Consider the following 115,343-nt stretch of genomic DNA (forward strand, 5'->3'; position numbering starts at 1 on the left):
ATGCTTAGAGCTTCAGGAGTTAAATGGGACATTCGTAAAGAAGAGCCATATGAGCTTTATGACGAAGTAGAGTTTGATGTACCTTGGTCTGACAAAGGCGATAACTTTGCAAGATACCGTATATATATGGAAGAGATGAGAGAGTCTGCAAAGATTCTTTATCAAACGATTGACATGTATCAAAAGTGTGTTAAAGATGGTCAAACTGAGTTGATGGCTCACTCGCCGAAATATATCTCAGCTCCAAAGCTTGATATTATGACTCAAAACTATTCGCTTATGCAACACTTTGTTCTTGTTACTCAAGGTATGAGACCACCGGTAGGTGAAGTTTATGTTGCTACTGAATCGCCAAAAGGTGAACTTGGTTTTTACATCAATTCTCAGGGTGGACCTTATCCATATAGACTAAAGATGCGTGCACCGTCTTTTTGGCATACAGGAATTTTAACTGACCTTTTACCTGGTCACTATATTCCGGATGTTGTTTCTATCATTGGTACAACAAATATCGTATTTGGTGAGGTTGACAGATAATGAAAAGATATGATTTAAGACACTTAAAAACTGAGTTTGAACCTAGAATGAAAGAAATTTTAGGAACTCATAATGCAGGCGAGGTAGCAATCTTTTTATTTGAAATCGGAGATTTTACTCCTATTCAAAAATCAGCAGATTTAGTAAAAGAGTGTGGTTATGAGTTAATGAACTCTTTAAAGTTTAACGAAGTCGACTGGACTATCGTAGTAAAAAAATAGTTAGGGATATAATTTGAGTAAAGTATATTTTTCTACTTGGAACGGTGAATCTATAAACAATATAGGCAAGCCAGAAGAAGAGTGGGAAGAATCAGCATATGATTTACCGGCACAATATGATGACCATCGAGATTCTAAGGCCTTTATTGGTTGGGATGGTGTTGCATTATTTAATGCTGATGTAGATGTAATCCGTTTAGCAATGGAGTATGCTGCACAGTATCAAGAGTATTCTGAAGCATGTGGAAGATGTGCACCTGGAAGATGGGGTGGACGGATTCTATATGACCAATTAGATAAAATTGCTCGTGGTGAAGGCGCAGTAGCTGATTTAGACCACTTAAAAGAGATTGGTAAAAGTATGCAAATCACTTCAAAATGTGAGATTGGAAAAACAGTTCCAAACCCTATTATTGATTTGATGACACACTTTGAAGATGTGTTTATGGATTGTATAACAAACCAAAAGCAATCAAAACATTATAATGAGAGTGTTGGTTATATTGCCAAAATAACAGCACCTTGTACAGATGCATGTCCATCTCATGTTGACATTCCCGGCTATATAGAGGGTGTTAGAGATTTGAGAATGGATGACTCGCTGATAGCTACTCGTCAGACTATGCCTCTTGCACATGTTTGTGGTCGTGTTTGTCCACATCCGTGTGAAGATGCATGTCGTCGTACAAACCTTGATGAGCCTATTTCTATTATGGCACTTAAAAGACTTGGTGCTGATTGGGAAACTGATCACGGCTTTGATTTTTTCCATCCAATGGAGAAAAAACCCGATAATGGCAAAAAAGTTGCAATTATCGGAGCAGGTCCTGCAGGTTTAACTACGGCTTACTATTTAGCAGCTGATGGTGTGCAATGTGATGTTTATGAAGAGCTTCCGGTTCTTGGTGGTGAAGTTGCTGTCGGTGTACCTGAATACAGAATGCCCATAGATAAATACAACCAAGATATTGAGTGTGTTAAAGATATGGGTGTTAATTTTATTACTAATACTAGAATTAATGCTGATGATATGAGAAGATTTGAGAAAGAGTATGATGCGACTATGGTTGCAACAGGGACTCGTATCTCGAAAAAAGTTCGTTGTGATAATGAAAGACCTGAAATTAAAGGTTATTGGTCTGCTATAGAGATGCTTGACCAGATTAATCTTTGGGATAAGTATGAGATAGGTGAGAAAGTAGACTTAACGGGTAAAACAGTTGTTTGTGTTGGTGGTGGATTTACATCTATGGATGTTGTTCGTTGTGCAATTCGTGCAAATGCAAAAAAAGTTTATATGATTTATCGTAGAGATGAAAAAACAATTATCCGTAATACTACTTATGAAGAGTACCATGAAGCTGTAGAAGAGGGTGTTGAGTTTTTATTTCACTCAGCTGTAAATACTATGGTTGATGAAAATGATGTTTTAAAGTCACTTGTGATAGACAAATTTGAATTAGTGCCTGATCCAGACGGTGGACGCCCAAGTTTAGAGTTGATAGAAGGCGCTTCTTATACAATTGAAACAGATTTTTTAATTCCTGCAGTTTCTCAGTCAGCTGACTTAAAGTTGCTTCCTGAGGAGTGGGAAATTGAGATGACTTCATGGGGAACAATCAAAACAAACGGCAAAGACTACATGACATCTCGCAAAGGTATTTTTGCTTCTGGAGATTGTGAATATGGTCCTATGACTATTGTAAACGCTGTTGGCCAAGCTAAACGCGGTGCTTCAGTTATGAGTAGATATATTCATACCGGAGAGATTACTCTTACTGATGATGAGATTATGGAAGACCACCTTCGTAAGCTTAAGGTTTATGATAAAAAAGAGAAAGTAACTGGTTGGTTACCGGGATTACCAAGAGAACATAGCGAAGTACTTGGTGTTGATGATCGTAAATACAACAACAAAGAAGTTAATTTAGGATTCACTCAAGAAGAAGCTATGAGTGAAGCTGATCGTTGTATGCGCTGTTATTACATTGCTATGGTAGCTACTTAGGAGGTATGGATATGGATAAAATAATTAATTTTAAAATTAACGGTATCTCTGTAGAAGCTCAAAAGGGCGAGACTATTTTAACTGTAGCCCGCAAAAATGACATCTATATTCCTACAATGTGTTATATCTCTAAAACTACTCCATGCGCATCTTGTCGTATGTGTGTTGTTGAAGCTTCGGGAGTTGAAGGTTTTGTACTTTCATGTAATACTCCTCCGACTGAAGGCATAGAGATTACTACTAATAATGCAGAGTTAGAGAATGAACGAATAAACATTATGAAGCTTTATGATGTAAATCACCCTTTAGAGTGTGGTGTTTGCGATAAATCAGGTGAATGTGATTTACAAAATAAGACTTTAGAATTTGATATACAAAAACAAAACTTTTCTGCTCGTGATCAGGCTCGTCCGATACAGCAGTGGGGACTTATCAATTATGACCCTGCTTTATGTATTTTATGCGAAAAGTGTGTACATGTATGTAATGAAGTAATCGGTGATGATGCTATTGAAGTCAAGTTTGGCGGATACAGTTCTGTGATTATTCCAAAAAATGCTGATACGCTTGATTGTACATTTTGTGGAGAGTGTATCGCGGTTTGTCCGGTTGGTGCACTAATTAGCTCTGACTTTCAGTACAAAGCAAATTCATGGGAACTTTCTCGTGTTCCTGCTACATGTGCGCACTGTTCTGCAGGTTGTTCACTTGAGTATGAAACAAGACATATGGGTATAAACGGTGCAGATGAACTCTATAGAGTTAAAAATAACTTTGAGTTTACATCACTGTGTGGAGCTGGACGCTTTGGATTTGATTTTGACAATAAAGCTACTAAAGATGATGCCGCATTTCATAAGGCAGTTGAAGCTCTTAAAAATGCTGCCGCTATTAGATTTTCTTCGATTATTACTAATGAAGAGGCTCATATCTTACAACTCTTGAAAGAGAAACTTGGGATTAAGCTTTTCAATGAAGATGCAAGAAAATTTGCAGAGTTTATGAAATCGTACAGTTCTGTTAGTGGAAAACTTCATCACAGCGGTTCACTTGATGCGATTAAACAATCCGATGCTGCAATAATTCTTGGAAGTAGAATAGCAACTGATAACCCTGGCGTAAGATATGCTCTAACAACCGCTGCTCGCCATAATGGAGCAAAAATAGTTTATGCTCATCCTATGGAAGATGTTTTAATGCAAAATGTTACTACTCAGATGATGAAATACGAAGTAGGAACAGAAGAGGGCGTTATAGCACTTTTAGCTAGTGCAATCTTGAGCGATGCTGATTTAGATGAGAGTGAAAAAGCTTTCTTTGATGATTTAGACTTAGGTTATATTTATGCTGAAACAAACTTAGGTGAAGAAGAATTTTCATTGATGATGAAGTCATTCTCAAGAGCAAAAAACCGTGTACTTATAGTCGGTAACGATTTAATCGCACACGAGCGTTCAGATAATATAGCCAAATTAGTAGCACTGATAGAAAAATACAGTGACTTCTCTATAGTTGTAGTTCCTCGTGAGGTAAATACTCTTGGTGTTTCACTAATAAACACACTTGATATTGATGAAGATATTATTGATGTTGTAGGGTATAACGACAATGGTAACTTTGTAATCTCTTCTTTAGAGTATGCAAATTTATCAGTTCCTGCGTTAAATCAACAAGAAGGAACGGTAGTTAGCATAGACAACAGAGTCCTTCCGACAAATGCCGCACTGGGATTTGATGGGTATAATTTAAATGACCTGGCAAATGCTCTTGGCATTCATAAAAAGAATACAATTGATTATACGAAAGAGTTAAATACAAATGCCGGTTTTAAAGATATAGAGTTTGATAATTTAGAGAATTTCTTGTCAAAAATGGGTGATGATGTGCGTGGTTATCTTCTTGATGAAGTTACATGTCAAGCTGATGGTCAACTTGAAGAACTTGATGACTTACCTGAGTTCAACGGTACTATTATTTATCATGCAGACCCTGTTCTTCAGTTTAATGCATACACAAATAAAACTAAACAGTTAGAAAAAGATAATTTTTTAAGAGGTTCCGCTCAGTTTAGTGTAGCTGCTAAAATCTCAGATGGAGATATAGTAGATATTACTTTTGGGTCTACTACAATCCAAAGAGAGTTTAAGCTAGATTCAGAACTTAAAGGAACGATAGCACTAAATCCTACATTTGATATAAATGTAGATCCTAGTAGATATAGGTTTGAAAAATCCAAAATAGTGAGAGTAATGTAATGAGTAAAATTACTATAAATATTGATGGTAAAGAAGTTGAGACACAAGAGGGTGAATATATACTTAATGCCGCTCGTGCAAACGATATTTTTATACCCGCAATTTGTTATTTGACAAGGTGTAGCCCTACCTTAGCTTGTCGTATATGTCTTGTTGAAGCTGATGGAAAACAAGTTTATGCTTGTAATGCAAAAAGTAAAGATGGCATGGAAATCACGACTTCGACAGAAAATATCGAAAAAGAGCGTCGTGCAATTATGGAAGTTTATGATGTAAATCATCCTCTTCAATGCGGCGTTTGTGACCAGTCTGGTGAGTGTGAATTGCAAAACTATACTTTAGAAATGGGTGTTGATTCACAGAGTTACGCTGTTAAAGATGTAGATAGAAGTGACATAGATTGGGGGCACTTACACTATAACCCTGGTTTGTGTATAGTTTGTGAAAGATGTGTAACTGCATGTAAAGATATGATAGGTGATAACTCTCTAAAGACTGTTCCTCGCGGTGCTGATGCACTTGAAGCTGAGTACAAAGAGAATATGCCTAAAGATGCATACGCAATGTGGAACAAACTTAACAAATCTCTAATTGGTTTGACTTCCGGCGAAGAGATGCTTGACTGTACATCATGTGGTGAATGTGCCGCTGTATGTCCGGTTGGTGCTTTAGTTGATACTCACTATATCTATAAAACAAATGCTTGGGAATGTAAACAGATACCTGCTACATGTGGACACTGTTCTGCCGGATGTCAAATATCTTATGATGTTAAGCATACAAGTATCGAAAATACAGAAGATAAAATATATCGTGTTATGAATGAGTGGAATTATGTCTCTCTTTGTGGTGCCGGCCGTTATGGTTTTGATTATGAAAACAGAGTTGAATCTAAAGACAAAGATGCATTTGCTAAGGCGATAGAAGCATTTAAAAAAGCTGATACAATTGAGTTTACTTCTACTATTACAAACGAAGAAGCTTTTATTCTTCAATCACTCAAAGAAAAACTTGGTGTTAAGCTTGTAAACTCTGAAGCAAAAGCATTTCAAACTTTTTTAAATAACTATAGTGAGATAAGTGGAACTAGGCTTTACGGCAATGACCTTGAAGCTACTCATGATGCTAACTTTGTTATATCGGTTGGAACGGCACTAAAAAGTGACAATCCAAATGCAAGATATGCTTTAAATAACTCAATGAAAGTAAATAAAGGTGCTGGACTTTACTTCCATCCTGTAAAAGACCCTATTATTGAAGGTCTTGGAAAAAGTATTATGACAGTTTATCATGCTCCACTCCAAGAAGAAGCAGCGCTTTATTTGGTGCTTGACCTATTTGGAGATAAAGAAAAACTTCCATCAGATGTTACTGATTATCTAGCTTCGTTTCATTCTGAGAAAACTATTACAGTTACAGAGACTATTAAAGAAGAAGTAGTAGAGATTGTAAAAGTTATGAAAAAGAACGAAGAGACAGGCGAAGAGGAAGAAGTAGAAGAAGAGAAGAAAAAGATGGTTCCTAAAAAAATCGAAAAAGAAGTTGTTGTCGATGATAACAAACTTTTAGAAATTTTGGGTGCTGATGATAATTTTATGGAAGATCTGGATAAAAACCTTAAGAAGAAAGATTCTTTTGCTTTGATGGCGGGACCGGACTTATATACTCATCCAAATTCTAAAAACCTTGCTCGTCTTTTAGGGCTAATTGAAAAATATAGTGATATCAAAATTACTATGATACCGACATTAACTAACTCACTTGGTGTTGCACTTATTTGTGACCTTGATGATACTAAAGGTTCATATAGCGTTGGCTACAACACTAAAGCAGACTTTACTCTTAGTGCATTAGGTGACGGCGACTTGGATATGCCTGCAATTAATCAGCAAGAGGGAACTCTAACAAGTGTCAATAAAAGAGTTAATCCTACAAATGCGGCACTCTCATATAAAGGCTACACTCTTAATGATATCGCAAATGAGTTGGGATTAAAAGCTGTGAACACTATAGATTATACAGCTCTGCTTCCTGTTGCATCAGGATTTAAAGCTCAAGACTTTGACAGCTTACCGAATCATTATGACAATGATGGTACTGAGCATCGTGGATATCTTTTAGACAATGTAAAAGTTAAAGCATCTTCTGATGAGTCAGTAGAGAAGTTTAGTGATGCAAAAATGCAAGGAACTCTTATATATATGGCTAACCCTGTAAGACAATTTACTGAATTTACATATAAAACTACTAACTTGGATGAAGTTAGCGGTATCTATATGAGTGAAGAGTTCTTAAGTAAGTCTGATTTAAATGAAGGAGACAGTGTGAGAGTTAAGAGCGAGAATGGTGAACTTGTTGTTAATATAGTAAGTGATAACAAAATTAGTGGGGATGTCGCACTTTTACCAACATTTGATTCTAAAATAAATTCAGAGGCATTGTTTAGCTCATACCGCTTTGCAACAGCTTCGATTGAAAAGGTGTAATATATGGAAACAGCATATTTAATTGAGACAGTTATAAAAATTGTCGTTATTCTACTTATATTTTCAGCTCTTGCGGGTATAGGTACATATTTTGAAAGAAAGGTTCTTGCCTTTATGCAACGCCGTCTTGGACCGACAAATGTTGGTCCTTTTGGACTACTGCAAGTTGCAGCTGATGGTATAAAACTATTTACTAAAGAGGATATCGTTCCATCTGGTGTAGTTGGGCGTATCTTTAAGTTTGCACCTGTCATTACTGCAGCAACTGCATTTATGGCAGCAGCAGCGATACCATTTTTACCGTCATTTACATTGTTTGGATATGAAGTTCATCCAATAGTTGCTGACATAAATATTGGTATTTTATATATTTTAGGAATTATGGGTATTGGTCTTTACGGTCCACTTCTTGGCGGTATGGCATCAGCAAATAAGTTTGCACTTCTCTCTGCTGCTCGTGGTGCTGCAGTATTTATCTCTTATGAGGTAATCACTGGTCTGTCAATACTTGCTCCTATTATGATGGTTGGCTCACTTTCACTAATTGACTTTAATAATTATCAGATTGACAATGGTTGGATTATGTTTGCTCAACCAGTTGCTTTTGTTCTATTTTGGATAGCTGCATTTGCAGAGACTGGTCGTACGCCATTTCACCTTATCGCAAATGACCATGAGATTATTGATGGTTTTGGTACAGAGTACTCTGGTATGAGATGGGGACTTTTCTTTATCGGAGAGTATGCAAATATGTTCTTTATCTCTTTTGTAATTTCTCTGATTTTCTTAGGTGGATATGGAGACGGAAGTCTGTTGGGTGCTTTAGGATTTTTAGCAAAAGTTGCATTCTTTTTCTTTTTCTTTTTGTGGACTAGAGCAGCTTGGCCGGATGTAAGACCAGACCAACTAATGTGGTTATGTTGGAAAGTTCTAATGCCAATAGCAGTGATTAATATTATAATCACTGGTATAGTGATGATGTAAGGAGTCATGATGAATAATGAACAATTAAATGATAGAAATGTCTCTGACGGTTACTTCTTAGTAGATATCGAAGATTATCCAACAGATGGTTGGGGTAAGTTTAAAAGAGTAATAAAGAGAACTTTTAGAGGCGAACTTTTTGTCGGTCTATGGGTAGTTCTTCGCGAGATGATAAGATTTGATACACATACGATTAAATATCCTGAGGAGAAGATGCCAATAGGTCCAAGATATCGTGCTGTGCATGAAATGAAAAGACTTTGGGAATCAGATGCTGAGAGATGTATCGGTTGTGGACTTTGTGAAAAAATATGTATAAGTAACTGTATTAGAATTGATACGAGACTTGATGAAAATTCTCGTAAAGAAGTTAGCGAATACACTATCAATCTAGGTCGTTGTATCTTCTGTGGTTATTGTGCAGAAGTTTGTCCTGAGCTTGCGATTACTCACGGCGGTGAGTATGAAAATGCCTCTGATCAAAGAGAACACTTTGTTGATTATGCGGGTATGTTGACGCCATTAGATAAGATGAAAGCTGGTACACAGGTTGAGTTTGAAGGTTTTGGTGCTATTACACCACATGAAGATGAGCGTGTTAAAAAAACACCTCTAGCATATTAAGGAGATTGAGTATGTTTGAAGCAATTGCATTTTATCTATTTGCGTTTTTAACTATTGCGATGTTTTATATTACAGTAACAACATCACAAGCGCTATATGCCCTAACAGCATTAGCAGCAGGAATGATTTTTATATCAGCATTTTTCTTTATATTGGGAGCTGATTTTTTAGGTGCTGTACAAATCGTTGTTTACTCAGGTGCCGTTATGGCTTTATATGCTTTTGGTATGATGTTTTTTGATACCACAAGAGAAGTAAAAGAGAAACAAGGCAATAAGCTTATTATCTTTGGTTTAAGTTCTGTTGCTGCTGTTTTATTGGTTGTTATATTTGCTACACCGATAGTAAGCGATAATATTACTGCTTTATATCCTATGACAGAAGGTGCCGGTAATACGCAAGAAGTCGGTATGGTTTTATTTACTAAATATCTTGTTCCTTTTGAAATTGCAGCAGTTATGCTTCTTGTTGCGATGATTGCAGGTATTGTTCTTGCAGGTAAAAAGATGGATCAATCATTAACTCTTATGGAAGAAGATGAGATTAGACATATGAGAGATGAGCAAAATAAGAAGGTGTTACTATGATGGAAATTGGATTAAATCACTATCTTGTACTTTCAACTATTCTTTTTGCGATAGGTTTAGTTGGTGTTATGAGAAGAAAGAATCTTCTTATGCTGTTTTTCGCAACTGAGATACTTCTTAACTCTGTTAATATCTCTTTTGCTGCGATTTCACACTACTACGGTGACTTAACTGGACAGATGTTTGCATTTTTTGTAATTGCAATCGCTGCTTCAGAAGTTGCAGTAGGACTTGGTTTATTAATTGTTTGGCACAAAAAACATAATAATATTGACCTTGAACAAATGTCAACGATGAGAGGATAAAAGATGGAACTGTTTTTATATACGGCACTATTTGCACCGCTTGTTGGTTCTTTGTTTGCAGCAATGTTTGGCGCACGCCCAAAAACGAAGATAGCTGGCATTGTTCCAAGTATAATGCTTGGTGTTTCACTTATAAGTAGTACGATACTTCTTGTTTTAGTTCTAACTACTGGACATACTGTACATGTAGAGATGATGACATGGATGGCAACTGGAGATTTATATATTCCATTTGGATTTGTTGTTGATCAAGTAAGTGTTACTATGATGATGGTTGTAACTTTAGTTTCAACTGTTGTACATGTATATGCTATTGGTTATATGGATCATGACGCTGGATTTAATCGTTTCTTTGCTTGGCTATCAGCGTTTGTGTTTTCTATGATGATTCTTGTAATGAGCGACAACTTCGCCGGCTTATTTATTGGTTGGGAAGGTGTTGGTCTTTGTTCATGGGGACTTATTGGTTTTTGGTACAAAAAAGAGAGCGCTACATGGGCAGCTAACGAAGCATTTATTATGAACCGTATTGCTGACCTTGGTATGCTTATCGGTATTTTCTTAGTCTACTGGAACACTGGAACACTTCAATATGATGGTGCTTTCGCAGCGATGCCAGGTCTTGATACTGCTACTCTTACTTGGATCGGTATCTTCTTATTTGTAGGTGCTATGGGTAAATCGGCTCAGTTTCCATTACACACATGGCTTGCTGATGCGATGGAGGGACCAACTCCGGTTTCTGCACTTATTCACGCAGCAACAATGGTAACGGCTGGTGTTTATCTTGTTGTAAGATCAAACGAGTTATACGCACTAATTCCTAATGTTGGATTGTTTATAGCAAGTCTTGGAGCATTTGTTGCAATTTTTGCAGCTACTATGGCATTAGTTAATCGTGATATTAAAAGAGTTATTGCTTACTCTACACTTTCACAGTTAGGATATATGTTTGCTGCAGCTGGACTTGGTGCTTACTGGGTTGCACTGTTTCACCTAATGGCACACGCATTCTTTAAAGCACTACTATTTCTTGGTGGTGGTAATGTTATGCATGCTATGAATGATGAGCTTGATCCATTTAAGATGGGTGGTTTAGGTAAGACTATGAAAGGTACAATGATTCTAATGACTCTTGCATCTGTTGCTCTTGCTGGAATTTTTCCACTTGCAGGTTTCTTCTCTAAAGATTTAATCTTAGAGGTTGCATTTATTGATCATCACTTTATTATCTATACAGTACTTTTATTAACTGCTGGTTTAACCGCATTTTATTCATTTAGAATTATCGCTTTAATCTTCCATGGAGAGGATCGTCATACTGCTTTAGGTTTTCATCCGCATGAAGCATATAAGTTTATGTTGTGGGCAATGGCACCTCTTGCTGTACTGGCTGTAATCGCCGGTGCATTAAAAGGTTCTTACTTTGAGATGGTTACATATGTACTACCGGCTACTGAGTACCATGTACATAGTGCAACTACATACTGGATTATGACAATCGGAACTCAGCTTTTTGTTATTGGAGCAATATATTTTGCATATAAAAAATATATGAGCAAAGATATTAAAGTACCAGATGGAACTTCTAAAATGGAAAATAGTTTTGCATATAAATTATTGATTAATCAATACTATATTCCTTATTTTTATGAAGAGTATCTTGTAAAACCATATAGAGAGCTTTCAACTTTATGTTGGACACATATAGATCAGAAAGTTGTTGATGCTTCTGTTGATGGAATTGCAAAAGCATTCTATGCAACTGGTGAAAATACAAGAGCAATGCAAAGTGGTAATCTATCAACTATGCTTAAGTGGATGGTAGCGGGCACGGTTGCCTTGTTATCATTAGCTGTAGTTTTTGGACTAGCAGCTAAATATTCTGGAGAAATAAAGTTATTTCTTTCAGGTTTAGGAGTTTAATAGATGTTAGATCATATCTTATCAATTTTAGTTTTCTTCCCGGCACTTGCTGCACTACTGGGATTTGTTGTTCATAAAGACAGCATGCGCTCTTACGGTGTAGCAGTAGCTGCAATAGAGTTCGCATTAGCTTTATGGCTTTGGTTTGCTTTTGACAATAATGTCTCCGGCATGCAATTTATGGAAACTATCGCATTAATTCCAACATTTGGTATCAACTACATAGTTGGTGTTGATGGTATATCACTGTTTATTATTATCTTAGCATCATTCTTTACGATGATTGGTATCGCATCACTTACAGATACTAAAGATGTAAAAAATATGATAATCACACTTCTGTTTTTACAGATGACTATGGTTGGTGTATTCGTTGCTCTTGATGCTATGGTGTTTTATGTATTTTGGGAACTTTCACTTGTTCCAATGTTATATATCATTGGTGCATGGGGTGGACCTCTTAGAATTTACGCTTCTGTAAAATTCTTCTTATATACATTTGCAGGTTCATTGGTAATGCTTGTTGGTATGCTGTTTATGGCATATTTTTATTATCAAGCAACCGGTCAATGGAGCTTTGCAATTCTTGATTGGTACCGTCTGATTCTTCCGGAGTCATTCCAGCTTTGGTTATTTGTAGCATTCTTTATAGGTTTTGCTATCAAAGTTCCAATGTTTCCATTTCATACTTGGTTGCCATATGCTCACGGTCAAGCACCGACTATCGGTTCTGTAATACTAGCGGCGATTTTACTTAAAATGGGTACATATGCGTTTATCCGTTTTTCACTGCCATTATTCCCGGATGCGTCAGTATTTTTTATGTTCCCAATTGCGATTTTAGCAATTATTATGATTATCTACACAGCGATGGTAGCATATGCTCAAAAAGATATTAAGCAAGTTGTTGCATATTCATCTGTATCACACATGGGTGTTATCATCATTGGTACATTTGCACTAAATGTTGAAGGTATCTCTGGTTCAATCTTTTTAATGATTGCTCACGGTGTTGTTTCTGGTGCGCTATTCCTTCTGGTTGGTGTCATTTATGATAGAAGACACACTAAGCTTATGAGTGAATTTGGTGGTCTTGCCTCAGTAATGCCAAGGTTTGCAACTATCTTTGGGATTATGATGATGGCTTCTGTTGGTATGCCGCTGACTATCAACTTTGTTGGTGAGTTCTTGAGCTTACTTGGTTTTTATCAGCAGTCACACATATTGACTCTTTTAGCAGGTATTGCAATTATCGTAGGTGCTATCTACATGTTAGCAGCTTACAAGAAAATGTTCTTTGGCGAAGTTACAAAAGAAGAGAACAAAAATCTTCCGGATGTAAACAAGAGAGAGCTTATTGCATTAGTTCCATTGGTAATTATTACTATTTGGTTGGGTATTTATCCTAAGCCGGTTTTAGGACCAATAAATACTAGCGTAGAAGCTGTTGTTCAGTTAATGCACGAAAAAGCTATAACTGAAGAAGCAAAATCTAGAATTCCTAGTCTGGATATTATTATTAATAAAGCTTCAGCTAAGGAGGTACAATAATGTTGTCACCAGTAAATGTTTCAATTGAGTCGTTAAACTTAATGACTCTGGTCCCAATGCTTATACCAATTGTAGGGGCGCTATTAATCTTAGTTGTAGATATGTTTAAAAGCGAACAAGATAAGTCTATGTATGTAATGTTAAGTCTTCTTGTTTTAAGTATTGACTTTGCATTTCTATTAGAATCAGCTGGTATATTTGAGCAAAATGGCACCGTAATGGGTGTTTTTGATGTAATGCTTATAGACGGTTTGGCTATTTTATCTCAGTTTATAATTGTAGGTGCTTCTATACTCTTCATACCATTAGCGCTTACTAAAAAAAGGTTCCACGAGTTTGCTTATCCTGAGTTCTTTGCACTGTTTTTATTTATGATTGCAGGCTTCCAGTTTATGGTTGCAACTGATAATCTAATTCTTATCTTTGTAGGACTTGAGACTGCATCTTTAGCACTATATACTTTGATTGCTATGCATAACCGTAATAAATCATTTGAAGCGGCTGTTAAGTACTTTACAATGGGTGCTCTAGCTGCAGGTTTTTACAGTTTTGGTTCAATGGTGTTTTATGCACTTACAGGTTCTGTTGAGATTAATCAGATAGCTTCTGTATTGGCTGCAAATAATTATGCTGATATCGGTTTTGTACTAATCGCTGTAGTTTTTATGCTGGCATCATTTGGTTTCAAACTATCAATGGTTCCGTTTCATACATGGACTCCTGATGTTTATGAAGGTAGTTCAGCAGCGTTAGCAGGTTACATGTCAATTGTTCCAAAAATTGCGGCATTTGTTGTTGCAATGAGACTCTTTGAGTTCTTGATTCACAGTGGAGTAGTTTGGTTAGAAGTTATTCTTTATATCGGTGTCGTTGTTACAATGACTATGGCAAATATTTGGGCTTTAGTGCAAAATGATGTTAAAAGAATGCTTGCGTATAGTTCAATCTCTCATGCCGGTTTTGTTATGGCAGCTATATTGATAGGAACTACACAATCAAACAGTGCTCTGTTTTTGTATTGGATTTTATTTAGTTTTACTAACTTAGGATCATTTTCTATGTTATGGATTTCAAGACAGAAAAATCTTCCAAAAGGACAAAGCTCAGACCATAGTTATGATAAATTTGCAGGACTTGTAAAAACATCTCCGATTGCTGCTTCTATCATGGCTCTGTTTATGCTAAGTTTAGCGGGTATTCCTCCATTTGCACTATTTTGGGGTAAAATGTATATGATAAGCTCGGCGGTAACAGGCGGGTATACAGTTTTAGCTCTTATCATGGCACTAAACTCTGCAGTAGCGGGGTACTACTACCTAAAACTAATAGTATATATGTTTATGAAAGAACCGGTTGTTGGTTTGGCTGGAGATGTAAGCGCTGTTAATGCAACTCTCTCTTTAAAAACAATTATCGGTATCGCAACTATAGGAACTATATTTGCTTTTTTAGCTCTAAACCAACTTCTAGAGTTCGTTACAGTATTTGTATACAATAGTGGTTACTAATAATTTAGTACAGACAAGGAACCAAGTCCCTTGTCTTACGCTGACGCTGAGTTTTACCAACTGAGGCACTACGCCTTCGGCAGGAAGCCCGCGCACAGTAAGCCGTGCTATAAAAGAGTTCAAGAAGTGAAATAAGGAGAGTGACATTTGTTAAAAGCTGTGCTCTTTGCCCTTATATCAATAAATATATTTGCTCTTGAAGTCTCGCTTCAAGGTGCAAAAGAAAACCATCAAGCTTATTCTACATTTCATTTAAAAGATAAAGATAAATTTTTATGTCAAGAGATAAAAAATGATTTTGATATTGTAGAAAAAATAGTTTGTGCTTTTTCAAAATCACCATCAAAAAAACTTCAAAAAATTCAAAATAATTTTTTCGAGATAACAACACAAGTAAATAAAAAAACTTTTTTCCTTATAATCAAGCCATTTGAAAAAATAAAACTCTATCCAATGATATTTGATTTAACACAAGATGACACTGTTTTTAGTTCCAATGTTGAACTCTCCCGTCATTGGATGATAGTTGGATATAAAGATAAAATTCCGTATATGAAAGAAAACACTAAAACTGATGTCTCTATAAACTTCCCGTTTACTTTTTCAAAAGACAAGTTTCCATATGTCGGCAGTTTAGATATAAAAGGTAATCCGGTACATGTAGAAAGAGTTGGGGATGTGACCGAGTATATAAAAATAAAACAACTTTATAAAGATGAAAAATATGATTTTTGTCTAGAGTTAATAGATCAGATTATGTATAGTTATCCAAATTCGCTTTTTACTGCAGAATTACTGTTTTATAAGATTAAAGTACATTCAAAATTAAAAGATTATGATAATGTAATTGAAGTGTCAAAAACTTACTTAAGTGATTATTCGGCTGATGAAAATGTTCCGGAAGTTTTATCGCTGGTGGCAAAAGCATACTTTAAAACTGGTTTAACTACAGATGCTGACTACTTTTTTGATCGTCTCTTTAGTGAACATCCAGACTCTCTTTATACAAAATGGGGATATGTATATAAGGGAGAAATGTTAATCTCATCGGGGAGTTCAACAAACGCTAGAGCTCTTTTTGAAAAAGCGATTAAAACAACTGATAATATTGATGTAGCGGTTGAAGCTGCGTATAGATTAGCGCATAATCTATTAGCAAATGTTAGAACAAAAGAGGCAGCTGAGTATATACAAAAAATAGTAAAGGCTAAGCCTGAATACTTTTTTGAAACTATGGATAAATCAATGGGCATGATGTATGATTTCATAGATAATTCAGATTTTATAACAGGCTCTGCAATTGCTCAAGCCATACTAAATGAGATCAATACAAATTATGATGAGTATGAAGAGATGTTAAGAGATATTGGTATATGGCTGAGTAAAACACCAATGAAACAAGAGTCTTTGACATCATTGAATATGTATCTAACAAATTTTGCAGGCGGAATGTATGAAGAAGAGGTTCGCATCGCCAAAGATTCTCTCTTTTTTGATGTCAGCGATGCCAATATTACAACTAAACTTAGCAACTATGATAGGTTAATGCAAGAGTATAGCGGAGATAGTATAGGCAACAAAGCTACATATGAAAAAGCTAAACTTCTAATAGAAAATGAGCAGTTCGTTGATGCTCTTGATTTGGAGGATAGACTTCTGACTCTTGATAAGCAAGAGTATAAAGATGTTGAACAATTGATAACTGATGCAGCGATAGGTACGATGAAGCAAGCCCTAGATCAAAAAGAGTGTAATAGCGTGCTTGTTATTTCTTCTAAATATAAAATAGATTTGTCTGATGAGTGGGATGACGGAGTTTATGAGTGTGCCATGAAAGGTGCCGACTTTACTCTTGCGCAAAAGATTGCAGATAAAAATTTAAAATCAAAAGATTTGCAAGAGAGAAAAAAGTGGATATACAGAGCTATAAAAATTGACTTTGCTACTGGAAATTACAGTGATGTTTTAGGAGCTTCAAAAGATCTCATCAGCTTAATACAAGAGGATAAAAATTCACCATACATAGATGTATATAGATATATTTTTGACACTTACAAAAGACTTGAAAATAGTGACAAATTGATAGATGCAATTGTTGATATAGAAAAAGTATATAGTCAAGACTACTTAGATATAGACAGGTATGTGGCTGTAATGGCAGTAGGAAGCGACAAAAAAGATTCTAACATTGTTATAAAGTACGGTGAAAAAGTTATGAATATGCAAAAAGCATCTGATTCACATGCACAGAGCCCTTTTATAGAATTCACGCTTTATCAGGCTTACATAGATAAAGAGGACAACAACAAAGCTCTTGAAGTTATAAAATCGTTAGATACTATTGAATTAAGTAACAGTGACAGAGCAAGACAGAAGTATCTACAAGGTAGTGTGTTAGATAAACTTTGGAGAGGTGATGATGCACAAATTGCTTATCAAGAAGCAATTAATGCTGATAAAGATTCTGCTTGGGCAAAACTAGCAGAGGGTGCAAAAGAGATTTAGATGGCAAGGGTAGTTCTTTTTAGTGGTGCGGGCATCAGTGCGGAGTCTGGAATAAGTACATTTAGAGAGAGTGGCGGACTTTGGGATAGGTATGATGTCAATGTTGTGTGTAACTATGACAGTATGCAAAAGAATGAAGCGATTACCATCGAGTTTTATGATAAAAGAAGAGCAGACTTGGAAGATAAAGAGCCAAATTATGCGCATGATGTTATAGCTGACTTAAAAGAAAAATATCCCGATGATATTGCAGTAATCACACAAAATGTAGATAATCTTTTTGAAAAAGCCGGATTAAAACATGAAGATGTCATTCATCTGCATGGATTTATGACAGAAGTAAGATGTCAAAACCAACAATGCAATAAAATATTTGATATTGGATATAAAAGCCTATATGATGCTCATAACGGTTTTTGCCCAAGATGCGGTACTGGATTTAGACCAAATATTGTATTCTTTGGCGAGGCAGTTCCTATGTATGAGGAGCTAAATAGACAAATTCAAGATTGCGAACTTTTTGTAGTTATAGGCACTAGCGGAAATGTTGTAGGCGTAAATACTATTGCTCAATATGTCCAGCGCTCAATTTTGAATAACTATGAACCAAGTCCGGCAATTGAAGATGCACTGTTTTCAAAAGTGCTTTACAAAAAAGCTACAGATGCTATTGAAGAGATAGCCGAGGAGATAGAAGCCGTATTAGAATCTAGATAAGATAATTTTTTCTAGTTCTTCTAGCGGTGCGCTTGTGATATTGTCAAATTGAGTGCGGTTGAAAGTTTGCTGTCTTTTTGCAAGTTGAGCTGTATGAATTGAGATGTTCTCAATCATCTGCTCTTTTGTGACATATCCATCTAAATACTCCAATACTTCTACAATACCGATAGAATTCATAGAGTGTGGAAGTCTAGTGTATCGCTTCTCTAAGTCACATACTTCATCTATAAGTCCTAAACTCAGCATTTTAGCGGTTCTTTTTGAGATTCTATCTCTTAGAACTTTTCTATCGACATCTATATTGTATATATCAAGATTCTCTATAATTGGCTTAGGAGGATTTTGTTGAAACCATTCACTTGGAGTAAGATTTGAAGCTTCATAAATAAGCAGTGCTTTTTCTATCCTGTAGCTATCGTTAGGAGAAATATTTTTCATATATTCACTATCTTTTTTGAGAAGAAACTCATAGCACTCTTGCAAATTTTTCAGCCTCAACTCTACTTTTTTTGATATATCTTCACTTGTTTTTGCAAGGGCAGATAAGCCCTGCATAAGTGATTTTAGGTAAAAAGATGTTCCACCTACAATAACCAGATTTTTATTGTTTTTTTGACATGTAAAAACAACATCTTTGTATAAGTTTATAAATATATCAACACTAAAATAATCACTAGGTTTTAAAATGTCTATACCAAAGTGTTTAACAGAATTTAGCTCATATTTGGAAGGTTTTGCAGATACAATATCAATGCCGGTGTATATACTAAGCGAGTCAATGGAGAGTATATAAGCATTGATTTTTTTTGCAATTTTTATAGCCAAATCACTTTTTCCTGATGCGGTAGGACCAATGATAGCGAGCTGTTTTATAACTGAATTCATTGTGAAATTATATCATTTTAAATCAACTTTAGATAAAATAGCTTTTAATTATACAAAGGGTCAAGATTGCAACGATATATAAATAAAATAAAAGATTTTAACGAATTGGTAATGTTTGAACACTCTATCTTTTCACTTCCATTTATTTTTATTGCTATGATAGTTGCTGCAGATGGTTGGTTTGGGTTCACTCTGCTTATTTTGGGAGTCTTTGCCGCAGTAAGTGCTAGAAATTTTGCAATGGGACTTAATAGATTTGCAGATAGAGATGTAGATGCCCAAAATCCAAGAACTTCTTCAAGACCAAATGTTGATGGAAGATTAGACGGCACAAGCATTATGATCTTTACTCTTGTTAATGCTTTTGTTTTTGTGGCAGTTGCATATATTATAAACCCTTTGGCTTTTTATCTAAGTTTTCCTATTCTTTTAGTGCTTGGAAGCTATTCATATTTTAAACGCTTCTCTTCATTGGCACATGTAGTTTTAGGAATATCCCTTGGTCTTGCTCCAATTGCCGGTGTTGTAGCGGTCCTAGCTGAAATTACACCTTGGTCAGTTATGCTTAGCCTTGGTGTTATTTTTTGGGTTGCCGGTTTTGATCTTCTTTACTCTTTACAGGATATGGAGTTTGATAAAGAAAAAGGTCTGCACTCTATTCCATCTAAGTATGGTCACGAAGCCACACTTTTACTCTCAGCCTTGTTTCATGTTTTAACCATAGTGTTTTGGGGAATGTTTGCATGGACGGCAGAATTAGGAAGTTTTGCATATTTTGCAGTAATCTTAAGTGCTATAATGCTTAGTTATGAGCACTATCTGGTTAGAAAAGATTTTACTAAGATAGACAAAGCTTTTTTTACAGTCAATGGATATCTTGGTATTGCATTTTTTATATTAATAGTTTTAGATAAGGTTTTATAATGAGTGTTCGTTTAGTAAATGCACCAATCAGTTTAGTTTTTAGTAAGGCTAATGTAGATGAAGAAGCTTTTTTAAAAGAGTATCAGCAGCTAAGTGAAAGTGATGATGATCCAATAAGTCACTGGCTAAAACTCGCACGCGCAAAAGGTGATACTGCAGATACAGACCCGGTATTACTGAACCTTATGGTAGAGCTGCATAGAAAGATAGATGGATTAGAACGATTCATAAAAAATGAAGAGCCAAAAAGATTATCTTTGGAAAATGAGGTTGAGATAGAGTCCATAGGGTTTGAACACTTTAAACTCTCAAGCGATATTTTAGAAGAAGGCATGGTCTATTATGCAAGAGTAGAGATGCCTGTTCACCCAAAAAGAGATGTACCGGTTTTTTTTAAAGCAGTTGATAAATCTTTGGCAAAAATAACCAAAATACATGATAGAGATGAGAAAGAGTGGGGTGCTTATCTGACCGCAAGAGAAAGAGTACTTATCCGAGAAGCAAGAGAGAATAGATAATGAATTTAGATTATATAAGTGTAGAGTATCTAGTTGTTGCTATGGCGGCAATGATTTTGTACCTTATCTATTATGTTTTTACCAAAGACTCTGAATATAACAAAAATATTCGTTCAGTAGCAACAGTAGCAGAAGAGTTAAACAGAGAGATTTTTTATCTTAAGAAAAAACTCTCTGATACTCAAAAAAATATAAAAAGCAACACCAGTCGTATGAGTGACGATGATATTTATCAAGAAGTAGAAAGAACTGTTTATGATATGGTTAAACCTATCTCACTTGGTTTAAAGCGATTAGAAGAGAGTGTTCAAAGCATAGATGAACACATAGACTCTAGAATTTCATCTTTAGAGAGCGGTGTTAAGCAAATATCTATACCATCTTCTGTTCATGGTAATGATGATGAAAAAATCATCTCACTATTTAAGCAAGGAGTTCCTCTTGAGACTATCTCAAAAGAGTTACATATATCTAAAGCTGAAGTTGAGTTTGTTTTAAAAATCAACAAAATAAAGTAAGATATTGACAGCAGATAGAAAACTATTTACACTTGTATCTATACTTATAGGCATAAGTATTGTTTTGACATACTCTCTATCTACCTATGTAACGCTGCTCTTTGATGTAAACGAATTTCATTTTGCTATCAGACAAACGGCTTTTGGTTTTTTGAGCATACTAATAATTTGGTTATTGTCTCAAGGAAACCCCGATAAACTATTAGCTCCAATAGGTTTTTCTCTATTTATCGGTTCAGCAATTTTAATGGTTGCGATGCCGTTTTTACCAGAGTTTTTAGTATCTGCGGTTGGTGGAGCAAAAAGATGGATAAAGCTGTTTGGATTCTCTTTGGCACCTGTTGAGTTTTTTAAAATTGGCTTTGTATATTTTTTAGCATGGAGTTTTTCTAGAAAACTTGGACATCATGACGGGATGGGCATAAAACAAGAATACATTAGATTTGCACCGTACGGAGTTGTTTTTATAGGAGCAATGTTTGTTATTGCTTTTGTTCAAAATGATTTAGGACAAGTTGTTGTACTTGGGCTTACTCTTCTTTTTATGCTTATGTTTGCAGGAAGCAGTTTTAGGTTTTTCTTGACTTTGCTTGCGGGCGCATTGATGTTTTTTATATTTTTTATTTTTACAGCAGAACACAGAATACTTCGTATAAAATCTTGGTGGGCGCTGGCACAAAACAGTGTTTTGGAACTTTTACCGGCCTCAATCGCTGAACAGTTAAGAGTTCCGACAGTAGAAGAACCATATCAAATAGGACACTCACTAAATGCAATTCATAACGGTGGTTTCTTTGGCACAGGTATTTCAAACGGAACTTTTAAACTTGGTTTTTTAAGTGAAGTCCATACAGATTTTGTTTTAGCAGGTTTAGCTGAAGAGTTTGGATTTATTGGAGTTTCGTTTGTTGTTTTTATATTTTTGTGGATGCTTCAAAGAATATTTAAAATAGCAAACCGTGTGGAAAATTCTTCACTTTACCTCTTTAGTATCGGTGTTGGACTTTTACTCTCATTTTCATTTTTGGTTAATGCTTATGGAATTAGTGGGATTACCCCCATAAAAGGGATATCAGTTCCATTTTTAAGCTACGGCGGCTCATCTATAATAGCTGCTTCAATCGGAGTCGGCATGGTCTTGATGGCATCAAAAAAAGCGAAGATGGATTGATATGAAGTTATGTATTACAGGCGGTGGAACAGGCGGTCATTTGATGATAGCAGAAGCGTTGGTAGAAGCTGGGGTAAATGATGGGCATGAAGTGATATTTATAGGCTCAACCAGCGGACAAGATAGAAAATACTTCCAAGAACACAGCGCTTTTTCACATGTATATTTTTTAGAAACTACAGGCGTAGTAAACCAAAAAGGATTTGGTAAACTAAAAGCACTGTATAAAGTTTTTAAAGCCTTTTTCATCTCAAGAGCTATCTTGAAAAAACATAAAATTGTGGCGACTTACAGTGTTGGTGGTTTCTCTGCTGCTGCGGCATCAATGGCGAGTTTGAGCAGGTTTATCCCTCTTTTTATGCATGAACAAAATGCCGTAATTGGAAAATTAAACTCAATACTAAAACCATTTTCTACAAGATTTATATCCGCTTATGATAAGAACTCGCCTATAAAAGGTTATCCGCTAAAAGAAGAGTTTTTTGCAAACGCCAGAGTTAGAAAAGAACTAAAAACTATCATATTTCTTGGCGGTTCTCATGGAGCCAAGGCTATTAATGATTTAGCTTTGAGTGTTGCTAAAGAGCTTAAAGATTTGGGCATTAAAATTATTCATCAAACCGGTGAAAAAGATTTTCAAAGAGTAAAAAAAGAGTATGAAGCCTTAGATGTACATGTAGAACTTTACGCCTTTACAAAAGAGCTGCATACTTTAATAAGCAGTGCTGATTTGGCAGTAAGCCGTGCAGGAGCAAGTACACTTTGGGAACTTTGTGCAAACGGATTACCGGCTCTTTTTATCCCATATCCATATGCCGCAGCAGATCATCAGTTTTACAATGCAAGATTTATAGTTGATAATAACCTTGGCTGGTGTGAGAGAGAAAGTGAAGATTTAAAAGCTAAACTAATTTCTATTTTAAATGAAGAACTTGAAGATAAGAGCAGGGCACTTTTAGAGTACGCTAACAAAGATGTAGCTAAAAAGATGATTCAAGATGTGCAAAAGGTTATAAATGATTAGAGAATTAGCACAAGACTTGGTAGATTTGATATTTGAGTGGGGTTATTTGGGCATCTTTTTGCTTATGACGGTTGAGAGTTCATTTATACCATTCCCAAGCGAAGTAGTCCTTGTTCCGGCTGGCTACTTAGCATCTAAAGGTGACATGAGCATTAGTATGATAATGGCCAGTGCATTGGGTGGGTCTATGGTTGGAGCTTTAATAAACTACTACTTAGCTCTTAGTCTTGGAAGAAGAGTTCTTGCCAAATATGGAAAATATTTTTTTATAAAAGAGAATGCTTTAGATAAGATGGACAGCTACTTTGCCAAGCATGGACATATCTCTACTTTTATAGGAAGGCTAATTCCCGGAATCCGTCAGCTTATCTCAATACCCGCAGGGCTTGCTCGAATGAATTTGGCGGTGTTTTCTACATACACTGCGCTTGGAGCAGGACTTTGGGCTTTGATTCTCGTAATGCTTGGATATTTTATAGGCGAAAATGAAGAACTTATTAGTATGTACTTAAAACAGATAACTATAACTGTGCTTATTGCCTTAGTTTTATTGGCTTCTTGGTATTATAGTGTTCAAAAAAGAAAAAAAGGATAAAATAAATGAGCCATCTAAATGAAATGTTTAATGCAGGGTTTTTAGGCACTCGTGCTCCGGTTTTTATGGATATAGTGACACTCATAGTTGCGCTATTGCCTCTTTTGGTAGCCGGTGCAATATCGCTAGCCAGAAACAAACATTATAAAGCTCACTCATATATTCAAATATTTATATTTGCTTTTTCTGTTATTGTTCTTTCATATTTTGAGTATGGCGTAAGACTTAGCGGTGGCTTTGATGCTTTTATGCACGAGAGTTCAGTCTCTTACAGTTATGCATTTATGGTTTTAATTTTTCATATAGCTATCTCAATAATTACATTGATAATTTGGGCGGCTGCTATCTTTAGAGCCAAAAAAATGATACAATCTTATACACATAGAAAAGTGGGTCTGATTACATTTGCTGGAGTTGTACTGACTTCACTGACAGGGATATGGGTCTATTTTTTAATGTTTGTATATTAGGCATAGTCCACTAAAGAGAGCTTGTAATTAAGCTAAACAAAGGAGTTAAGATGAAATACACAATTCAGTTTAGAATTTGGCACTGGCTAAATGCAATCGTAATTTTAGGTTTATTAGCTACTTTCTTTTTGAGAAAAACATTTCTTTCTTGGAGAACAAACTCTGAGATATTGATGACAAAACTCTCAGAGGTTGGTATAGAAATAACGGCTGAACAAGCAAAAATGCTTGCAAAAGCTGTTCGTGCCGGTATGTGGGAGTGGCATATCATATTCGGGTATGCACTTGCATTTTTAGTACTTTATAGAATTTATCTATTTTTTGCAGACACAAGTGAAAAGGTAAATTTTGACTCTTTAGATATGCACCATAAAGCTGTTAAAATATCTTACTATCTTTTTTATGCAATATTGCTGTTTATGACTGTAAGCGGTCTAGGGATACACTTCTATCAAGAGTTGGGCATGAGTAAAGATTTTGCAGGAAGCATTAAAGATATACATGAAAATGTTGCTTATGTGGTTGCTGTTTTTGTTCCTCTTCATATTGCAGGCACATTTGTTGCAGATGCAACGGACGAAAAAGGTCTTGTATCTACTATGATACACGGCAAAAAAATAGATTAAAGCAAATTAAGGAAAATGTGTAAATGATAAAAATAGATGAAAAAGCTCCAGAGTTTTGTCTGCCAAACCAAGATGATGTAGAAATATGTCTGAGAGATTTAAAGGGTAAGTGGATAGTTTTATATTTTTATCCTAAAGACAACACTCCTGGTTGTACAACAGAGGCTTGTGAGTTTACAGAGGCTCTGCCTGATTTTAATGACCTTGATGCAATCATACTTGGTGTAAGCGCAGACAGCACAAAAAAGCATCGTAATTTTATAGAAAAAAAAGAGTTGGGTATCACGCTTTTAAGTGATGAGTCAACTAATATGATGCAAGAGTATGGCGTGTGGCAGTTAAAGAAAAACTATGGAAAAGAGTATATGGGAATCGTTCGTACAACACTGATTATAAATCCAGAAGGTATTGTAAAAGCTGTCTTTGAAAAAGTCAGAGTTAAAGATCATGTAGCAAATGTTAAAGCAAAATTACAAGAGTTAAAGTAAGAAGTTATATCTACATGTAGAAAATTTCTACATGTAGATACCAATAGTTTAAGATTAGTATCTGTATCTGATATATAGACGAATATCTTGAGCTGTATCTACATAGTTAGCAGCATTACCACCCATCGAGCTATTAATTAAAAATGGTGTTCCTGAACCAGTACTTCCATCAGCAGATCCGCCAAAGAATCCATTACTTCCGCTATATTTATAATCAATATATGTATAACGAAGCTGCATAGATAAAATGTCATCTACCAAGTACTCAGTCATATAAGCCTCATAAGCATCACCGCGAGCAGCTAGTTTTGAACCTATGTTTGTATCTTCACCATAAGTTATACTTCTCCAGTATTTACTACCGTGATTGTACTCAAGTCCCCATCTACCGTCTTCTGTAAGAAGTGAAGGAAATTGTGTACCTATCCAGTATGATGTACCAGTTTCTGTTTCAGTAGAACCAAGCATTGCCATTCCATCTTTAGGATTAGTAACACTTGCTGCACCACTAATAAAGAAAGTAGTATCATCTAGGAAATCGCTGATTTCATTACCTATACCATTTATAGAAAAATAAGCAGTTACACTATGCATACCGCCGACTGTATCAAAACCAGCAGAGTAGTCATTAGGATTTTTAACATCTATAAGATTGTCTGCATAGTAGTAGAGTGCAGAAAATTTATATTGTCTGTCGTCATATGGTGTAAAGATAAGACCTGCAATGTCCATATCCGGATTAGCATTAGCGTCATTATCAGCATAAGGAGTTCCTGCAAACTTCGGAGCAGCGTTACTCATACCGCGACCAAGACAAAGCTTAACAGATGTTCCCCACTCTTTATTTAGAGTAAACTGTGAACTAAGACCGTCAAACTCAACATTGATTGAATGTCCTAATGGAGAGTTAGGTTTGTCATCATCTCTAAGATTTACAAGATGACCACCAGTTGATGGACGACGACCAATACTGAATGTCCAAGGAACATCTAGACCCATAAATTCTTGTTCTTGCCATAGGAAATAAGCTGAACGAACTCTGATTTGATCATCATAAGCATTTTCGTTTGCTATCCAGTCAAAACCGTCAAGCGACGCATTTGTACCAGATGTACCTGAACGAGCTCCAAAAGCTTTATTGTAAGCAAGTTGACCTATAAAAGATAAGTTGTTTGTCGCTTTATAGCCCATATCTATCCAGAGTCTGTTTGTCATAAAACCATTGTTTTTAGCTTCACTTCCATCAGCCATCTCATAGTTTATATTTTCTATCGCAAATCTATAGTCAACTTTAAACTTCAAATGAGAACCAGATGTTCTTCTGTTAAGCTCAGAAACTGTCTCTTCAAGGTCAGAGATTCGCTCTTCATCAGAAATAATGTCTTCACCATCTTCCTCATCTTCATCTTCATCCTCTTCAACAGAAGCAACAGTTCTTACAGCATCCTCATCATCGGAGCTCTCTTGATCAGATGCTTCTTCTTCCTCATCCCCTTCTTCTTCCTCGTCTGCAGGTGCAGCAATTTTAGAAGATTTTAGTGCAGCAATCTCTTGCCTTAACTGATTCATCTCTCTTTCCATAGCTTCAAAGCGTTCAAGCATCGACTGTGCATTTAAGTTAGTGCTTAAAAGTGCAGCAGCTGCCAAAGATAGCAGTAGTGGTTTATTCATTTAAATCCCTTTTTTTATAATTAAAGCATTGTTTAGTAATATAATACTTTTTTATAAGTTGTGTATAACTATACCAAGAATATATAAAACTTATTTTAAATTGTGATAATTTTATAATAAATAAATATATATGTGTTTATAGTGTTACTTGTATGTGTAGTCATAAAAAGCTTAATTTAAATATATTTTGAGTATAATTCGCGGATTTTTCTTTACTGCAGTCGTAGAATATGAAAACATTAACAGATTATGTCAAAAGTTAGTGCAACTCTCTTTTTTAAGAGATGTTTGTTCGACATTCTCAAAGCTAACTAACAAAACTCTGGCTTGAAAAAACAGCCTTTAAGGATTACCTATGGTAACTATGAAAGACCTATTGGAATGTGGTGTACACTTTGGACACCAAACTCGTCGTTGGAACCCGAAAATGAAAAAATACATCTTTGGTGTTCGTAAAAATATCTATATTATAGATTTACAAAAAACTCTTCGTTACTTCCGCAACACTTACCAAATCGTTGTTGATGCAGCTGCTGAAGGACATACAGTTCTTTTTGTCGGTACTAAAAAACAAGCTCGTAACTCTGTAAGAGATGCAGCAATAGCTTGTGGTATGCCATATGTAGATAACAGATGGTTAGGTGGTATGCTTACTAACTTCCCAACTATTCAAAAATCTATTCGTAAACTTGATATCATTACTGAGATGCAAGAAAATGGTCAAATCGATCTTTTAACTAAAAAAGAAGCTTTAATGCTTTCAAGAAAAAAAGAGAAACTTGATCAATATTTCGGTGGTATCCGTAATATGAAAAAACTTCCTGATATGCTTTTCGTTGTTGATGCAGTAAAAGAGCACATTGCTGTTTTAGAAGCTAGATGTTTAGGTATTCCGGTTGTAGCTCCATTAGATACTAACTGTGACCCGGATTTAATCACTTACCCAATTCCTGGTAATGATGATGCAATCCGTTCAATTCAACTTTTTTGTCGTGAAATGACAGAGGCTATCAACGAAGGTAAAGCTCTTAGAGATGCACCTGCTGAAGAAGAGCAAGTTGAAGAAGTAGCAGCAACTGAAGAAGCTCCAGCAGCAGAAGAAACAGTAGTTTCTACAGAAGAAGCTCCAGCAGCAACAGAGGAAGTATAATCATGGCAGTTACAGCAGCACAAGTAAAAGAATTACGCGCAGCTACTGATGCGCCAATGATGGACTGTAAAAAAGCTCTTGTTGAAAATGACGGAGATATGGCTAAAGCTACTGAGTGGTTAAAAGAACGCGGTATTGCTAAAGCAGCTAAAAAAGCTGATAGAGTTGCTGCTGAGGGTCTTGTTGGTTTTAAAATAGCTGATGACTTTTCTCAAGCTACAGTAGTTGAGATTAACTCTGAGACTGATTTTGTTGCTCAAAATGAAGGCTTTAAGAACTTGGTTTTAAAAACTACAGAAGAGATTTACAGCACTTCTCCTGCTGATGTTGAGTCTATCAAGTCAACAGAGTTTGGTTCATACTTTGCTGAGACAGTAGCTAAAATCGGTGAGAAAATCGACATCCGTCGTTTTGCTACACTTAAAGCTGATGATGATACTGTTGCTCTTAATGGATATATTCACTCAAACAACCGTATTGCGGTTATCGTTTTAGCTAAATGTGATAGCGCTAAAACAGCTGAAGGAATGAAACCGTTTTTGAAAAATGTTGCTATGCATGCATCTGCAATGAAGCCAACAACTCTTTCATACAAAAATTTTGATCCTGAGTATGTTGAGTCTGAGACTAAAGGTAGAATTGAAGCTCTTAAAAAAGAGAATGAAGAACTATCTCGTCTTAAAAAACCTCTTAAAAATGTACCTCAGTACATATCTATGATGCAACTTACTGATGCAGTTATGGCTCAAGCTGAAGCTGATATCAAAGAGGCTTTAAAAGCTCAAGGTAAACCAGAGCAAATCTGGGACAAAATTGTTCCTGGACAAATAGCTCGTTTTATCCTTGATAATACACTACTAGACCAAGAACAAGCTCTTCTAGATCAACAATATGTTTTAGATGACAAGTTGACTGTAGCTCAAGCTGTTCAGGCTGAAGCAAAAAAACTTGGCGGTTCTGCTGAGATTGTAGATTTCGTTCGCCTTGAAGTTGGTGAGGGAATCGAGAAAAAAGAAGACGACTTCGCTGCAGAAGTTGCTGCACAAATGGGTTAAGCTTTTAGCTTACCCAACCCCCTTTATAAACTTTCACACCTCCAAAACAAAAATATTTTGCTATAATTGAGTCATTAAACATGAATATGCTTTATTTACTATTGTCATGTTAGAGGATGAAAATGCAAACCACTCAACTAGTTTTTGATGTAATAGACAAGATATCTTACCCCGTAATTTTACTAGAAGAAAATGAGAAAAAAGAGTGGTCTGAATCCTATATTAATCAGGCGATGGGGACTGTTTTAAAGCGTAAATCAGCCGATAAAGAGAAAAAAGTAGATTTGACAGATAGTGAAATCTCTCTTAAGAAGTTAATCGATAAGTATAATGAACAAGAGCATAGGGACTCTTATACTCTTCATGATGTTGATATATTTGACGGGGTATATAATGTACATTTCAATCATAACCAGAAGCAGCTTTTAATTATTTTTATGCAGATTCCAACAAAAGAACTTTTTAATAATATCACTTTTAATGACTTTAGCGGAGCATGTAATTCTATAATGATTGTTCTTGATAGCGGCGGAAATATTGTTGATACGAATGAGTATTTTTCAAATCTAGTAAAAATGAAAAAAGAGTTAGTTTTAGGAAAGAATTTTTTTGAAACTTTTATGCCTACATATATAGATAAATTGAGCCCATATCTTAATGACATATTAACTAAAGATAGTTATTCTCAGCATTTTGTTACTCCACTCAAAGATTCAAATGGTAAAAACTACCGAATAAATTGGCAGGTATCAAAAATTATTAAAGGCGAACAGACATATGTAATCGCTGTTGGGAGTGATATTACAAAGTTTATTGAGGAAAACAGCGATTTAAAACTCAAGCTTACAAGTATTAAAGTCGGATTCGATTATTTTCCTTTAGCTATTGGATATATGAATGCATCCGGTAAATTTATTACAACTAATCCACGCTTTAAAGAGATGTTTCATATTGAAGATTCAGACGAAAAAATAATGTTTGATCAGATAGCTCCTTTGGTAAAGCACCAATCATTTGAAAAAACAAAAGAGTATCTTGGGCTAATAAAAGAGATGAGTTATAATATTAAGTATGATGACAAAGGTAAAGAAGTAAATCTAAAAGTAGATATTCGGCTTTTAGCTTCAAAAAAAGCATCATCAAACTTCTATATTGTTGTTGTTCAAAAAATAAACTGATGATTTTTTAAAAATTGTTATATAATTTTCTAATAAGAGGGGTTGATAATTGAATTATAATTTTTATTTACCATTGACTATCATACTTTTATTGGCTGTTATTATCCCATTTTTGTTTCATTTGAGCCGTTATATCGGTGAAAAAACAAAGCATAATACATCTATAAATGAAACATATGAGAGCGGTGTCAAAAAGACATACAAAGACAGCTTTGAGCGTTTTAACATTAAATATTATCTTGTTGCCATTATATTTGTACTGTTTGATGTTGAGATTCTTTTTATGTTCCCGTGGGCAGTAACACTGAGAGAGACAAACCTTCTGGGTCTCTTTGAAATGTTTACATTTATGTTTTTTCTTTTAGCCGGACTTATATATATTTATAAAAAGGGTGCTCTAAAATGGGATTAGCAGAGCCTGGGTTACCGTTAGACACCGCAATAGTTACTAAGCTTGAAGAGGCGATTGGATGGGCAAGAGAATCCTCGCTTTGGCCTATGATATTTGGAACGGCATGTTGCGCAATAGAGTTTATGAGTGTGGCTGCGAGCAAATACGATATTTCACGCTTTGGTGCAGAAGTTGTCAGATTTTCTCCTCGTCAGGCTGATTTGCTGATAGTTGCCGGGACTGTGACCTACAAGCAAGGGCCGATTTTAAAACAGATTTATGACCAGATGAGCGAACCAAAGTGGGTTATAAGTATGGGTGCGTGTGCAAGCAGCGGTGGTTTTTATGATAACTATTCAACTATGCAGGGAATTGATAAGATTATTCCGGTTGATTTGTATGTCGGTGGTTGTCCGCCAAGACCAGAAGCATTGCTTGATGCACTTTTAACTCTCCAAGCAGATGTTAAAACAAATAAATACAATCCAGATAGACACAAAGATTTTAAGGGCTTGCTAGACAATGTCTAATTATATAACTATTGCTATAGAAAATCTTCATGTGTTTATAGAAGAAAAATTTGCCGAGGGGTTTAGCTATCTTCTTGATATTACAGCAATTGACTACAGCGAATATATTGAAGCTCAAGAAGAAGAATTTGCAATCGTATATATAATTCGTCATAAAGATTTTAAACAAATATTAGTGATTAAGAGTTATCTTGCAGCATTGGAAGTTCAGAGTATAACAGATATTTTTAGCGGCGCTGACTGGCTGGAGAGAGAAGTTTATGATCAGTACGGCATAAAATTTAAAGGTCATAAAAATCTAAGAAGAGTTTTAAACCATTGTGCATTTGTAGGTCATCCTTTAAGAAAATCATACCCGATTACAAAAGGTCAACTATCTCTTTGTGTAGATGATTTGCAAGATGAGATGAATAACAGACTGCTTGGTAAAAGCGTAGTATGTAAACTCGAAGATGGCTCATTTAGCGATTGTAGCAAGGATTTGATGTTTTTAAATCTTGGACCCTCGCATCCCGCAAGTCATGGAACAATAAGAACCTATCTTGCACTTGATGGCGAGACTATTGAAGCTGCGGTAATAGAGATTGGTTATTTGCACCGCGGATTTGAGAAGAGTTGCGAGAATCATACATATAATCAGATTATCCCATATACTGACAGGCTGAATTACTGCTCTGCTATAAGCAACAACATAGCTTTTGCAAAAACTGTTGAGGATATGCTTGGTGTTACTCTTCATCCGCGAGGGCAGGCAATAAGAGTTCTTTTGCTTGAACTATCTCGCATAGAGGATCATCTTGTGTGTTTGGCTGCAATATTGGTCGATATGGGTGCAATGACAAACTACTGGTACATGTACAACCCAAGAGAGACGATTTATGAGCTGCTCTCCAAGCTTACAGGTGCGAGACTAACTAACTCGTATATGAGAATCGGCGGTATGACGAATGATTTGCATGAGGAGTTTGAGAGTGACTTAAATAACGCACTTCTCAAAGTAAAAGAGGGCGTAGATGAGACACTTTCGCTAATAAAGCACAATAGAATCTTTCATGATAGAACACAAAACATAGGTATCATAACTCCAAAAGATGCCATAAATGCATCCTTGACAGGTCCGAACCTACGGGCTTCTGGAGTGGCGTACGATATGAGAAAAGATAGTCCATACTATGGTTATGAAAACTACGAATTTGATGTTGCTGTAGGGAGTGTCGGAGATGTATATGATAGGATTATGGTCCGCTTTGAGGAGATAAAACAAAGCACCAGCATCATAAATCAAGTTATGAAAACTATGCCTGAGGGTGAGATAAATGTTAAAGATGCTTCGATAGTATTGCCTAATAAAGAGGCTGTCTATACTACAATAGAGGGAGTGATGAATCAGTTCAAGCTTACTTACGAAGGAGTTAAAGTTCCTGCAGGTGAGTATTATGGCTCTATAGAAGCCACAAACGGAGAGCTGGGTTTTTTCATAGTAAGCGACGGCAGCGGAACACCGTACAAGGTAAAGGTAAAAGCACCGTCTTTTACGGCCATTTCAGCCTATGCAGACATGATTGAGGGATTTCAGCTTGCTGATGCTGTTTTAACACTTGGAAGTTTAAATATTATAGCAGGGGAGATGGATAGATGAGTTTTTCATTTTCACAAGAAAACAGCATCAAGATAGCTTCTTTGTTAAATAGATATCCCCATAAAAAAGCTCTTATCCTTCCGCTTTTATGGTTTGCTCAAAAGCAAGAGAGTTATATCAGCGAAGATGCAATAGGGCACATCTCTGAATTTTTAGATGTTCCATATATGCATATCTATAGTGTAGTAACTTTTTACACTATGTTTAGACTGACAAAGCCTCAAAAAAGAGTTATCGAAGTTTGCGCAACACTCTCATGTGAGTTAAACGGTAGCGAAGATATCAAGGCATATCTTGATGAGAATTATAGTAAAGATTTTGAAGTTATTGAAGTTGAGTGTATGGGTGCATGTTCGGGTGCTCCGATGTGCGCTATTGATGGAAAGTATCATGAAAATCTTACAACTAAGACGATTGATGAGGTCTTAAAATGATAACCAAGATTGTCAGCAAAAACTTTGAGATACCAGACTCGCATTTAATTGATGTAGCACTTGCAAATGGCCGCTACTCATCACTAAAATCTGTGTTTGAAAAAGAGCCTCAAGAACTGATAGATATCATAAAACAAAGCGGACTTCGCGGTAAAGGCGGCGGCGGAGCAGCTACTGGAAATAAATGGCAGATAGTAAGTGACTGGGATGGAGTGAAGTATGTTGTCGTTAATGCTGATGAGAGTGAGCCTGGAACATTTAAAGACAGAAGAATACTCTCGCTTGACCCGCATCTTCTTATAGAGGGGATTATCGCTACATGTTACGCTGTAAGCTCAAACATCTCATATATTTATGTAAGAGGCGAGTATGAAGAGTTCAGTGATGTTCTTCAGGGCGCAATTGATGAGGCTTATGAGAAAAACTTTTTAGGAGTCGGAGCAAAATACAGGGTCGACATAACTATTCATAGAGGTGCGGGAGCTTATATATGTGGCGAAAAATCTGCACTATTAGAGTCTCTAGAGGGTAACCGCGGACACCCAAGGCTCAAACCTCACTCGCCTGAGCCAGAGTTTTACTTCAATGAACCGACACTTGTCAACAATGTTGAGACAATAGCTTCAGTTCCCTTTATAATTGAAAACGGCGCAGATGCTTACAGAGCTTACGGTACTGAAAAATCACCCGGAACACTGCTTTTTGGAATCAGCGGAAATGTAAATAAGCCCGGTGTTTACGAGGCTGAATTTGGCATAAGTATGCTTGAGTTTATAGAAAAAGTAGGCGGCGGTGTAAAAAAAGGCAAAAAGTTAAAAGCAGTCATCCCCGGCGGTGCCTCAACACCGATACTTCCATATGAGATGTTAAAAGATGCAAGACTTGATTATGAAAATCTGAGTGCTCTTGGTTCAGCTTTGGGCACTGGCGGAATGATTGTTTTGGGCGAAGATGCATCAATGGTTAAAGCTCTTAAAAATCTTCTGAGATTTTATCACCATGAATCCTGCGGACAGTGTACGCCTTGCCGTGAAGGTACATCGTGGAGCGATAAAATACTTGACAGATTTGTTGCAAAAAAAGCCACCACAGAAGATTTAGAGATTTTAAAATCAGTTAGTAACAGTATGAACGGAAAAACTATATGTGTCTTTGCACCGGCAGCTAGCGGCGTTATTGACGGCTTTTTAAAACATTTTGAAGCTGAGTTTCTGGAGTGCATTGTATGAAAATCTTAATCGACAATGCAGAAGTTGAGTGCAAAGAGGGAGACCTTTTAATAGAAGTTATGCTAAAAAATGCTCTTGAAATCCCACATTTTTGCTATCAGGAAGATTTGGGTGCTGATGGAAATTGCAGAATGTGTATGGTTGAGATTAAAGGGCAAAAACGCCCACAAATCGCTTGTAATACTTTTGTAAAAGAAAACCTTGAAGTATCGACAATAAGTGAAAATATAAAAGAAGTCAAGCGCTCTATTTTAGAGCTTGAACTTTTAAACCATCCTGTTGATTGTGCCATCTGTGACCAGGCGGGAGAGTGTAAACTACAGGATTATTATATGGACTTTGGTCTATACGACAGCCATCTAAGCACTCCAAAAACAAAAAAAGGCAAACATATAGACCTTGGCTCAAATGTAATGCTTGACCAAGAGAGATGTGTCTTGTGTACGAGATGTGTCAGATTTACTTCAAATATTACAAAGACAAATGAACTTGGAATAATCGGCCGTGGCGACAATTCAAGAGTCGCAGTCGCACCGGGACATGAACTTAACAATCCGTACGCTATGAATGTAGTCGAGCTGTGTCCAGTCGGTGCACTTACATCTAAAGACTTTAGATTTAAACAGCGTGTCTGGTTTTTAGATTCTACAAAAAGTATCTGCCATGGATGTTCCCGCGGGTGCAATATCTACATAGATTACAATGAAACAAAATACAGCGCAGAGAAAGTTCACCGTTTTCGTGCAAGAAGAAACAATAAAATCAATAAGTCGTTTTTATGTGATTATGGAAGACTCAGTTACAAAGAATTAAATGAGAATTTCAACGCAGATGTATCACATGTCAAAGATTTAAAAGAGTTGTTAAAAGATGAAAAAAAACTAGCTCTTGTATCTCCATCGATGAGTCTGCAACAGCTTCAAGCGGTAAAGTCTTTTTGCAAAGATAACTCTGTAGAGCTTTTTTCCTTGCCTTACATTGATGAGAATTTTGGTGATGAGTGGCTTAAAACAAACGACATGAGCGCTAACTTTAACGGTGTAAAAGAGCTTGGAATAAACTATGATGAAGATGAGTTTGGCGTCTCTTTACAAGAGGCACATGTAGTTATAAATTTTGACCATAAATATCTTAAAAACAGAGAATTAAAAAGTAAAAAAGTAGTTCATTTTACAACTTCACATGTAGATAGTGATTATGAACTGATATTTGTTATAGCTGACTTTGCTCATGATAGTGGAACCATCATTAACTGTGACGGAATAAGACAAGATTTTTATGCTACAAAATATGAGAGCCAAAATTCGCGTCTTGTTGATATATTGGAGGAGTTAAAGTGAACACATTTTTGATTCTTCTTCCTCTAATGATGACTATGCTTTACTCTCTTGCTACAGTTCCTATTTTGGTGTGGATGGAGAGACGAATTGCCGCATTTATTCAAGATAGAGTCGGTCCAAACAGATGTAATATAGGCGGAATCAGACTAGGCGGAATCATTCAGTCAATTGCAGATATGATGAAGCTGGTTTTTAAAGAGGAGTTTCTACCATCACATATCAAAAATAAACTCTACTATTTGATAGCTCCAAGTATAGCTTTTGTGAGTGCTTTTTTGACTTTTATGGTCATACCGTACGCCGATAACATAACTCTCAATGGAGAGACTTACCATATGCAGGCATTGCCGACAGAGTTAGGTGTGTTGTGGTTTTTGGCTTTTGCAGGTCTTGGTGTTTACGGCATTATTCTCGGGGGCTGGGCTAGTCATAGCAAGTTTGCGATACTCGGCTCCATGAGAGCAACTGCTCAAGTTATCAGTTATGAGGTTGCCATGGGTTTAGCTCTTGTCTCAATGTTGATAACTTACGGGACAATAAACCTCAATGAGATGGTGAGTTACCAGACACAAAGCTTTTTCATCATACCTGCATGGGGCGCTATTATTCAGCCTCTTGCGACAATTATCTTTATTGTGACTGCATTTGCGGAGACTAATCGTGCACCTTTTGATGCGGCTGAGAGTGAGAGTGAGATTGTCGCTGGTTATCATACTGAGTATGGGGCTATGAAGTTTGGTCTATTTTTTGTGGCTGAGTATATTGCAATGGCTGCATCGGGAGCTTTAATAGTTACTATCTTTTTTGGCGGTTATCAGCTTCCGTATTTGAGTACAAGTGATTTGATAAATCATTTTGAGACTATTCTTTGGGGAGTGATTATATTTGCTGTTTTAACATCAATACTTTTTTTAAGATGGATGAATAAAAACAGCAGATTTGAGTTTTCATCAAACAATGAGACAAAGATTTACACTACGCTTATTATCGGATTTACATTTTTTGCAACCATAGTTATGGCTTATTATGCTTTTGGATTTGGTGAGACTCACGAGGTCGGTGTAATGATTTTACAGTTTGTTGTCTTTACAGTAAAGCTTTTTGTTTTGCACTTTGTTTTCATTTGGGTGAGATGGACTCTTCCGCGCTTTAGGTATGATCAGACTCAAAAGCTTGGATGGAATATCTTGCTTCCTCTCTCTTTGGCAAATATATTTATAACAGCTATAGTTGTAGTTATTGGAGTTAATTATGGGAATTAAAGTAGTACATCGTCACGGAAACACCTTTAAAGAAAAGATGTACATAAGTGCCATATTCTCAGGTATGAAAACTACTTTGAAGCACTTTTCTACAAACTTAAAAGATGCTACGCAGATTCCTACAGTATGTTATCCTGATGAAAAACCGACTGACATAACACCGCGTTACAGAGGCGTTCATAGATTAACACATAGAAAAGAAGATAACTCCATAGCCTGTGTTGCCTGTTTTATGTGTGCAACTGCCTGTCCATCCAACTGTATAGATATAGTTGCTATGGCAAGAGAGGACGGCTTGGATGAGAAGATGCCTAAAGTGTTTAACATTGACTTGCTTGAGTGTGTATTTTGCGGCTACTGCGTGGAAGCCTGCCCTTGCGACGCCATAAGAATGGACAGCGGAATTTACTCTGTAGTTGGTGAGACAAGAGAAGAGTTTATCTACGATAAAGAGAAGTTGCTCTCTATAAAAGGAATTTCAAAAGAGGAGTACAGTCTTGCAAAATGAGATTATTTTTGCCATATTGGCACTTCTTACTATAGTGAGTTCAATTGTTATGATAAGTGCTCACAGACCTATAGATTCTGCACTTGCATTTATAGTTGCTTTGATCTGTATAGCTGCACTTTTTGGGCTTGTAAACGCCACATTTATGTTTGTCGTGCAGATAATAATCTATGCAGGTGCAATTTTATCGTTGATTTTATTTATCATTATGTTTTTAAATATAAAAGACGAAAACCTGCCTGATGAGAAAAATAAAAACTGGTGGCTTCTTGGAACATCGTTTATTGTAGCGCCGTTTGGGCTTATTTTGATTGATTTGATTATAAGAAGTGACATAACTATAAATAGAGTGCCCGCTGAAGGATTTGGAAACATAAAAGATGTCGGTCTGACCCTCTTTAGTAAGTGGGTACTTCCTTTTGAGCTTGTCTCAATTTTACTGCTTGTTGCACTTGTAGGTGCAGTCACCTTAGCAAAGAGGGAGAGTTGATGCTGCAAGAGTACATGATACTCTCTATTATACTTTTTTGTATCGGGGTGGTTGGACTTATCAGCAGAAGAAACATTATTGTTATCTACATGTCAATTGAATTGCTTTTAAATGCCGTGAACCTGTCTTTAGTGGCAATAAGTGCAGATATGGCTGATGCTTCTGCTCAAGTTATGTCCATTATCATTATTGCTATTGCGGCATCTGAAGCGGCTCTTTTTATGTCTTTGTTCGTCGTTTTATTTAAAAAGAAGAGCTCACTTGATGCAAATATATTTGACATGTTGGGAAGTAAAAGATGAGCGACTCGCTAATTTTAAATATTTTACTTCTCTCGCCGCTGCTGAGCGCAACACTTATATTTTTACTTAATATTTCCATTTCGGGAGTAAAGCAGTACATATATACATCTTTAGCCTTGGCAGGCTCAGGCATCAGCGCACTATTAGCACTTTATCTCAGTTATTTTAGCTACTTTGAAAATCAAGTTTTTACCTCCCACCTTTTTACATGGTTGAGTATTGAGGATTTTATTGTCGAAGTCGCACTTAAAGCTGATGCTCTTAGCTCTTTTATGATTTTGTTTATTGCACCGGTGAGTTTTTTAATACATGTATATGCTAGCGGATATATGAACAAAGACAAAAGCTACGGGCGCTTTTTTGCCTATTTTAATCTTTTTATATTTTTCATGTTCTTGTTGGTTTTAGCTGACAATCCTATCATTATGTTTATAGGATGGGAGGGAGTAGGTCTTACTTCTTATGCTTTGATTGGCTTTTATTTTGAGGATATTAAAAATACATATGCCGGAAATAAAGCTTTTATAGCAAACAGAGTAGGGGATTTTGGATTTTTAAGTGCTCTGATGCTTCTGTTTTTAGAGATTGGAAGCGGAGGCATGTCGTTTGATGCAATTCTCTCAAACATTGGACAGATTGAAGCTCCTATGCTTAGTCTGATTGCATTTTTGCTTTTTGTCGGTGCTATGGGAAAATCTGCCCAAATTCCTTTGTTTGTCTGGTTGCCGGACGCGATGGCTGGACCGACACCGGTTTCAGCTTTGATACATGCAGCTACGATGGTAACAGCCGGTGTCTATATGGTCGCAAGATTCGCACCGCTTTATAATCTCACATTTGATGTGTCGCTCTTTATAGCTTACATTGGAGCCTTTTCTGCATTGTTTGCCGCCATAGTTGCAACCAGACAGTTTGATATCAAGAAGATTCTTGCATACTCGACAATGAGCCAGCTTGGATTTATGTTTATGGCTTTAGGTGTAGGAGCTTATTCGACTGCGCTCTTTCATATGTTTACACATGCCTTTTTTAAAGCACTTTTATTTATGGGGGCTGGCGCGATTATAGTGGCCTTTCATCATAAGCAGGATATACGAGAACTTCGCGGTATAAAAGAGAGTATGCCGGCTCTATTTGTCATGATACTAATAGCGACTTTGACCATCAGTGCCATTCCTCCGCTCTCGGCATTTTTCTCTAAAGATGCAATCATGAGTGCACTCTACGCAAGCGGACATGCACCGCTGTTCTTGATGGCTTTTACTGCTTCACTTTTGACGGTGTTTTATATGTTCAGATTGGTGTTTGTAGTTTTTTACTCAAATACTAAGCAGGTTGGCGAAGCAAACAGTAAATCTATGCTTTATCCTATGACTGTTTTAACTATATTCTCCATATTTGCAGGGTTGTTAAATATGCCTGAGATTTTTGGCGGAAATCTCAACATGTCAAACTGGTTGGATATTGCAGACAAGAAGTTTATTGTCACGCACTTTGATGAACTTATGTTGATGTCGATTAATACCTTGGCTATTATTGGAGTGATATTTTATACATACAAAAGATATGCATACACTAACACTATAGACAAAGAGAGTGAACACACTTTAGTCGCAAACAAATTTTATATTGATGAGATATACAGTGCGGTTGTAGTGAAACCTCTGTATGCACTCTCAATTTTATTTGATAAACACATCAGCAATAATTTAATAGATAATACAATTCACAATTTAGCACTATACTATGAAAAACTTGGGCTACTCTTCTCTGGTTTTGAAAACGGCAATGTAAGAAACTACGCACTCTACATGTTAGTTGGGGCAGTCTCTGGCTTTATCTATCTGTATGTCTTGTTGAGGGCTGCATTATGAGTACTTTAAGTATATTGATATTTTTGCCAATTATAGCCGCAATATTTTTGTTTTTTGTCAGAATTAATATTCAAATTGTAAAAGTTATTTATATGTTGGTAACATCAATTATTTTGTATGTTTCACTAAAGCTTTATGTTGATTTTGACCCAAATGCTCCTATGCAGTTTGTGGAGTATAAAGTTTGGATATATGAGTATGGGATTAATTATTTTGTCGGAGTTGACGGGGTGTCACTCGGTATTGTTATGATGAATGCTATTTTGATGCCGCTTGTTGCCGTTGCTCTGTATAAACAAAGAGATAAACATGGCTACTGGATTCACCTTCTTTTTGTTCAGGGCGGTATTATGGGGGCTGTTTTATCCCTTGATTTGATGCTCTTTTATCTTTTTTGGGAAGTCATGCTGCTGCCGATATTTTTTATGATTGGTCTTTTTGGATTTGGCAGAAAAAACTTTGTTACTATGAAGTTTAACATGTACACAATCCTAGGTTCGCTTATGATGCTTATATCTATACTCTATATAGCAGTGCAGTACAAAGAGCAGTTTGGTGTATACTCTTTTTCACTTTATGACCTTAAAAATATAACTCTCTCATCAACCCAGTCAATCCTTGTGTTTAGTGGATTTATGCTTGCTTTTGCCATAAAAATTCCTATTTTCCCTTTTCATACATGGCTAAGTGAGACTTACAGAAGCGCACCAACAGGTGCAGTTATCGTGATGTCGGCTTTGATGGCAAAACTTGGTACTTATGCTATTTGGAGATTTTTATTTACGCTCTTTAATGAAACTTCTCATGCCGTGGCACCATATTTTATCGGGCTTGGTCTATTTGGTCTTATATTCTTTGGTATCTCTGCTATGAATCAAACGCATTTAAAAAAGATGTTTGCTCTCTCCTCAGCTTCTCATCTCTCTTTAATCGTAGTAGGATTTTTTATATATGATGTTTATGGTCTTGTCGGCTCATCCTACCTGATGGTAGCTCATGCTATATCTTCAGCTGCACTGTTTTTGATGGTAGGTATGCTCTTTGAGCGAACTAAGACTCACTATATTGCCTCGCTTGGCGGAATTGCAAAAGTTGCTCCAAGATTTGCGCTGTTTTTTGCATTTTTTGCTCTGAGTATTGTCGGAGTTCCATTAACAGCAGGTTTTGTGGCTGAGGTGCTTATAATCCTTGGAGCATTTAATTACAATATATACATTGGTTTTATAACTGCTACTACGATTTTAATCGCGATGCTGTTTATGTTTAAAATGATAAGCAAGGTTCTTTTTGGAGAGCCAAATGAAGTGACTAAAAATTTTCAAGACCTTCGTTTGCATGAACTTTTTGCACTTGTTCCGCTAGCATTGCTGGTGTTAGCAATGGGAATCTTCCCAAATTATTTTATAAAAAATATTGAGCCTACAGCACAGTTTTATATACTCGAAAAAGAGGTGCCAAAAAATGACAAATGAGTTGATTGCACTGCTTGTACCTGCTTTACTGCTGTTTAGTGCCATTTTTATTTTGCTATATGGTCTTAGCTCGTCATATACCAAACAAAAGGGTTATACAATAACCTTGATTACACTTTTTTTGAGTTTCATCCTGAGTGTAAGTACTATAACAGAGAAACATTCCATAGATGTTTTACCGGATATATTTAACTCAATGTTGGTATATGACACTTTTAGTGCCACTTTTATTTCTTTGTTTCTTTTTGGCGGTTTTTTAACTTTGGCAATTGCAAAGTCTTTTATAGACAAAACAACATATTTTACTCATGAGTCATTTGTGCTGCTTCTTTTCTCACTTTTTGGTATGGTGATACTCAGTATGGCTAAAGAACTGCTCACAGCTTTTATAGCCTTAGAGATAGCATCTATGTCAGTTTATGTTCTGGTTGGATTAAACAAAAACTCGCTTAAAGCATCTGAAGCATTTTTTAAATACCTTCTGCTTGGTTCTTTCTCGGCATCTTTTTATCTGCTTGGAATGATGTTGATATATGCGCAGGCAAAAAGTACAAACTTGGACGCTATAGCTGAGTATATTTTACACACAGAGTTGCACTCTCAACTTCTAATAGTTGCCGGAAGCCTGCTGATAATGATAACAATCATGTTTAAAATAGCTTCTGTTCCATTTGGTGCATGGGTTATAGATGTCTATGAAGGTGCTTCTCTTCCGATTACGGCTTATATGGCAGGAGTATTTAAAATTGCAGTTTTTGCATTTGCTCTTAGGGTGTTTTTATTGGACTATATAACATTTGAGAGTATCTATGACCCTCTTATAATAGGTGGTGCTGTTGTTACGATGATAGGCGGCTCACTTCTGGCCATCATTCAAACAAGTGTTAAAAAAATGTTAGCAGCCTCATCCGTTGTTCATAGCGGTTATCTGCTTGTAGCTTTAGCTTCGGTTGAGGTAAATAACCAAGATGGTGCGCATGCGATAATGTTTTATCTTTTTGCATATTTTATCAGTGCAATAGGTGCCTTTGGAGTACTTAGTTATATAAGTAAAGGCGGTGATGTACTGATCACATACGACGATTTGAACGGGCTTGGCAAAGACAAGCCGCTAATTGCCGCCTCGCTGAGTATATTTATGCTTTCTTTGGCCGGTTTCCCGTCTACGATAGGTTTTATCGGTAAGTTTTATATTTTTACATCAGCTATTGAAACAGGCTACACTTCACTCGCTGTTTTTGGAGCCTTGAGTGCATTTGTTTCCATATATTACTATTTTAAAGTGATTGTACATCTATACTTTAAAGAGAGCGTTCATTTAAATGTAGATTATGGATATAAAGTATCACTTGCATTTATTATCATCTCTGCTTTTATTGTTTTATGGGGTGGGGTAGGTACATCCCTGCTATTTGATATACCGGGTATAAATGAGCTGAACAAATTGACACAACACTCTATTGAATCACTCGGTTTGTAGTTTTAGTTAAGATTCGTATTACATTGGTTATAATTCACCTATGAATTTATTATCTGCTAAAAACATATCACATACATTTGAGTATGAACTATTTTCCGATATCTCATTGGACTTGGAAGAAAAAGAATCTATCGCCATTATTGGTATGAGCGGTAGTGGAAAATCAACCCTGCTCAATATTTTATCAACACTTTTAATCCCTAATAACGGTTCTGTTTCTCTTTTTGGCAAAGATACGGCAACTATGAGCAAAAAAAGACTAGCACAAATAAAAAGAGATGAACTTGGACTTGTTTTTCAATCGCATTATCTTTTTAAGGGTTTTAGCGGCATGGAAAATCTTGAAGTTGCCGCGATATTGTCAAAGCAAGATATTGATGAAGAGCTTTTAAGAAGATTAAACATAAGTGAAGCGATAAATCAAAAAGTCACAGAACTTTCAGGCGGTCAGCAGCAAAGAGTCTCTATTGCCAGAGTTTTGACAAAGCAGCCTCGCATTTTATTTGTTGATGAGCCTACGGGAAATTTGGATAATATAACTGCAAACGAAGTAATGGATATATTTTTTGAATATATTGATAAAAAAAATGCCGGTATGATACTTGTAACACACGATGAAGAGCTTGCTTATAAATGCCATAAAGTTTTTAAACTTGAAAACAGAGAGTTAGTGGAAGTTAAGTAATGTCTTGGGCAGAAGTTTTTACCGACACTTACATAATAGGTTTTGTACTTCTTTTTTTTAGATTTGCTGCACTTTTTATGGCAACTCCAATTTTTGCTCATGAGAGTATACCTCCGACATTAAAGACCTCTATAGCTTTTTTCTTCACAATTGTTTTTTACTCTTCAATGCCCGCATTAGATATCCCCATCACAATTGCAAGTATTGTTATGGCAATTTTAAGTGAGTTGCTTTTTGGCTTGGTCATCGGAGTGATACTGCAAGTTGCATTCAATGTTATTACTTTTGCCGGCGGTCAGATATCTTTTATGATGGGTTTCTCTATGGCTAGTGCTATTGACCCAATATCGGGTGTATCGATGCCGATAATCTCACAATTTTTGTCTCTTATAGCACTGATGGTATTGTTTGCGATGGATATGCACCATTGGATTTTACTTTTTGTAGATGCTTCTTTGCAAAATGTTCCGCTGGGTGGTTTTTTGATGAGCGAAGATATTTTCAACTATATTATAAAAGCCACATCAAATATGTTTATGGTTGGTTTTATGATTGCATTTCCTATTATTGCCCTTTCTTGGCTTGCAGATATAATATTTGGAATGTTAATGAAAACAATGCCACAATTTAATCTTTTGGTTATCGGTTTTCCTATAAAAATCATGGTTGCGTTCGTTGTACTTATCGCTACTTTGAGTGCTACTATGTTGATTTTAAAAGGACAAATGCAAGAGGCTTTTAACTATTTAGAGATGTTTTTTTAGTTTTTTTTGATACAATAATGTCAAAAGAGCCTCAAAAGGGAATCAGTAATGAAAATATTACTTTTAAATAGTAATCCAGTAGTAAATAAGCTAGTTACATTAAGTGCACAAAAGACTTCAGATAGCGTGGATGTAGTAGAAAGTATTGATGATATAGAGTCTAGAAATTATGATCTTTTAGTTGTTGATGATTCGCTGTATAGTGAAGAAATTATGGAAGAAATACATACTGCAGTAGACTACAGTAAATCCTTATATATATGTTCTAGAGATGCTGAAGATGCTGATGGGTTTACTTCGGTACTAAGAAAACCTTTTTTGCCAACTGACTTAGTTGAGATATTTGCTTCTATTGAAAATGAAGAAGAAATAGACTTAGATAAAGAGGAAGTAAATTTAGACTCTTCAGATGAAGAGGAACAGGCTGCAGAAGTTGATGAACTCGATGGTTCGGACAGTATTGACGATGATATTAATGATTTAGACGAGCTTGATGATTTAGCTGAAAATGAGCAAACTGCAGAAGTTGATGAACTTGATGGTTTGGATACTATCGATGATGATATTAATGATTTTGATGAGTTAGCTGAACTTGATGATTTGGATGAAGAAGTTAATACAGACGAGCTTGACGACTTGGATGATTTAGATGAACTTGATGATAATATATCTGAGAGCATTCTTGATAAAGATGACCTAAAAGAAGTACAGGACCTTCTGGAAGAGAATGAAAAAGAATTCGACGAAGATGAAACAAGTGATGAACTAGACGAACTTGATGAACTCGAAGAGCCTGAAGAGTTGAACGAAGTTGATGAACTCGACGAACTTGAAGAGCCTGAAGAGTTGGATGAACTTGAAACAAGTGATGAACTCGAAGAGCCAGAAATAGATTCAGAAAGTTCTATTGAATCTGATGAAGATACAGAACTTGATGAACTTGAAACAAGTGATGAACTAGACGAACTTGATGAACTTGAAGAGCCTGAAGAGTTGAACGAAGTTGATGAACTAGATGAACTTGAAGAACTCGATGAGCCGGACGAATTCGAAGAGCTCAGTTTAGAATCTCAAATACAGAGTGCAGTTGAAGGATTGAGTGAAGAAGATTTAGAGAGTGAAGTAGATGAAGATATCTTACTTAACATTGACTCTTTAACAAGCAGAGATTTAAAAATTGCTATTGGCGAGGAAATAAATGAAGAAGAGATGGACGAAATAGATTCAGAGAGTTCTAGTGAATCCAATGAAGGTTCAGAAGTTAATGAACTCGAAGAGTTCAGTTCAGAGCCTGACTTAGACAAAGAGGAATTAGAAATACCAACAGACACTGAAACCACACAAGATAACGACGGAGTAGAATCTCTAAAAACACTATTAGCAGCACTTACGGATAAAAATGTAGCAGCTTCACTCAAAGGTATGAAAATTAATATCAATATAACTCTAGGGGACAAATAGTGAATTATAAAAGTGGAGCTATATTGGTTCTCTCCGGTCCCAGCGGTGCAGGAAAGAGCTCCTTATTAAATGAGGTTATTAATGATATTGGGGAGTGTTACTTTTCAATTTCAACTACTACTCGTCCAATGAGACAAGGCGAAGTTGAGGGTGTTCATTATCATTTTGTAGACGAAGAAGAGTTTAAAAAAGATATTGAACAAGAGCAATTTTTAGAGTATGCCTTTGTTCACGGTAACTATTATGGAACATCTTTGAAACCTGTAAAAAAGGCTCTTAATGATGGTAAATTAGTTTTATTTGATATTGATGTACAGGGAAATACCTTGGTAAATAATAGACTTGGTGATATCACTACTTCAGTCTTTATATCTCCTCCAACTCTATCTGAACTAAAAAAGCGTCTCGAAGCTCGTTCAACAGATGAGAAGGAAGTGATTGATCGTCGTGTAAAAATGGCAAGAAAAGAGATACAGAGAATAAGTGAATATGATTATATGATCATAAATGATAATCTTGCCCAAGCTGCAAACACATTAAGAACAATTGCAAAGGCAGCTAGACTGAAAGTTCCAGACAGTGAGATAAATGAATTTGTGCAAAAATGGGAAGATATAGACTAGTAAATAAACTATATACTTATGATAAGAGAATTTACAGCAAAAAATAGCTATAATCTCTGACTTAATTTTATACAAGGAATATGCATGGGAATGCCTGGCGGAACAGAATTATTAATAATATTAGCAATAGTAGTACTACTATTTGGTGCAAAAAAGATACCTGACTTAGCAAAAGGTCTTGGTAAAGGAATCAAAAACTTTAAGTCTGAGATGAAAGATATCGATTCTGAAACGGCATCTGCAGAAGCTCCAAAAAAAGTAGAAGGTAGTGAAGAAACTGCATCAACTGAAGCTCCAAAAACTACAGAAACTACAAAACAAGCGTAACTTTTGAAACAACGAGTATCGGCGCTTTTGCGCGAAACACTAGGCCGCACGGTTGTTTTAGAAAAGCCAAAAGATCGTTCTTTTGGTCATTTTGCTACTCCAATAGCTTTTTCTTTAGCAAAGGAGCTTAGAGAGTCTCCTATGAAAATTGCCGAGGAACTAGCTTCTTCATTTGACAATCACGAGATATTTACCAGTGTTGAGTCTGTAAAAGGCTACTTGAATTTTCGTCTAAGTGAAAACTTTTTAAGTGAATATGCTGCTTGGGCACTTGAAAATCAAGATGAATTTGCTTCACAAGAAAAAAAAGAAAAAATACTTTTAGAATTTGTGAGCGCAAACCCTACAGGCCCTCTTCATATCGGACATGCTCGTGGAGCAGTTTATGGTGACACGCTTTATAGACTCGCCAAACATCTTGGTTATGATATCACGGCTGAGTATTATGTAAATGATGCTGGAAATCAGATAGACTTGCTTGGTCTTTCTATTCAGCTATATGGTCGTGAAAACATACTTAAAGAGAATGTTGAGTATCCAGAGAGTTACTATCGTGGTGAGTACCTAGATGGTTTGGCAAATACTGCAGTCGAAAAATTCGGCAAAGAAATCTTAACTGATGAATCACGCCAAAAAGAATTAGCACTTTGGGCAAAAGACGGTGTTATGCAGATAATTGTAGACTCTCTAGCAGACACAAACATCCATTTTGACACCTTTGTTAATGAGTCCTCTTTATATAATGACTGGGACAGAGTTATGGCTAAGATGGCTGCAAATGATAAAAATGCTATTTACAAAAAAGATGGCAAGGTTTGGATAGCATCTGAGGCTAAAGGCGATGATAACGACAGAGTTGTTGTTCGTGAAGACGGTCGTCCAACTTACTTAGCCGGAGATATAGTTTATCACAATCAAAAATTTGAGCGCGGGTATGATCACTATATCAATATCTGGGGTGCAGACCACCATGGTTATATACCAAGAGTAAATGCAGCAGTTGAGTATCTTGGTTATGACTCCAATAAACTAGAAACTCTTCTCTCTCAAATGGTCAGCCTGCTTAAAGACGGTGAGCCGTACAAGATGAGTAAACGAGCGGGTAATGTTATACTTATGAGTGATATAGTTGAAGAGATAGGCGCAGATGCCTTAAGATTTATCTTTGCTTCTAAAAAGAGTGATACTGCCTTGGAGTTTGACTTATCAGAGTTTAAAAAACAAGATAGCTCAAACCCTATCTTTTACATCCAGTATGCACATGCAAGGATTAAAACTATTATTTCTAAAAGTGATTTGAGTGAAAAAGAGATAATGGCTGCAAAACTTAAAAATCTTGATGAAAATGCGGATAGTTTGATGTTTGATGCACTTCTTTTACCTGAGATTGTTGAAGATGCTTTTAACTCAAGACAGGTTCAAAAACTACCTGATTACCTTAAAGCACTTGCGGCATCTCTACATAAGTTTTACTATGATTGCAGAATCATTGGCACAGAAGATGAAGCAAAACTTCTTAAACTTTTAATGGTTGTAGCATTATCGTTAAGAACCGGTCTTTCTTTGATGGGAATCACTGCAAAAGACTATATGACTAAGGAAGTAGATTCAGAAAATTAGTCCAGAGGCAACTCTGGATATAGTTTCTTAATCTGTTCAAGTTTCTCTTTAGGAACTTGAATCAAAATCGGATTTTTACTCTCATCTAGCCAGTTTACAATCTTTTTTATATTTTGCATACTCATAGCGGTACATCCGGCTGTTGAGGCATTTTCTGACTTTTGTACATGTATAAATATGCATGAGCCTCTTTGTTTGATTTGATTTTTATTGTGTCCAACGACTATGCCTAAGGCATATTGATTGTCGTCTCTTTTCATATCCTCGAAGCTGTTTGGTTTTTCTTTTTCTCCTAGGGACTCAATATTTATAATTTGATTATAATACTTTGATTTTGAATCATCTACGCAAATTAATTCTTTTGTTGCATAGAGATAAGGCATCTTAAAATTATGCTCTTTTTCGTAACCAAATATTGAGTCTAGGGTAAATACACCAATAGGCGCTTTTTTATCACCTTCATATTTTAGCGGCTCATTTTCTTTTTGTTTTAGCTCAGTTAAGCCAATACCCCATCCAAGACCATTTGTACCTATATTGACTTGGATATCTTCAAAAACTTTTTTACCACCTTCAATGCAGGACAAGGTAGCCCTTGGAGAGTTGAAACCATCACTAACAACTAAAATTATTTGTTCACTGGAATATAGGAATATTTGTAAACTTATTAAGATTAAGAATGTTTTTACCATAAAGTATGTTACTATTACTAAAATATGAAACAGATTAATATATAAAAGATGGAAAATTTATGAGTATTAAAATAAGAAAAGCAGTTGAGAGCGATGCACCATTTTTAGCACAAATGATTTTGCAGAGCTCTAGAGCAGGAAAAAAATTTGGTATCTATGATTTGATATTTAATACTAGAAACGATAAAGATGTTTTAAATAAATTAGAAAAATTAACTACTACTACAGCAAAAAACAGTTGTCATTATAGTAATTTTTTAGTTGCTGAGATGGATGGAAAAAGTGTCGGAACTCTTTGTAGCTATGAGCCAAGAATTGCAACAAAAGATGTGTTTTGTGATGCAATAAGAGAAGTTGGAGTTGAAACCGAAGATGCAGAATTTTTGGATTTGTTAAATGAGTGTGATTTTAAGCTTAACACTAGAACTTTAATTTTTGATTTTATGGAAGAGTTAGAAGGTTTTATAGATGTGGGAGTCTTAAAAGAACTTATGCAAAAAAGCCTGCTTACTGCAAGGCTAAAAGGTTATAGAATAGCTCAGACTATTGTAGAAATAGGCTCACTAGAAACATTGTTGTATTACAAAAAACTTGGTTTTAAAGAAGTTAGACAGATAGAAAGTGAACTTTATAAAGAAAAATTTGGCAGACCTGGATTAGTCTTACTATCATACGAATTTTGATTGGACCAGCATAGAACCAACTGCACTTTCACTTTTTCCATCGCTTATTGCTATTGCTTTAGCACTCTACTCACGAAATGTACTTTTATCACTTTTTGGCGGTATTGTTTTAGGCCTTTTTGTCTTAAATGACTTTGCGTTTTTAGACTCTCTTAGCGCTGTTGTTTCTCTTTTTGTCTCACTCTTATCAGAGGCTTGGATACTGAAAACTTTGGCTTTTGCGGTATTGGTTGGAAGTATTATGGCTCTAATTGAGAAGTCCGGTGGGATTGAGGGTTTTGTAGATTTTATGCAGCATCGAGTCTCTTTGGTAAAATCTCCCCGTTCAGCATTGATGCTTAGTTACATAGTCGGTGTTATTATTTTTGTCGAGTCATCTATTACAGCACTAATAGCCGGTGCAGTCGGAAAACCTTTTTGCGATAAATACAAAATTCCCAGTGCCAAACTTGCTTTTGTCTGCGACTCTACATCAGCACCGATTAGTTCGCTGATTGTCCTAAATGGATGGGGCGCACTTCTTCTTGGACTTATATCGACTCAAATAACACTTGGTGTGATTGATGCTAACGCAGTTGACCTTTTAATAGACTCTATTGTTTATAACTTTTATGCAATGAGTGCTTTGGCTGTAACATTTTTATCTGTATGGTATAACATCGATATAGGAGCAATGAAAAATGCAAAGCATATACCTAAAGACATAAAGTATAGCTCTCAAACAAAAGCAAGTATGTTCTACATGTTAATTCCGATTATTCTGATGATTATTTTTGTATTTATGTTTTTATATATTACAGGAGATGGAGATATTTTAAAAGGCAGCGGTTCAAGTTCTATATTTTACACAATGCTAGCCACTCTTATATTTACATTTTTTTATTTTGTCGGTAGTAAAAACATGTCATTTGCCACTTGGGGCAAAACGACAATAAAAGGAGCTATTAAACTCATACCTATTGCCCTTATCCTTCTTTTTGCATTTGCCATAGGTAAAGTTACAACAGATCTTCAAACAGGACAATATTTAGCTTCACTTGTAAGCGAGAGATTAAGTGTCTATCTTTTAGCAGGTGTAATATTTGTTTTGAGTTCTATTATGGCATTTGCAACAGGGACAAGCTGGGGAACTTTTAGCATAATGATTCCAGTCGCTGCGCCGATGGCAATAGCAATGGACGCAGATGTGGCTTTATGTATAGGTGCTGTAATCTCCGGTGGTATTTTTGGTGATCACTGCTCTCCTATTTCAGATACAACTATCATATCTTCAATGGCAAGTGACTGCGAAGTCATAGAGCATGTAAAGACTCAGCTTCCTTATGCTCTTATAAGCGGTGTTATTGCTTTGGCACTCTTTATAGTCTTTAGTTTCCTAAAGCAATATTAATAGAGTAGCGCATATCTTCATCCAGATTTTCCATACCCGTTAGCATCCATCTCAAATAGCCCGCATCACTTGCTGCTACTTCGTGAAGTGTTTTGCCTTTGTACTTTCCAAATTTAAAAGATGCAATCAAAATAGGCGTATTGGTTAAATCAACCATCTTCTCAACCGGATTTTCACCTGGGAATTTAGAAGCAACCTCATCTTTTAGTTTAGAAAGAAGAAGTTTCAAAATCAAAACATCACCTATTGCATCGTGGGCTTTTACAACTATGCCTAAAGCATCAGCCTCTTTTTGCTCTTGTTTATAGATATCCATTTTATAACGAAAGTACTGAAGTCTGTGAGCTTCTTCATCGGGAAACATGTGTTTAGCAACTCTTAGGGTGTCTATAACTTTCATTTGAGTGTTAAAGCCCTCTTTTTCAAGCATTTCCAAGTCAAAAGGAGCATTGTGGATAATCATATAATTATCGCTAGTGTTTAATTCTAAAAGTCTTTTGTAAGCAGCTGTCTCTTGACATGTAGGTTTTGCTTCAATCATGTCAGGAGTGATACCGTGCACTTCCATAGCTCCAAAACTAATAGGAACATTAGATGAGCAAAACTCATTATGTACTTCGGGGACTTTTTCTCCTAGCACTATATACCCTAACTGAATAACTCTATCTGTTTCGCCTGTTCCTGTTGTTTCTGTATCTAAAATGATGTATTTTTTTGCCAATGTTTTTCCTTATTTACCCAAAAAAGAGTCTAGCATATATGTATTGTGAGCATGTAAATACTCTTCATTTAAATTTATTTCAATGGTTTCTTTTTTTATAGAATAAGTACATAATTGAACAAATTTAAGTTGTGTTACCTCGCCGTGAAATTCAAAGTTTCTAACAGCAATCGGTTCATTTAACTCTTCTAGTAAATCTTGAATGTCGTTTATTGAGTCTTTACATGGGTGCAGATTTAGAAGTTTAAAAAAAGTTGCGAACTTTATTTCCATATCTAAATCATCATATGTAAGATAAGTATTGTAAATGGCACGAGCCAGTTTCAGGGCATTACTGCTTAATGGTTCTCCCAATAAATTTCGCTTTATTATCTCATCTGAATTCATAACAATATATTATAGGTATTCGTATTAAAAGCGTATAAAACTAATTGTAATATGCTACACTTTTAAAAAATACAGGATAAGTCTTTGATGAAAATAATTTTTTTCCTTATGTCAGTTTGTATATCTACTTTTGCAATTGAGATTAAACAACTCCCCATAGAGTTTGGCGATAAAAGGATAGAATTAACAAAACAATATATTAAATCTCATTATGATTTGGATGTACAAGATATAAAAATAACTCCTAAAATTATTGTTGTTCATCACACTGCTATAGATGATTTTAAAGATTCTATCTCCAGATTTACGTCTCAAACCCTGCCGACAGATAGACCTGATATAAGTAGTGGTGGTTCTGTAAATGTATCTGCTCATTTTATGGTTGAGAGAGATGGAACTATTAACCAGTTAATGCCGTTGGATTATATGGGAAGGCATGTTATCGGACTAAACTATAACTCAATCGGCATAGAGAATGTTGGCGGAGAGAACTCTAAAGACAACTTAACAAATGAGCAGTTAAAAGCCAATATTGAGCTTATAAATGAGCTAAAGAAAAAATTTAAAACCATAGAGTATGTCATAGGTCATTATGAGTATAGATGTTTTGAAGGAAGTGAGTTGTGGCTTGAGATAGATGATGCTTACAGAACTTTTAAAGATGACCCCTCAACAAGATTTATGAGTGAATTGCGTGAAAATATAAAAGGTTTTAAGAGTGCCCCTTGCATTCAAAGAGATAAATGATTAGTTCGCCACTTTTTTATCTCTTTACCTTAGCACTATTAGTCGCGGTCATTGCTCTTTTTGAGCAAAAAAGCAGACTAAAGCTTTTTAAGTATGTTCCATCTTTTGTGTTTATATATTTACTTAGTATGTTGTTGGCATCAATTGGTGTTTTTGAACAAAATGAAGCCATTGATGCAATATACAAAAACACAAAACAGAATCTGCTTCCCGCTATGCTTTTTTTGATGCTTTTGCAGATTGATATAAGGGATTTTTTTAAACTTGGAAAATCTCTTCTTATCGCATATTCATTGTCGCTTTTCTCTTTTGCTTTTGCTTTTATATTTATATCTTTGCTTTTTGATTTTAATAAAGAGATGGCGTCTGCTTTTGGAGCATTAAGCGGGAGTTGGATGGGTGGAGTGGCAAATATGGTAGCGGTCGGCTCGGCTTTAAATGTCTCACAAGAGGCGTTTGGATACGCACTTATAGTTGACAGTGTAAACTATACTATTTGGATTATATTTTTGCTTTTTTTAACCCCTTTTGCTCATCGTTTTAACAACTTTACGGCTTCGCATGAGCAGATGGCAAAACTGGACTCTATTATAGGGTGTGCCTGTACGATAGGAGCAAAGAGATACTGGCTTTTAATACTTTTGGCGATTGTTGTTGCGCTAGGGGTAAATCTTGTTGCCTCAAGCGGATTTGTGCTCTTAAACTATACTACTACAACGGTTGTTTTAGCTACCGTACTTGGAATTTTAGGCTCATTTACAAAACTCAAAACAATAAACGGCTCAAGCGAAGTCTCCAAAACAATGCTTTACATGTTAATAGCGTTAATCGGCTCAAAAGCACTTTTAGAAAATTTTGGCGGAGTAGGTTTTTATGTCTTTGCTGGGTTTTGTATATTGGTTATACATGCGCTTATAATGGTTATAGGTGCTAAGATATTAAAACTTGATCTATTTAGCATAGCCATCGCTTCTCTTGCAAACATAGGCGGCGTGGCCTCGGCATCTATGCTCGCGGCAACTTATAACAAAGCACTTGTCGGAGTTGGTGTTTTGATGGCTATTATGGGTTATATCGTAGGAACATTTGGCGGTTTGGCGATTGGAAATATTTTAATCTGGATGACTAAATGAAAATAGCAAAGATTACCGCAGAAGTTAAATATATAGAGTTGAAAACACCGTTTAAAACAGCTCTTAGGGAAACTTCACATGTAGAGTTTGTAAGAGTACATGTAGAAGATGAAAATGGCTTGGTCGGGATAGGCGAAGCTCCTGCAACAAAGGCAATAACAGGCGAAGATATTGAAATAATTTTAAACTCTATAAAAAGTGTGCAAGATGTTTTTATGGGCTTGACATGTCAAGAATCGTTAACGATTTTGCACTCAAAATGCAATATAGGCTCAAGTGCTGCATCAGCTTTGGATATGGCTTTTATATCTCTACATGTCAAAGAGCAAAATCAAACATTGATAGAGTATTTTAACACTAAAGATTTGAGCCCTTTAAAAACAGATGTGACCATAAGTCTAAATGATTCTGATATGATGATAGAAGATGCAAAAAAAGCCTTTAAAGATGACATGTCAATACTAAAAGTAAAACTCGCAAGTGATATCTCGCACGCTATAAAAGTTGTAAAAAGCATCTCAAACGAACTTCCATTGGCAGAGATAATCGTAGATGCAAATCAAGCTTGGTCGTTAAAAGATTCACTTGAGTTTATAGAGGCGATGAAAAACATCAAAATAGAACTTATAGAACAGCCTGTTGGCGCAGACGATTTAAGTGCTTTGAAAATTATCAGCGACATGTCACATATCCCGATACTTGCAGATGAGAGTGTCTTTACACTTGAGGACGCTAAAAAAGTAGTTGAGAGCAAAAGTGCTCATATGATAAATATAAAGCTTATGAAGTGCGGCGGAGTTACAAAGGCTATAGAAATCTTAGAGTATGCAAGAGAAAAAGAAGTTACATGTATGTTGGGTTCAATGCTTGAAGGGCCGACCTCTATAAATATTGCCTTGTATCTTGCAATGGCTTATAGAGATGTTATAAAGTATATTGATTTAGACAGTCCTCTGCTTTACAAAGAAGCATCAGACGAACTAGATTTTACTTACAGAGGTTTCAAGATTATTAAAAAGTGAAACTCTGCTTTTTGAAAACATGAAACTCTGTAGCAGCTTTTTCATTTTCAAGTCCAAGTTTTTTAACAACTTTTGGATTAACTAAGAACCATCCCAGCACAACATCGACTCTGTCACCGTTTTGAAGTTTAAAATCGCGCTTTACTTCTCTTTTTTCGTTTGCTTTTATCATAGTGTCTTTAATTGTTGAGTCAGCTATCCAAGGCATAGCAGGCTTGCCATCTTTACCGATAACTCTTACAAAAACCTCTTTGGGAAGTTTTATAGTTTCATTGGCTCTTTGTACGCTTATTTTTAAAATAGCCACTCGAAGAGGATGAAGTAAAAGAGCGTGTGAACTTCTGTTGTCAATATTTACAATAAAATTGTCTATGTTTCTAAGAATAGAGATATCTACATACTTAGTTAACATGTCAGAGTGAAAGTGACTTCCAGCAAAACCGTGAAAAGAGTGCGTCCCCGTGTCGCTAATGGATGATTTGCTTCCTTTTACTTTTGGCATGTGGCAACTCACGCAGTTTGCATCGCTCATTTCGTCATTCACATTTGAAGAACATAGGTTTAAGCCTGCTTTGTTTACATTGTGAGAGTGACAACCAATACAGATATTTCCGTTTTGCATATGCTCATTGTTATCTGTAATAATCTTATGATAAGGCGATTCAAGACCTTGTTTTGAAGTCCCATAGTAGCTGTTTGGAGTTTTACTGATGATGTTCGTGTTACTTTGAGGATGTTTTTCTATGCTCTGTATACGATGACAGTATGCACAGCTGATAGCTTCTTGGTGAGTAGGGTTGTTCACATCAGGTAAAGCTTTTTCACCGTTTGTAAGCATTTTGTCTAAGTTATCAGCAGCTGGTGTATGACATTTTCCGCATACATATCTGTTAAACTTTTTATTCATTGGGTCTCTATCCCATATAGCTTTGTGTATAGGATCTTGACTTGGCGTAGCGTTGGCGTGCATAGAAGTATAAAATTCACTGTATATCTGAGCGTGACACTCCTTACACTCACTGCTAGGAGCAAAATCATGCACCGCATCATTTGCAAATATCGAAGAGAATAAGAACAAAAGTAAATATATAGTTTTCATGAGAATCCTTAGTTGTTTATTCTGGTTTTTTAGCTATATATTTAAGCCATAAAAAACCAAAAAGACCAGCAAAGAGAGATGCAGACAAAATTCCTACTTTTGCTTGAAAAATCAATTGACTATTTCCTAAAAAAGCCAACTCAGCAACAAAGATAGACATCGTAAAGCCGATACCTCCAAGAAATGCAACACCAAAAACCTGACTCATATTGCTTCCCACCGGAAGCTGAGCAATACCAAGTTTTATAGCCAGCCATGCAACTCCTGCGATACCTAAGACCTTACCCAAAACAAGTCCTGCAATAACCCCTAAAGAAACAGGTTCTATAAAAGTATCCCCGATGGAAGAAAAATCTATAGAAATTCCAGCGTTAGCTAATGCAAAAAGAGGAATAACAACTAAACTCACCGGTAAGTGAAGACTATGCTCAAGTCTTGCTGCTGGAGTTCCAACCGCGTCAATTCTGTCTTTTATATTTAAAAGTATTGCTTTTTGATTTTCATGCAAAGTGTAGTCAGTAGCAACAGGCTGTTCGTCATACTCATCAAGAAGAGTTCTGGTACGAGAAGTAAAGTTTACCGGGGCCAGTTTTGGTTTTGAAGGTATACACATAGCGGCAATAACACCTGCTATTGTAGCGTGTACACCAGACTCTAACATAAAAAACCACATAACAAGTCCTACTATGAAGTAAGGAAGTATTGCGTGTATTCCAAAGCGGTTAAATAGTACCATTATAGAAAAAGCTACTCCTGAAAAGAAAAGAGATGCTACATGGATTTGATCTGTGTAAAAGAGTGCTATAACAACTACAGCGCCTAAGTCATCAACGATAGCAAGTGCAACCAAGAATGTAACAAGTGCAGTCGATACTCTTTTTCCTAAAAGCACAAGCGCACTAATCGCAAATGCTATATCTGTAGCCATTGGAATACCCCAACCATTGGAAGCTTCTCCGCTTGGATTTATGCTAAGGTATATAAGTGCTGGTAAAATCATACCGCCAAGAGCAGCTAGTATTGGCAACATAGCAACTTTTATATTTGAGAGTTCTCCAACTAATGCCTCTCTTTTTATCTCAAGTCCTACCATAAAGAAAAAGATTGCCATAAGACCATCATTAATCCAGTGATGGATAGTGTGAGACAACTCCCACTCTCCTACATCTAAATCTATAACTGTGTGAAACAGATGTGCATATTCGTCAGCAAGTGCAGAGTTGGCCAGTATTAAAGCTAATATTGTAGTGAACATTAAAATGACACCTGTAGTTGTTTGAGCGTGCAAAAAGTGTTCAAAAGGTGTCGACACCCTTCTAAAAGCTTTTTCCCATGGCGCGTATATTCTCATATTTGGTATTCCTCGTAAAAATTTTCTAGCATCAAGTGAGAAATTATATCGTAAGAAGATAAAATTTAAAAAAGTGTATAATCCTATTATGAATTTAAAAGAGTTAAAAAACAAATCGATTTTATTGTTTGGCAAAAGCCGCGCTTTTAGCAGCGATGAGTTTGAATCACAGTTAAAGTTTCATAAAATATCAGTAGCTAACGAGTTTAGCGAAGATATAAGAGTAGTGGTTGATGGCAAAATGATGACTCCGTATGAGCAAAACGAGAGTGATGCACTTTATGAGAAAAACTCTAAAGAATTTGAGTTTATACCTATTGATGTCTTTGAAAAAGAGTTGGCAAAACATATAGATGAAGATACCTTGTTGATGAGTTTGAAGCTTTCTCATGATAAACAGAGACTAAAAAGTTTTATACAAAACACAATGCTAAGTGATGAGCTGTTTTTTAAACTGTTAAAGATGTACTCTTGGAGCGGGGAAGACTTCTTTGAAAATGATGAAAATCGTGATGTAAGTGCCGCTCTAATTTTACGATTTTATGAAAATATCGAGAGAAACCACAATGTTCAGTATGCAACTACAGGTATTTTGCATCTTGTGGGACAAACTAAAAGCCCACAGCTTTTAAGAGCCATCTCGCTGCTTGAACCCATAAAGTTTCATCCCAAGATAGAGTGTGCAATTGCCATGAGTCTGTACTGTGATGAAGAGATGCAAGAGCGTTTGTTTAAAAAAGCAAAAAGTCCAAGAGTACTTGAAGCTCTCTCATTAAATGAAAACTTGAAACCCTCACTTGTAACAGAATTTTTAAAAGATGAAGAGTTGGGCATAAATGTAGCAAAAAGCATAAAGCTAACAGATGAGCTTTTTGAGCTTTGCAGAGATAAAAAAGTAGGATTAGCACTGAATGAAACTCTTACTTTAGAGATGCAAGAAGAGCTGCTTGGACTTAAAGATGAAGAAATCTCTTACGGGCTGTCTCTTAATGATAATCTTCATCAAAAGATTTTAGAGAAACTTTTACAAAGTACAAATAAAGAAATTATCTCAAATATATATGCAAACAAAGCAACTCCGGTAGAGATACTTGAAAATGCATATAAAAACGGTGAGTATCTTGGGGAGTTGGCGAAAAATGAAAACACTCCAATAGAGATTTTGTACCAATTGCAACTCGATAGCAGATATGAACGATATGTAAAAACCAATGCCGGTTTTGGCAAACATATTCAACAAGAAAATATAGGATGGGAAGTGTGAAAGCAACAAACCTCATAAGTACAATCAGCTCTTTAGTAGAACAGAAGGTTCCAACATTTTTGTGGGGTGCACCTGGGATAGGAAAATCCTCAATAGTTAAGCAGATAGCTGACGAAAGAGGTATCAGTTTCATTGATTTGAGACTCGCACTTATGGACCCGACAGATTTAAAAGGCATCCCGTTTTATGACAAAGATTCTCATACTGCACTTTGGGCGCCTCCGGCTTTTTTGCCAAAAGATGGCAGCGGGATTTTGTTTTTGGATGAGTTAAACTCAGCTGCTCCAAGCGTTCAGGCTTCAGCATATCAGCTTATACTTGACAGAAAAGTTGGCGAATACGAGCTTCCTGAGGGTTGGGCAATAGTGGCTGCTGGAAATCGTGAGGGAGACAGAGGTCTTACTTACCGTATGCCAAGCCCATTAGCAAATAGATTTGTGCATTTTGAGATGGAAGTCGATGTTGAAGACTGGAGACTGTGGGCTTATAAAAGCGGACTTGATGAGAGAGTTATCTCGTACATCTCATATAAGAGTGAACATTTGTTTACATTTGATGCAAAAAGCGATGTAAAAAGCTTTGCAACCCCAAGAAGTTGGGAATATGTTAACAAAATAGTAAAAAGTAAACTGCCTCAAGAATTGCTTTTAGATACCCTAAGCGGAGCGGTAGGAAAAGATGTAGCAGTCTCTTTTTTGAGTTTTACAAAGGTTATGAACAAGCTGCCTGATATGCATGATATTTTATCATCAGGAAGTGGTGAATACAGTGATGAGGTAGATGTTTTATATGCTCTTAGCACAGGACTTGTAAGTGCTTACCTAAAAGATGCCAGCGAGGAGAGATTAGATAATCTTCTCAAATATACTTTAGAGTTAAAAAGTGAATTTGCCGTTATGATTGTGCAAGATTTGCAAAGAAACGGCATAACGATGGAACACTCAGAAGTGTTCAAAGAGTGGGTGCGTAAATTTTCATATCTTTTGGGATAGACTTTTAAAAAAATATATATTTTCACATGTGAAATAAAATGACAAATTGCAATATTTTTAAATCTAATTTTTATTTTGTATTATAGTTATGCAAATATAATATTAGCAGGGGTAGGTATGTCTAATGTAGTTGTTTATAATGATGGGGAATTAGAGCTAAAAATCTCAATTAATGAAGAGACTGTTTGGCTTACTCAAAAACAACTTGCGGAGCTTTTTGATGTAACAAAACAAAATATAAGTTTACATATCAACAATATTTTTAAAGAGAAAGAACTTGATAAGAATTCAACTGTCAAGTATTTCTTGATAGTTCAAAAAGAAGGAAATAGAGAGATTCAAAGAAATGTTGAACATTATAATCTTGACATTATAATTTCTATTGGATATAGAGTCAATTCTATCACTGCAACAAAGTTTAGACAATGGGCAACATCTGTACTTAAAAATTATATCCATAACGGTTATGCTATCAATACTCATAAAATCACAGAACAAAGATTAAACATTCTTGAAAATGATATAGAAATTATCAAATCTCATATTAAAAATAATACAATAGAGATCAAACACGGAATATTTTTTAACGGACAAATATTTGATGCTTATGTACTTTTATCGGATTTAATAAAAAGTGCAAAAGTTTCAGTCATTTTGATTGATAACTATATAGATGAATCTATATTGACTCTGTTGTCAAAAAATCAAAATGTACAATTTAGCATTTATACTCAAAATATATCTAAAAAACTACAACTTGATATTCAAAAATACAACAAACAATACCGCAATCTTGAAGTAAAAATCACTAAAAAATTTCATGATAGATTTTTAATTTGTGATGAAATTGTATATCATTTTGGAGCGAGTTTTAAGGATTTGGGAAACAAAGTATTTGCAGTCAATAAAATGAGTATGTCGGTAAATGATTTACTAAAAAATAAATTATGCTGATATCTGGATTTTTACTTTAAGTTATTATACTTTTCTTGTAACTCTTTTACTTTTTCGTAGCTCTCTTTTTGAGCTTCCACTATTTCATCAAAAGCTAAACCTTTCATCACTGTTTTGTATAGGTTAGGTTTAAATTTTTCCCAATTATAAAGCGTTTTTATGTCTACATTTAAATATCCAGCTATATCTCTTTTTGTCATTTTAAAATTACCCTTTTTAAAGAGTAATTTACAAAGCTAATGATGAGAACACAACATTGTAATTATTCTATGTTTTCTGCTATTAATAAGGAATAATTCTATATAATCAGGAATTATTACAAACAAAAGTATTAAAATAGGGAAGTTATATGCCATTAAAGTTAGTTGAACAAGTAAATAAGCTGATAAAAACAAGTGAAAAATTTACAGATAAAGAACAAAATCTCTACATTTCTAAAATTTTAGAAGCCATTGAGCAGATAGATAGTGAACTTATAAAACTGCTTATAAGTGATGAGAAGATAAAAAACCATTTCTTTACAAAAATAGAGGATGTCTATGTTCTTAATCAAAACAAGCTTATAGAATTTTTTACTATAAATGAGTACTCAAAAAACTCTTATACAAGCTACACAAACAAGATAGGGCTTATCAAAAAAGACAGCTTTATCAAAAAATTTGATGATGTTGTTTTAGCGTGGCCTCATAAAGATTGTATTTTGGAGGGTGGACAAAGTAGAGATGATGAAAAAAACAATGAAGTTTTTTACAATGAGATACTGAGCAGTGATGAGATTGACAGACTTTTTGAGCCAAAAGCACTTACAAATATAAAGCGCTACACAAAAGATGGTATGCAAGAAAATCCCCAAATTACCGAAGATGACAATCTTATTATTAAAGGAAATAATCTTATAGCTTTGCATAGTTTAAAGAAAAAATATGCAGGAAAAGTTAAACTCATTTACATAGACCCACCTTACAATACAGGAAACGACAGTTTCAAATATAACGACAGATTTAACCACTCTACATGGCTTACCTTTATGAAAAACAGGTTGGAAGTTGCAAGGGAATTTTTGAGTGAGGATGGAAGTATATATATTAATATAGATTATAATGAGACTCATTATTTGAAAATCTTAATGGATGAAATATTTGGTAGAGAATGCTTCCAAAGAGAAATTATTTGGAGAATAGGATGGCTTTCAGGATATAAAACTATTGCTAAAAATTACATAAGAAATCACGACACAATTTTATTTTATACTAAAAATTCTAATAATTTTTTATTTAATAAAGTTTTTAATACAAAAAAAGACTATATGGAAAAATTTAACGAGAGTCAAAAAAAAGAAATAGTTAAAAAATTTGAAGAATTAGATATTGATAAAAGCAATAACAATAAATTATTAGATTTTATAACTAATTTAGGTTATCCAGAAAAATATCCTATAGAAGATACCTGGAATTGCTCTATATATGATAAGTTAAATAGTATTGCAGTAGTTTCATTTTCAGGTGAAAAAGTGTCAAAAATGTTAGGAACGGATGAGATAAAAGGCCAAAAATCAGAAGCTCTTTTAAAAAGAATTATAGAAATTTCAACAAATAAAAATGATTTAGTTATGGACTTTCACTTAGGAAGTGGAACTACATGCGCCGTTGCTCATAAAATGGGGCGAAGATATATTGGCATTGAACAGATGGACTATATTGAAGATATTGCAGTTGAGAGAATGAAAAAAGTTATAGAAGGTGAGCAAAGTGGAATTAGTAAAACCCTAACTTGGCAAGGTGGTGGTAGTTTTGTTTATGCCGAACTCAAACAAATCGACACTTTCAAAGATGCAGAGATAGGCAAACTAAACAAAAACATGCAGTATCTTCCAGTTTCAGAGATAGAAGATGAAGAGTATAAAATCTCAAAAGAAGAAATTAAAATAAATAAAGCATTTTATGGACTTGATAATGAGTAATCTTTTATATCAAAGTATTGAGAGTGCTTTTGAGTATGTTGAAAAACCAGAAATACCAAAAAGCATAACAGAGAACATAAAACAGCCGCTTCGTGAGTATCAAGTTAGTGCTTTGGAAAATTTTATCTTTTACATGTCAAGCAAAAAACACAAAGACACCCCACATAAACACCTACTTTTTCACATGGCAACGGGAAGTGGAAAAACAAACATAATCGCTTCATCTATTTTGTATCTTTATGAACTTGGATATAGAGATTTTATATTTTTTGTAAACACGAACAACATCATTGCAAAAACAAAAGAGAACATTGTAAACAGGTACGCAACAAAATATCTCTTTAAAGAGAAGATACTCATACAAAATGCAGAAGTAAATGTAAACCTAATAGAAGACACATTTGATAGCGCAAAAAAAGAGAGTATAAACATACTCTTTACAACCATAAACAAACTTCACGGCAATTTAGAGACAACTATTGTAGAAAACTCCATAGCTTACGCAGATTTTAAAGATAGAAAATTGGTACTCATAGCCGATGAAGCGCACCATTTAAATGCAAATACAAAAACCCAAAAAGAGACAGAGCAAAATTGGGAAAAGACTACAAAAAATCTTCTAAACACTAACAAAGAAAATATTTTACTTGAGTTTACAGCCACGCAAGACCTTGAAAATAAAAAAGTCGGCGAAAAATATAGGGATAAAATTATTGCAGATTATCCTCTTATAAAGTTTCGAGAAGATAGATATAGCAAAGATATCAAACTCATAAGCGACAACTTTGATGATAAAAAACGGATACTTCAAGCGATAATGATAAGTGAGCATAGAAGACTCATAGCTCAAAGAGAACTTGACTTGAGTATAAAGCCCGTCATCATGTTTAAGACTGTAAAAAATACAGCAAATATAGATGCAGTGTTTGATGCGTTTGTAAAACTCATAGAAGAGTTAAGCGTAAAAGATATAGATGAGATTTTTAAAACCTCAGATGTAGCGGCTATAAAAGCGTTAGAAAAAATCGTGGATGATAAAAAAAGTTTTGTAAAAGCATTGCAGTATGGTTTTTCAAAATCAAACTGTTTAGTTATACACTCAAAAGTAAAAGATAAAGATGAGAAGCTTAAAAATTTAAACTCTCTTGAAGATAGCAAAAACCATATTAGAGCGATTTTTGCGGTTGATATTTTAAACGAAGGATGGGATGTTTTAAATCTTTTTGACATTGTAAAACTTGATGAGATGCAAAAGAGTGCAAAAAGCACGATTAGTGAAGCACAACTTATTGGACGTGGTGCTAGATATTTTCCGTTTGCATATAAAGAAGAAGATAAGTATAAAAGAAAGTTTGATGTGGATTTTGAAAACCCTCTTAAAATTTTAGAAGAGATGCACTTTTACAGTATAAATAAGAGTGATTATATCGCTTCACTTAAAAGTGAACTTAGAAAAATAGGGCTAATTGATGAAGAAGGGAGTGAGCCAAAAACTGTTGAGTTAAGACTCAAACAGAGTTTTTTGGATGATGAACTTTATAAAAACGGAGTATTGTTTACAAATATAAGTATCCCTCAAGATAAAAGTAAAGTAGTCGGCATCGGTGATTATGTCTCATCATATAAAACACAAAAAAGATATATAGACAACATGACAAATGAGATAAAAGTTTTTGAAGATGAGCCAAAAGAAGCAAATTTTAAACACACGAAAAAATTTACTATAAAAAATGAAGATAGTAATCTGGTGCGAGTGGCAATAAATAAAAAACCGTTTTTTTATTTTGCAAATTTGAAAAAATACTTTGTAAATCTTCAAAGTATCAGTGAATTTATAAAGAGTAGTGATTATCTAGGAGATATAGAGTTTTCTTTTTTTACTACAAAAGAGTTAGCCCTCACAGATGAAATAAAAATCAAATATCTGCTTGAAGTTTTAGGGGAGATTGAGGACAAAATAGTAAAAAATGCAAAAGAGCATGTGGGAAGCAGAGAGTTTTATCCAGTGCGAATAAGCTCAAAAATCCCGCCTAAAAAAACTATAAAGCTAAAAGATAGTGATAAAAATATAGATATTTTAGATGAGTGGTATGTTTATGAATCTCATGGTGGAACAAGTGAAGAGAGGCATTTTACAGATTTTATACTCAAAGTTTCAGATGAGTTAAAAACAAAATATAAAACGATTAAACTTATACGAAATGCACAAGCTTTTAAAATTTACAGCTTTGATAAAACAAGAGATGGAGCTGGATTTGAGCCTGATTTTATTCTGCTTTTAAAAGACATGAATGACTGTTTTCATCAGATTTTTTGTGAGCCAAAAGGCGACTGGGCAAAAGATGATAAGAGTGGATTTGAGAACTCTCCTGAGAAGTGGAAAAATGAGTTTTTGGCAGATATAACAAAGCTGACAAATGAAAACACTTTAGTGTTAAATGATATAAATGAAAATGGTTTGAAACTTTATGAAAATAAGTGTTACAAACTTTTTGGATTGCCATTTTACAACTATGCACAAGAGAGTGAATTTAAAGAAAGGTTCAAGGAATTGATGCTTTAGAGTTTATCCTAAAAATATTTTACTTAGATATAATAGTTTTAAAAAACGGATATTTACATGTCAACCATCGAGCAAAAAATCTCACAGGCAAAAGCCAAACTCTTAGTTGATCATCCATACTTTGGAACTTTGGCTTCAAAGTTAGAGCTTGTAGTAAATGACGACATAGAAGCTTTTAAAAGTAACGGCGTGAAGCTTGAGTACAACAGTGACTATCTGCAGGGTTTAGAGCTAAGTGAGATGGAGTTTGTATTTGCAAACGGGGCAATGCATGCTTCACTTGCGCACGAGCAGAGAAAAAACAACCGAAGCGGCTGGCTTTGGCAGATGGCAACAGACTACGCGATTAATGACATGTTAGTTGAAAATGGGCTTGATTTGCCCCAGCGGGCACTTTACAGAGTACGCTTTAAAGGTATGTATGCTGAGGAAATTTATGCTGAGCTAAAAGATGATATTTTAAGGGAAGAAGATAACTTAGAATATGAAGCCGATAATGCCGAGGATGTTCAAAATAATGATAACAAAAATAACAAGAGTGAGAAAAGTGAAAATCCTCAAACTCAAGAAGAACTCCAAGAAGAGATTTTACAAGAGCAGCTTTTAGCCGAAGAAGCAATATCTCTGCTTGAGTCAGAGTTCAACAAAGGCGAGGCTCCTCATACAATAGAGAGATTTTTCACTCTTACAAGTCAAGGCAAAATCGACTGGAGAGATGAGCTTAAAGTTGCTATTGACAGGTTTCACAAAGATGATTATGTACTAATTCCTCCAAACAAAAAGTTTCTACATGTAGGTATTTATCTGCCTTCATGCACAAGCCAGAGATTTAAGTTAGTCGTGGCAGTTGACAGCTCAGGCTCTGTTGATGAAAAACTCTTAAATACATTTTTAAGCGAGTTGAATTTTTTAATGAATACTATACAAAATTATCAAATTGATCTTCTTGTTTGTGATGAGAAAATTCAATCTCATACAACTTTTTACAGCGGCGATATCTTAGATGTGGATTTAAAAGGCGGAGGGGCAACTGATTTTAGACCTGTTTTTGATTTTGTAGAGAGTGAGCTTGATGATACAAAACTGCTTTTATATTTTACAGATTTAGAAGGAAAGTTTCCCTCCAAGACTCCATCTTATGATGTAAAATGGATAGTTCCAAAATATGGCGAAGTACCTTTTGGGGAACTTATAGAACTGGATGATTAAGTAAGCATTATCTGGTTTGTTCCCTTTAGTTTCGCATTGTAAAGCATCATGTCTGCTTGTTCTAGTATCTCATCAAAGGTATCGTACTTACTTAGCGCTGCACCGATTGATATAGTATATTTTACAACTTGATCATCACTTATGTGGATGGAGGAACTACTAGCTTTTCTTCTTAGCCTCTCAAGAATATTTATAGCACTATCATAATTTGTATTTTTGAGAACTACACAGAACTCATCAATATTTAATTTAGCTAATATATCATGGTGATTTATGTTTGCTCTTAAAACTTCAGAGGCATCGATTGCAACTTTATTGATTTTTTCAGAACCGCCAGCATTAGTAATAGCACTAAAACCATCTATGGTTATTATTGCTACTGTAAATTTTTCTCCACTTTCTTGAGTCTGAGCCATATAATCATTGGTAACTTCAAAAAAATAGCGGCGATTATATAATCCAGTTAAATAATCTCTTTTGGAGTGATTTGTAACAATATGAATGTTTTCCAATGCTTCTATGGCATTGTTTATGCGACATGAAAACTCTTCTTTGGAGAATGGTTTTTTTATATAATCATTTGCACCTTCTTTTAAAAATTGTGCATTGATGTAATCATCCTCACTTGATGAAATAGCGATAATACTAATATCATTTTTATTATGTGTTTTTCTGATGGCAGATGTCAATTCAAGACCATTCATAACAGGCATTTTGTAATCAGTAAGAATTAATGATATATCAGGATTACTCTTTAGAATGTTAATTGCTTCTTCACCATGTGCAACCGTTATAACTTTGAACAACAGATTTTCTAAGAGCTCTTTCATGTACTTTCTAACTATCATTGAGCTATCAACAACTAAAATTTTATGGTTTTGATTTTTTTGCAGTCTTTTAATAATATTAACAGCATAGTTAATATCATTTACGCCATTTTTGTTTATGTAGCCAATAATATTTTTTTGAAGGAGTTGTTTTCTTAGCTCTTTGTCTACACTTGCACTTAAAATGATGGCACGATTATCTGTTTTTAAAACATAATCAACTATCTCCCCGTTTGGAGCATCAGGTAGGTTCAAATCTACAAGAGTTAAAAAGTATTTGTAGCGTTTTAAAAAGAGTTTTGCCTCAGATAGTGAGAACGCTATATCAACTTCAAACTCAAGTTCGGATTTGATTTTTTTTGCTATTAGTTTTGCTAAAGTCTTGTTGTCTTCTACTATTAAAATTCTATTCATTTTTATAAAAAATCCTCTAAAAGCTTTAGTTGAATTATAGTATAATTTTCTATGAATTATTTGAATGTTATTTTAGAAAAATTAAGAGATAAACAAAACATTTTTTTGACCGGCGGAGCAGGTGTAGGAAAGACTACAATCACCAAAGACATTATACGCTCTTATGAAGAAGAGGCGAAAAAAGTTGCCAAACTTGCCTCAACGGGTATGGCGGCTACGCTGATAAACGGGCAGACGCTGCATAGTTTTTTAGACCTTGGGATTGCCGGAAATTTAAAAGAGTTGGAGCTTAACTCCAAGCTTGAGATTAGCAAAAAGACAAAGAAACTTCTGTCTGCCATTGACCTTATTGTCATTGATGAGATATCAATGGTGAGCGATACCCTTCTTGATATGATAAGACTTAGACTGATTCAAGCAGAATTTGCTGGTTCACTGCTTGTAGTCGGTGATTTTTTGCAACTCCCTCCTGTTGTGCGAGGTTACGGTGAAGTGAGATTCGCATTTGAGTCGGCATCGTGGAAAAAGTTTGAGTTTGAAACGGTAGAGTTGACACATATCTATAGAACTGATGACAAAGATTTTATAAAACTTCTTTCACATGTCAGAGACGGTTTCGTAGATGAAAGTGTGCATAACAATTTAAATGAGTTTATAAAACCCTTACCTGAGGACTTGAGTGAGTTTACATTTTTGTTTGGGAAAAACAACTCAGCCTCAATGCACAATAAAAACCAACTAGAGTTTATAGATAGTGAACTGTTCGTAAAAGAGGCTCAGATAATAAAACATGTAAAAAGTACGAAAGACCTAGAGATAGAGCGATTTATGGGTGATGCAAGGATAGAAAAGAATTTAGAGTTAAAGATAGGCGTTCCTGTGCTTTTCACAAGAAACTCTTGGAACTATTTCAATGGCGAGAGAGGCGTAGTTGTCAATGTGGACAGTAGTTTTGTGTATGTTCAAAAGAGTGACGGTCTTGTTGTTAAACTTGAAGCAATTGCACAAAGTAAAAGTATGTGGAAAGAAAAAAGTGTCGGCGGAAAAAAGGAGATAGTTGAAGAGTCTGTTTTTAGTGTTTATCAGTACCCTATAAAACTAGCCTATGCCATTACAATCCACAAATCACAAGGAATGTCCATAGAAGATTTAATCATTGAGACAAATGAGATTTTTGCACCATCACAGTTTTATGTGGCAATCTCAAGAAGCTCGAACCCTAAAAGATTAAATCTGATTGCACCAAGAAGGCAGTGGAGAGAGATAGTATTTGTGAACAATAAAGCTTTGGAGTTTGTAAAAGTAGATAAAAGTTGTTAAGTAAAATTGACAGAGGCGTGCTATATATGCTCGCAGGAGCGTTAATATCCGCTATGAATGGAGCTTTGACAAAGATTTTAGCGAACGAGATGAGCGCGCTTGAGATAGTCTTTTTTCGAAATCTTTTAGGTGTGGCACTTATACTTTATGCTCTTAAACATACAGCACCTAAACTTAGCGGCGGTAAGTTCTACATGTTAATCAGCCGTGGAGTATATGGCTTCTTGGCAATGATACTGTTTTTTTATACTATCACAGTTATACCATTGGGTGAGGCTATAACTCTAAACAAAACATCACCGCTGTTTGTATCCATCTTAGCGTACTATCTGCTCAAAGAGCATCTGAGTTTTAACACTATCTTTGCACTTATAATTGGCTTTTTAGGGATAATTTTGATAGTGAAACCTTTAGGGTTTAGCATCTCATATGCTCACTTTTTAGGGATACTTGGCGGTTTTTTTGCAGCAGCTGCATACACGACAATAAAAAAGATAAAAGATATATACGACTCAAGGATTATTGTCCTCTCTTTTGTCGGCATAGGTACAATCTTGCCTGCACTTGGGTTTTTACTAGCACCCTATGTAGATGCTCCTGAGGCGATAAGTTTTATGTTTCCGATTTTTTCCATGCCTGACACGATGTATGTCTGGTCACTGATAATTTTTATGGGGCTTATCTCAACACTCTCCCAGTGGCTGCTCACAAAAGCATATAGTGCTTCAAAAGTAAGTATAATTGGTGTGATAAGCTACGCAAATATACCATTTGCTGTAGGTTTTGGATGGATGCTTGGCGACGCTCTTCCCGACATGTATACTTATATGGGAATAGGATTGATTATAATTGGTGGAATTTTGGTAAGTAAAAAGTAAAATATTAATTATAATTTCATTTAATATATAGTAAGATGTGTGTATAAAAAACAAGTTGACTCGGAAAAAATTTATATGCAAAAAAAGAGTAAAAGCAAAACCTCAAAAAAATCACAAAACGATACTATAGCGATAAATAGCTCAGAGGAGAGCAGTTTTGAACAAAACTCTTTTTCAATTGTAGGCATTGGGGCTTCTGCAGGCGGTCTTGGAGCTTTTGAAAGTTTTTTTTCTTCAATGTCATCTTATACTAAACCAAATATGGCTTTTGTTTTGGTTCAACATCTCGCACCTGACCACAAGAGTATTCTTACAGAAATAATTCAGCGATATACAAATATGCATGTATTTGAAGTTGAGGACGGAATGAAAGTAGAGGTGAATTGTACTTATATAATTCCGCCAAATAAGGACATGGCTCTTATCAATGGTAAACTTCAACTCTTAGAGCCAATCACACCACGCGCGCAGCGTCTTCCGATTGATTATTTCTTTCGTTCTTTAGCTCAGGATCAAGCCGATAAATCTATAGGTATAGTACTCTCAGGCACGGGAAGTGACGGCACTCAAGGTATACGAGCCATTAAAGCTGCGGCTGGGATGGTTATTGCCCAAAAGCTTAGCTCTTGTGAGTATGAGGGTATGCCCGAGAGTGCCATTAACACAGGCTTGGTAGATTACGAGTTATCTCCCTCAGATATGCCGCAAAAACTGATGGAGTATACTAAATATGTCAACAATATAACTTCCAAAGATATATATATTCAGCAGTTAAATGGTGAAAATGAACTGAGAAAAGTATTTATTTTACTGCGAGACCAGACAAGTCACGATTTTTCTCAGTATAAGCCAAGTACGATAAACCGTCGAATAGAGAGACGAATGGCTTTAAATCAGATTGAAAACCTTAGCTTGTATGTTAAATACCTACAACAAACTCCTCGTGAAGTAGATGATTTGTTTCATGAACTGCTAATAGGGGTAACAAGTTTCTTCCGTGACAAAGATGCTTTTGTGGAACTAAAGAGAGCCCTTCCAAAGATATTTAAAAATAAAAAACCCGGTGACACGATTCGGGTTTGGTCGGTTGGGTGTTCAAGCGGTGAAGAAGCTTACTCTTTGGCGATACTTTTATATGAGTATATGCATGAAGAAAACCTGAACTTTGCAGTACAGCTGTTTGCTACTGATATTGACCCAAATGCGATAGATACAGCCAGAGCAGGAATCTATCCAAAAGACATTGCTTTGGATATTTCTAAAGAGCGATTGTCGCATTTTTTTAAGTATGATTCAGATATTGAAAAATATCGTATTCATAAGACAATAAGAGACATGTTGATATTTTCTGAACAAAATATTATCAAAGACCCTCCTTTTTCAAAACTTGATCTTATCGTATGCCGTAACTTATTGATTTACATGAATTCGGATATACAAAGGAAAATTATTCCAACATTTCACTATGCTCTCAATGACGAAGGAGTTTTATTTTTAGGCAGTTCCGAAACCATAGGTGAATTTGGAAATTTATTTGTGGCAATAGACCACAAGTCCAAGCTTTTTCAGCGCAAAAACAATACTCAAGGAACTTATCCAATGGCAACACATTCAACAGGTGTAACACAACCATTGCCTCGGCAAGTTACACAAAAAATCAGCATTCCCATAAAAGTTCCATTACGCGAACTTACCGAACAGACACTCCTACAAGAGATTGCTCCCTCAGCAATCCTTGTAGATGAGAGGGGTGATATTTTATATCTTTATGGAAATGCAGGAACTTATCTTGAACTGCCATCTGGAGAAACAGGCATAAACAATATTTTAAAAATGACTCATAACTCACTACAGCGAAGTTTGATTATAGCTTTGCATAAAGCGACTGAGACAAAAGAGACTGTGCGTAGTATTGATGTGAAAGTAAAAACAAATGATCACTTTAGAATGCTTAACATAAGTGTTGTTCCAGTTTCAAAAGACAATATTTCTGTTTCTAAGGCTACTTTGTATCTTGTTATTTTTCAAGAGAGTGATATTGCTGATGATGATAAAAATGCAAGTATGAGTGAGTTGCAAGAAACCTCAAGTACAAATTCGTATATTAAAAGGTTGACGCAAGAACTTCATGACCAAGAGGAGTTTCTCAAGACTTCCAATGAAAAACTTAATATTTCTAACGAAGAACTTCGCTCCTCAAACGAAGAGATACAGTCTATGAATGAAGAGCTGCAGTCAAGTAACGAGGAACTTGAGACTTCTAAAGAAGAGTTGCAGTCTGTAAATGAAGAGCTCTCAACGGTTAATGCGGAACTTCAGATGAAGGTAGTGGCTCTGTCACGCTCAAACAATGATATGAACAACCTTTTAGCGGGTACCGGAATCGGTACAATATTTGTAGATCATGACCTGAATCTTTTGCGGTTTACTCCTGCAGCTACAAAAATCATTAATCTTATCTCAAGTGATATAGGTCGTCCGATAAATCATATTGTCTCAAATATACTTGGGTATAACAATCTGCAAGAAGATTTGCAAGAAGTCCTTGAGAATTTAATCCCAAAAGAGATTGAAGTCAAAACTGTAGACGGAAAGTATTACATCATGTGTATTCAGCCATATCGCACACTTGAAAATGTGATAGAGGGTGCAGTTGTAACATTTACAGAAATCAGCGAAACAGTGCAGATGCGCGAAGATTTGAGTGAACTAAATACAAGACTGTTAGCGATGACAAGTATAATACGAGACTCAAATGATGCAATCATCATGCAAGACCTTGATGGAAATATTTTGTCTTGGAATCCTCAAGCACAAAAAATGTATGGCTGGAGTGAGACTGAAGCATTAAAGATGAATGTTGAGCAGATGGTTTTAAGTGAAGATAAAAAAGATGAAATTCAGAAGATATATAGCCTGAGCAAATCAGAAACTATAAAGCCATACCGTACTAAACGCGTAGCTAAAGATGGGGCTATCGTAGATGTACTTATTACTTCGACAGCTTTAATCAATGAAGATAAAGATATATATGCCATAGTCACGACACAAAGAAAAACTGACTCCAGAGTAACAGAACTTAAGGAACTTAAAAAATGTTAGATAAAGATTTATTACGATCAAAAGCTGAAGCCATTGTTAATGAGAAAATGATTCAAGTGCCGTCTGTCTCACAGGCAAAAATGAAAGAGATATTTTTAGAGTTGGAAGTTCACAGGATAGAACTTGAGATGCAAAATGAAGAACTCCGTCGTTCGCATAAAGAACTACAAGAGAGCAAAGATCTCTATTTTGATCTTTATAATATGGCTCCTGTATGTTACTGCACAATCAACAATAAAAATTTGATAACAAAAATTAATTTCAGAGCATCCGAAGTGTTTGGCTTGGAGAGTAGTAAATTGATATACAAATCAATATCTGACTTTATATTTCCTGATGATCAAGATATTTTCTATTTACATAAAAAAAAAGTTGCAGCATCATCCAAGCCGCATTCATGTGAACTGCGTGTAGTAAATCAAGACGGCACCATTACTTGGGTGCATTTGTCTGCTACTGCGGTAAAAGAGGATGAAAAAAATACTTACAGATTAGTCTTTAGCAATATTAGCAAGCAAAAAAAAGTAGAAGAGGAAATGAAGAAAAAAGATGAGATGATTCTTGTTCAGGCTCGATATGTTGCTATGGGAGAGATGATAAGTATGATAGCACATCAGTGGAGACAGCCTTTAAATATCATTGGTTTGGCAATTGCAAATATTCAAACAAAACAAACATTTAAGCAGCTTGATACAGCGGCCATTGAAGAAAATTCAAATATAATTTCTGAAAATATTTCTTATATGTCTAATACTATCAATGATTTTAAAAATTATTTTAAGTCAGATATGCCAAAAGAATATACAAAAATACAAGATGTAATAAACTCTACGATAAAAGTCATTAGTAAAACTCTAGAACATAATAAAGTCTCATTAAAGATACAAAACGACAGTAATACACCTATGTTGATTCAAAAAAGTTTATTGATGCAGGTTCTGATTAATATTTTGATAAATGCAAAAGATGCGCTGGTGTCAAACAATGTTGCAGGTGCCAATATTGACATATCAGTAAATGAAACAGATGCTGCCACTGTTTTGACTATCTGTGACAATGCCGGTGGAATACCAGAAGATGTCATAGATAAAATCAATCAGCCTTATTTCACAACTAAAAAAAGTAATGGTACAGGCTTAGGAGTATATATAGCTCAAATGATTACAGAAAAACAACTTTCAGGGAGTTTAACTTGGTACAACGCATCCCAAGGTGCTTGTTTTGTGGTCACCTTAAATAAGCATGGTGTTAAGTAAAACATACAGAAGTATTTAGAACTTATACTTCTGCATATTCTCTTTGTTGTATATATCTGACTCCGTAGTGTTAGTATCTGCGGTATTGTTTGCATCTACAGCTTTAGCGCTTTTCTCTTTTTCTGCAACAATGCCGTGTTTTTTAACATACTCTTCAACTTCTTTGTCATCCATCTTTGCATAGGTATCATAATCAACAACACAGCCGCCATATTTTTTGACATGTTCCTCGGCATCTTCTTTTTTGATAAAAGCAAAGTACTCTTTCATTGTCCCAACTTTATGACTTCCTAATATAAAAAATGCTTTTTTAGAATCTACCAAAATATACTCTTTGGCGTCAACTATATGGCTTGGTATCTTTCTTTTATGCTCTTCTTGAGAAGCATTAAGAGATAGTATAAGTAAAAATATTAATAGAGTAGTTTTCATTTTGTAATCCATTATAATAAAATCGAATACTAAATGATAGCGATTTAATTATTTAATTAATATAAATAGTTGCAATATAAAAGGGAAGTCTAAGGAGTAGAAGAAAAAACTCCACCAAAAAGGTGGAGTAAGGAGTTAAAAAACTCTAGTATCTTTTAGTAAAGATCTTGAGTTGGGTGATTAGGCTTAATAGTCTCAGCATTATTGCCATTTTTAGTATCGTATACTACGATATTGTCAGCTTGAAGAGCACCTAGTGTTAATCCGATTAATAAAATCAATGTTTTCATTGTGTATCCTTGTTAAGAGAGCGTTACCCTCTAGTATTTTTAAATCAGACAAATTTTATCCGATTTAACTTTTAAGCTTCTTATGGTTTTTAAAGTACTATTTTTAATTAAGACAATTTTTATCTTTTATTCAAGACTTGTCTTATATTATGCAACCTCTCCAAGACCGAACTCCACTTTGAAGTTTGTCGCTCTTACTTCGGCAATAAGTGTGTTTTTTTCTTTTGTCAAATCTACTATTCCATACCTTTGAAGAGTTTTTAGTGTTCTTGAGAGGTTTGATTTTGCTCTTCCTGTTAGTTTTTCAAGCTCTGCTAATGATTTTGGGTTATTAATCAAAATAACTTTAAGTAATTCTTGATTTTCGTTTGAGAGTATTTGAGCCATTGACTTTAGAGATTCAAGCCATATCTTAGGCTCATCTTTTTTAGGGGTATATTCGCCTTTTGCAATAGCGATAGTTCTTTTTTTGTACTGTTGTAAAGGCATTATTCCTACTCTTAAAGTTTCTAGTTTCATCTTTTCATCCTTTTATCATGCAAAGTTAAAGAGTATTTAACTCCATGAGGCACAGCCTTGCTCTTTTGAACTTTTTTTGCCTCGAACTTTACCCAGTTTTATTTGACATTCGAGAATATATTGCAGATTGAAATGTTTAACTTATTTTACAATTCTAAAGAGGAGATTTGTTCGCAAAGACATAGTTTAAAAATAAAGCTTTATAATCAAAACTTTTCTAATAGTTTCATTACATTATCTCCTATATTATTCAATACATTAAGTCCATTGTTTAAATCATTAAATTCCTTGCAAAAATTATGAGTGACAATTTTAGCTAAATTAGCAAAAAACAACAAAAAAATGTAATTTGAGATATTATGAATGGGGATTTAGAGAGGTAATTCCCACAAAGATGTGAGAATTAAAAAAGAGAGATGATTATAAATCGTCTTTGTGTTTACCAAGATACTCAGCAACACCTTCTGTTGTCGCTTTCATACCTTCGTCACCTTTTTGCCAACCAGCAGGACAAACTTCACCATGCTCATCAGTAAACTGCATTGTATCTACCATACGAATCATTTCATCTATATTACGACCAAGTGGTAAATCGTTTATTACCGCATGACGAACAATTCCTTTAGCGTCAATTAGGAATGAACCGCGTAAAGCTACTGCTTCGCCAAAAAGTACATCATAATCTTTACTTATTTGTTTTGTAAGGTCAGCTACAAGAGGGTAACCAACTCTTCCGATACCACCTTTATCGATTGGAGTTTCTCTCCAAGCAAAGTGAGAAAATTGGCTATCTACAGATACACCGATAACATTTACTCCGCGATCTTTAAAGTCTTGAAGTCTGTGATCAAAAGCGATTAGTTCTGATGGACATACAAAAGTGAAGTCTAGTGGATAGAAAAATATTACTGTACCTTTTTCACCCATATTTTCTGATAATTTAAAGTCTTCAACGATTGAGCCGTCACCTAAAACTGTTGTTGCTGTAAAGTCTGGAGCTGGATTTGTTACTAACATGTAAATGTCCTTTTAGTTTGTTTTGTGAAATTTTAACAAAAGTATATTAATAATAATCTAATTATTTAGTCATCTTTTATGCTTTAAGAATCAATCAATATTTGGATTACTATTTTTAGATATAATCTCGACGATTTATGGAGCACGACTCCGTATTTCAATAAGGAAAATCGATGACGAAAGAGTATACATTTACTTCAGAGTCTGTAACAGAAGGTCACCCTGATAAGATGGCAGATCAAATCAGTGATGCGATTCTGGATTATATTATTGAGCATGATACTAATGCACGCGTTGCGTGTGAGACGATGGTATCAAATGGTTTTTGTGTAATTGCAGGCGAATTGAAGACAACGGCTTATGCCCCTATGCAAGAGATTGCTAGAAAAGTTATTCAAGAGATAGGATACACGGATGCTACTTATGGTTTTGACCACAGATCTGCTGCTGTTTTAAATGGAATAGGTGAGCAGTCTGCGGATATAAATCAAGGTGTTGATCAAGCTGATGGAGAGATTGGAGCAGGTGACCAAGGTATGATGTTTGGTTACGCTTGTAATGAAACAGAGGTGTTAATGCCTATGCCGATTTACTTAGCACATCTTTTGACTCGCAAATTAGCTGAGGTACGCAAAGAGGGAATTATCCCATATCTTCGTCCTGATGGAAAAGCGCAGATAAGTATCAAGTATGTAGATGGCAAACCGGTATCGGTTGATACGGTTGTTGTATCGACTCAGCATGCACCTGATGTTTCACAAGAACAGATTCACAAAGATGTAATAGATGAAGTTATAAAAGAAGTTATCCCGGCAGAAATGATTACAGAGGATACTGTATTTCATATAAATCCAACCGGAAAATTTGTAATAGGCGGTCCTCAAGGTGATGCCGGACTGACAGGAAGAAAGATAATAGTTGATACTTATGGCGGGTATTGTCCTCATGGCGGTGGGGCATTTTCCGGAAAAGATCCTACGAAAGTTGACAGAAGTGCTGCGTATGCATGTAGACATGTAGCTAAAAACTTAGTTGCAAGCGGTGCTTGCGAAAAAGTGACTATTCAGGTCTCATATGCAATCGGTGTAGTTCAGCCTACCTCTATAATGGTTGATACTCACGGTACAGGCAAAGTTGATGAAGAAAAAATACAAGAGTGTGTAAAAGAGCTTTTTGATTTATCACCTAAAGGGATTATAGATTCGCTTAATTTGCTTCGTCCTATTTATAGACAAACAGCAGCTTATGGTCATTTTGGCAGAGAAGAAGAAGGCTTTACCTGGGAGTCAACAAACAGAGCTGTTGAGATTAAAAAATATTTAAATCTTCAATAGTATGTAAAGTGTAACATATTCATATTATTATACTAGTTACAGAAGATATTTTAGCTATCTTTAAAAATCTTCTGTTAAACTTACTTTCGAAATTAAAAATAACTAGGAGAATCCTATGGCTGTAATTATAAATGATACATGTATTAACTGTGGTGCTTGTATAGATGAGTGTCCAGTAGAAGCGATTGTAGATGAGGATGATAATCCAACAGATGAAGAAATTTATTATGTTTATGCTGATAAATGTGTAGAGTGTGTTGGTCATCATGACGAACCAGCATGTGCAACAGCATGTCCTACTGAAGGATGTATTACTTGGGATGCTATTGGTGAAAGCCCAGAGCATCGTGAAGATATTACAGACGAACAGCGTTCAAATAAAGAACCTGTAGTAGAGTAGTAACTTTTACACTACAAAGTGAATTACACTTTGTAGTATCCACACCTTTTTTTACCCACAAATTTTTCAATTTAATTCTAAACACAATCTTTTTTAGATACAATTCCACTCACAATTTATATATTTACAGGAGATTTGATGGAACGAACACTATCAATAATAAAACCAGATGCCGTAGCCAAGGGTGTTATCGGTAAAATTTTAGATCGTTTTGAGAGCAATGGTCTTAAAATTGCAGCAACAAGAAAGATTCAACTTTCACGCGCTGATGCGGAAGCATTTTACGCAGTTCACGCTGAGAGACCTTTTTTCGGAGATCTAGTTGATTTTATGATTAGCGGTCCGGTAGTTGTAACAGTTTTAGAAGGTGAAAATGCTATGCAAAAGAACCGTGATCTAATGGGTGCTACTAACCCTAAAGAAGCTGAAGCTGGTACAATTCGTGCAGATTTTGCTGAAAATATAGATGCAAATGCAGTTCACGGAAGTGACTCTGTTGAAAATGCAGCCATTGAGATTGCATTCTTTTTCTCAGAGAGAGAAATTTCTTAAGCATTTATGCAAGTAACGCTTAGAAAAGTTGGTAAAACACCATTAGATTTTGAAGTAAAATCTGATGAAATAACTTTTAAAGGTTATTTACAGTATCATGCCGACAAATTAATTTTGTTAAAAGCAAAATTAAGTGGTAAAATCACTACAGTCTGTGATGTCTGTGCTGAAGAGTTTAAACTAGATGTTAATGAAGATATAGAATTTTTTATCTCAGATGGCATTTATGAAAAAGAAGAAGACTCTATATTGGATGTTGTAGAATCATTTGATTCTACAATAGAGATAGAAGATCTTATGAATTCAGAAATAGAACTCATTAAAAGCGACTATAACAGTTGCGAAAATTGTAAAAACTCATAGTTTTTGTAAACAAATCTAAACAAAGGAAAAAAATATGGCAGTACCTAAAAGAAGAGTCTCACATTCTCGTTCAGCGAAAAGAAGAACTCACTATAAAATCACTTTAGCTAAACCAGTTAAAGATAAGGATGGAACTTATAAACTTCCACACCATATCAACCCTACAACTGGTGAGTATAAGTAGTCAATGATAAAAATTGCTATTGATGCAATGGGTGGGGATTTCGGTCCCGATCCAATTGTTAAAGGTTGTATCCTTGCACTTAGAAAAAAACATTTCATACCTATACTTGTAGGAAATAAATCTGAAATTTTACCTCTGTTACCAAAGCGTTATAGAGATAAAATTTCTATAGTAGAAACTGATGATGTGATTTCTATGGGTGATGCAGCGACTGATGCAGTAAAGAGAAAAGACAGTACTATCTATAAAGCTATAGAGTTAGTAAAAAACGGTGAAGCTGACGGTGTAGTCTCTGCCGGTCACAGTGGAGCTACAATGACTCTGGCTACTCTTAGGTTAGGACGCCTTCAAGGTGTCTCTCGTCCTGCTCTTGTAGCGTTGATGCCTACAAAAAATTCTAAAAAATCGATTGTATTAGATGTTGGTGCTAATGTTGATTCTAAACCTGAGCATTTAGCACAATTTGCAGTTATGGGTGGATGTTATGCTGAAGATATGTTTGGTATTGAAACTCCATCAATAGGTATTTTAGCAAACGGTGAAGAGAGCTCAAAAGGCAATGAAGTTACAAAAGCAGCATTTAAATTGCTTAATGGCTATAAAGGCTTCAAGGGAAATGTTGAAGGCAGCGATATTTTCAATGGTTCTTGCGATGTAATTACATGTGATGGTTTTATTGGAAATCTAGTACTTAAAGCAAGCGAAGGTGTTGCCTCAACTATCAGTGGTTTGATTAAAGATTATATTAGAAAATCTCCGGTTGCTATTACGGGTGCGCTGTTAATGAGAAAAGTTTTTAAACTTCTTAAGAAACAAATGGACTATGATGAAATAGGCGGTGCGCCACTCATTGGAATCAAAGGCTGTGTAATTGTCGGACATGGCAAAAGCACTCCAAAAGCAATACAAAATGCTATTTACCAAGCTATTAATTATGTGGATACTGGCGTAAACGAGCATATAGTTGAAAGACTAGAAGCGCTTAAAGCTAAGGAAAATTAATGGCTTATGCTGCGTTTCGTTCTATCGGTGCTTATGTACCAAGTAAAATATTATCGAATGAAGACCTCGCTACAATGGTTGATACTTCAGATGAGTGGATTACTAAGAGAACGGGTATAAAAGAGCGTCATATTGCAGCAGACGATGAATTTACAAGTGATATGGGTGTTAAAGCAGCAGAATTAGCAATCCAAAGAAGCGGCTTAGATAAGAGTGAGATTGATATGGTTGTTTGTGCAACTATCTCTCCTGATTACTTTTGTATGCCATCAACAGCTACTATAATAAGTACAAAGCTTGGACTTGGCAATGTAACTGCCTTTGACATATCTGCTGCATGTACAGGTTTTGTTTATATTTTATCTATCGCAAAAGCATTCATAGAATCCGGAATGAAAAAAAATGTTCTTATTGTCGGTGCTGAAAAATTATCTTCTATTACTGACTACACAGACAGAGGCACATGTATCCTTTTTGGAGATGGTGCCGGTGCTGCTATGATTTGTGCAACCGATAACAAAGACGAAGCTATTATTGATGTTCACACTGGCGCAGACGGAACATTTGCAGACTTGCTTATGACACCAAATGGTGGAAGCGGCTCCGCTCACGATTCGTTGGACCAAGAAGCAAATAGCTGTTTTATGCAAATGAAGGGTAATGAGACTTTTAAAGTTGCTGTTCGTACTCTTACAAAAGATGTTATTGAGATTTTACAAGAGAACAACATTGAAAGTTCTGCTATCAAGCATTTTGTTCCACACCAAGCTAATTACCGCATAATAAAAGCCGTTGGCGATGCTCTAAAGCTAAAAGACGAGCAGGTTGTACTGACAGTTGCAAAATATGGAAACACATCGGGCGCTTCTATACCAATGGCGATAAACGATATATATGAGCAGGGAAAATTAAAATCGGGTGAGCTGATGCTTCTTGATGCTTTTGGCGGGGGGCTGACATGGGGTTCAGCGCTAGTCCCTTTTAGCCCTTCAAAATGATACTATAGCTTAATTTCTTCGTTGAAATTTAGTGAATATTCGTCACTTACTATTAGTAAGCTCCTCAAATTAACTAAATTCCGTCTCGAACTTAAACGAAATTATTCATTTTATTAACTTTCTCATAACTTACAAATTTTCTAAAGCTTTTTTAACTCTTTTGTGAAATTCTTTCTCATTTGGGAGATTTAGTTTAGCTTCTCTTAGTTTTTCTCCCCACATAGGGTTAGGAAAGTAGCTGTCTTCTTCAAATCTTGCCATTACATGTATATGCACTCTTGGCAGCATATTGGCAAATGAAGCCATATTTATTTTTTTTGGATTATAGTAGTTTTTCATCTCTTCTTCTATAATATCATAAACATCCCAAAGCTTAGTTCTTAAGCTTTTTGGGACATCCCCGAGTTCCTTGTAGGCTTCTTTTGTAAAGATTTTCAACCAAGGTATTTCACTATCTTCTGTCTCAACATAAAGCTCTTTTTCTTCATAGATTATCATTATTTATTCCTTGTTTATAATCATAGCAAAAATTGTTCTTTTTTGACATTGATATAATATTTTGTTATAATATACGCCTTGATAAATATTAGAAAAAGCCAACCTTGTTGCGAAGCAAGTACGGAAAGTTATGGGTCTCTCGTAGATCGCCAGACTACCTAGGTATTTACACTACATTTTCTTTATCTATCAAAATTTATTTCAAGCAGGTATAAACAATCTCAGTATTGTGTTGTACATGTAAGTTATGTATTGTTTTATGCTCTGATTTTTATACTTGTTTGTATGGAGGAAGATTATGAAAAGTATAATCTTATGGGCCGTTACAATTTTGGTATTTTTAAACATTGATGCTTTTGCTAAAACTCTTGCCGAAGACGCTTTTAGTGTAAGTTATATCAATGACAAAGTTGATCTGGCTCCAGTTGTTTTATTAAAAATAAGACCGGAAACTGCATCAGATATTGCATTTAAACTTGCAATTTCTAGTAGTTTGTTAGAACTTAAAGAAAAGACTTTGATAGATAGCAATTTGGTAAGTAGGATTGCTCTTTTGGTGAGTTATAGATTTTAAGTAATGTACATGTACAACTTTTGTTGTACATGTAAGAGTGAGAATTAATCTCTGCTTCTGTTACGGTTTCTGTCTCCACTACGGTAACCACCACCGCCAGAACGGTTTCTGTCTCCACTTCCTGAACGACTTCTGCTTCCACCGCCGCCTGAGCGATTTCTGTTTCCACGGTAACCACCACGACCACCACTTCTGCTGTCATTTCTTTTACCGGCACGCTCTAAAATAGCTGCTAGTTTGTCAGCAGGGATACCGATAGTATTTGGACCTTTAACACTCTGTCTGTCTAAAATCATAGAAACGAGTTTAAACATAATAGTAGCTTCATCAATATCTTCTTTTAACATGTCAAGAATTTGGTGCGCTTCGTCATAGATGTGTTGATCTTCTATAGTTTTTACAATAGATTTTAAATTTAATGCTCTTAAATCATTTTTGCTTGGAACAAATGCATGAGTCATTGATGTTCCGACTTTGTTTTTGATTCTTTGTAGTTCTTTAAACTCTAGAGGAGTTAAAAGTGTAATAGCTTTACCTTTTGTTCCAGCACGGCCAGTTCTACCGATACGGTGAACATAAGACTCTGAATCAAAAGGAATATGGTAGTTAAATACATGTGAAATATCATTTACATGTATACCGCGAGCAGCAACATCGGTTGCAACAAGAACTTTTACTGAATTTTGTTTAAAACCTTTGATGACGGTTTCGCGCTGACGCTGCTCCATATCTCCATGAAGGCCGTTAGCAAGGTAGCCGGCGTTTGATAAAACATTTGAGAGTCTGTCAACTTCACTTTTTGTTCTACAAAATACTACAGATTTTTTTGTAGTCTCAGAATCCATAAGACGGATGATAGCATCATCTCTTTCAGACTCTTCGATTACATAATACTCTTGTTCTATATCTGTATTTGTAGTTTCACCCTGAGTGATAGAGATGAATTCCGGGTTATCCAAGATTCTCTCAGCAAGAAGCTTGATAGGTTTAGGCATAGTAGCCGAAAATAGAAGTGTTTGGCGATTTGTCGGCAGATATGAAAATATTTCATTGATATCATCCAAAAATCCCATGTCTAGCATCTCATCAGCTTCATCAAGAACAACAACACTTGGTGTAAAGTCTTTTATCATCTCTTTTTTAAGAATGTCCAAAAGACGGCCAGGAGTTGCAACAACTATGCTAGCGCCTCTTTCGATAAGGTCGATTTGTCTCTTATATGAGCTTCCGCCGTAAACTGTTGTAGTTCTAGCGCCTAAGCCTCTTCCGTATTTGAAAAGTTCATCACTTACTTGAGTCGCAAGTTCACGAGTCGGAGTAATAACTAAAATCTCAACTCCATTGTTTCTTTTCATATTGTTAAGTGCGGGAAGTCCGAATGCTGCTGTTTTACCTGTACCTGTATGTGCCTGACCGACTATGTCGCGACCCTCTAGTATGAATGGTATTGCTGCTTCTTGAATAGGGCTTGGAACTGTAAATCCAGCCTCTTTGACAGCTCTTTGGATGTCACTACTTAAACCTAAATCAGCAAATGTGATTAGTGGCTTTTCATTAATTTGTTCTTCGTTTGTTTGTGCATTTTCTTGCATCATAATCCTTTAAACTCAGGAGATGATACAAGTCTGCCAAGTTGACAGAGCACCTTCCCCTAAAGTATTTCGCGAATTATATCTAAATATACCATGATTTTAATTTAAATAAATTATATTTGAAATTACTTAAGTTTATATTGTGTAGAAAATGATTGGTTTTTAAGTTTTGATGTATTGTTTTAGAACATATCTCATTTTTTTGTAAGTAAAACATATTTTAGATATCATACATGTATGAAAATACAAACCCAATATATATACGAAAAGACATGGACAACAACGAAAGAGAGTGACCTTTTAAGAATGATAGAAGAAGAGGTTGGTGATGCAGATCCAAAAGGCACACTTGAGTACATTAAAGAGGCTATAAAAGGTGGCAAAGTCATAACTGTTGGCGAATGCAGATTTAGAGAAGAAAGGTAAGTGAACAAGATGGATAAAGTGGAAGATGGACTTGAAAAAGAACTCGAAGCCGTAGGACATTTTTACAATGTAGTTATAGAGTTTATAACTAACTACAGCTTTCAAATAGTTGGTGCAATAATTATATTGCTCATTGGTGTTGTAGCTTCAAAGTACATTCATAGGTATGTATTAAAATTATTACTTAAAACAACTATCGATGAGACTTTAGGTGGTTTCATTGCTAATTTTGTAAGATTTTTAGTAGTTGCAATGATGGCAATTTTGGCACTTGGCAAGCTGGGAATATCAATCGCTCCGTTTGTTGCAGCACTTGGTGCTATATCTTTGACTGCCGGTTTAGCTTTACAGGGAAGTGTTTCCAATTTTGCCGCTGGAATAGTTCTCATAGCGACTAAGCCATTTAAGATTGGCGATACAATTAGGGTTCACGACACCTATGGCGAAGTAGAAGAGATTAAACTTGCTTATACTATTTTGGTAAATGAAGACAAAGAACAGATAACTATACCAAACAAATATATGATAGGAGATGTTTTAGTAAACTCCTATAGCTACAGAATAGTAGAGGGAAGTGTCGGCATCGCGTATGACAGCGAGGTTGTAAATGCGATAAATATAATAAAAGATGCATTATCTACATGTAAAGAAGTCTCAGATGAAAATGAACCTATTATCGGCATTGAAAACTTTGGAGATAGTTCAATAAATATCGGTTACAGATACTGGGTTCCAACAAATAAGTTTTTTAAGATACAGTATGAAGTAAATTTAAATGTATTGCAAGCTCTAAATGATGCAAAAATTACTATACCTTTTCCTCAAAGAGAAATTCGTATGTTGGGAGACAATAATAAATGAATGATATAGCAAAACTAGTTTTAAGACTCACAGTTGGAGTGATGATCCTTTTTCATGGAGTTGACAAAATCATAAACGGCATTGGTGGAGTAAAGCATTTAACTGTCAATGCAGGCTTACCTGAATTTTTTGCCTATGGGGTTTATTTTGGTGAGATTGTTGTGCCGATTTTGATAATACTTGGTGTTTATGCAAGAATAGCTTCTTTAGTATTGGCATTTAACATGTTGGTTGCAATCTTTTTAGCATACGGCGGTTCACTGTTTACTTTAGGCAAACATGGCGCACCATTGTTTGAGCTTCCGTTTTTATATCTTATAATGTCAGTAATTATATTTATGATTGGCAGCGGAAAGTACGCTGTAAACAGTAAATAAAGACATAGTTATCTGACGCGAAGCGTCAAGCTTTAGTAACTCAGCGTTTTAGCGTAGCTTGATGGGCTTTGCTCATTAAGCGTATTAAATTTATGGATGGGGAACTTTGATGTTAGAATTCAAACTCCATCCAATTACAGCCATAAGAGCTATAACACTAATAGCCGGCAAAAACCCATAAGCAGCACCCAAGTAAACAAGCCAAAGTAAAATCGCGCCTAGAGGTGTTGGAACACCCGTAAAAAACTTGTCTACCTCTCCGGCGTCAGTGTTTATATTGAAATGTATAAGTCTTCTGAGTCCAGAAATCACAAAGTAAATACTAACTACAGAAGCTATTATAATCCAGATACCAGAGAGCGAAGTTGCATAAACTGCTTGAAAAACTAAAAAAACAGGAACAAGCACAAAACTCAAAAAATCTGCAAAGCTGTCTAGTTGAACTCCAAATTCGTTTGATAGGTTGTATTTTCTAGCAATCTTACCATCAAAAATATCAAAAGCACCGCCAATCCAAGCTAAAATTATTGCAACAAAAAAGTTGTTTTGAGTAATAAAGTAAGTTGCCATAAGACCTGCTGTTATGTTTACAAATGTAAACATATTTGCCAAGTTGAAATGTGATGTGCTTGTAAATAGAAATTTCATTAATCGCCTTTATTTTAGAATTATATCCAACAAAATATTTAATAATCTAACTTATTTAGTAAAAGAAGTATTTATGATATATTAATCACATAAATATATTATAGGGACAAGTAGGTTTTTATTTGTTGTTAAATAATATATAACATGATGTAAAAAAGGGGGATTATATGAGCTGGGTAAATAATTTCAAAATAAGTCAAATATTGGTAATTGCTGCCGGTATGATAATGATACTACTAATTGCAAGTACTGTGGTAAATAATAGTAGTATAAATACAATAGAAGAAGAATCTACGACGCAGATAGAAGAGATTTTACCAAATCTTTTTGATTTATTAGAGTTGCAGTTAAATATTGTTCAAGTACAGCAGTGGCTTACAGATGTTTCAGCTACAAGAGCAGCGGAAGGGTTTGACGATGGCTTTGACGAAGCAAGCAGCTATTTTGACAAAGCTAACAATGTTATCGACAGACTAATTGCTATGCATGCAGAGCTAAATGAAGCTGAGATGGTTAGTGAACTCACAATGTTTAAAAAAGATATGAAAGAGTATTATGATGTTGGAGTAAAGATGGCAACTTCATATGTTAAAAATGGACCAGAAGAAGGAAACAAGTTAATGCTTGTTCTTGACCCTTTTGCGGCAAAACTATCTAAGCAGTTGGATGTATGGATAAAAGCACATAAAGAAGAGTCCAATGCAGCAGCAGTTGAAATCAATCATAATATTCACGACTTGAAAATACAAAGCTTGATATTTTCGATTATCTTAATGATTGTCGTTATATTTGGATTTTTCATGATTTATACTATTCTTGGTTCTATAAAAACGATAGAGCTTTATTTAAATAAGCTGGCAACACTTGATTTTACTACAAAACTAAGGTTAAACGGCAAAAATGAAATTGCCACTATTGCCCAAAACTTATCTTCGGTAATCAGTTCTATAACAAGTTTTATAGCTGAGGCAAAAAAATCATCTGATGAAAACACCGCAATTTCACATGAACTTTCTACTACTGCTGTTGTTGTCGGTCAAAAAGTTGAAGAGGTTATTTCTATTGTTGATCAGGTTAACCAAAAAGCTAAGTCAATTATAAGTGAGGTAGCTGTCTCTATCTCAGAAGCTGTTGATGGTCGACAAAATACTGCCAGAGCAAATGATAATCTAGCTGAAGCTACAAAAGATATCATCCGTTTAACTTCAGATGTTCAGGATGCTGCAAACATTGAGGTAGAGATGGCAGGAAAAATAAATCAACTAAAGAGCGAGGCAGAGCAAGTAAAAGAGGTCTTGAATGTTATAGCTGACATAGCTGACCAAACAAACCTGCTTGCATTAAATGCAGCAATTGAAGCGGCGCGTGCAGGGGAACACGGTCGTGGTTTTGCTGTTGTTGCAGATGAGGTTAGAAAACTAGCTGAGAGAACACAAAAAAGCCTTGTGGAGATACAATCTACTATAAATGTTATTGTGCAGTCTATTATGGATGCTAGTGGAGAGATGAATAAAAACTCTGAAAATATTCAACTCTTAGCAGATGTTTCATCTGCGGTTGAGATTAAAATCAGTGCAACTGTAGAGATAATGGATGAAGCAGCAAAATCTAATGAAAAAACTGTTGAAGATTTTAGCAATACCAATAATCTAGTTGAAGCTATTTCAGTAGATATAGATAATGCTAACAAAATTGTATCTTCAAATGCAAGAAGCATAGAAGAGATAGCGGGTGCAGCAGACCATTTAAATAGTATGACGGAAAATTTAAATCATAAAATGGAACAGTTTAGGGTATAGATGAAATTAAGATAAAATAATATTGATAACACTTATCAATATTAAGAGAAGTATAAGTTGATATTGATTATCATTTTGTATGCTTAATAAAATAAAGGGTTTGTACAATGAATAAATTACTAAAAATAAGTGCAATTTCAGTTTTAGCATCATGCAGTATGCTTAATGCTGCAGATATAGCACAAATGTTTGAAAATGCGAAGGTGTCCGGAGAGCTTAGGTCTGTATATGCCGGGTATAAACAAGAAAAAGCAGGTGAGAGCGATACATATGCAACAGCTTTTGGGGGAGAGCTAAAGTATGAACTCGCAGAGTTGAATGGTTTTAGCGCAGCTGCAGCATTTAGAATATCACATGATATCGGTGCACTTACAGGAGAAGAGGGTAAGCAAAATGCTGAGTTATCTTCTAGCGATGGTGAATATACAGTTCTTAGTGAGGCTTATCTAAACTATAAAAATGGTGATTTTAACTTTCGCGGTGGTCGTCAGGTTATCGATACTCCTTTAGCCGATAGTGATGACATCAGAATGATTCCAAATACTTTTGAGGCGTATATTGCCACATATGAACTTCCCAATTTTATTTTTATGGTTGGTAATTTGCAAGATTGGCAAGGAGTAGATGCCGGTTTGGACGATGAATGGGTTAAGACAGGAGAGGATGGAACATGGTTTGGTAGTGTAACTTACACTGCAGACAACATAGAAGCGAGCGCTTGGTACTATAACATCACAAAACAACTTAACGCTGCTTACTTTGATGCTAGTTATAACTACAATATTAATGATGATGTCTCAATTCTTGGGGCTGCTCAGTATTTAAGTCAAAGTGAAATAAGCAATAGTGGAGAAGAAGCTAGTATATATGGTCTATTGGCTGAGTTTTCAGCTTACGACTTAGGAGTTTCTCTTGCTTATAATCATTCACAAAAACAAAGTGGCAAGACAAGCTTTAGCGGATTTGGTGGAGGTACGCTCTTTAGCAATATGGATATTATGATATTGGATGAAATAACTGCAGATAGGGATTCTAGGGCAATTGTAGCCGGTCTTAGTTATGAAATTGGAGACTTGACTCTTACATATGCTTACGGTGATTTTGACGGTGATGCTGACAGTATAGGAGATAAAGCCAATGTTGTAGAACAAGATATTGGTTTTGAATATAGTATAATTGCAGGTAAACTTGGAGTTTCGGGAATATATGTTATTTCAGAAGATAAAGAGAGTTTAGATAAAACAGACTTTGATTGGGATCGTTTTCAACTGATGGTAGCTTACAGTTTTTAAATTAAACTACTTTTAATATGATATTGGTTATCATTATAAAAAATAATGAGATATAAACATGCCTGATAAAGAAAATAATGAAAACATTAAAACATTAGACAATTGTAAAAAAGGCTCTGTAGTAAAAGTTTTAAAACTAAATGCAGACAGAGATTTAAAACAGAGGCTTATCTCTTTTGGAATAATGAAAGAAGCAGTTATAGAAGTACTCGAACATGCTCCGGCTAAAAGTACAATAGAAGTAAAAGTCGGAAAAATGAGGATAGCTCTTCGTGCTCAAGAAGCAGGCTTAATAGAGGTTCAAAAATTATGAATATACAAGCAAAAACTTGTCCTATAACAGCCAAACATATTAAGATAGCATTAGTCGGACAGCCAAATGTCGGTAAAAGTATGCTCATCAACTCTATCTCAAATGCACATCTACATGTAGGGAATTTTACCGGTGTAACGGTTGAGAAAAGTGAAGTTCTTTTTGACTATAAAGACTACCACTTTACTGTTGTTGATTTGCCTGGAACTTATGCATTAAATGAGTATACAATCGAGGAGAGAGTTACTAGCGAGTACTTGTCTGCTGAGGATTATGACCTAATTATAAATGTAGTTGATTCTACAAACTTGGAAAAAAATCTTCAACTGACTTCTGAACTTATGAGTGTTGGCAAGAAAATGGTTGTAGCCCTAAACATGAGTGATGAAGCTGACAGAGAAGGCATAGAAATAGATGAGAAATACATGTCTCAACTTCTTGGTTTTGCTTGTGTAAAAGTCTCCGCTGTAACAAAATCAGGAATAGAAGATCTTATCGAGGCTATTATAAGTGAGTACGAAAATGAAAGTTTAGAGCATAAACTTATTTTTAGTGAAGCAGTAGAACAGGAGATTTCTGAAATTGTAAAGTACCTGACTAAGCACAAATATCAAGATGAGAATTTATACAGAAATATAGCGATAAATCTTTTAAAAAATAACAAAAGTACTTATGCAAAACTCCATGATAACCCTATATGGACGGAACTGCAGCCAATTCTACTAGAAGCAACTAAACATGTCGAACTACATCATGATTCTGATGATATTAAAGAGGCTTTTGCTTCAGAGTATGCATCATTTAACAGGGGAGTCGTTGCAGAGGTTTTAAAGCAAAACAAAGAGCCTGAGAAAAAAACTCTTACAGATAAAATAGACAGTGTTTTAATAAATCAAATATTTGGTATACCGATATTTTTATTTTTTATGTGGGGATTGTTTCAGCTTACTTTTGAAATAGGTGCAATTCCTATGGAGTATCTAGATGCCTTGTTTGGATGGTTTGGTGATACAGTCGGTGCGACTATATCAAACGATGATATTCGTTCGTTGGTCGTAGATGGGATTATTGCAGGTGTTGGTGCTGTTGTGCTTTTTGTACCAAATATCGTCATACTTTTTATAGGTATTGCTCTGCTTGAGAGTACAGGCTACATGTCAAGAGTTGCGTTTTTGCTTGATGGATTTTTTCATAAATTTGGACTTCATGGACAATCGTTTATACCTCTTGTCACCGGTTTTGGCTGTTCTATTCCCGCTTATATGTCAGCTAGAATACTCAAAAACGATAGAGACAGACTTTTAACTCTGTTTATTATAGGTTTTATGAGTTGTGGAGCCAGACTTCCGGTTTATGTACTCTTTGCAGGCGCATTTTTCTCCCCTGAGAAAGCAGGAACCATTTTATTTGCCATTTATATAAGTGGCGCAATGATTGGGCTAATAGCAGCAAAAGTACTTAAATTAACAGCCTTTAAGGGTGTGGATGAGCCATTTGTTATGGAGATGCCAAAATATAGACTGCCGTCTTTTAAACTTATGTGGCATACGGTTATGACAAAGACTTGGATGTATTTAAAAAAGGCCGGTACTTTTATCGCAGCAGCTTCAATGTTAGTATGGTTTTTAAGTAACTACCCTAAAAACTTGGTTTTACAAGAGAGTTTTCAAACTAAAATAGAGAGTACTGCAAGTGAAAAAGAAAAAGCTCAATTGCAAAATGCTCTCTCTCAAGCAATGCTTGAACAGAGTTATTTAGGAACAATCGGTAAGTTTTCTATGCCTATTTTTGAACCGCTTGGCTTTGATTGGAAAATGAGTGTAGCACTTCAAACTGGACTTGCTGCAAAAGAAGTAGTTGTTTCAACACTGGGAGTCTTGTACTCATTGGGCGATGATGTAGATGAGAAGAACAACTCTTTGATAAATGTTATATCTAAAAACATACCATTTGCATCAGCTGTGGCATTTATAGTAGTTATCATGGTTTATCTGCCATGTTTGGCTGCTTCAGTTGTCTTTACTCGTGAAGCTGGCGGAATAAAATATTTCTTTTATCTTCTTGGTTTCACATCTGTTGTAGCTTACTCGCTTGCGTTCATTGCCTTTAATGTCACATCAATGTTTTTTATTAACTAGTTATTAGTTCATATCTGTTAAGATTCATGTATGAAAAAAATATTAATGATTGAAGATGACTTAGAACTAGCGGAGATATTGACAGAATATCTTGAACAATTCAAGTTTGAGGTTATCACTGAAGATGACCCTTTTAAAGCAGTAAGTATATTAAAGTTAGAGCCTTTTGATCTAGTTATACTTGACTTAACTCTTCCGGGAATGGATGGGCTAGAGGTTTGTGAAGCTATTCGTGAGAGACAAGATATCCCTATAATTATCTCATCAGCAAGAAGCGATGTTACAGATAAGGTTAAAGCGCTTGAACTTGGTGCCGATGACTACCTGCCAAAACCTTATGACCCAAGAGAACTCGAAGCTAGAATACACTCGGTATTAAGACGCTACGAGGCAAAATCTCAAGAAAAACAAGAATCAAAAAGCGACTTTAAATGCGATGTGTCTTCTATGGTGATTTTATATAAAGGCAGAAACATAGACCTTACAAATGCAGAGTTTGGAATTTTATCATATATGATTCAAAAACAAGGTCTAGTGGTATCAAGAGAAGATTTGATTCATAATGTAAATGCCATCAATGAGGACTCATCGAACAAGAGTATAGATGTTATGGTTGGAAGAATTAGAAATAAACTTGGAGATAAATCTCTCATAGAGTCTGTTCGAGGTGTAGGGTACAAACTTCTTAAATGAAAAAACACGCTGTTCTTTTAACTGTACTTTTTGCACTTATAGTTACTATTGTAAGTGTAAGTTTAGTCTTTTGGGAAGTTTTCAAATTAAATAAACAGCGTTATATAAATCATATTTTTACAAAACATGAGATTATCACACAAATTTATCGTCAACATGAGCAGAAATTTACCTCACATATTATGCTAGAGGCAAACTTGGCTGTTTATAGTTTTGTTTTGGAAAAGAGCGATATAGAAAAAAACTTTATTATAAAAAATGCCAAAGTTTTAAAAGAAAAAGACTTTAAGAATGTTAATGCTTCTTTAATGATGTCAAGAGAAGGTTTATATACTAAAAAAACTGTTACAGACTTAACTGCTACAATGCTTGAGTTAAATAAAAATATATATTTTCATATAAAATCTCCAACAGGTTCAGTACTTATACTAGATGAGGAGCTGAAGCCATATAAATACTACTCTTTAGCTTATTCATATTTGACAATTATACTTATTATCTCTTTTTCCTTTGTACTAATACTACAGAGACTAAGACCTCTTATAAGACTTAGAAAAAAGATAGCACTCTACGGTGATGGAGATATGAATATATCTTTTAAAACAAAAGGCTGTGATGAGATAGCTCTTGTATCGAATGAACTTGAGGCCACTAGAGGAAAAATAAACAGTATCTTAGAGTCAAGGACTCTGTTTTTACGAAATATTATGCATGAGCTTAAAACACCTATTGCAAAAGGAACTATTGCAACTCAAATGTTAGAATCTCAAAAACAAAGAGATAGATTCAGTTCAATATTTGGTCGTTTAGAATCATTGGTAAACGAATTTGCCCTGATAGAAGAAGTTACAAGCGTTAATGATAAAACAGATTTTAAAGAGTACAGGCTGGTTGATATTATTGATGGTGCTATTGATATGGCTATGGTCGATAAAAGTTGCGTAAGAGTTGATATTGACGGGAGTTATAAGATAAATGCAAATTATAGACTTTATACCACAGCAATAAAAAATATGATAGATAACGGAATTAAATACTCAACTGATGCACATGTAAAAATTTTAATGATAAATAATGAGCTATGCTTTGAAAGTCATGGCGAGTGTATAAAGCATCCTTTGCAGTATTATATAGAGCCATTTACCAAAGACAATCCATCAAAAAACAGTTTTGGTTTAGGATTATATTTAGTTGATTCAATCTTAAAAGCTCACGATCAGGTTCTTGCTCATGAGTATGAAAACGGTGTAAATCGTTTTATTTTTGCATAAGTTTTTAATTGTAAACTAAGAGAATGGATAAAAATATTAAATTTACCGTTGTTGTGTTTTTTGCTATATCATTTTTCTCTTTTGGATGGTTAAGTCATACTGCATATGAACCTGTGCATAAAATTGAGATGCCATCGATATTAGATAAAATAAAAAAAAGTAAAATTTTAAATGTAGTATTGTTAAACTCACCATCAACTTACTATATCGGCTCAGATGGACCTAAAGGTTTTGAGTATGATTTATTATCTGATTATGCCAAACATTTGGGCGTAGAGTTGAAAGTTACTACGGCAAATACAGTAAAAGAGGCCATAGAGCTTAGTGCAAATCCAGAGATTCATATAACATCTGCTTCTTTGGCTAAAACAAAAGCAAGAGAAAAAAAGTTTAATTTTGGACCTTCGTATTTTGAAGTACAAGAGCAGGTAATCTGTAGCAGAAAGATGTTATGGGATGGTGTGTTTCCAAAAGATGTCGAAGATTTGGCCGGACTTAAGATAATTGTAGGCGAAGATACAAGTTACAGCGAAACAATAAAACAATTGCAAGAAGATGGTTTTGATATAAACGCTACATATACATCAGAGTTTTCAACAGAAGAGCTGTTATCAAAAGTTGCTTACAACGAGATAGACTGCACCATCGCTGACTCAAACATATTTGCACTAAACCAGAGATACTATCCAAATATAGCACTTGCATTTGCAATAAGTTCCCGTGAGCAATTAGCATGGGTTTTGACTCCAGGTTCTAAAGAGCTTGAAGCTGACATGTACTCTTGGTTAAATACCTTTAATCAAAGTGGAAAAATGGCTAGATTAAAAGACCACTACTACAGTTATGCACTCTTTTTTGATTACTACAATACAAATATGTTTTACAAGAGAATAGACACAAGACTACCTAAGTATAAAAAATATTTTGAAAAATATGCTCAAATGTATGATATTCCATCTTCTGTTTTAGCAGCACAATCTTATCAGGAATCTCACTGGAATCCAAAAGCAAAAAGCTACACAGGAGTCAGGGGATTGATGATGCTAACCAGAGCAACAGCAAAGCAACTAGGTGTAAAAAATAGACTTGACCCAGAGCAAAGTATAAGGGGTGGGGCGAGACATTTAAACCAAATGATAAAATATGTTCCAGAAGAAGTACAGGGTGAGGATCGTTTAAAGTTTGCCTTAGCAGCTTATAATGTCGGAATGGGGCATATACATGATGCTCAAAAGCTTGCTGAAAAAATGGGTCTTAATCAAAATGTTTGGAATGATTTGAAAAAAGCTTTACCACTACTTTCTCAAAAAAAATATTATAAAAACTTAAAACATGGATATGCAAGAGGTAGCGAGCCTGTTAGGTATGTGGACTCCATATATGATTATAAAGATATTTTAGAAAAAAGTGCTTTAGAAAAGAGTGCTAACGAAATATATTCTGATAAAGATGATGTAAAAAAATAACTCTTTTAGATTTAGTAAATCTAAGATTAAGATATAAAATAATAAGATAAATTTTTAATAATTATCAAGGTTAATAATGAATAATTTAGTTAAAGCACTTCTAGTAACAGTGGTTTTATATTCTCCTCTATCACTAAGTGCCGATGATGTTAAATCGTCTATAAAAGCTAACGGAATGCCGGTGTATTTTGATAAACCCGGTTTGGCAGACAGTTTTAAAGATATGTTTAGAGAAGGCAAGTTTTACGGACGATTAAGAAATAATAATTTTTATCATAGATGGGCTAAAGAAGACGCAGACCACACTGATCACATGATAAATGGATTTGGCGTTTCACTGGTGTATAACAGCGCAGAGTTTTTAGATTTTGATTTTGGAGTCGGTCTTTATTCGTCAACGGCAATATTTGATGATAATAAAGTTCCTACAAGTCATCTAAAGCCAGGCAAAGATCTTATAAGCAGATATGACTATGAAAATGATGGAGATAAGTATATGGCTGTTTTAGGTCAGGCTTATGTGAAATATAGCGGGATTGATGATACGGATATCATCCTCGGTCGTCAACTTGTAGAGAGTTTTTATGTGCATTCAAATGATACGAAAATGATACCTAATACATTTGACGGTGTTTTAGTGCAAACAAATGTAATGCCAGATACAAATCTTCAAGTCGCATACTTGGTAAAACAGAAACTGCGTGACCATACAAAAACCCACTCAGTTTTAATGTATGACGATACAAATGTGGCAGAATTTTCAAACTGGAATGCAAATGATGACTCAGCGATGCATAAGGGACTTAGCTATACAGCTCTAAAAGCAGCGGGCAAACCGACAGATGCTCCATTGATTTTAGCAGATTTTAAAAATAAATCTATCGATAATCTAAAAATCGACGGCTCCTTTTACACGGTTCCTGAACTTTTATCACAAGGTATGTTGGAGCTTAACTATAAGTATAAATTTGATGGGTTTTCACTATCTCCAGGTTTTAGGTATATAAATCAGTTTGATAATGGTGCCGGCTCGGTTGGCGGTGCTTCACTCTCCGGTCTGTCAAATACTGCTGGATATAAAGATCCCACATCGCTTGATTCGCAAATGATTGCAGCTAGATTAGTAGCTAAAAAGGATGCCTATAAGATAAACTTGGGCTATAGTTATATACTTGATGAAGCTGACTTGGTGACTCCGTGGAGAGGTTTTCCAACAGCAGGTTATACTCGTTCAATGGGTATATACAACTGGTTTGCAAATACAAAAAGTTATAGACTTGAAGTAGTTAGAAATACAAATAAGACAGCAGTATATAGAGATCCTTTTGTGCAAGCTTCTGTACTTTATATAGATGGTGATGAAGATAAGATATCTGCAAAAGATGAACTTTATTATTATTTAGGTGTCATACAAAATATACCTAGCTTTCCAAGTCTGCAATACAAACTCAGACTTGGATATGCTCAGTTTATGGACTCAGTAGATAATGACTTTAACTATTTAGACTCAAGATTCGAGCTAAATTACATGTTTTAAATTATAGTGCTTGGCCTTCTGCTCCATCAGCTAAATCGCTTAAAAAAGTTTCCATGTCGTATTTGACTCTATACTCTGGAGTCATAATATGAATAAGAATATCACCCAAATCTACAACAATCCAGTCTCCGCTTTCATCAATATGATTAAAAGTCTCTTCCGGTTTAAGGTTATTTTTCATATGATCTAGTAAAGCTGTTGTATGTTTTGGACCAAGTGATGAAGCGATTATTGCATAATCAACAAAGTAATTTTTTTCACGAAGGTCAAAAACTTCAATGCTTTCTGCTTTGTTTTTATCTAAAACTTGTGTTATTCTTTCTATTCTGTTTTGCAATTTATTTCCTTATAGTATTTATATATATCTTGTGCGCATTTTTTAGGTAATTTCGAGATTTCTATATCTTCTCTCAGTCTTGTTGATGAAATGTTTTCATCAATATCCAATCTTAAAAATTCTGATGGAATCTCAATGCCGTCTCTTGGAGCAATCACAAAAGTAACCAGCTCTTTGAGTTCATCATAGCTATGCCATTTGTGAAGCAAAGCAAGATTGTCAGCACCTAGGCAGAGGTATATTTTTTTATAACTCTTTAGAAGATGCTTAACAGTTGTTATAGTTGTAACAGCTTTTTTTTGCTCTACTTCATAGCTTGAAATCTCAACATTTTTATAATCACTAAAAATCTTTTTTAGCCATTTTACTCTAAGAGAAGAGGGGGCATAAAATTTGGATTTAAAAGGATTTAAAAATGTTGGCATTACGATAACTTTATCAATATCTTTAAAATTACATAAAGATTTAACAATAGCTTCATGACCGATATGCGGTGGGTCAAAAGAGCCACCAAAAAGTGCAATGGTTTCCATATTTAAAGCGAATTATAGCTAAGTTTTGATAAAATAGCTGAATTTTAATTTTTAATCATATAGGAAATTTCATGGCACTTAAAATAGCAATTAATGGTTTTGGTAGAATCGGTCGTTGTGTAGCTCGTATAGCTGCATGTAGAGACGATGTTGAGATAGTAGCTATCAACGATATGGCAAGCATGGATATGATGCTGTATTTACTCAAAAACGACTCAGTTCACGGAACTTTTAATAGTAATATAGAACAAATTGATGATGAAAACATCAGTATTGATGGACAAAATATTAGAGTTTTTTCTGACCGTGATCCAAAAAATCTTAAATTTGCTGATTGTGGTGCTGATATGGTTTTAGAGTGTACAGGTGTTTTCTTAACTCAAGAATCAGCTCAAATGCATATTGATAACGGAGTTCCTAAAGTTCTTTTTTCTGCACCTTCAAAAGACAAAGAGACAGCAACATTTGTAATGGGTGTGAATGAGAACTTGTATGCAGGACAAAAAATAGTTTCCAATGCTTCATGTACGACTAACTGCCTAGGTCCTGTTGCTAAAGTTTTAGATGACGCTTTTGGTATTGAAAAAGGTCTTATGACAACTATCCACTCATATACTAATGACCAAAATATTTTGGATGTTAAACACTCCAAAGATAAACGCCGCGCAAGAGCAGGAGCTATCAATATGATTCCTACAACGACAGGGGCGGCAAAGGCTATCGGACTTGTTCTTCCTCAGCTTGTTGGAAAACTTCACGGACAGAGTGTTCGTGTTCCGACTCCCAATGTCTCTATGGTTGATTTAAATGTAGTCGTTAAAAAGAAAACTTCAAAAGAGGAAGTTACTGCTATATTTAATGAAATGGCAGACACAAGTTTAAAAGGTCTTTTACTGATGGATAAAGAGATGAGAGTATCTCAGGACTTCGTTGGCAGCACATACAGCTCAATTGTTGCAGAGGATTTAACTCAGGTTATCGATGGTGATATGGTTAAAGTTATGGCTTGGTATGATAATGAATGGGGCTATTCTTCAAGATTGATTGATATGGCTCTTCACATCAGTAAATAGGATAGAGTTTGGAATTATTAAATATTAAAAATTTAGATATTTCTCGTAAGAAAGTTTTTATTAGATGTGATTTTAATGTACCTATGGATGAGTTTGCAAACATCTCTGATGACAGAAGAATTCGTTCTGCCATCTCTACAATAAACTATTGTCTAGATCAAAACTGTGCTGTTATTTTAGCATCTCATCTTGGTCGTCCAAAGGGTGAAGTAAATGAAAAATATTCACTAATACCGGTTGCAAGAAGAATTCAGCACCTCTTAAAAAGAGAAGTTATAATGGCCGCTGATGTTGTAGGTGAAGACGCAATGAGTAAAGTCAAAGCTCTAAAAACTTGTGAAGTTTTACTTTTAGAAAATCTTCGTTTTGAACCAGGTGAGACAGAAAATGACAAAGTGTTATCTGAAAAATTGGCTTCAATGGCTGATTTTTATATTAATGATGCATTTGGCGTAAGTCATCGTGCACATGCTTCAGTTGAGGGAATTACACATTATTTTGATGACAACCACAAAGCTGCAGGATTTTTACTTCAAAAAGAGATTCAGTTTTTTGGCAAACTTATTCAAGAGCCTGTTCGTCCATTTGCAGCTATAGTTGGCGGTTCAAAAGTTTCGGGTAAACTTGAGGCGCTTATAAATTTACTTCCTAGAGTTGATAAAGTTCTTATCGGTGGCGGTATGGCTTTTACATTTTTAAAACAGATGGGTTATGATGTAGGAAATTCGCTTGTAGAAGATGATTTACTGCAAGATGCTCAACATGTGATGGATGAGGCTAAAAAACTTGGAGTAAAGTTTTATCTGCCTGTTGATGTTGTAGCTGCTGAGAAATTTTCAGAAGATTCTGTGAGCAAAGTAACATCTGCCCAAGAGATACCAAATGGCTGGATGGGACTTGATATAGGACCTGCAACGGTAAGACTTTATAGAGAAGTTTTAGCTGATGTTCAAACTGTTCTTTGGAATGGACCGATGGGTGTTTATGAGATGGATAAATTTTCTCGCGGCTCAAACAAAATAGCTCACTTTGTGGCAGATAGTTATGCAACAACTGTGGTTGGTGGTGGAGACACAGCTGACTTGGTTCAACGCATAGGTGTTGACGATGAGATAAGTTTTATATCTACCGGTGGAGGTGCTTCACTAGAACTGCTTGAAGGCAAAGTTCTACCTGGCGTAGCACCACTAATAATTCAAGAGGGATAGTTATGATAATTGCAGCAAATTTAAAAACAAATCTAACTCGTTTGCAAACAACAGAGTATATGAATGAAATAGAGAGCTTTTTAAAAACTAAGAACATAAATCAAGAAGTTTTAGTATTTCCTGCAATGTCTAGTTTAAACTCACATGTCGGAAATGTTATAGTTGGTGCACAAAATGCATACGGGGTACAAAATGGTGCATTTACCGGTGAAATAGGTAAAGATCATTTAGATGAGTTTGGTATAAATACTATTCTTATTGGACATAGTGAGCGTCGCCATATCTTAGGTGAGACACAAGATGCTGTAGTTGAAAAATTTAACTTTTATAAAGAGTTAGGGTTCAAGATAGTTTATTGTATCGGTGAATCACTTCAAATTAGAGAAGCCGGCAATAAAATAATGATGAATTATTTAAACTCTCAGTTTGAGGGAATTGATTTAGAGTATGAAAACTTAATTGTAGCGTATGAGCCAGTTTGGGCAATTGGAACTGGACTTACTCCTACACTAGAAGATATTACTACAATTCATAAAGAGTTAAAGTCAGGATTTAAAGCACCTCTTCTTTATGGAGGAAGCGTGAAGGTTACAAACGCAAAAGATGTTTTGGCTCTTGATGGAGTTGATGGAGTGTTGGTCGGAAGTGCTGCTCTTTATGCAGAACATTTTTGTACTATGATAGAATATGCTCAAAATTTAGAAGTGAACTAGATTAAATTTTAGTAAAAGAAAAAAGCATCTAGATGCGTGGGCTTTGCGCCGAGCAAAACCTAGTGTTAACGAGGTGGCGGAATCAGCGTGCCCCATTGTGGGTATACTTCCGGTACCGTATTAAACAATAGAAGGAGAATATAAATGATAATGAAGGGCAAAAAAGGTCTTATAGTAGGTCTTGCAAATAATAAATCAATAGCTTACGGTATAGCAAAGTCTTGTTCAGAACAGGGTGCCCAAATGGCATTTACATATCTTAATGACGCTCTTAAAAAAAGAGTTGAACCAATAGCTGCTGAGTTTGGCTCAGATAAAGTGTATGAACTTGATGTCTCAAATGAAGAGCATATGGCAGGGATTGCTGAGTTAATTGAAAAAGATTTTGGAAAGATAGACTTTTTAGTTCACTCTGTTGCATTTGCTCCAAAAGAGGCTTTAAGTGAACCGTTTATGAAAACTACAAAACAGGCATTTCAAATTGCTATGGATATCTCTGTTTACTCTTTGATTGATTTAACAAACCGTTTAGAGCCTGTTTTAGCTGATGATGCTTCTATATTAACACTTTCATATTTAGGCGGACCAAAATATATAGTTAATTATAATGTTATGGGAGTTGCAAAGGCAGCACTTGAATCAACCGTAAGATATATGGCTGTTGATTTAGGTAAAAAAGGTCAAAGAGTAAATGCAATAAGTGCTGGACCAATTAGAACTTTAGCTGCTGCCGGTATTGGTGATTTTAAACAGATTCTTAACTGGAACGAGATAAATGCTCCACTAAAGAAAAATGTAACAACTCAGCAAGTTGGTAACTCTGCCATGTATCTGTTGAGTGATTTATCATCCGGTGTTACCGGGGAAGTTCATTATGTAGATAGCGGATACAACATAATGGGTATGGCTGCTGCCCAGCAGACAGAAGATGGAAAGACAGTTTTATCTTGGGATCTAAACAAATAGCCTCTATACAAATATAAATTCAACTCTTTTTATCAAGAGTTGAATTCTCCATATTTTCTAAACAAACATTTCTTTTAAAATTTAATTAGAACTTTTAGATAGTTGATGAATAATTACTCAATCAATTACATTTATAGTGTGACAAATATGACATAATTCTTTAATAAACATTAAAGGATATGAATATGAAACTTATAAAACTTAGTTTAGCGGCAGCGTTGATAACAACAATAGTATTTGCTGAGGAAGAGAAATCTGAGATTGGAATTAGTGCGAACATGGCTATAACAAGTAACTATGTATGGAGGGGAATGACTCAAACCCAAGACTCTCCTGCCGTGCAAGGTGGAGTTGATTTAGACTACAAAGGTTTTTATGTAGGAGTGTGGGGTTCTAATGTCAACTTCAATACTGATGTGTCAGTGGAGTTGGATTTTTATGGTGGATATACTTCAGAAATTGCTGGCATAGGTTTTGATATTGGTTTCATTGAATATGCATATCCAAAAGATTCAGAGGCTAGTAATTTTGGTGAAGCATATATCGGATTAAGTAAAGATTGGGATAAATTTGGAGTAAGTGCAAAATATAGTTTTGGTGTTGAAACAAATACATTGGACCCAGAAGATTATGTTGAGGTTGGAGCTAGTGCTGTTTTACCATATGAAGTTGAGTTAGCGGTTGGTTATGGCGATTATGATAATACTGGTACAAATTACTCAGTTGGATTAAGTAAATCATTTGAAAAATTTGATCTTGGCTTAGCATATATTGATTTTAACCACGATACAGATTCTACAGCTGATGAAGATAATGTCGTTGCTACAATTAGCTTTAGTTTTTAAGATAGTTAGAGAAAAGATAAGAGAAGGTTTTAACCCTCTCTTATCTTTTTGTTGTGCCTATAACCGGCATATCATTTATCTTCTTAGTATGAGAGTCTTCATCATCTGAGACATGTGTGCTGCTGTAAACAGACATCTTGTCTACATACTCTTGCAGGGTAAACGCTCTATCCTCTTCTTGATATTTTTTTTGAACTTCTTTTTGTTTTTTAACTTGTTCTTTAGTCATCTCTTTTAAGACAACACCGGTTTTTGCCTCAACTAATTTTGCTGAACCATCTTCGTTTGGAACTATTTTCACTTTTGTATCTGCTGTTGGTGCTTCTGTACCGGATACAATCGGATTCCACTCATTTTTTAGCCAGCTATCAAGCATATTTTGCATTGCTGCAGGTTTTTTTTCTTTTTTGCCTGCGACAGCATTTACGGCTTTATTTTGAGATGGATTTGCTCCATCAACCTGAGAACATGAATTTAGCATAAGTGCTACGGGGATAAGTAATAGTAATTTTTTCATAATGAAAGTATATCAAATATTGTCAGAATTATGTTACATTATTGGAAAATATTCTAAATTGATTAATGTTTAATCATAAGTTTAGTTTAAATTAAAGAAATAAATGACATAATAGTGACAATATTAAAGTTTGGGAGAACAAATATGAAATTAACAAAATTAAGTTTAATAGCAGCAATGCTAATAGGTTCAAGTGCGTTTGCAATTGAAAATACAAAAGTTTCTGGTGATGTAAAATTGTTTTACGGAACAATGGATAGTGATACTGGTACATACTTAGGAAACAAAACTTCACTGTTTGATGCTGAGGGTGCTTATGGAAATATTGCAGTTGATTTAGAGTTGACTACGGACCTTACTAAAGGTGTTTCTGCCGGTGCAAAAGGTACTTATATTACTACCTTAGGTTTAGAGAATAATCTAGTAGATAATACTTGGTCAAATTCTCATGGAATTACATCAAATACTAGTTCTAGTTTTGGTAACCCACCGACAACAGGTCTTCAACTTGATGACGCATTTTATCTTGGTGAGTTATGGATTGCAGGAACTGCTTTTGATACAACTTTAAAAGTGGGTCGTCAAGCTTTAGATACTCCATTGGCATTTACAGAGACTTGGGGTATTGATCAAAATACTTTTGAAGCGGTAGTTTTAATCAATCAAAGTATTCCTGATACTACTTTAGTTGCTACATATGTTGGTAAGTCAAATGGGTCTGCTGATGATCTTGCAACATTAGCTCTAGATGGATCTAACAATTATGTATCTGGTAGTTTAAATAATATTTCTGGTGCTCAAGCTGGTGTAGTTGCACAAGACGGTAAGTTTAATACATTTGGTACTGATGGTGTTTATGTTGTTGGTGCTATCAATAACTCTTTCAAGCCACTTACTGTTCAAGCATGGTACTACAGCTTACAGCAAATGGCAGAAGCTGTTTGGGTTCAAGCTGATTTAAACATGGAAGGAATCTTAGCTGGTGTTCAGTATACCGAAGTAGATGTTGATAAGTTATTCTCTGGTGTTGATGAAGATGAAGCTTATGCTGCTATGCTAGGTTACGAGATGAAAGATGTTGCTACATTTAAAGTTGCATACTCTTCAGTTGATGACAGAGGTACTATTGGTGTAGGTAATGTTGCTACTGGTTCTCGTACTGGTACAGGTAACTCTAACCAATCAAAACTTTATACTGAAATGTGGTGGGCTTACGGTAATGTATCAGCAACTGGCGCAGACTCTTACTCTTTTACTGCAGAAGGTACTGCTGCTGGTGTTAATCTTTTATTAGGTTATTACTATGCTGATATAGATCCAACTGGTACTGCTAATGATGCAGAAACTACTGAAATAGCTTTAGTTGCTTCTAAATCTTTTGGACCACTAGATACATCTTTAGCTCTTATTCACAATGAATTTGATGATAATTCAGTTGGTGGTGTTGATGAAGATGTTAACACTTTACAAGTATATTTAACATATAACTTCTAGTCGCGTTACCCTTTTATAAACTCATTGTCCTTATCCCCATTGGGATGATGAGTCCTCCTTTTATAGTCCATTTTCCTCTTTCCTGTTTTGTTGGAAAATGGACTTCATTATCTTCTCACTAAAGACTTTTTTTAGATATAATTTTTACAATGAATAAACTAATCAAAAAAATATCTTATATACTCTTTATGTTAATCTTAATCTCTATTATCTCATTTTTAGCAATTCATGCTGCACCAAACAGTTTTTTTGCAGCGGGTGAGCTTAATCCAAATATGACCAAAGAGGCCATAGCCGCTCTAAAAGCTGTTTATGGACTTGATAAATCGCTCTCACAGCAGTATATAGATTGGGTTATAAATATTTTTTCTTTAAATTTTGGTATCTCTTTTGTAAGCGGTCAAGATGTAAGTTCTGAAATATTTAAACGACTTCCTGTAACTTTGATCATGAATATTACAGCTCTAATTGCCGTATTTGTCATCTCTTTATACCTCGGTATAAAAGCAGCAATAAATTATGAAAAAAAATCTGACTATATAATTCGTCAAATATCATTGGTTTCTTTTTCAATGCCGTCATTTTATTTGGCACTTCTTTTTATAATCTTTTTCTCACTAAACCTAGATATGTTTCCAATTTCAGGACTTCATTCAATTGAGCCAAAAGTCGGTATTGCTTACTATATTGACATGGCTTGGCATCTGGTTTTACCTGTTGGCGTTATGATATTTGTAGGTCTTGGCAGCATGATAATATATGTTCGCTCACTTACACTTGAGATACTAAAAAGTGATTACTATTATTTTGCACTCTCTCGCGGTTTAGATAAAAAAACACTGTTGCGTTATTATATTATTCCAAATTTACTTCCTCCAATTGTGACACTTTTAGGACTTTCACTTCCGGGGCTAATTGGCGGTAGTGTTATTTTGGAGTCTATTTTTGGTATTGAGGGAATGGGACAGCTGTTTTTCATGAGTGCAATGAGTAGGGATTATCCGATAATCATGGGTACTTTGATGATTACAGCGTTTTTGACACTTTTGGGGAACATGATTGCAGATTTAATCTTACTAAGATTAAATCCGTATACTAAGCGTGGTTAATTAAACAGTGCCTCTAGTGCATCAACACCATCTTTTGCTTCTTCAATCGTACCATCTTCGCTTGTTGTAGCATCAGTCTCAACCAGTTCAATGTTTAATCCACTAAGCATTGAAGCTAGACGGATATTTATACCGCTTTTACCGATAGCTTTTGACTTTTGGTCAGCAGGAAGAGTAATAATAGCTTTTTGGGCTTCACCATCTTCATTTTTAACAATTTCAACATGTGAAATAATAGCCGGAGCCATAATCCTTGAGATGAAAAGTTCAGGAATAGTAGTATATTCAATACAATCTATGTTTTCACCGATTAACTCAGCACTAACAGCATTGATACGAACACCTTTAACACCAACCGTTGCTCCAACAGCATCGACTTGAGGATGTGTACTTAAAAGTGCAACTTTTGCTCTCTCACCCGGAATTCTTGCACTTCCTTCTATGATTACGGCACCATCGGCTATTTCAGGAACCTCAAGCGCTAAAAGCTCTTCTAAAAATTTAGGACTTGTTCGAGAGAGTTCTATCTGCATACCATTTTCTTTGTCCATGTTAACACGGCGAACAACAGCTTTTAAATGGTCTCCAACTTCAAACACTTCACCTTTAATACGGCTTTTCATTGGAAGTACGGCACGAACTTCATCAACTTCAATATATGTATTGTTTTGAGCGTCAACTCTTGTTACACGACCTGTAACGAGTGTGCCAATTTTAGACTGATATTTATTATATAGCTCATCTTCTACTAATCTTTGAACATGATATTCTATTTCACGATGAAGCTGAGACGCAGCAGTTCTACCATACTCTTGTAGCTCGTGTGGTATTTGAAGCTGGTCATCAAGCTCTACTTGATCATCATACTCTCTAGCATCAGTAATAGAGATAAACGCAGGTGCAATCTCTTCATCTTGAAGTCTTTCATCATCATCAGCGACAACAGTAATAATTTGAATAATGTCTAGTGTTTTTGTTTGATCATTTACAACCGCTTCAAAAGCAAATTTGTTGCCAATTACTCTTTTTGCTGTTTGTATAAATGCTGTTTTTAAAGAATTTAATACTTGGTCTGGTTTGAGACCTTTTTCATGTGCAATTGCTTCAGCAATATCTAAAATTTTTTCCATTAATGTGTCCTTGTTAGGGTTGTCTCATAAAAAACAGTGCTAAAAATAATTTGGATTTCTTATGAAGTGTGACATTATACCCAAATAGCATAAAATCAACTTTAATGCGATTTTTAGTAGAATTTAACTACAATGCAAGATAATTAGATACAAGGAAAAATTAATGGAATTAAAATTTGCAAGAACTGATATTGACACAAAACCAAAGAAAGCTGATTTAGCAAAGATAGAAGCAAGCGTAGAAAAAGAGGAGAGTGTGATATTTTATTTTGACAGAGAAAACTCTCATAAAGATTTATTAGAACTTCAAGATCATTTTGAAGCAAAAGGTAAAAGTTTTTATATGAGTGAAGTTAAATATGGACTTTCTGATAACGAGTACATGTACCAAGTCCATATTATTAATTAGGAAATAAAATGATTACTCTCGCCAAAGGCGTAGCTTTAGTGATTGAGGATAATTTGGACGAGTTCAAATTATACGAGAATTGAAGAAATTATTTATTGAAACATTAGGTTGCGCTATGAATTCTCGTGACTCTGAGCATATAATTGCTCAGTTGACAGAGAAAGAGGGTTATGAAACAACTGATGATATGCCCTCTGCTGACCTTATCCTAATAAATACATGTTCAGTTAGAGAAAAGCCCGTCTCTAAACTTTTTTCTGAACTGGGTGTTTTTAACAAAAAGAAAAAAGAGGGTGCCAAGATAGGTGTTTGCGGTTGTACTGCATCACATCTTGGTGAAGAAATAATCAAAAGAGCTCCTTATGTCAATTTTGTTTTGGGTGCAAGAAATGTATCCAAGATTACTGAAGTTCTGCATAAAGATAAAGCTGTTGAAGTAGACATTAATTATGATGAGAGTGAGTTTGCTTTTGATGATTTTAGAACATCACCTTACAAGGCTTTCATAAACATATCCATAGGTTGTGACAAGGCTTGTACTTATTGTATTGTTCCAAAAACTCGCGGTGATGAGATATCAATTCCTGATGCTTTGATATTGCGTGAAGCAAAAAGAGCGGTTGATAATGGCGCAAAAGAAGTTTTTCTTTTGGGGCAAAATGTAAATAATTACGGTCGCCGCTTCTCCGGAGAACATGAAAAAGTCAATTTCTCTGAACTTCTTCGCAGACTTAGCAAAATAGATAAACTTGAGAGAATTCGTTTTACTTCCCCGCACCCTTTTCATATGGATGATGAGTTTATAGAAGAGTTTGCAAGTAACCCTAAAATATGCAAATCTATGCATATGCCACTTCAAAGCGGTTCAACAAAAGTCTTAAAAGATATGAAACGCGGATATACAAAAGAGTGGTTTTTAGACCGTGTTGAAAAACTTAGAAGTATGTGTCCTGAAGTTAGCATAAGTACAGATATTATTGTTGCTTTTCCAGGTGAGAGTGATGAGGACTTTGAAGATACACTTGATGTTATGAGAAAAGTCAGGTTTGATCAGATTTTCTCTTTTAAGTACTCTCCGCGACCTGAGACTGAAGCTGAACATTTTACAAATGTTGTAGATGAGGATGTCGCATCTTTTAGATTGACAACTCTGCAAAATCTTCATACGGATATTTTAGATGAGAAAAATGCCGCGCAGCTTTCAAAAACATATCGTGTATATTTTGAAGATTTAAACAAAGATTATTTTGTTAGCGGAAGAAGTGACAATAATCTTGTAATTAAAGTCAAAGGTTCGGATGAGCTTTTAGGCAAGTTTAAAGATGTGAAAATCACAACAATAGGCCGAACTATCTTTACTGGAGAAGTTGTTGGGTAAAAAACTCTTTCGTGCCATTGCACTAATAATCGTGCCGTTTTTAGGGGCACTTTTTATTAGACTTATCTACTTAACAAACAAAAAAGAGCTAGAACCTGCAGTAGTAGAAAGTGATACCCCTCTCATCTTTGCTTGCTGGCACGGAGAGCTTTTAATGCTTCCTTACCTTTATCAGCGATACAGAAAAGTTCCACATGCCAAAGTTTTAATATCAAGTCATTTTGACGGTCAGCTGATATCAAAAACTATTGAGTATTTTGGACTTGATACCATTGCAGGCTCTACCAACAGAAATGCTGCTAAGGTTTTGATTCAAGGGATTCGTGCTCTAAAAGATGGATACGACATAGGAATTACACCTGATGGTCCAAAAGGTCCTAGGCATCAAGTTGCGGATGGTATAATAGTCATGGCGCAAAAGACTGGTACAAAAATTGTTTTGATTAGAATGTTGCCGACAAAATACTGGCAATTTAATAGTTGGGATAAGTTTACGGTTCCAAAGCCATTTGGTACTCTTAAATATTATGCTACACTACCAATAGATGTAACAGGTATGGAGCTAGAAGAAGCAAGAACTTTACTGCAAGAGAGGTTGCAAAATTATGAAGCCTAAAGTACTTATTTTAGTTATTGCGGCAGTTTTGCTGTTTATCATGGGTGCGTATTTTTTAATAAATCCATCTTATGAAAAATCATTAAGAGCTAAATATTATTATGAAATTGGAGACTATAGAGAAGCTTACTCGCTTGCAAAAGAAGCCTTTAGTATAGACTTGTATAATCGTATGGCAGCAACTATTATGGCTCAGTCTACAACATCTTTAAAGTATGTTAAGTACATAGAAGATGCTGAGAAATATATGAAAGATATAGATTCAATAGCAGAACAAAAAGAGATATCTAGCGCCGATAAAGCCAAAATAAGACTTATGTGTGAGATTATGCTTAGTGCATATATTAAGCTAGCCCCAAGTGTTATAACTGATGATGAGCTAGTTGAAAAAGCTGCCAAATATCATGACAAATTTGAGAATCTCCTTGAAAAAGTTAACAAGTACTAAACTCAAAGAGTTTTTAGTGTACCTCGATGAGATAAGAGGTTACTCTGATTTGACCATTAAAAGTTATGATGAATCTTTAAAAGAAGCACTTGACTATATTGAGATAATACAAGAAGATAAGCATATAGTTTTTAATTTAATGCCTTATCGAATATTTGTTTCTTCCCTTAATCCTAAGACAATAAGTAAAAAACTCAGTGCAATTCGTTCATTTACAGGGTATCTAAACGATAACGGCACCAAAGTTATTTTAAAAGCAGACGAGAGTGTGAAAGTTGCAAAAACTCTGCCAAAACCTATTTTACACAAATACATAGTTGAAGCACTTTCTCATTGTGACTTATTTGAAAAATTGCTTGTTACAATGTTGTATACTTTAGGTCTTAGAATATCTGAATTATCTTCTCTAAAAGTAGTTGATATATCAAGTGACTGGGTTAGAGTTTTGGGAAAGGGAAACAAACAAAGAGATTTACCACTTTTACCAATAACCAAATCATTGCTAGATGAGTATTTTAGTGCCTCTAATCAAAAAAAGTTTATTTTTGAGAAAAATGGCGAAAAATTAAGCGAAAACAGTCTAAGATATATCATTAAAAAAGTCTTTAGAAGAGTTGGGTTAAAAGTAACTCCTCATCAACTTCGTCACTCTTATGCATCAGAGTTATTAAACGGTAATGCTTCTATTGCCGATGTTAGTGAGTTGTTGGGGCATTCTTCTATGGCAACGACACAGATATATACAAAATTGGGCAGTGCATTGAAACAGAAAAACTATAATACAGCGCATCCACTTTGTGGAGTGAATAATTTATGATAAATAAAATTTTAGAGACTTTGTATTCAAAAGTTTTTATAAATATTATTGTTAAAAATGAACAGAGTGTTGTTTATGTGGAGGTGTGCTCTGGTGCCGATGTTACAAGCAGGGTAGAAAAAACATTTGACACTACCAGTATAAATTCAAAAATGTATGAGTTTGTTAATGCATATAAAAAAGAGTCACCGTATTATTATATTTCAGTCTTAGATAAATCTCCGTCTCAAGGCGCAATTCCTACATGTACAAGTACGCAAATGGCAAAATATGTCAATATGAGTTCAGCAAAGTATATATGTCATGCTTCAAATACTTGGGCTACCTATACACAGGACTATGATCTAAATGCACTAGTAAATGATTATAAAAGTTTAGGTATTGATTTTGTATTTTCTCCTTTTATTGTTATGAGTAGGTTTTTTGAAGATAAAATAAACTCTACACTGTCAATGTTTATACTTGTTGAAGAAAATCATCTCTCTTTGGGTATATTTGATAACTCCAAATTATTGTATGGCGATCATTTAAATATGGGCTATGAACAAAATGAAGAGGACATGCTTATCGAGTCATCCATAGATGATGATGCTTTGTTAGAGATAGATGATATAGACATAGATGAAATAGATATAGATGAAGAGTCTGAATCATTAAATGACTTTTCAAACATTGAAGACCTTGATATTATTGATGATATTGATGAATTTTCTGAAGCACAAGATATTCAAGAGATAGTACAAGAAAAAGATGACAGTTTAAGTACCGAGGGGTTTAACGAAGACTATAAAAGATTCTCTTTGATACAAAATTCTTTGGGAGTATTTTACAAAGATGAAAAATATGAAAGTAAATTTATTGAGACAGTCTATATTGCAGATGCTGTTGGAGTTAGCAAAGACCTTAAAGGTTATTTGGAAGAAGAGATGTTTTTAAATGTTTATATACGAAAAATAAACCTTAGCTCAGAGCTTTCAGAACTAGCAAAAGCGGAGCTAAAATGAAATATAGTTATTTAAAACCAAGAACAAAAACGGCTCTGACAAAAGAGATACAGCTTCTTTTTACTTTTTTCAGTGTTACTATTCTTATGCTTTTTATAACATATGCTTTTTTACTATTTCGAGATTACAGATTTGAGCAAGATAGGATTACGATAAGTCAAAAAAAAGAGGATTTACGACTAGGTATTTCTAAAATGAATAAACAAATCGCATTGATAGAAAAACAAAGCATGCTCTCTGAAAAAGTCTTTACAAAAAATAGTGTTTTAAAAGACAGCATTAACAATTTGTTTGATTTGGTTCCCGGTCGTATTACTCTTTCTCAGGTTCAAATAAAAGAAGACGGACTTGTACTTTATGGAGTTACGCCAAATAAAGATGTCTATAACTTTATGCTTCAAGCACCTCTGCGCTCCATTTTTCATAGAACATATAGTAGTTTTTACCCTGCTGATAACGGATGGCTTAGATTTGTATCTACAAACTATATAGACGAAGAGGAGATAGAAAGTGAAAATTGATTTTACAAGACAAAACCTTTATCTTTTAGGACTTTCTATATTGTTACTAATCTTTGTTCTAATATTTTCATTTTCTGTTTTAATCCCAAAAGGTAAAGAGTATAGAGTTAAAAGAAACGATTTAAGAAAAGATAAGCTTGAGTTAAAACAGATAAGTAATTTTTCTGATGAGACTGTAGATACGCTTCAGAAACTTCAAACTGATAACAGACATATAATTACGGCATTTGATACCGAATTTAATGTCCAAAGATTTGAAAAACAACATAAAAGCTTTTTCTCTTCTTTGAAGCTCTCTAAAAAATCTAGAATTGCCAATGAGGATGACTTTACGGTATATGAGGTAAATACAACTTCACAAATTAGCTCACCAAAAAGTTTTTACAACTTTTTAGACGCAGTAAATAAAAGTGACTGGATTATCGGGGTTAATTTTCCTATAAACTTTAAAAGAGAAGGTGAGATTATCAGCTCATCTTTTACTATGAAAGTTTATGGCAAATACGATAACTCAAATAGCAGTAAATAACTCTTTTATCTTTTGGAAAACTTCTCTGTTTTCATAAAAATAGGGACGAAGTTTTGGTTCTATTTTTAAAATTCTCATCTGCTCTTTAAACTCTTTTGTCATGTTTATTTTTTGGGAACTAAAGGGTGCTATAAAAACAAAATCACTGTTTTGAACTACTACGAACTTTCGTCCTACAACTAGAGTTTCTTTTGTTTTTAGAAGTTCTCTCTCGTTTGATGTCAGCATGTATTTTTGTGACTTTAAATATTTGTCAATAGCATAGATATTACTTCTTACATTATTGGAGTTATTAAAGTAAGCAAAATTGTCAATACTCTTTACTTTTATATCCCCAATTAAAGCATCTCTGTCTTCATCTATATACTTAAAACTCTTTTTTATGCCATCTAAGTGCTCTTTTAAAAGAGGATTGGAGTATTTGTGTCTAAAGCTGTTTCTTTTTATGCCCTCATCCAGATTGCTCTTATCTTCGAAGTATTTAATGTCATTGGTGTTTAAATATTCTAAAAGCTCATTTTTATCTACATGTAAAAGAGGGCGGATTAGTTTATAGTTTTCTCTAAGCTCTATCGTTTTCATACCTGCAAGCTCAGCGCAGCCGGCACCTTTACAAAATTGCATAAGCATCCACTCAAATCTATCTCCCAAATGATGAGCAGTTAACAGGTTGTCATATCTGTGCTCTTTAATAAGCTCTTCAAAGAAATCGTACCTTATCTCTCTTGCATTTGATTCAAAATTTGTGTCAATTTTTTGTGCATCTAAAAGATGACATGTAGAGTTATGTTGTTTAGCTAACTCTTTGGCGTAAGCCACTTCATCTTGGCTTTGTTTCCTTGAGCCATAATTGACGATTGCAATGTCAAACTTGATGTTATGTTGAGTTAGAAGAAAAAATAGAGCAGTTGAATCCACTCCGGCAGAAAAAGCTAAAAGATTCTTTTTGTCTTTTAACTCAGAGAGTGTGCTATTTTCAAGCATTGTCTACTGTTGCAGTTAAGATATTTCCGACGATGCCGGTGATCTTTGCTTTGTAGATTTTGCCAAACTCCAAGTCTTCATCTTTGACCCTGTCGTTGACATAGATCTCACCGTCGATCTCAGGTGCCCATATAGTCTCTTTTGCGCTTAAAAGATACTCATGCTCATCACTCTCGCCATCAATGATAATATCAACTTCTTTGCCAATTTCAGCTTTAAGTGATTTTTCCAGACATTCAGAAGCGATTTGACCAAGTATATCTGCGCGCTCGGCTATAACTTTAGCAGAAATTTTTTCACTCATATCATAAGCAGGAGTGGTCTCTTCATCTGAGTATGAAAATACATTTATGCGGTCAAATCCAAAGCTTGAAGCAAATTCACACATCTCATCAAACATGCTCTCAGTTTCACCGGGGTGTCCGACTATAAAACTGGTGCGTAAAAAAGAGTTAGGAAGTGATTTCATATACTCTAAAAGTTCAAGAGTCTGCGCTTTACCAAAACCTCTTTTCATTATGCGAAACATCTCATCATTTATGTGCTGAATAGGCATGTCAAAGTAGTTATGAAAAATCTTGCTTTTGCCGATGTTTTTAAGTAGTGAGATAGTTGTTGTAGAAGGGTAAAGATAAAGGATTCTGGCACTTTTAACACCCTCTATAAGCTCTATGCGCTGGATAAGAAGACTTAGACCGTCTTTGATGTTTTGGTCACGCAAGTAAGAGCTTGAATCTTGAGAAACAAAAGAAAAATCATAATACCCCTTTGCCACAAGGCCCTCAACTTCTGTGGCAATTGAGTCAAGATTTCTAGAGTTGAGCTTGCCTTTAAATGATGGGATAGCACAAAAACTACACGCTTGATTACAACCCTCTGAGAGTTTTATGTAAGCGTGGTAAGATGAACCGGTTACTACACGCTCAGCTCCATCTATTAAGAATACTTCATCAGAGAAACGGCTCTCTTTTTGTGCTAAAAGTTCATCAATCCTGTCATAATCACCGACACCTGTAAAGATGTCAACTTCAGGCATATCTGCAGCTAACTCTTCACGATATCTCTCGCTCAAACATCCCGCCACAACTAAAAGACTGTCTTGTTTTCTGGCGTCGTGCAGGTTTAGTATGGTATTTATAGACTCTTCTTTTGCCGCATCAATAAAGCCACATGTATTTACTATGATTACATCTGCATTTTCATTATCATCACTCAGTTCAAAGTTTTGAAGTCTACCCATCATTACTTCTG

116 protein-coding genes and 1 riboswitch (2 of these 117 only partly in view) are annotated in these 115,343 nt (G+C 35.1%); of the genes, 94 read left to right on the forward strand and 22 right to left on the reverse strand.

The features are described 5' to 3' along the window. From nuoD (OQK60_RS07735) to OQK60_RS07800, 14 genes are all read left to right on the forward strand, one after another. On the forward strand, positions 1-537 hold the 3' end of the coding sequence (gene nuoD, locus OQK60_RS07735; protein ID WP_297685732.1) for an NADH dehydrogenase (quinone) subunit D. Its footprint begins 705 nt before the window's first position; 537 of the gene's 1,242 nt are visible here — the last part of the coding sequence; its start codon lies beyond the left edge, outside the window; the stop codon is at positions 535-537. After that, positions 537-758, forward strand: coding sequence for an NADH-ubiquinone oxidoreductase subunit E family protein (locus tag OQK60_RS07740; RefSeq protein ID WP_297685734.1), 222 nt, complete (start codon positions 537-539; stop codon positions 756-758). The genes nuoD (OQK60_RS07735) and OQK60_RS07740 overlap by 1 nt, the downstream gene beginning before the upstream one ends. A gap of 13 nt (positions 759-771) precedes the next feature. Continuing rightward, positions 772-2,766 carry an FAD-dependent oxidoreductase gene (locus tag OQK60_RS07745; protein ID WP_297685736.1) on the forward strand — a complete coding sequence of 665 codons (1,995 nt, stop codon included), beginning with the start codon at positions 772-774 and terminating at the stop codon, positions 2,764-2,766. An 11-nt stretch (positions 2,767-2,777) separates the two neighbouring features. Continuing rightward, entirely contained in the window at positions 2,778-5,021 is a 2,244-nt protein-coding gene (locus tag OQK60_RS07750) for an NADH-quinone oxidoreductase subunit G (RefSeq protein WP_297685738.1), read from the forward strand. Next, positions 5,021-7,507: an NADH-quinone oxidoreductase subunit G gene (locus OQK60_RS07755; protein ID WP_297685740.1), complete on the forward strand. Its 2,487-nt coding sequence runs from the start codon at positions 5,021-5,023 to the stop codon at positions 7,505-7,507. Before OQK60_RS07750 ends, OQK60_RS07755 begins: the two co-directional genes overlap by 1 nt. A gap of 3 nt (positions 7,508-7,510) precedes the next feature. Next, a complete protein-coding gene (gene nuoH, locus OQK60_RS07760; protein ID WP_297685741.1) occupies positions 7,511-8,491 on the forward strand; it encodes an NADH-quinone oxidoreductase subunit NuoH in 981 nt (326 codons plus the stop codon). A gap of 9 nt (positions 8,492-8,500) precedes the next feature. Next, a complete protein-coding gene (gene nuoI / locus OQK60_RS07765; RefSeq protein ID WP_297685743.1) occupies positions 8,501-9,115 on the forward strand; it encodes an NADH-quinone oxidoreductase subunit NuoI in 615 nt (204 codons plus the stop codon). 11 nt (positions 9,116-9,126) lie between these two features. Continuing rightward, complete coding sequence (locus tag OQK60_RS07770) at positions 9,127-9,702, forward strand: NADH-quinone oxidoreductase subunit J (protein WP_297685745.1); 576 nt, start codon at positions 9,127-9,129, stop codon at positions 9,700-9,702. Then, positions 9,699-10,007 carry an NADH-quinone oxidoreductase subunit NuoK gene (gene nuoK / locus OQK60_RS07775; RefSeq protein ID WP_297685747.1) on the forward strand — a complete coding sequence of 103 codons (309 nt, stop codon included), beginning with the start codon at positions 9,699-9,701 and terminating at the stop codon, positions 10,005-10,007. Before OQK60_RS07770 ends, nuoK (OQK60_RS07775) begins: the two co-directional genes overlap by 4 nt. 3 nt (positions 10,008-10,010) lie before the next feature. After that, positions 10,011-11,933 carry an NADH-quinone oxidoreductase subunit L gene (nuoL, locus tag OQK60_RS07780; RefSeq protein WP_297685749.1) on the forward strand — a complete coding sequence of 641 codons (1,923 nt, stop codon included), beginning with the start codon at positions 10,011-10,013 and terminating at the stop codon, positions 11,931-11,933. 3 nt (positions 11,934-11,936) lie between these two features. Continuing rightward, entirely contained in the window at positions 11,937-13,484 is a 1,548-nt protein-coding gene (locus OQK60_RS07785) for an NADH-quinone oxidoreductase subunit M (RefSeq protein WP_297685751.1), read from the forward strand. Further along, the gene (gene nuoN / locus OQK60_RS07790; protein WP_297685753.1) at positions 13,484-14,992 is read left to right on the forward strand and encodes an NADH-quinone oxidoreductase subunit NuoN; all 1,509 of its coding nucleotides are present in this window, start codon (positions 13,484-13,486) and stop codon (positions 14,990-14,992) included. Before OQK60_RS07785 ends, nuoN begins: the two co-directional genes overlap by 1 nt. 147 nt (positions 14,993-15,139) lie before the next feature. After that, entirely contained in the window at positions 15,140-17,497 is a 2,358-nt protein-coding gene (locus OQK60_RS07795) for a flagellar protein (RefSeq protein ID WP_297685754.1), read from the forward strand. After that, on the forward strand, positions 17,498-18,214 hold the full coding sequence (locus OQK60_RS07800) for a Sir2 family NAD-dependent protein deacetylase (RefSeq protein ID WP_297685756.1): 717 nt from the start codon (positions 17,498-17,500) through the stop codon (positions 18,212-18,214). On the opposite strand, the gene miaA is transcribed toward OQK60_RS07800, so the two are convergent. Further along, complete coding sequence (gene miaA / locus OQK60_RS07805) at positions 18,200-19,102, reverse strand: tRNA (adenosine(37)-N6)-dimethylallyltransferase MiaA (protein WP_297685758.1); 903 nt, start codon at positions 19,100-19,102, stop codon at positions 18,200-18,202. The genes OQK60_RS07800 and miaA overlap by 15 nt on opposite strands. A gap of 66 nt (positions 19,103-19,168) precedes the next feature. Between miaA and mqnP the strand changes: the two genes are divergently transcribed. The 9 genes from mqnP to bcp are packed head-to-tail and all read left to right on the forward strand — an operon-like array spanning position 19,169 to position 25,436. Continuing rightward, the gene (gene mqnP, locus OQK60_RS07810; protein ID WP_297685761.1) at positions 19,169-20,026 is read left to right on the forward strand and encodes a menaquinone biosynthesis prenyltransferase MqnP; all 858 of its coding nucleotides are present in this window, start codon (positions 19,169-19,171) and stop codon (positions 20,024-20,026) included. Beyond that, positions 20,026-20,544 carry a hypothetical protein gene (locus OQK60_RS07815; RefSeq protein ID WP_297685763.1) on the forward strand — a complete coding sequence of 173 codons (519 nt, stop codon included), beginning with the start codon at positions 20,026-20,028 and terminating at the stop codon, positions 20,542-20,544. Before mqnP ends, OQK60_RS07815 begins: the two co-directional genes overlap by 1 nt. Then, positions 20,544-21,062 carry a hypothetical protein gene (locus tag OQK60_RS07820; RefSeq protein ID WP_297685765.1) on the forward strand — a complete coding sequence of 173 codons (519 nt, stop codon included), beginning with the start codon at positions 20,544-20,546 and terminating at the stop codon, positions 21,060-21,062. The genes OQK60_RS07815 and OQK60_RS07820 overlap by 1 nt, the downstream gene beginning before the upstream one ends. Before the next feature lie 4 nt (positions 21,063-21,066). Next, a complete protein-coding gene (locus tag OQK60_RS07825) occupies positions 21,067-22,233 on the forward strand; it encodes an FtsW/RodA/SpoVE family cell cycle protein (protein ID WP_297685767.1) in 1,167 nt (388 codons plus the stop codon). A gap of 1 nt (position 22,234) precedes the next feature. Continuing rightward, the gene (gene murG / locus OQK60_RS07830) at positions 22,235-23,257 is read left to right on the forward strand and encodes an undecaprenyldiphospho-muramoylpentapeptide beta-N-acetylglucosaminyltransferase (protein WP_297685769.1); all 1,023 of its coding nucleotides are present in this window, start codon (positions 22,235-22,237) and stop codon (positions 23,255-23,257) included. Then, positions 23,250-23,852, forward strand: coding sequence for a DedA family protein (locus OQK60_RS07835; RefSeq protein WP_297685771.1), 603 nt, complete (start codon positions 23,250-23,252; stop codon positions 23,850-23,852). Before murG ends, OQK60_RS07835 begins: the two co-directional genes overlap by 8 nt. 5 nt (positions 23,853-23,857) lie before the next feature. Further along, positions 23,858-24,322 (forward strand): DUF420 domain-containing protein, encoded by a 465-nt coding sequence (locus tag OQK60_RS07840; protein WP_297685773.1) that lies wholly within the window; start codon positions 23,858-23,860, stop codon positions 24,320-24,322. 50 nt (positions 24,323-24,372) lie between these two features. Continuing rightward, positions 24,373-24,948, forward strand: coding sequence for a cytochrome b (locus OQK60_RS07845; RefSeq protein WP_297685775.1), 576 nt, complete (start codon positions 24,373-24,375; stop codon positions 24,946-24,948). A gap of 23 nt (positions 24,949-24,971) precedes the next feature. Further along, positions 24,972-25,436, forward strand: a complete 465-nt coding sequence (gene bcp, locus OQK60_RS07850; RefSeq protein WP_297685777.1) for a thioredoxin-dependent thiol peroxidase — start codon at positions 24,972-24,974, stop codon at positions 25,434-25,436. Positions 25,437-25,490: 54 nt separating this feature from the next. Here the strand turns inward: bcp and OQK60_RS07855 are convergent, their stop codons facing one another. Beyond that, positions 25,491-27,107 carry a DUF3373 family protein gene (locus OQK60_RS07855; protein ID WP_297685779.1) on the reverse strand — a complete coding sequence of 539 codons (1,617 nt, stop codon included), beginning with the start codon at positions 27,105-27,107 and terminating at the stop codon, positions 25,491-25,493. A gap of 355 nt (positions 27,108-27,462) precedes the next feature. Here OQK60_RS07855 and rpsB point away from each other — a divergent pair, with 355 nt between their 5' ends. The 22 genes from rpsB to argS all read left to right on the forward strand — a co-directional run bounded on the left by rpsB (position 27,463) and on the right by argS (position 48,921). After that, positions 27,463-28,257: a 30S ribosomal protein S2 gene (rpsB, locus tag OQK60_RS07860; protein WP_297685781.1), complete on the forward strand. Its 795-nt coding sequence runs from the start codon at positions 27,463-27,465 to the stop codon at positions 28,255-28,257. Between the two features lie 2 nt (positions 28,258-28,259). Continuing rightward, positions 28,260-29,312 carry a translation elongation factor Ts gene (gene tsf, locus OQK60_RS07865; RefSeq protein WP_297685783.1) on the forward strand — a complete coding sequence of 351 codons (1,053 nt, stop codon included), beginning with the start codon at positions 28,260-28,262 and terminating at the stop codon, positions 29,310-29,312. Between the two features lie 122 nt (positions 29,313-29,434). Then, positions 29,435-30,490, forward strand: coding sequence for a PAS domain S-box protein (locus OQK60_RS07870; RefSeq protein WP_297685786.1), 1,056 nt, complete (start codon positions 29,435-29,437; stop codon positions 30,488-30,490). Positions 30,491-30,539: 49 nt separating this feature from the next. After that, positions 30,540-30,902, forward strand: a complete 363-nt coding sequence (ndhC, locus tag OQK60_RS07875; RefSeq protein ID WP_297685788.1) for an NADH-quinone oxidoreductase subunit A — start codon at positions 30,540-30,542, stop codon at positions 30,900-30,902. Then, positions 30,893-31,411, forward strand: a complete 519-nt coding sequence (nuoB, locus tag OQK60_RS07880; protein WP_297685790.1) for an NADH-quinone oxidoreductase subunit NuoB — start codon at positions 30,893-30,895, stop codon at positions 31,409-31,411. Before ndhC ends, nuoB begins: the two co-directional genes overlap by 10 nt. Further along, positions 31,404-33,050: an NADH dehydrogenase (quinone) subunit D gene (nuoD, locus tag OQK60_RS07885; RefSeq protein ID WP_297685792.1), complete on the forward strand. Its 1,647-nt coding sequence runs from the start codon at positions 31,404-31,406 to the stop codon at positions 33,048-33,050. Before nuoB ends, nuoD (OQK60_RS07885) begins: the two co-directional genes overlap by 8 nt. Next, positions 33,047-33,484 (forward strand): NAD(P)H-dependent oxidoreductase subunit E, encoded by a 438-nt coding sequence (locus tag OQK60_RS07890; protein ID WP_297685794.1) that lies wholly within the window; start codon positions 33,047-33,049, stop codon positions 33,482-33,484. The genes nuoD (OQK60_RS07885) and OQK60_RS07890 overlap by 4 nt, the downstream gene beginning before the upstream one ends. Next, entirely contained in the window at positions 33,481-34,713 is a 1,233-nt protein-coding gene (nuoF, locus tag OQK60_RS07895; RefSeq protein WP_297685796.1) for an NADH-quinone oxidoreductase subunit NuoF, read from the forward strand. The genes OQK60_RS07890 and nuoF overlap by 4 nt, the downstream gene beginning before the upstream one ends. Beyond that, positions 34,710-36,053 carry a 2Fe-2S iron-sulfur cluster-binding protein gene (locus OQK60_RS07900; protein WP_297685798.1) on the forward strand — a complete coding sequence of 448 codons (1,344 nt, stop codon included), beginning with the start codon at positions 34,710-34,712 and terminating at the stop codon, positions 36,051-36,053. Before nuoF ends, OQK60_RS07900 begins: the two co-directional genes overlap by 4 nt. Continuing rightward, entirely contained in the window at positions 36,050-37,315 is a 1,266-nt protein-coding gene (locus OQK60_RS07905) for a complex I subunit 1 family protein (protein WP_297685800.1), read from the forward strand. Before OQK60_RS07900 ends, OQK60_RS07905 begins: the two co-directional genes overlap by 4 nt. After that, on the forward strand, positions 37,305-37,823 hold the full coding sequence (locus OQK60_RS07910) for an NADH-quinone oxidoreductase subunit I (protein ID WP_297685802.1): 519 nt from the start codon (positions 37,305-37,307) through the stop codon (positions 37,821-37,823). The genes OQK60_RS07905 and OQK60_RS07910 overlap by 11 nt, the downstream gene beginning before the upstream one ends. Next, positions 37,813-38,313 carry an NADH-quinone oxidoreductase subunit J gene (locus OQK60_RS07915; RefSeq protein WP_297685805.1) on the forward strand — a complete coding sequence of 167 codons (501 nt, stop codon included), beginning with the start codon at positions 37,813-37,815 and terminating at the stop codon, positions 38,311-38,313. Before OQK60_RS07910 ends, OQK60_RS07915 begins: the two co-directional genes overlap by 11 nt. Beyond that, complete coding sequence (nuoK, locus tag OQK60_RS07920; protein ID WP_297685807.1) at positions 38,313-38,615, forward strand: NADH-quinone oxidoreductase subunit NuoK; 303 nt, start codon at positions 38,313-38,315, stop codon at positions 38,613-38,615. Before OQK60_RS07915 ends, nuoK (OQK60_RS07920) begins: the two co-directional genes overlap by 1 nt. Next, positions 38,612-40,489 carry an NADH-quinone oxidoreductase subunit L gene (nuoL, locus tag OQK60_RS07925; protein WP_297685809.1) on the forward strand — a complete coding sequence of 626 codons (1,878 nt, stop codon included), beginning with the start codon at positions 38,612-38,614 and terminating at the stop codon, positions 40,487-40,489. The genes nuoK (OQK60_RS07920) and nuoL (OQK60_RS07925) overlap by 4 nt, the downstream gene beginning before the upstream one ends. Next, the gene (locus OQK60_RS07930; RefSeq protein ID WP_297685811.1) at positions 40,486-41,961 is read left to right on the forward strand and encodes an NADH-quinone oxidoreductase subunit M; all 1,476 of its coding nucleotides are present in this window, start codon (positions 40,486-40,488) and stop codon (positions 41,959-41,961) included. Before nuoL (OQK60_RS07925) ends, OQK60_RS07930 begins: the two co-directional genes overlap by 4 nt. After that, complete coding sequence (locus tag OQK60_RS07935) at positions 41,951-43,441, forward strand: NADH-quinone oxidoreductase subunit N (RefSeq protein ID WP_297685813.1); 1,491 nt, start codon at positions 41,951-41,953, stop codon at positions 43,439-43,441. Before OQK60_RS07930 ends, OQK60_RS07935 begins: the two co-directional genes overlap by 11 nt. Positions 43,442-43,481: 40 nt before the next feature. Then, on the forward strand, positions 43,482-44,126 hold the full coding sequence (locus OQK60_RS07940; RefSeq protein ID WP_297685815.1) for an ABC transporter ATP-binding protein: 645 nt from the start codon (positions 43,482-43,484) through the stop codon (positions 44,124-44,126). Then, positions 44,126-44,890, forward strand: coding sequence for a flagellar biosynthetic protein FliR (gene fliR, locus OQK60_RS07945; protein WP_297685817.1), 765 nt, complete (start codon positions 44,126-44,128; stop codon positions 44,888-44,890). Before OQK60_RS07940 ends, fliR begins: the two co-directional genes overlap by 1 nt. Positions 44,891-44,938: 48 nt before the next feature. After that, entirely contained in the window at positions 44,939-46,351 is a 1,413-nt protein-coding gene (locus tag OQK60_RS07950) for a DNA topoisomerase IV (RefSeq protein WP_297685819.1), read from the forward strand. Next, positions 46,351-46,974, forward strand: coding sequence for a guanylate kinase (gene gmk / locus OQK60_RS07955; RefSeq protein WP_297685821.1), 624 nt, complete (start codon positions 46,351-46,353; stop codon positions 46,972-46,974). Before OQK60_RS07950 ends, gmk begins: the two co-directional genes overlap by 1 nt. Before the next feature lie 84 nt (positions 46,975-47,058). Continuing rightward, the gene (gene tatA / locus OQK60_RS07960; protein ID WP_297685823.1) at positions 47,059-47,301 is read left to right on the forward strand and encodes a twin-arginine translocase TatA/TatE family subunit; all 243 of its coding nucleotides are present in this window, start codon (positions 47,059-47,061) and stop codon (positions 47,299-47,301) included. A gap of 3 nt (positions 47,302-47,304) precedes the next feature. Continuing rightward, positions 47,305-48,921 (forward strand): arginine--tRNA ligase, encoded by a 1,617-nt coding sequence (gene argS, locus OQK60_RS07965; protein WP_297685824.1) that lies wholly within the window; start codon positions 47,305-47,307, stop codon positions 48,919-48,921. On the opposite strand, the gene OQK60_RS07970 is transcribed toward argS, so the two are convergent. Further along, positions 48,918-49,508, reverse strand: coding sequence for a L,D-transpeptidase family protein (locus OQK60_RS07970; protein WP_366854883.1), 591 nt, complete (start codon positions 49,506-49,508; stop codon positions 48,918-48,920). The two genes, argS and OQK60_RS07970, sit on opposite strands and share 4 nt — an antisense overlap. A 164-nt stretch (positions 49,509-49,672) precedes the next feature. Between OQK60_RS07970 and OQK60_RS07975 the strand changes: the two genes are divergently transcribed. Then, on the forward strand, positions 49,673-50,296 hold the full coding sequence (locus tag OQK60_RS07975) for an acyl-CoA acyltransferase (protein WP_297685828.1): 624 nt from the start codon (positions 49,673-49,675) through the stop codon (positions 50,294-50,296). A gap of 241 nt (positions 50,297-50,537) precedes the next feature. Continuing rightward, the gene (locus OQK60_RS07980; protein WP_297685829.1) at positions 50,538-51,686 is read left to right on the forward strand and encodes a Na+/H+ antiporter NhaC family protein; all 1,149 of its coding nucleotides are present in this window, start codon (positions 50,538-50,540) and stop codon (positions 51,684-51,686) included. On the opposite strand, the gene OQK60_RS07985 is transcribed toward OQK60_RS07980, so the two are convergent. Both OQK60_RS07985 and OQK60_RS07990 read right to left on the reverse strand, forming a co-directional pair. Continuing rightward, on the reverse strand, positions 51,664-52,407 hold the full coding sequence (locus OQK60_RS07985) for an exonuclease domain-containing protein (RefSeq protein ID WP_297685830.1): 744 nt from the start codon (positions 52,405-52,407) through the stop codon (positions 51,664-51,666). The genes OQK60_RS07980 and OQK60_RS07985 overlap by 23 nt on opposite strands. Before the next feature lie 9 nt (positions 52,408-52,416). Then, entirely contained in the window at positions 52,417-52,761 is a 345-nt protein-coding gene (locus OQK60_RS07990; protein WP_297685832.1) for a hypothetical protein, read from the reverse strand. Positions 52,762-52,881: 120 nt separating this feature from the next. Here OQK60_RS07990 and OQK60_RS07995 point away from each other — a divergent pair, with 120 nt between their 5' ends. The 3 genes from OQK60_RS07995 to OQK60_RS08005 are packed head-to-tail and all read left to right on the forward strand — an operon-like array spanning position 52,882 to position 55,696. Further along, complete coding sequence (locus OQK60_RS07995) at positions 52,882-53,541, forward strand: peptidoglycan recognition family protein (RefSeq protein WP_297685834.1); 660 nt, start codon at positions 52,882-52,884, stop codon at positions 53,539-53,541. Beyond that, the gene (locus OQK60_RS08000; protein ID WP_297685836.1) at positions 53,538-54,674 is read left to right on the forward strand and encodes a DUF819 family protein; all 1,137 of its coding nucleotides are present in this window, start codon (positions 53,538-53,540) and stop codon (positions 54,672-54,674) included. Before OQK60_RS07995 ends, OQK60_RS08000 begins: the two co-directional genes overlap by 4 nt. Continuing rightward, positions 54,671-55,696 carry a dipeptide epimerase gene (locus OQK60_RS08005; protein ID WP_297685838.1) on the forward strand — a complete coding sequence of 342 codons (1,026 nt, stop codon included), beginning with the start codon at positions 54,671-54,673 and terminating at the stop codon, positions 55,694-55,696. Before OQK60_RS08000 ends, OQK60_RS08005 begins: the two co-directional genes overlap by 4 nt. Here OQK60_RS08005 and OQK60_RS08010 read toward each other — a convergent pair. Further along, positions 55,686-56,795, reverse strand: a complete 1,110-nt coding sequence (locus tag OQK60_RS08010; RefSeq protein WP_297685839.1) for a multiheme c-type cytochrome — start codon at positions 56,793-56,795, stop codon at positions 55,686-55,688. The two genes, OQK60_RS08005 and OQK60_RS08010, sit on opposite strands and share 11 nt — an antisense overlap. A 16-nt stretch (positions 56,796-56,811) precedes the next feature. Further along, a complete protein-coding gene (gene nhaA, locus OQK60_RS08015) occupies positions 56,812-58,146 on the reverse strand; it encodes a Na+/H+ antiporter NhaA (protein WP_297685840.1) in 1,335 nt (444 codons plus the stop codon). Between the two features lie 88 nt (positions 58,147-58,234). Here nhaA and OQK60_RS08020 point away from each other — a divergent pair, with 88 nt between their 5' ends. The 3 genes from OQK60_RS08020 (at position 58,235) to rhuM (ending at position 61,356) form a co-directional block, all read left to right on the forward strand. Beyond that, positions 58,235-59,410 carry a hypothetical protein gene (locus OQK60_RS08020; protein WP_297685841.1) on the forward strand — a complete coding sequence of 392 codons (1,176 nt, stop codon included), beginning with the start codon at positions 58,235-58,237 and terminating at the stop codon, positions 59,408-59,410. Next, the gene (locus OQK60_RS08025; RefSeq protein ID WP_297685842.1) at positions 59,407-60,402 is read left to right on the forward strand and encodes a MoxR family ATPase; all 996 of its coding nucleotides are present in this window, start codon (positions 59,407-59,409) and stop codon (positions 60,400-60,402) included. Before OQK60_RS08020 ends, OQK60_RS08025 begins: the two co-directional genes overlap by 4 nt. Positions 60,403-60,519: 117 nt before the next feature. Then, entirely contained in the window at positions 60,520-61,356 is an 837-nt protein-coding gene (gene rhuM / locus OQK60_RS08030) for a RhuM family protein (RefSeq protein WP_297685844.1), read from the forward strand. Positions 61,357-61,367: 11 nt separating this feature from the next. Here the strand turns inward: rhuM and OQK60_RS08035 are convergent, their stop codons facing one another. Next, positions 61,368-61,556: a transcriptional regulator gene (locus OQK60_RS08035; protein ID WP_297685845.1), complete on the reverse strand. Its 189-nt coding sequence runs from the start codon at positions 61,554-61,556 to the stop codon at positions 61,368-61,370. A 149-nt stretch (positions 61,557-61,705) separates the two neighbouring features. Between OQK60_RS08035 and OQK60_RS08040 the strand changes: the two genes are divergently transcribed. From OQK60_RS08040 to OQK60_RS08050, 3 genes are read left to right on the forward strand one after another with little or no spacing between them, the layout of a single operon-like run. After that, positions 61,706-63,316: a site-specific DNA-methyltransferase gene (locus tag OQK60_RS08040; RefSeq protein WP_297685847.1), complete on the forward strand. Its 1,611-nt coding sequence runs from the start codon at positions 61,706-61,708 to the stop codon at positions 63,314-63,316. Continuing rightward, positions 63,309-65,879, forward strand: a complete 2,571-nt coding sequence (locus OQK60_RS08045) for a DEAD/DEAH box helicase family protein (protein WP_297685849.1) — start codon at positions 63,309-63,311, stop codon at positions 65,877-65,879. The genes OQK60_RS08040 and OQK60_RS08045 overlap by 8 nt, the downstream gene beginning before the upstream one ends. A gap of 57 nt (positions 65,880-65,936) precedes the next feature. Then, entirely contained in the window at positions 65,937-67,088 is a 1,152-nt protein-coding gene (locus OQK60_RS08050) for a VWA-like domain-containing protein (RefSeq protein WP_297685851.1), read from the forward strand. Here the strand turns inward: OQK60_RS08050 and OQK60_RS08055 are convergent. Further along, the gene (locus OQK60_RS08055) at positions 67,085-68,329 is read right to left on the reverse strand and encodes a response regulator (RefSeq protein WP_297685853.1); all 1,245 of its coding nucleotides are present in this window, start codon (positions 68,327-68,329) and stop codon (positions 67,085-67,087) included. The two genes, OQK60_RS08050 and OQK60_RS08055, sit on opposite strands and share 4 nt — an antisense overlap. Before the next feature lie 51 nt (positions 68,330-68,380). Between OQK60_RS08055 and OQK60_RS08060 the strand changes: the two genes are divergently transcribed. The 4 genes from OQK60_RS08060 to OQK60_RS08075 all read left to right on the forward strand — a co-directional run bounded on the left by OQK60_RS08060 (position 68,381) and on the right by OQK60_RS08075 (position 74,885). Next, positions 68,381-69,649 carry an AAA family ATPase gene (locus tag OQK60_RS08060; protein ID WP_297685855.1) on the forward strand — a complete coding sequence of 423 codons (1,269 nt, stop codon included), beginning with the start codon at positions 68,381-68,383 and terminating at the stop codon, positions 69,647-69,649. After that, positions 69,643-70,527: a DMT family transporter gene (locus OQK60_RS08065; RefSeq protein WP_297685857.1), complete on the forward strand. Its 885-nt coding sequence runs from the start codon at positions 69,643-69,645 to the stop codon at positions 70,525-70,527. The genes OQK60_RS08060 and OQK60_RS08065 overlap by 7 nt, the downstream gene beginning before the upstream one ends. A gap of 75 nt (positions 70,528-70,602) precedes the next feature. Further along, positions 70,603-73,629 carry a chemotaxis protein CheB gene (locus OQK60_RS08070; protein WP_297685859.1) on the forward strand — a complete coding sequence of 1,009 codons (3,027 nt, stop codon included), beginning with the start codon at positions 70,603-70,605 and terminating at the stop codon, positions 73,627-73,629. Then, positions 73,623-74,885, forward strand: coding sequence for a PAS domain-containing sensor histidine kinase (locus tag OQK60_RS08075; protein ID WP_297685861.1), 1,263 nt, complete (start codon positions 73,623-73,625; stop codon positions 74,883-74,885). The genes OQK60_RS08070 and OQK60_RS08075 overlap by 7 nt, the downstream gene beginning before the upstream one ends. Before the next feature lie 15 nt (positions 74,886-74,900). Here OQK60_RS08075 and OQK60_RS08080 read toward each other — a convergent pair whose 3' ends face one another. From OQK60_RS08080 to OQK60_RS08095, 4 genes are all read right to left on the reverse strand, one after another. After that, complete coding sequence (locus OQK60_RS08080) at positions 74,901-75,317, reverse strand: nitrous oxide reductase accessory protein NosL (RefSeq protein ID WP_297685863.1); 417 nt, start codon at positions 75,315-75,317, stop codon at positions 74,901-74,903. Positions 75,318-75,472: 155 nt separating this feature from the next. Further along, positions 75,473-75,607, reverse strand: coding sequence for a hypothetical protein (locus OQK60_RS08085; RefSeq protein ID WP_297685865.1), 135 nt, complete (start codon positions 75,605-75,607; stop codon positions 75,473-75,475). A gap of 147 nt (positions 75,608-75,754) precedes the next feature. Beyond that, positions 75,755-76,126 carry a transcriptional regulator gene (locus tag OQK60_RS08090; RefSeq protein WP_297685867.1) on the reverse strand — a complete coding sequence of 124 codons (372 nt, stop codon included), beginning with the start codon at positions 76,124-76,126 and terminating at the stop codon, positions 75,755-75,757. A 420-nt stretch (positions 76,127-76,546) separates the two neighbouring features. Beyond that, on the reverse strand, positions 76,547-77,143 hold the full coding sequence (locus tag OQK60_RS08095; protein WP_297685869.1) for a peroxiredoxin: 597 nt from the start codon (positions 77,141-77,143) through the stop codon (positions 76,547-76,549). 173 nt (positions 77,144-77,316) lie between these two features. Here OQK60_RS08095 and metK point away from each other — a divergent pair, with 173 nt between their 5' ends. The 7 genes from metK to OQK60_RS08130 all read left to right on the forward strand — a co-directional run bounded on the left by metK (position 77,317) and on the right by OQK60_RS08130 (position 81,976). After that, a complete protein-coding gene (gene metK, locus OQK60_RS08100; RefSeq protein WP_297685871.1) occupies positions 77,317-78,477 on the forward strand; it encodes a methionine adenosyltransferase in 1,161 nt (386 codons plus the stop codon). A 115-nt stretch (positions 78,478-78,592) separates the two neighbouring features. After that, positions 78,593-78,877 carry a 4Fe-4S binding protein gene (locus OQK60_RS08105; RefSeq protein ID WP_297685873.1) on the forward strand — a complete coding sequence of 95 codons (285 nt, stop codon included), beginning with the start codon at positions 78,593-78,595 and terminating at the stop codon, positions 78,875-78,877. Positions 78,878-79,015: 138 nt separating this feature from the next. Next, a complete protein-coding gene (ndk, locus tag OQK60_RS08110; protein ID WP_297685875.1) occupies positions 79,016-79,429 on the forward strand; it encodes a nucleoside-diphosphate kinase in 414 nt (137 codons plus the stop codon). 6 nt (positions 79,430-79,435) lie between these two features. Further along, positions 79,436-79,792, forward strand: a complete 357-nt coding sequence (locus OQK60_RS08115) for a hypothetical protein (RefSeq protein WP_297685877.1) — start codon at positions 79,436-79,438, stop codon at positions 79,790-79,792. A gap of 34 nt (positions 79,793-79,826) precedes the next feature. Beyond that, positions 79,827-79,976, forward strand: a complete 150-nt coding sequence (gene rpmF, locus OQK60_RS08120) for a 50S ribosomal protein L32 (RefSeq protein ID WP_008335740.1) — start codon at positions 79,827-79,829, stop codon at positions 79,974-79,976. A gap of 3 nt (positions 79,977-79,979) precedes the next feature. Continuing rightward, complete coding sequence (gene plsX / locus OQK60_RS08125) at positions 79,980-80,978, forward strand: phosphate acyltransferase PlsX (RefSeq protein ID WP_297685880.1); 999 nt, start codon at positions 79,980-79,982, stop codon at positions 80,976-80,978. Then, positions 80,978-81,976, forward strand: coding sequence for a beta-ketoacyl-ACP synthase III (locus OQK60_RS08130; protein ID WP_297685882.1), 999 nt, complete (start codon positions 80,978-80,980; stop codon positions 81,974-81,976). The genes plsX and OQK60_RS08130 overlap by 1 nt, the downstream gene beginning before the upstream one ends. A 129-nt stretch (positions 81,977-82,105) precedes the next feature. Here the strand turns inward: OQK60_RS08130 and OQK60_RS08135 are convergent, their stop codons facing one another. Then, positions 82,106-82,474 (reverse strand): HIT domain-containing protein, encoded by a 369-nt coding sequence (locus tag OQK60_RS08135; RefSeq protein ID WP_297685884.1) that lies wholly within the window; start codon positions 82,472-82,474, stop codon positions 82,106-82,108. Positions 82,475-82,561: 87 nt separating this feature from the next. Further along, positions 82,562-82,636: riboswitch (cyclic di-GMP riboswitch) on the forward strand. Positions 82,637-82,772: 136 nt separating this feature from the next. On the opposite strand from OQK60_RS08135, the gene OQK60_RS08140 reads away from it, so the two are divergent. After that, on the forward strand, positions 82,773-83,048 hold the full coding sequence (locus tag OQK60_RS08140; protein WP_297685886.1) for a hypothetical protein: 276 nt from the start codon (positions 82,773-82,775) through the stop codon (positions 83,046-83,048). A gap of 44 nt (positions 83,049-83,092) precedes the next feature. On the opposite strand, the gene OQK60_RS08145 is transcribed toward OQK60_RS08140, so the two are convergent. Next, entirely contained in the window at positions 83,093-84,640 is a 1,548-nt protein-coding gene (locus OQK60_RS08145; protein ID WP_297685888.1) for a DEAD/DEAH box helicase, read from the reverse strand. Between the two features lie 237 nt (positions 84,641-84,877). On the opposite strand from OQK60_RS08145, the gene OQK60_RS08150 reads away from it, so the two are divergent. The 3 genes from OQK60_RS08150 to OQK60_RS08160 are packed head-to-tail and all read left to right on the forward strand — an operon-like array spanning position 84,878 to position 86,304. Continuing rightward, a complete protein-coding gene (locus OQK60_RS08150) occupies positions 84,878-85,066 on the forward strand; it encodes a hypothetical protein (protein WP_297685890.1) in 189 nt (62 codons plus the stop codon). Positions 85,067-85,075: 9 nt separating this feature from the next. Continuing rightward, a complete protein-coding gene (locus OQK60_RS08155; protein WP_297685892.1) occupies positions 85,076-85,927 on the forward strand; it encodes a mechanosensitive ion channel family protein in 852 nt (283 codons plus the stop codon). Then, complete coding sequence (locus OQK60_RS08160) at positions 85,924-86,304, forward strand: DoxX family protein (RefSeq protein WP_297685894.1); 381 nt, start codon at positions 85,924-85,926, stop codon at positions 86,302-86,304. Before OQK60_RS08155 ends, OQK60_RS08160 begins: the two co-directional genes overlap by 4 nt. A 90-nt stretch (positions 86,305-86,394) precedes the next feature. Here OQK60_RS08160 and OQK60_RS08165 read toward each other — a convergent pair whose 3' ends face one another. Next, positions 86,395-86,952 (reverse strand): CDP-alcohol phosphatidyltransferase family protein, encoded by a 558-nt coding sequence (locus OQK60_RS08165; protein WP_297685896.1) that lies wholly within the window; start codon positions 86,950-86,952, stop codon positions 86,395-86,397. 167 nt (positions 86,953-87,119) lie between these two features. On the opposite strand from OQK60_RS08165, the gene OQK60_RS08170 reads away from it, so the two are divergent. The 8 genes from OQK60_RS08170 to OQK60_RS08205 all read left to right on the forward strand — a co-directional run bounded on the left by OQK60_RS08170 (position 87,120) and on the right by OQK60_RS08205 (position 97,461). Then, complete coding sequence (locus OQK60_RS08170) at positions 87,120-88,751, forward strand: methyl-accepting chemotaxis protein (RefSeq protein WP_297685898.1); 1,632 nt, start codon at positions 87,120-87,122, stop codon at positions 88,749-88,751. A 107-nt stretch (positions 88,752-88,858) separates the two neighbouring features. Continuing rightward, entirely contained in the window at positions 88,859-90,043 is a 1,185-nt protein-coding gene (locus OQK60_RS08175; protein ID WP_297685900.1) for an OprD family outer membrane porin, read from the forward strand. A gap of 58 nt (positions 90,044-90,101) precedes the next feature. Next, positions 90,102-90,356 carry a FeoA family protein gene (locus OQK60_RS08180; RefSeq protein ID WP_297685902.1) on the forward strand — a complete coding sequence of 85 codons (255 nt, stop codon included), beginning with the start codon at positions 90,102-90,104 and terminating at the stop codon, positions 90,354-90,356. Then, on the forward strand, positions 90,353-92,494 hold the full coding sequence (gene feoB / locus OQK60_RS08185; protein ID WP_297685904.1) for a ferrous iron transport protein B: 2,142 nt from the start codon (positions 90,353-90,355) through the stop codon (positions 92,492-92,494). The genes OQK60_RS08180 and feoB overlap by 4 nt, the downstream gene beginning before the upstream one ends. Positions 92,495-92,524: 30 nt before the next feature. Beyond that, positions 92,525-93,187 carry a response regulator transcription factor gene (locus OQK60_RS08190; RefSeq protein WP_297685906.1) on the forward strand — a complete coding sequence of 221 codons (663 nt, stop codon included), beginning with the start codon at positions 92,525-92,527 and terminating at the stop codon, positions 93,185-93,187. After that, the gene (locus OQK60_RS08195) at positions 93,184-94,458 is read left to right on the forward strand and encodes an ArsS family sensor histidine kinase (RefSeq protein ID WP_297685908.1); all 1,275 of its coding nucleotides are present in this window, start codon (positions 93,184-93,186) and stop codon (positions 94,456-94,458) included. Before OQK60_RS08190 ends, OQK60_RS08195 begins: the two co-directional genes overlap by 4 nt. 23 nt (positions 94,459-94,481) lie before the next feature. Next, positions 94,482-95,924, forward strand: a complete 1,443-nt coding sequence (mltF, locus tag OQK60_RS08200; RefSeq protein WP_297685910.1) for a membrane-bound lytic murein transglycosylase MltF — start codon at positions 94,482-94,484, stop codon at positions 95,922-95,924. Positions 95,925-96,000: 76 nt separating this feature from the next. After that, positions 96,001-97,461 carry an OprD family outer membrane porin gene (locus OQK60_RS08205; protein ID WP_297685912.1) on the forward strand — a complete coding sequence of 487 codons (1,461 nt, stop codon included), beginning with the start codon at positions 96,001-96,003 and terminating at the stop codon, positions 97,459-97,461. A gap of 1 nt (position 97,462) precedes the next feature. On the opposite strand, the gene rsfS is transcribed toward OQK60_RS08205, so the two are convergent. Further along, entirely contained in the window at positions 97,463-97,798 is a 336-nt protein-coding gene (gene rsfS / locus OQK60_RS08210) for a ribosome silencing factor (protein WP_297685914.1), read from the reverse strand. Then, a complete protein-coding gene (gene nadD, locus OQK60_RS08215; protein WP_297685916.1) occupies positions 97,783-98,331 on the reverse strand; it encodes a nicotinate (nicotinamide) nucleotide adenylyltransferase in 549 nt (182 codons plus the stop codon). The genes rsfS and nadD overlap by 16 nt, the downstream gene beginning before the upstream one ends. Positions 98,332-98,402: 71 nt before the next feature. Here nadD and gap point away from each other — a divergent pair, with 71 nt between their 5' ends. The 5 genes from gap (at position 98,403) to OQK60_RS08240 (ending at position 103,136) form a co-directional block, all read left to right on the forward strand. Continuing rightward, complete coding sequence (gene gap, locus OQK60_RS08220; protein ID WP_297685918.1) at positions 98,403-99,404, forward strand: type I glyceraldehyde-3-phosphate dehydrogenase; 1,002 nt, start codon at positions 98,403-98,405, stop codon at positions 99,402-99,404. An 8-nt stretch (positions 99,405-99,412) separates the two neighbouring features. Continuing rightward, a complete protein-coding gene (locus tag OQK60_RS08225) occupies positions 99,413-100,612 on the forward strand; it encodes a phosphoglycerate kinase (RefSeq protein WP_297685920.1) in 1,200 nt (399 codons plus the stop codon). 2 nt (positions 100,613-100,614) lie between these two features. Further along, positions 100,615-101,325, forward strand: a complete 711-nt coding sequence (locus OQK60_RS08230) for a triose-phosphate isomerase (RefSeq protein ID WP_297685922.1) — start codon at positions 100,615-100,617, stop codon at positions 101,323-101,325. A 144-nt stretch (positions 101,326-101,469) separates the two neighbouring features. Beyond that, complete coding sequence (fabI, locus tag OQK60_RS08235; protein ID WP_297685924.1) at positions 101,470-102,291, forward strand: enoyl-ACP reductase FabI; 822 nt, start codon at positions 101,470-101,472, stop codon at positions 102,289-102,291. A gap of 185 nt (positions 102,292-102,476) precedes the next feature. After that, complete coding sequence (locus tag OQK60_RS08240; protein ID WP_297685926.1) at positions 102,477-103,136, forward strand: TorF family putative porin; 660 nt, start codon at positions 102,477-102,479, stop codon at positions 103,134-103,136. 40 nt (positions 103,137-103,176) lie between these two features. Here OQK60_RS08240 and OQK60_RS08245 read toward each other — a convergent pair whose 3' ends face one another. Continuing rightward, entirely contained in the window at positions 103,177-103,653 is a 477-nt protein-coding gene (locus OQK60_RS08245) for a hypothetical protein (RefSeq protein WP_297685928.1), read from the reverse strand. A 144-nt stretch (positions 103,654-103,797) separates the two neighbouring features. Here OQK60_RS08245 and OQK60_RS08250 point away from each other — a divergent pair, with 144 nt between their 5' ends. Further along, entirely contained in the window at positions 103,798-105,147 is a 1,350-nt protein-coding gene (locus tag OQK60_RS08250; protein ID WP_297685930.1) for a hypothetical protein, read from the forward strand. A 149-nt stretch (positions 105,148-105,296) separates the two neighbouring features. Beyond that, positions 105,297-106,256, forward strand: a complete 960-nt coding sequence (locus tag OQK60_RS08255) for an ABC transporter permease (RefSeq protein WP_297685932.1) — start codon at positions 105,297-105,299, stop codon at positions 106,254-106,256. Here the strand turns inward: OQK60_RS08255 and nusA are convergent. After that, entirely contained in the window at positions 106,253-107,386 is a 1,134-nt protein-coding gene (gene nusA / locus OQK60_RS08260; RefSeq protein ID WP_297685934.1) for a transcription termination factor NusA, read from the reverse strand. The two genes, OQK60_RS08255 and nusA, sit on opposite strands and share 4 nt — an antisense overlap. Positions 107,387-107,549: 163 nt before the next feature. Between nusA and OQK60_RS08265 the strand changes: the two genes are divergently transcribed. The 8 genes from OQK60_RS08265 (at position 107,550) to OQK60_RS08300 (ending at position 113,108) form a co-directional block, all read left to right on the forward strand. Continuing rightward, positions 107,550-107,795, forward strand: a complete 246-nt coding sequence (locus tag OQK60_RS08265; RefSeq protein ID WP_297685936.1) for an HP0268 family nuclease — start codon at positions 107,550-107,552, stop codon at positions 107,793-107,795. Between the two features lie 70 nt (positions 107,796-107,865). After that, positions 107,866-109,173: a tRNA (N6-isopentenyl adenosine(37)-C2)-methylthiotransferase MiaB gene (gene miaB, locus OQK60_RS08270; RefSeq protein ID WP_297686246.1), complete on the forward strand. Its 1,308-nt coding sequence runs from the start codon at positions 107,866-107,868 to the stop codon at positions 109,171-109,173. Beyond that, positions 109,166-109,789 (forward strand): lysophospholipid acyltransferase family protein, encoded by a 624-nt coding sequence (locus OQK60_RS08275; protein WP_297685938.1) that lies wholly within the window; start codon positions 109,166-109,168, stop codon positions 109,787-109,789. The genes miaB and OQK60_RS08275 overlap by 8 nt, the downstream gene beginning before the upstream one ends. Continuing rightward, the gene (locus OQK60_RS08280; protein ID WP_297685940.1) at positions 109,779-110,237 is read left to right on the forward strand and encodes a hypothetical protein; all 459 of its coding nucleotides are present in this window, start codon (positions 109,779-109,781) and stop codon (positions 110,235-110,237) included. Before OQK60_RS08275 ends, OQK60_RS08280 begins: the two co-directional genes overlap by 11 nt. Next, positions 110,215-111,054, forward strand: a complete 840-nt coding sequence (locus tag OQK60_RS08285; protein ID WP_297685942.1) for a tyrosine-type recombinase/integrase — start codon at positions 110,215-110,217, stop codon at positions 111,052-111,054. The genes OQK60_RS08280 and OQK60_RS08285 overlap by 23 nt, the downstream gene beginning before the upstream one ends. Continuing rightward, entirely contained in the window at positions 111,051-112,058 is a 1,008-nt protein-coding gene (locus tag OQK60_RS08290; protein WP_297685944.1) for a hypothetical protein, read from the forward strand. Before OQK60_RS08285 ends, OQK60_RS08290 begins: the two co-directional genes overlap by 4 nt. Continuing rightward, complete coding sequence (locus tag OQK60_RS08295) at positions 112,055-112,579, forward strand: hypothetical protein (protein ID WP_297685946.1); 525 nt, start codon at positions 112,055-112,057, stop codon at positions 112,577-112,579. The genes OQK60_RS08290 and OQK60_RS08295 overlap by 4 nt, the downstream gene beginning before the upstream one ends. Beyond that, the gene (locus tag OQK60_RS08300; protein ID WP_297685948.1) at positions 112,569-113,108 is read left to right on the forward strand and encodes a hypothetical protein; all 540 of its coding nucleotides are present in this window, start codon (positions 112,569-112,571) and stop codon (positions 113,106-113,108) included. The genes OQK60_RS08295 and OQK60_RS08300 overlap by 11 nt, the downstream gene beginning before the upstream one ends. Here the strand turns inward: OQK60_RS08300 and tilS are convergent. Both tilS and rimO read right to left on the reverse strand, forming a co-directional pair. Beyond that, positions 113,091-114,092 (reverse strand): tRNA lysidine(34) synthetase TilS, encoded by a 1,002-nt coding sequence (gene tilS, locus OQK60_RS08305; protein ID WP_297685950.1) that lies wholly within the window; start codon positions 114,090-114,092, stop codon positions 113,091-113,093. The genes OQK60_RS08300 and tilS overlap by 18 nt on opposite strands. Next, positions 114,085-115,343, reverse strand: partial view of a 30S ribosomal protein S12 methylthiotransferase RimO gene (rimO, locus tag OQK60_RS08310; RefSeq protein ID WP_297685952.1) — the 3' portion only. 55 nt of this gene lie beyond the right edge of the window; 1,259 of the gene's 1,314 nt are visible here — the last part of the coding sequence; its start codon lies off the right edge, out of view; its stop codon occupies positions 114,085-114,087. Before rimO ends, tilS begins: the two co-directional genes overlap by 8 nt.

Origin of the sequence: Sulfurimonas sp. (assembly GCF_026196735.1) — a bacterium.
In the GTDB taxonomy this organism is placed as follows: domain Bacteria; phylum Campylobacterota; class Campylobacteria; order Campylobacterales; family Sulfurimonadaceae; genus Sulfurimonas.

Excerpts from the sequence above, each read along its gene's own strand:
- nuoL (WP_297685749.1), top strand. The coding sequence starts at position 10,011 with ATGGAACTGTTTTTATATACGGCACTATTTGCACCGCTTGTTGGTTCT.
- OQK60_RS08160 (WP_297685894.1), top strand. The coding sequence starts at position 85,924 with ATGAATGATATAGCAAAACTAGTTTTAAGACTCACAGTTGGAGTGATG.
- OQK60_RS08190 (WP_297685906.1), top strand. The coding sequence starts at position 92,525 with ATGAAAAAAATATTAATGATTGAAGATGACTTAGAACTAGCGGAGATA.
- OQK60_RS07740 (WP_297685734.1), top strand. The coding sequence starts at position 537 with ATGAAAAGATATGATTTAAGACACTTAAAAACTGAGTTTGAACCTAGA.
- OQK60_RS08205 (WP_297685912.1), top strand. The coding sequence starts at position 96,001 with ATGAATAATTTAGTTAAAGCACTTCTAGTAACAGTGGTTTTATATTCT.
- OQK60_RS08180 (WP_297685902.1), top strand. The coding sequence starts at position 90,102 with ATGCCTGATAAAGAAAATAATGAAAACATTAAAACATTAGACAATTGT.
- feoB (WP_297685904.1), top strand. The coding sequence starts at position 90,353 with ATGAATATACAAGCAAAAACTTGTCCTATAACAGCCAAACATATTAAG.
- murG (WP_297685769.1), top strand. The coding sequence starts at position 22,235 with ATGAAGTTATGTATTACAGGCGGTGGAACAGGCGGTCATTTGATGATA.
- OQK60_RS08080 (WP_297685863.1), bottom strand. The coding sequence starts at position 75,317 with ATGAAAACTACTCTATTAATATTTTTACTTATACTATCTCTTAATGCT.
- OQK60_RS08010 (WP_297685839.1), bottom strand. The coding sequence starts at position 56,795 with ATGAAAACTATATATTTACTTTTGTTCTTATTCTCTTCGATATTTGCA.
- OQK60_RS07845 (WP_297685775.1), top strand. The coding sequence starts at position 24,373 with ATGAAATACACAATTCAGTTTAGAATTTGGCACTGGCTAAATGCAATC.
- OQK60_RS07950 (WP_297685819.1), top strand. The coding sequence starts at position 44,939 with ATGAAAATATTACTTTTAAATAGTAATCCAGTAGTAAATAAGCTAGTT.
- bcp (WP_297685777.1), top strand. The coding sequence starts at position 24,972 with ATGATAAAAATAGATGAAAAAGCTCCAGAGTTTTGTCTGCCAAACCAA.
- OQK60_RS07900 (WP_297685798.1), top strand. The coding sequence starts at position 34,710 with ATGAAAATCTTAATCGACAATGCAGAAGTTGAGTGCAAAGAGGGAGAC.
- OQK60_RS07935 (WP_297685813.1), top strand. The coding sequence starts at position 41,951 with ATGACAAATGAGTTGATTGCACTGCTTGTACCTGCTTTACTGCTGTTT.
- OQK60_RS08165 (WP_297685896.1), bottom strand. The coding sequence starts at position 86,952 with ATGAAATTTCTATTTACAAGCACATCACATTTCAACTTGGCAAATATG.
- OQK60_RS08290 (WP_297685944.1), top strand. The coding sequence starts at position 111,051 with ATGATAAATAAAATTTTAGAGACTTTGTATTCAAAAGTTTTTATAAAT.
- nusA (WP_297685934.1), bottom strand. The coding sequence starts at position 107,386 with ATGGAAAAAATTTTAGATATTGCTGAAGCAATTGCACATGAAAAAGGT.
- OQK60_RS08045 (WP_297685849.1), top strand. The coding sequence starts at position 63,309 with ATGAGTAATCTTTTATATCAAAGTATTGAGAGTGCTTTTGAGTATGTT.
- OQK60_RS08095 (WP_297685869.1), bottom strand. The coding sequence starts at position 77,143 with ATGTTAGTAACAAATCCAGCTCCAGACTTTACAGCAACAACAGTTTTA.
- nuoB (WP_297685790.1), top strand. The coding sequence starts at position 30,893 with ATGGGATTAGCAGAGCCTGGGTTACCGTTAGACACCGCAATAGTTACT.
- OQK60_RS08040 (WP_297685847.1), top strand. The coding sequence starts at position 61,706 with ATGCCATTAAAGTTAGTTGAACAAGTAAATAAGCTGATAAAAACAAGT.
- OQK60_RS07890 (WP_297685794.1), top strand. The coding sequence starts at position 33,047 with ATGAGTTTTTCATTTTCACAAGAAAACAGCATCAAGATAGCTTCTTTG.
- nuoF (WP_297685796.1), top strand. The coding sequence starts at position 33,481 with ATGATAACCAAGATTGTCAGCAAAAACTTTGAGATACCAGACTCGCAT.
- OQK60_RS08135 (WP_297685884.1), bottom strand. The coding sequence starts at position 82,474 with ATGATAATCTATGAAGAAAAAGAGCTTTATGTTGAGACAGAAGATAGT.
- OQK60_RS07940 (WP_297685815.1), top strand. The coding sequence starts at position 43,482 with ATGAATTTATTATCTGCTAAAAACATATCACATACATTTGAGTATGAA.
- plsX (WP_297685880.1), top strand. The coding sequence starts at position 79,980 with ATGATAAAAATTGCTATTGATGCAATGGGTGGGGATTTCGGTCCCGAT.
- tatA (WP_297685823.1), top strand. The coding sequence starts at position 47,059 with ATGGGAATGCCTGGCGGAACAGAATTATTAATAATATTAGCAATAGTA.
- OQK60_RS08265 (WP_297685936.1), top strand. The coding sequence starts at position 107,550 with ATGGAATTAAAATTTGCAAGAACTGATATTGACACAAAACCAAAGAAA.
- OQK60_RS08155 (WP_297685892.1), top strand. The coding sequence starts at position 85,076 with ATGGATAAAGTGGAAGATGGACTTGAAAAAGAACTCGAAGCCGTAGGA.
- OQK60_RS07840 (WP_297685773.1), top strand. The coding sequence starts at position 23,858 with ATGAGCCATCTAAATGAAATGTTTAATGCAGGGTTTTTAGGCACTCGT.
- OQK60_RS08195 (WP_297685908.1), top strand. The coding sequence starts at position 93,184 with ATGAAAAAACACGCTGTTCTTTTAACTGTACTTTTTGCACTTATAGTT.
- nadD (WP_297685916.1), bottom strand. The coding sequence starts at position 98,331 with ATGGAAACCATTGCACTTTTTGGTGGCTCTTTTGACCCACCGCATATC.
- ndk (WP_297685875.1), top strand. The coding sequence starts at position 79,016 with ATGGAACGAACACTATCAATAATAAAACCAGATGCCGTAGCCAAGGGT.
- OQK60_RS08250 (WP_297685930.1), top strand. The coding sequence starts at position 103,798 with ATGAAATTAACAAAATTAAGTTTAATAGCAGCAATGCTAATAGGTTCA.
- OQK60_RS08000 (WP_297685836.1), top strand. The coding sequence starts at position 53,538 with ATGATTAGTTCGCCACTTTTTTATCTCTTTACCTTAGCACTATTAGTC.
- metK (WP_297685871.1), top strand. The coding sequence starts at position 77,317 with ATGACGAAAGAGTATACATTTACTTCAGAGTCTGTAACAGAAGGTCAC.
- OQK60_RS08020 (WP_297685841.1), top strand. The coding sequence starts at position 58,235 with ATGAATTTAAAAGAGTTAAAAAACAAATCGATTTTATTGTTTGGCAAA.
- OQK60_RS08060 (WP_297685855.1), top strand. The coding sequence starts at position 68,381 with ATGAATTATTTGAATGTTATTTTAGAAAAATTAAGAGATAAACAAAAC.
- OQK60_RS08085 (WP_297685865.1), bottom strand. The coding sequence starts at position 75,607 with ATGAAAACATTGATTTTATTAATCGGATTAACACTAGGTGCTCTTCAA.
- OQK60_RS08140 (WP_297685886.1), top strand. The coding sequence starts at position 82,773 with ATGAAAAGTATAATCTTATGGGCCGTTACAATTTTGGTATTTTTAAAC.
- OQK60_RS07930 (WP_297685811.1), top strand. The coding sequence starts at position 40,486 with ATGAGTACTTTAAGTATATTGATATTTTTGCCAATTATAGCCGCAATA.
- OQK60_RS08150 (WP_297685890.1), top strand. The coding sequence starts at position 84,878 with ATGAAAATACAAACCCAATATATATACGAAAAGACATGGACAACAACG.
- rpmF (WP_008335740.1), top strand. The coding sequence starts at position 79,827 with ATGGCAGTACCTAAAAGAAGAGTCTCACATTCTCGTTCAGCGAAAAGA.
- OQK60_RS08005 (WP_297685838.1), top strand. The coding sequence starts at position 54,671 with ATGAAAATAGCAAAGATTACCGCAGAAGTTAAATATATAGAGTTGAAA.
- OQK60_RS07975 (WP_297685828.1), top strand. The coding sequence starts at position 49,673 with ATGAGTATTAAAATAAGAAAAGCAGTTGAGAGCGATGCACCATTTTTA.
- nuoN (WP_297685753.1), top strand. The coding sequence starts at position 13,484 with ATGTTGTCACCAGTAAATGTTTCAATTGAGTCGTTAAACTTAATGACT.
- OQK60_RS07995 (WP_297685834.1), top strand. The coding sequence starts at position 52,882 with ATGAAAATAATTTTTTTCCTTATGTCAGTTTGTATATCTACTTTTGCA.
- mltF (WP_297685910.1), top strand. The coding sequence starts at position 94,482 with ATGGATAAAAATATTAAATTTACCGTTGTTGTGTTTTTTGCTATATCA.
- OQK60_RS08170 (WP_297685898.1), top strand. The coding sequence starts at position 87,120 with ATGAGCTGGGTAAATAATTTCAAAATAAGTCAAATATTGGTAATTGCT.
- miaA (WP_297685758.1), bottom strand. The coding sequence starts at position 19,102 with ATGAATTCAGTTATAAAACAGCTCGCTATCATTGGTCCTACCGCATCA.
- rhuM (WP_297685844.1), top strand. The coding sequence starts at position 60,520 with ATGTCTAATGTAGTTGTTTATAATGATGGGGAATTAGAGCTAAAAATC.
- OQK60_RS08145 (WP_297685888.1), bottom strand. The coding sequence starts at position 84,640 with ATGCAAGAAAATGCACAAACAAACGAAGAACAAATTAATGAAAAGCCA.
- OQK60_RS07770 (WP_297685745.1), top strand. The coding sequence starts at position 9,127 with ATGTTTGAAGCAATTGCATTTTATCTATTTGCGTTTTTAACTATTGCG.
- OQK60_RS08075 (WP_297685861.1), top strand. The coding sequence starts at position 73,623 with ATGTTAGATAAAGATTTATTACGATCAAAAGCTGAAGCCATTGTTAAT.
- OQK60_RS07910 (WP_297685802.1), top strand. The coding sequence starts at position 37,305 with ATGGGAATTAAAGTAGTACATCGTCACGGAAACACCTTTAAAGAAAAG.
- OQK60_RS08280 (WP_297685940.1), top strand. The coding sequence starts at position 109,779 with ATGAAGCCTAAAGTACTTATTTTAGTTATTGCGGCAGTTTTGCTGTTT.
- OQK60_RS08105 (WP_297685873.1), top strand. The coding sequence starts at position 78,593 with ATGGCTGTAATTATAAATGATACATGTATTAACTGTGGTGCTTGTATA.
- nuoL (WP_297685809.1), top strand. The coding sequence starts at position 38,612 with ATGAGCGACTCGCTAATTTTAAATATTTTACTTCTCTCGCCGCTGCTG.
- OQK60_RS08255 (WP_297685932.1), top strand. The coding sequence starts at position 105,297 with ATGAATAAACTAATCAAAAAAATATCTTATATACTCTTTATGTTAATC.
- OQK60_RS07785 (WP_297685751.1), top strand. The coding sequence starts at position 11,937 with ATGTTAGATCATATCTTATCAATTTTAGTTTTCTTCCCGGCACTTGCT.
- OQK60_RS08050 (WP_297685851.1), top strand. The coding sequence starts at position 65,937 with ATGTCAACCATCGAGCAAAAAATCTCACAGGCAAAAGCCAAACTCTTA.
- OQK60_RS08295 (WP_297685946.1), top strand. The coding sequence starts at position 112,055 with ATGAAATATAGTTATTTAAAACCAAGAACAAAAACGGCTCTGACAAAA.
- nuoK (WP_297685807.1), top strand. The coding sequence starts at position 38,313 with ATGCTGCAAGAGTACATGATACTCTCTATTATACTTTTTTGTATCGGG.
- OQK60_RS08240 (WP_297685926.1), top strand. The coding sequence starts at position 102,477 with ATGAAACTTATAAAACTTAGTTTAGCGGCAGCGTTGATAACAACAATA.
- OQK60_RS07750 (WP_297685738.1), top strand. The coding sequence starts at position 2,778 with ATGGATAAAATAATTAATTTTAAAATTAACGGTATCTCTGTAGAAGCT.
- OQK60_RS08230 (WP_297685922.1), top strand. The coding sequence starts at position 100,615 with ATGATAATTGCAGCAAATTTAAAAACAAATCTAACTCGTTTGCAAACA.
- OQK60_RS08115 (WP_297685877.1), top strand. The coding sequence starts at position 79,436 with ATGCAAGTAACGCTTAGAAAAGTTGGTAAAACACCATTAGATTTTGAA.
- nhaA (WP_297685840.1), bottom strand. The coding sequence starts at position 58,146 with ATGAGAATATACGCGCCATGGGAAAAAGCTTTTAGAAGGGTGTCGACA.
- OQK60_RS08245 (WP_297685928.1), bottom strand. The coding sequence starts at position 103,653 with ATGAAAAAATTACTATTACTTATCCCCGTAGCACTTATGCTAAATTCA.
- OQK60_RS07980 (WP_297685829.1), top strand. The coding sequence starts at position 50,538 with ATGGCTCTAATTGAGAAGTCCGGTGGGATTGAGGGTTTTGTAGATTTT.
- fabI (WP_297685924.1), top strand. The coding sequence starts at position 101,470 with ATGATAATGAAGGGCAAAAAAGGTCTTATAGTAGGTCTTGCAAATAAT.
- rpsB (WP_297685781.1), top strand. The coding sequence starts at position 27,463 with ATGGTAACTATGAAAGACCTATTGGAATGTGGTGTACACTTTGGACAC.
- tsf (WP_297685783.1), top strand. The coding sequence starts at position 28,260 with ATGGCAGTTACAGCAGCACAAGTAAAAGAATTACGCGCAGCTACTGAT.
- OQK60_RS07815 (WP_297685763.1), top strand. The coding sequence starts at position 20,026 with ATGAGTGTTCGTTTAGTAAATGCACCAATCAGTTTAGTTTTTAGTAAG.
- nuoK (WP_297685747.1), top strand. The coding sequence starts at position 9,699 with ATGATGGAAATTGGATTAAATCACTATCTTGTACTTTCAACTATTCTT.
- OQK60_RS08055 (WP_297685853.1), bottom strand. The coding sequence starts at position 68,329 with ATGAATAGAATTTTAATAGTAGAAGACAACAAGACTTTAGCAAAACTA.
- nuoD (WP_297685792.1), top strand. The coding sequence starts at position 31,404 with ATGTCTAATTATATAACTATTGCTATAGAAAATCTTCATGTGTTTATA.
- OQK60_RS07755 (WP_297685740.1), top strand. The coding sequence starts at position 5,021 with ATGAGTAAAATTACTATAAATATTGATGGTAAAGAAGTTGAGACACAA.
- nuoI (WP_297685743.1), top strand. The coding sequence starts at position 8,501 with ATGAATAATGAACAATTAAATGATAGAAATGTCTCTGACGGTTACTTC.
- OQK60_RS07855 (WP_297685779.1), bottom strand. The coding sequence starts at position 27,107 with ATGAATAAACCACTACTGCTATCTTTGGCAGCTGCTGCACTTTTAAGC.
- OQK60_RS08130 (WP_297685882.1), top strand. The coding sequence starts at position 80,978 with ATGGCTTATGCTGCGTTTCGTTCTATCGGTGCTTATGTACCAAGTAAA.
- nuoH (WP_297685741.1), top strand. The coding sequence starts at position 7,511 with ATGGAAACAGCATATTTAATTGAGACAGTTATAAAAATTGTCGTTATT.
- OQK60_RS07835 (WP_297685771.1), top strand. The coding sequence starts at position 23,250 with ATGATTAGAGAATTAGCACAAGACTTGGTAGATTTGATATTTGAGTGG.
- OQK60_RS07820 (WP_297685765.1), top strand. The coding sequence starts at position 20,544 with ATGAATTTAGATTATATAAGTGTAGAGTATCTAGTTGTTGCTATGGCG.
- fliR (WP_297685817.1), top strand. The coding sequence starts at position 44,126 with ATGTCTTGGGCAGAAGTTTTTACCGACACTTACATAATAGGTTTTGTA.
- gap (WP_297685918.1), top strand. The coding sequence starts at position 98,403 with ATGGCACTTAAAATAGCAATTAATGGTTTTGGTAGAATCGGTCGTTGT.
- OQK60_RS08070 (WP_297685859.1), top strand. The coding sequence starts at position 70,603 with ATGCAAAAAAAGAGTAAAAGCAAAACCTCAAAAAAATCACAAAACGAT.
- OQK60_RS07800 (WP_297685756.1), top strand. The coding sequence starts at position 17,498 with ATGGCAAGGGTAGTTCTTTTTAGTGGTGCGGGCATCAGTGCGGAGTCT.
- OQK60_RS08035 (WP_297685845.1), bottom strand. The coding sequence starts at position 61,556 with ATGACAAAAAGAGATATAGCTGGATATTTAAATGTAGACATAAAAACG.
- tilS (WP_297685950.1), bottom strand. The coding sequence starts at position 114,092 with ATGCTTGAAAATAGCACACTCTCTGAGTTAAAAGACAAAAAGAATCTT.
- OQK60_RS08090 (WP_297685867.1), bottom strand. The coding sequence starts at position 76,126 with ATGAAACTAGAAACTTTAAGAGTAGGAATAATGCCTTTACAACAGTAC.
- OQK60_RS08175 (WP_297685900.1), top strand. The coding sequence starts at position 88,859 with ATGAATAAATTACTAAAAATAAGTGCAATTTCAGTTTTAGCATCATGC.
- OQK60_RS07870 (WP_297685786.1), top strand. The coding sequence starts at position 29,435 with ATGCAAACCACTCAACTAGTTTTTGATGTAATAGACAAGATATCTTAC.